The organism is Erwinia aeris, assembly GCF_041224955.1.
GTDB classification, from domain to species: Bacteria; Pseudomonadota; Gammaproteobacteria; order Enterobacterales; family Enterobacteriaceae; genus Erwinia; species Erwinia aeris.
This window is the reverse complement of sequence record NZ_JBGFFX010000002.1, coordinates 396,917-510,848: the sequence shown is the minus strand read 5'-3', so window position 1 is coordinate 510,848 and position 113,932 is coordinate 396,917. Positions and strand designations below refer to the sequence as shown.

109 protein-coding genes and 7 tRNA genes (2 of these 116 cut by a window edge) are annotated in these 113,932 nt (G+C 56.4%); 48 read left to right on the top strand and 68 right to left on the bottom strand.

Going from position 1 to position 113,932, the window contains the following annotated elements:
* The 4 genes from AB6T85_RS06110 to AB6T85_RS06095 form a co-directional block, all read left to right on the top strand.
* On the top strand, positions 1-4,943 hold the 3' portion of the coding sequence (locus AB6T85_RS06110) for an AvrE-family type 3 secretion system effector (protein WP_369895023.1). It extends 154 nt beyond the left edge of the window; 4,943 of the gene's 5,097 nt are visible here — the last part of the coding sequence; its start codon lies beyond the left edge, outside the window; the stop codon is at positions 4,941-4,943.
* 11 nt (positions 4,944-4,954) lie between these two features.
* Positions 4,955-5,359 (top strand): type III secretion system chaperone, encoded by a 405-nt coding sequence (locus AB6T85_RS06105; protein WP_301729860.1) that lies wholly within the window; start codon positions 4,955-4,957, stop codon positions 5,357-5,359.
* A 188-nt stretch (positions 5,360-5,547) separates the two neighbouring features.
* Complete coding sequence (locus AB6T85_RS06100; RefSeq protein ID WP_253454974.1) at positions 5,548-5,991, top strand: RcnB family protein; 444 nt, start codon at positions 5,548-5,550, stop codon at positions 5,989-5,991.
* Positions 5,992-6,401: 410 nt separating this feature from the next.
* Entirely contained in the window at positions 6,402-6,599 is a 198-nt protein-coding gene (locus tag AB6T85_RS06095) for a hemolysin XhlA (protein ID WP_253454973.1), read from the top strand.
* A gap of 100 nt (positions 6,600-6,699) precedes the next feature.
* On the opposite strand, the gene AB6T85_RS06090 is transcribed toward AB6T85_RS06095, so the two are convergent.
* From AB6T85_RS06090 to AB6T85_RS06080, 3 genes are all read right to left on the bottom strand, one after another.
* The gene (locus tag AB6T85_RS06090; protein WP_369895020.1) at positions 6,700-7,092 is read right to left on the bottom strand and encodes an RcnB family protein; all 393 of its coding nucleotides are present in this window, start codon (positions 7,090-7,092) and stop codon (positions 6,700-6,702) included.
* Positions 7,093-7,455: 363 nt separating this feature from the next.
* Complete coding sequence (locus tag AB6T85_RS06085; RefSeq protein ID WP_301729857.1) at positions 7,456-8,592, bottom strand: iron-containing alcohol dehydrogenase; 1,137 nt, start codon at positions 8,590-8,592, stop codon at positions 7,456-7,458.
* A gap of 41 nt (positions 8,593-8,633) precedes the next feature.
* The gene (locus tag AB6T85_RS06080) at positions 8,634-9,014 is read right to left on the bottom strand and encodes a hypothetical protein (protein WP_253454970.1); all 381 of its coding nucleotides are present in this window, start codon (positions 9,012-9,014) and stop codon (positions 8,634-8,636) included.
* Between the two features lie 463 nt (positions 9,015-9,477).
* Between AB6T85_RS06080 and pqqU the strand changes: the two genes are divergently transcribed.
* The 3 genes from pqqU (at position 9,478) to AB6T85_RS06065 (ending at position 15,406) form a co-directional block, all read left to right on the top strand.
* Positions 9,478-11,589 (top strand): TonB-dependent receptor PqqU, encoded by a 2,112-nt coding sequence (pqqU, locus tag AB6T85_RS06075; RefSeq protein WP_369895051.1) that lies wholly within the window; start codon positions 9,478-9,480, stop codon positions 11,587-11,589.
* A 147-nt stretch (positions 11,590-11,736) separates the two neighbouring features.
* Positions 11,737-14,130, top strand: a complete 2,394-nt coding sequence (locus tag AB6T85_RS06070; protein ID WP_369895017.1) for a glucose/quinate/shikimate family membrane-bound PQQ-dependent dehydrogenase — start codon at positions 11,737-11,739, stop codon at positions 14,128-14,130.
* A 172-nt stretch (positions 14,131-14,302) separates the two neighbouring features.
* Positions 14,303-15,406, top strand: a complete 1,104-nt coding sequence (locus AB6T85_RS06065) for an ABC transporter substrate-binding protein (RefSeq protein ID WP_301729856.1) — start codon at positions 14,303-14,305, stop codon at positions 15,404-15,406.
* A gap of 85 nt (positions 15,407-15,491) precedes the next feature.
* On the opposite strand, the gene AB6T85_RS06060 is transcribed toward AB6T85_RS06065, so the two are convergent.
* From AB6T85_RS06060 to AB6T85_RS06040, 5 genes are all read right to left on the bottom strand, one after another.
* Entirely contained in the window at positions 15,492-16,823 is a 1,332-nt protein-coding gene (locus AB6T85_RS06060) for a carbohydrate porin (RefSeq protein ID WP_301729855.1), read from the bottom strand.
* 346 nt (positions 16,824-17,169) lie between these two features.
* On the bottom strand, positions 17,170-17,424 hold the full coding sequence (locus AB6T85_RS06055) for a CsbD family protein (RefSeq protein ID WP_125288512.1): 255 nt from the start codon (positions 17,422-17,424) through the stop codon (positions 17,170-17,172).
* A 216-nt stretch (positions 17,425-17,640) separates the two neighbouring features.
* Positions 17,641-17,790 (bottom strand): DUF2474 domain-containing protein, encoded by a 150-nt coding sequence (locus AB6T85_RS06050; protein WP_125288513.1) that lies wholly within the window; start codon positions 17,788-17,790, stop codon positions 17,641-17,643.
* Between the two features lie 22 nt (positions 17,791-17,812).
* Positions 17,813-18,820 carry a cytochrome d ubiquinol oxidase subunit II gene (cydB, locus tag AB6T85_RS06045; RefSeq protein ID WP_125288514.1) on the bottom strand — a complete coding sequence of 336 codons (1,008 nt, stop codon included), beginning with the start codon at positions 18,818-18,820 and terminating at the stop codon, positions 17,813-17,815.
* A gap of 1 nt (position 18,821) precedes the next feature.
* Positions 18,822-20,246 (bottom strand): cytochrome ubiquinol oxidase subunit I, encoded by a 1,425-nt coding sequence (locus tag AB6T85_RS06040; RefSeq protein WP_125288515.1) that lies wholly within the window; start codon positions 20,244-20,246, stop codon positions 18,822-18,824.
* A gap of 1,249 nt (positions 20,247-21,495) precedes the next feature.
* Here AB6T85_RS06040 and gntT point away from each other — a divergent pair.
* Positions 21,496-22,812 carry a gluconate transporter gene (gntT, locus tag AB6T85_RS06035; protein WP_125288516.1) on the top strand — a complete coding sequence of 439 codons (1,317 nt, stop codon included), beginning with the start codon at positions 21,496-21,498 and terminating at the stop codon, positions 22,810-22,812.
* A 448-nt stretch (positions 22,813-23,260) separates the two neighbouring features.
* Here the strand turns inward: gntT and AB6T85_RS06030 are convergent, their stop codons facing one another.
* The gene (locus AB6T85_RS06030; RefSeq protein WP_253454964.1) at positions 23,261-23,482 is read right to left on the bottom strand and encodes a hypothetical protein; all 222 of its coding nucleotides are present in this window, start codon (positions 23,480-23,482) and stop codon (positions 23,261-23,263) included.
* Positions 23,483-24,184: 702 nt separating this feature from the next.
* Between AB6T85_RS06030 and AB6T85_RS06025 the strand changes: the two genes are divergently transcribed.
* Complete coding sequence (locus tag AB6T85_RS06025) at positions 24,185-25,306, top strand: hypothetical protein (protein ID WP_369895012.1); 1,122 nt, start codon at positions 24,185-24,187, stop codon at positions 25,304-25,306.
* Here AB6T85_RS06025 and AB6T85_RS06020 read toward each other — a convergent pair.
* The 3 genes from AB6T85_RS06020 to AB6T85_RS06010 all read right to left on the bottom strand — a co-directional run bounded on the left by AB6T85_RS06020 (position 25,284) and on the right by AB6T85_RS06010 (position 28,146).
* Positions 25,284-25,925, bottom strand: a complete 642-nt coding sequence (locus tag AB6T85_RS06020; protein WP_253454961.1) for a response regulator — start codon at positions 25,923-25,925, stop codon at positions 25,284-25,286. The two genes, AB6T85_RS06025 and AB6T85_RS06020, sit on opposite strands and share 23 nt — an antisense overlap.
* Positions 25,922-27,412 (bottom strand): PAS domain-containing sensor histidine kinase, encoded by a 1,491-nt coding sequence (locus AB6T85_RS06015; protein ID WP_253454960.1) that lies wholly within the window; start codon positions 27,410-27,412, stop codon positions 25,922-25,924. Before AB6T85_RS06015 ends, AB6T85_RS06020 begins: the two co-directional genes overlap by 4 nt.
* A gap of 191 nt (positions 27,413-27,603) precedes the next feature.
* The gene (locus tag AB6T85_RS06010) at positions 27,604-28,146 is read right to left on the bottom strand and encodes an RNA polymerase sigma factor (protein ID WP_253454959.1); all 543 of its coding nucleotides are present in this window, start codon (positions 28,144-28,146) and stop codon (positions 27,604-27,606) included.
* Between the two features lie 281 nt (positions 28,147-28,427).
* Here AB6T85_RS06010 and sctW point away from each other — a divergent pair, with 281 nt between their 5' ends.
* The 9 genes from sctW to sctS are packed head-to-tail and all read left to right on the top strand — an operon-like array spanning position 28,428 to position 36,947.
* Complete coding sequence (gene sctW, locus AB6T85_RS06005; protein ID WP_369895009.1) at positions 28,428-29,591, top strand: type III secretion system gatekeeper subunit SctW; 1,164 nt, start codon at positions 28,428-28,430, stop codon at positions 29,589-29,591.
* On the top strand, positions 29,588-31,696 hold the full coding sequence (gene sctV / locus AB6T85_RS06000) for a type III secretion system export apparatus subunit SctV (protein ID WP_253454957.1): 2,109 nt from the start codon (positions 29,588-29,590) through the stop codon (positions 31,694-31,696). Before sctW ends, sctV begins: the two co-directional genes overlap by 4 nt.
* 10 nt (positions 31,697-31,706) lie before the next feature.
* Positions 31,707-32,603 carry an FHA domain-containing protein gene (locus AB6T85_RS05995; RefSeq protein ID WP_369895007.1) on the top strand — a complete coding sequence of 299 codons (897 nt, stop codon included), beginning with the start codon at positions 31,707-31,709 and terminating at the stop codon, positions 32,601-32,603.
* Between the two features lie 14 nt (positions 32,604-32,617).
* Complete coding sequence (gene sctN, locus AB6T85_RS05990; RefSeq protein WP_369895050.1) at positions 32,618-33,961, top strand: type III secretion system ATPase SctN; 1,344 nt, start codon at positions 32,618-32,620, stop codon at positions 33,959-33,961.
* Positions 33,945-34,406 carry a type III secretion protein gene (locus tag AB6T85_RS05985; RefSeq protein WP_369895005.1) on the top strand — a complete coding sequence of 154 codons (462 nt, stop codon included), beginning with the start codon at positions 33,945-33,947 and terminating at the stop codon, positions 34,404-34,406. Before sctN ends, AB6T85_RS05985 begins: the two co-directional genes overlap by 17 nt.
* Complete coding sequence (locus AB6T85_RS05980; protein WP_253454953.1) at positions 34,403-35,005, top strand: type III secretion system HrpP C-terminal domain-containing protein; 603 nt, start codon at positions 34,403-34,405, stop codon at positions 35,003-35,005. Before AB6T85_RS05985 ends, AB6T85_RS05980 begins: the two co-directional genes overlap by 4 nt.
* Complete coding sequence (locus AB6T85_RS05975) at positions 35,002-36,021, top strand: FliM/FliN family flagellar motor switch protein (protein WP_369895003.1); 1,020 nt, start codon at positions 35,002-35,004, stop codon at positions 36,019-36,021. Before AB6T85_RS05980 ends, AB6T85_RS05975 begins: the two co-directional genes overlap by 4 nt.
* Positions 36,022-36,025: 4 nt before the next feature.
* Positions 36,026-36,679 (top strand): type III secretion system export apparatus subunit SctR, encoded by a 654-nt coding sequence (gene sctR / locus AB6T85_RS05970; RefSeq protein ID WP_125288530.1) that lies wholly within the window; start codon positions 36,026-36,028, stop codon positions 36,677-36,679.
* A 7-nt stretch (positions 36,680-36,686) separates the two neighbouring features.
* Complete coding sequence (sctS, locus tag AB6T85_RS05965; protein WP_253454951.1) at positions 36,687-36,947, top strand: type III secretion system export apparatus subunit SctS; 261 nt, start codon at positions 36,687-36,689, stop codon at positions 36,945-36,947.
* A 282-nt stretch (positions 36,948-37,229) separates the two neighbouring features.
* Here sctS and AB6T85_RS05960 read toward each other — a convergent pair whose 3' ends face one another.
* Positions 37,230-38,999, bottom strand: a complete 1,770-nt coding sequence (locus tag AB6T85_RS05960; protein ID WP_253454950.1) for a putative phage tail protein — start codon at positions 38,997-38,999, stop codon at positions 37,230-37,232.
* A gap of 404 nt (positions 39,000-39,403) precedes the next feature.
* Here AB6T85_RS05960 and sctT point away from each other — a divergent pair, with 404 nt between their 5' ends.
* The gene (sctT, locus tag AB6T85_RS05955) at positions 39,404-40,204 is read left to right on the top strand and encodes a type III secretion system export apparatus subunit SctT (protein WP_253454949.1); all 801 of its coding nucleotides are present in this window, start codon (positions 39,404-39,406) and stop codon (positions 40,202-40,204) included.
* Positions 40,204-41,289 carry a type III secretion system export apparatus subunit SctU gene (gene sctU / locus AB6T85_RS05950; RefSeq protein WP_253454948.1) on the top strand — a complete coding sequence of 362 codons (1,086 nt, stop codon included), beginning with the start codon at positions 40,204-40,206 and terminating at the stop codon, positions 41,287-41,289. The genes sctT and sctU overlap by 1 nt, the downstream gene beginning before the upstream one ends.
* A 278-nt stretch (positions 41,290-41,567) precedes the next feature.
* Here sctU and AB6T85_RS05945 read toward each other — a convergent pair whose 3' ends face one another.
* The 11 genes from AB6T85_RS05945 to AB6T85_RS05895 all read right to left on the bottom strand — a co-directional run bounded on the left by AB6T85_RS05945 (position 41,568) and on the right by AB6T85_RS05895 (position 48,552).
* A complete protein-coding gene (locus tag AB6T85_RS05945; RefSeq protein ID WP_253454947.1) occupies positions 41,568-41,885 on the bottom strand; it encodes a hypothetical protein in 318 nt (105 codons plus the stop codon).
* Entirely contained in the window at positions 41,882-42,067 is a 186-nt protein-coding gene (gene hrpT / locus AB6T85_RS05940; protein WP_125288536.1) for an HrpT family type III secretion system protein, read from the bottom strand. Before hrpT ends, AB6T85_RS05945 begins: the two co-directional genes overlap by 4 nt.
* Before the next feature lie 11 nt (positions 42,068-42,078).
* Positions 42,079-44,172, bottom strand: a complete 2,094-nt coding sequence (gene sctC / locus AB6T85_RS05935; protein ID WP_253454945.1) for a type III secretion system outer membrane ring subunit SctC — start codon at positions 44,170-44,172, stop codon at positions 42,079-42,081.
* Positions 44,173-44,185: 13 nt separating this feature from the next.
* Complete coding sequence (locus AB6T85_RS05930; protein WP_253454944.1) at positions 44,186-44,569, bottom strand: type III secretion system chaperone; 384 nt, start codon at positions 44,567-44,569, stop codon at positions 44,186-44,188.
* Entirely contained in the window at positions 44,556-44,783 is a 228-nt protein-coding gene (locus AB6T85_RS05925) for a type III secretion protein HrpF (RefSeq protein ID WP_253454943.1), read from the bottom strand. The genes AB6T85_RS05930 and AB6T85_RS05925 overlap by 14 nt, the downstream gene beginning before the upstream one ends.
* 96 nt (positions 44,784-44,879) lie before the next feature.
* A complete protein-coding gene (sctL, locus tag AB6T85_RS05920; protein WP_301252576.1) occupies positions 44,880-45,470 on the bottom strand; it encodes a type III secretion system stator protein SctL in 591 nt (196 codons plus the stop codon).
* Complete coding sequence (locus AB6T85_RS05915) at positions 45,457-46,035, bottom strand: type III secretion protein HrpD (protein WP_253454941.1); 579 nt, start codon at positions 46,033-46,035, stop codon at positions 45,457-45,459. The genes sctL and AB6T85_RS05915 overlap by 14 nt, the downstream gene beginning before the upstream one ends.
* A 3-nt stretch (positions 46,036-46,038) precedes the next feature.
* The gene (gene sctJ, locus AB6T85_RS05910; protein ID WP_253454940.1) at positions 46,039-46,812 is read right to left on the bottom strand and encodes a type III secretion system inner membrane ring lipoprotein SctJ; all 774 of its coding nucleotides are present in this window, start codon (positions 46,810-46,812) and stop codon (positions 46,039-46,041) included.
* A gap of 6 nt (positions 46,813-46,818) precedes the next feature.
* A complete protein-coding gene (locus AB6T85_RS05905; protein WP_301252577.1) occupies positions 46,819-47,181 on the bottom strand; it encodes an EscF/YscF/HrpA family type III secretion system needle major subunit in 363 nt (120 codons plus the stop codon).
* Positions 47,182-47,254: 73 nt separating this feature from the next.
* On the bottom strand, positions 47,255-47,485 hold the full coding sequence (locus tag AB6T85_RS05900; protein WP_253454938.1) for a hypothetical protein: 231 nt from the start codon (positions 47,483-47,485) through the stop codon (positions 47,255-47,257).
* A gap of 107 nt (positions 47,486-47,592) precedes the next feature.
* Entirely contained in the window at positions 47,593-48,552 is a 960-nt protein-coding gene (locus AB6T85_RS05895) for a sigma 54-interacting transcriptional regulator (RefSeq protein ID WP_253454937.1), read from the bottom strand.
* A 404-nt stretch (positions 48,553-48,956) separates the two neighbouring features.
* On the opposite strand from AB6T85_RS05895, the gene AB6T85_RS05890 reads away from it, so the two are divergent.
* Positions 48,957-49,598 (top strand): hypothetical protein, encoded by a 642-nt coding sequence (locus AB6T85_RS05890; RefSeq protein ID WP_301252578.1) that lies wholly within the window; start codon positions 48,957-48,959, stop codon positions 49,596-49,598.
* Between the two features lie 48 nt (positions 49,599-49,646).
* On the opposite strand, the gene AB6T85_RS05885 is transcribed toward AB6T85_RS05890, so the two are convergent.
* On the bottom strand, positions 49,647-50,591 hold the full coding sequence (locus AB6T85_RS05885; RefSeq protein WP_301252579.1) for a lytic transglycosylase domain-containing protein: 945 nt from the start codon (positions 50,589-50,591) through the stop codon (positions 49,647-49,649).
* 131 nt (positions 50,592-50,722) lie between these two features.
* Here AB6T85_RS05885 and AB6T85_RS05880 point away from each other — a divergent pair, with 131 nt between their 5' ends.
* Complete coding sequence (locus AB6T85_RS05880) at positions 50,723-51,631, top strand: hypothetical protein (RefSeq protein ID WP_301252580.1); 909 nt, start codon at positions 50,723-50,725, stop codon at positions 51,629-51,631.
* A gap of 18 nt (positions 51,632-51,649) precedes the next feature.
* Positions 51,650-52,063, top strand: a complete 414-nt coding sequence (locus AB6T85_RS05875; protein ID WP_253454933.1) for a CesT family type III secretion system chaperone — start codon at positions 51,650-51,652, stop codon at positions 52,061-52,063.
* Positions 52,064-52,095: 32 nt separating this feature from the next.
* Here AB6T85_RS05875 and AB6T85_RS05870 read toward each other — a convergent pair whose 3' ends face one another.
* Positions 52,096-52,341, bottom strand: a complete 246-nt coding sequence (locus AB6T85_RS05870) for a hypothetical protein (RefSeq protein ID WP_253454932.1) — start codon at positions 52,339-52,341, stop codon at positions 52,096-52,098.
* Between the two features lie 426 nt (positions 52,342-52,767).
* Here AB6T85_RS05870 and AB6T85_RS23795 point away from each other — a divergent pair, with 426 nt between their 5' ends.
* The 6 genes from AB6T85_RS23795 to tatE all read left to right on the top strand — a co-directional run bounded on the left by AB6T85_RS23795 (position 52,768) and on the right by tatE (position 57,015).
* Positions 52,768-52,851: a small membrane protein YohP gene (locus AB6T85_RS23795; RefSeq protein WP_445084017.1), complete on the top strand. Its 84-nt coding sequence runs from the start codon at positions 52,768-52,770 to the stop codon at positions 52,849-52,851.
* A gap of 806 nt (positions 52,852-53,657) precedes the next feature.
* On the top strand, positions 53,658-54,233 hold the full coding sequence (gene pagP / locus AB6T85_RS05865; protein WP_253454931.1) for a lipid IV(A) palmitoyltransferase PagP: 576 nt from the start codon (positions 53,658-53,660) through the stop codon (positions 54,231-54,233).
* 150 nt (positions 54,234-54,383) lie between these two features.
* Entirely contained in the window at positions 54,384-54,593 is a 210-nt protein-coding gene (cspE, locus tag AB6T85_RS05860) for a transcription antiterminator/RNA stability regulator CspE (RefSeq protein ID WP_004156612.1), read from the top strand.
* A 676-nt stretch (positions 54,594-55,269) separates the two neighbouring features.
* Positions 55,270-55,725 carry a GNAT family N-acetyltransferase gene (locus tag AB6T85_RS05855; RefSeq protein WP_253454930.1) on the top strand — a complete coding sequence of 152 codons (456 nt, stop codon included), beginning with the start codon at positions 55,270-55,272 and terminating at the stop codon, positions 55,723-55,725.
* A complete protein-coding gene (locus tag AB6T85_RS05850) occupies positions 55,725-56,528 on the top strand; it encodes a deaminated glutathione amidase (protein ID WP_301252587.1) in 804 nt (267 codons plus the stop codon). The genes AB6T85_RS05855 and AB6T85_RS05850 overlap by 1 nt, the downstream gene beginning before the upstream one ends.
* A 280-nt stretch (positions 56,529-56,808) precedes the next feature.
* Complete coding sequence (tatE, locus tag AB6T85_RS05845; protein ID WP_125288552.1) at positions 56,809-57,015, top strand: twin-arginine translocase subunit TatE; 207 nt, start codon at positions 56,809-56,811, stop codon at positions 57,013-57,015.
* A gap of 73 nt (positions 57,016-57,088) precedes the next feature.
* Here the strand turns inward: tatE and lipA are convergent, their stop codons facing one another.
* The 14 genes from lipA to leuS form a co-directional block, all read right to left on the bottom strand.
* Complete coding sequence (gene lipA / locus AB6T85_RS05840; RefSeq protein WP_253454928.1) at positions 57,089-58,054, bottom strand: lipoyl synthase; 966 nt, start codon at positions 58,052-58,054, stop codon at positions 57,089-57,091.
* A gap of 139 nt (positions 58,055-58,193) precedes the next feature.
* Entirely contained in the window at positions 58,194-58,844 is a 651-nt protein-coding gene (lipB, locus tag AB6T85_RS05835) for a lipoyl(octanoyl) transferase LipB (protein ID WP_253454927.1), read from the bottom strand.
* A gap of 76 nt (positions 58,845-58,920) precedes the next feature.
* Entirely contained in the window at positions 58,921-59,184 is a 264-nt protein-coding gene (ybeD, locus tag AB6T85_RS05830) for a DUF493 family protein YbeD (RefSeq protein ID WP_013201269.1), read from the bottom strand.
* 109 nt (positions 59,185-59,293) lie between these two features.
* Complete coding sequence (dacA, locus tag AB6T85_RS05825) at positions 59,294-60,505, bottom strand: D-alanyl-D-alanine carboxypeptidase DacA (RefSeq protein ID WP_253454926.1); 1,212 nt, start codon at positions 60,503-60,505, stop codon at positions 59,294-59,296.
* 133 nt (positions 60,506-60,638) lie between these two features.
* Positions 60,639-61,778, bottom strand: coding sequence for an endolytic peptidoglycan transglycosylase RlpA (gene rlpA, locus AB6T85_RS05820; RefSeq protein ID WP_253454925.1), 1,140 nt, complete (start codon positions 61,776-61,778; stop codon positions 60,639-60,641).
* A 9-nt stretch (positions 61,779-61,787) separates the two neighbouring features.
* Entirely contained in the window at positions 61,788-62,900 is a 1,113-nt protein-coding gene (gene mrdB, locus AB6T85_RS05815) for a peptidoglycan glycosyltransferase MrdB (RefSeq protein WP_253454924.1), read from the bottom strand.
* A gap of 2 nt (positions 62,901-62,902) precedes the next feature.
* Entirely contained in the window at positions 62,903-64,807 is a 1,905-nt protein-coding gene (mrdA, locus tag AB6T85_RS05810; protein ID WP_369894994.1) for a peptidoglycan DD-transpeptidase MrdA, read from the bottom strand.
* A 28-nt stretch (positions 64,808-64,835) separates the two neighbouring features.
* Positions 64,836-65,306 (bottom strand): 23S rRNA (pseudouridine(1915)-N(3))-methyltransferase RlmH, encoded by a 471-nt coding sequence (rlmH, locus tag AB6T85_RS05805; RefSeq protein ID WP_253454922.1) that lies wholly within the window; start codon positions 65,304-65,306, stop codon positions 64,836-64,838.
* A 3-nt stretch (positions 65,307-65,309) separates the two neighbouring features.
* A complete protein-coding gene (rsfS, locus tag AB6T85_RS05800; protein ID WP_253454921.1) occupies positions 65,310-65,627 on the bottom strand; it encodes a ribosome silencing factor in 318 nt (105 codons plus the stop codon).
* Positions 65,628-66,024: 397 nt separating this feature from the next.
* Entirely contained in the window at positions 66,025-66,174 is a 150-nt protein-coding gene (locus AB6T85_RS05795) for a hypothetical protein (RefSeq protein WP_369894992.1), read from the bottom strand.
* 161 nt (positions 66,175-66,335) lie between these two features.
* On the bottom strand, positions 66,336-66,995 hold the full coding sequence (nadD, locus tag AB6T85_RS05790) for a nicotinate-nucleotide adenylyltransferase (protein WP_253454920.1): 660 nt from the start codon (positions 66,993-66,995) through the stop codon (positions 66,336-66,338).
* Entirely contained in the window at positions 66,988-68,019 is a 1,032-nt protein-coding gene (holA, locus tag AB6T85_RS05785; protein ID WP_301252590.1) for a DNA polymerase III subunit delta, read from the bottom strand. Before holA ends, nadD begins: the two co-directional genes overlap by 8 nt.
* A complete protein-coding gene (gene lptE, locus AB6T85_RS05780; protein WP_301252591.1) occupies positions 68,016-68,609 on the bottom strand; it encodes an LPS assembly lipoprotein LptE in 594 nt (197 codons plus the stop codon). Before lptE ends, holA begins: the two co-directional genes overlap by 4 nt.
* A gap of 14 nt (positions 68,610-68,623) precedes the next feature.
* Positions 68,624-71,206: a leucine--tRNA ligase gene (leuS, locus tag AB6T85_RS05775; RefSeq protein ID WP_301252592.1), complete on the bottom strand. Its 2,583-nt coding sequence runs from the start codon at positions 71,204-71,206 to the stop codon at positions 68,624-68,626.
* Positions 71,207-71,447: 241 nt separating this feature from the next.
* On the opposite strand from leuS, the gene AB6T85_RS05770 reads away from it, so the two are divergent.
* Positions 71,448-71,930, top strand: coding sequence for a zinc ribbon-containing protein (locus AB6T85_RS05770; RefSeq protein WP_253454916.1), 483 nt, complete (start codon positions 71,448-71,450; stop codon positions 71,928-71,930).
* 104 nt (positions 71,931-72,034) lie between these two features.
* Here AB6T85_RS05770 and AB6T85_RS05765 read toward each other — a convergent pair whose 3' ends face one another.
* The 10 genes from AB6T85_RS05765 to miaB all read right to left on the bottom strand — a co-directional run bounded on the left by AB6T85_RS05765 (position 72,035) and on the right by miaB (position 81,360).
* The gene (locus tag AB6T85_RS05765) at positions 72,035-72,760 is read right to left on the bottom strand and encodes an amino acid ABC transporter ATP-binding protein (RefSeq protein WP_253454915.1); all 726 of its coding nucleotides are present in this window, start codon (positions 72,758-72,760) and stop codon (positions 72,035-72,037) included.
* The gene (gene gltK, locus AB6T85_RS05760; RefSeq protein WP_253454914.1) at positions 72,761-73,438 is read right to left on the bottom strand and encodes a glutamate/aspartate ABC transporter permease GltK; all 678 of its coding nucleotides are present in this window, start codon (positions 73,436-73,438) and stop codon (positions 72,761-72,763) included.
* The gene (locus AB6T85_RS05755) at positions 73,438-74,178 is read right to left on the bottom strand and encodes an amino acid ABC transporter permease (protein WP_253454913.1); all 741 of its coding nucleotides are present in this window, start codon (positions 74,176-74,178) and stop codon (positions 73,438-73,440) included. Before AB6T85_RS05755 ends, gltK begins: the two co-directional genes overlap by 1 nt.
* 190 nt (positions 74,179-74,368) lie before the next feature.
* Complete coding sequence (locus AB6T85_RS05750) at positions 74,369-75,271, bottom strand: glutamate/aspartate ABC transporter substrate-binding protein (RefSeq protein WP_253454912.1); 903 nt, start codon at positions 75,269-75,271, stop codon at positions 74,369-74,371.
* Between the two features lie 79 nt (positions 75,272-75,350).
* A complete protein-coding gene (locus tag AB6T85_RS05745) occupies positions 75,351-75,572 on the bottom strand; it encodes a hypothetical protein (protein ID WP_253454910.1) in 222 nt (73 codons plus the stop codon).
* A 136-nt stretch (positions 75,573-75,708) separates the two neighbouring features.
* The gene (lnt, locus tag AB6T85_RS05740; RefSeq protein WP_253454909.1) at positions 75,709-77,241 is read right to left on the bottom strand and encodes an apolipoprotein N-acyltransferase; all 1,533 of its coding nucleotides are present in this window, start codon (positions 77,239-77,241) and stop codon (positions 75,709-75,711) included.
* 7 nt (positions 77,242-77,248) lie between these two features.
* Positions 77,249-78,127 (bottom strand): CNNM family magnesium/cobalt transport protein CorC, encoded by an 879-nt coding sequence (gene corC, locus AB6T85_RS05735; RefSeq protein WP_125288572.1) that lies wholly within the window; start codon positions 78,125-78,127, stop codon positions 77,249-77,251.
* 67 nt (positions 78,128-78,194) lie between these two features.
* Positions 78,195-78,665 carry an rRNA maturation RNase YbeY gene (gene ybeY, locus AB6T85_RS05730; protein WP_301252594.1) on the bottom strand — a complete coding sequence of 157 codons (471 nt, stop codon included), beginning with the start codon at positions 78,663-78,665 and terminating at the stop codon, positions 78,195-78,197.
* Positions 78,662-79,723, bottom strand: coding sequence for a PhoH family protein (locus tag AB6T85_RS05725; protein ID WP_253454907.1), 1,062 nt, complete (start codon positions 79,721-79,723; stop codon positions 78,662-78,664). The genes ybeY and AB6T85_RS05725 overlap by 4 nt, the downstream gene beginning before the upstream one ends.
* Positions 79,724-79,935: 212 nt before the next feature.
* On the bottom strand, positions 79,936-81,360 hold the full coding sequence (gene miaB, locus AB6T85_RS05720; RefSeq protein ID WP_253454906.1) for a tRNA (N6-isopentenyl adenosine(37)-C2)-methylthiotransferase MiaB: 1,425 nt from the start codon (positions 81,358-81,360) through the stop codon (positions 79,936-79,938).
* 163 nt (positions 81,361-81,523) lie between these two features.
* Between miaB and ubiF the strand changes: the two genes are divergently transcribed.
* On the top strand, positions 81,524-82,702 hold the full coding sequence (gene ubiF, locus AB6T85_RS05715; RefSeq protein WP_301729927.1) for a 3-demethoxyubiquinol 3-hydroxylase: 1,179 nt from the start codon (positions 81,524-81,526) through the stop codon (positions 82,700-82,702).
* Positions 82,703-82,911: 209 nt separating this feature from the next.
* Here ubiF and AB6T85_RS05710 read toward each other — a convergent pair.
* From AB6T85_RS05710 to nagB, 12 genes are all read right to left on the bottom strand, one after another.
* Positions 82,912-82,986: transfer RNA gene (locus AB6T85_RS05710), tRNA-Gln, on the bottom strand.
* 41 nt (positions 82,987-83,027) lie between these two features.
* Positions 83,028-83,102, bottom strand: a tRNA-Gln gene (locus AB6T85_RS05705).
* Between the two features lie 7 nt (positions 83,103-83,109).
* Positions 83,110-83,186 (bottom strand) — tRNA-Met (locus tag AB6T85_RS05700).
* 36 nt (positions 83,187-83,222) lie between these two features.
* A tRNA-Gln gene (locus AB6T85_RS05695) sits at positions 83,223-83,297 on the bottom strand.
* Positions 83,298-83,334: 37 nt separating this feature from the next.
* A tRNA-Gln gene (locus AB6T85_RS05690) sits at positions 83,335-83,409 on the bottom strand.
* Positions 83,410-83,428: 19 nt separating this feature from the next.
* Positions 83,429-83,513 (bottom strand) — tRNA-Leu (locus AB6T85_RS05685).
* Positions 83,514-83,524: 11 nt separating this feature from the next.
* Positions 83,525-83,601 (bottom strand) — tRNA-Met (locus AB6T85_RS05680).
* A gap of 207 nt (positions 83,602-83,808) precedes the next feature.
* The gene (asnB, locus tag AB6T85_RS05675) at positions 83,809-85,476 is read right to left on the bottom strand and encodes an asparagine synthase B (RefSeq protein WP_253454905.1); all 1,668 of its coding nucleotides are present in this window, start codon (positions 85,474-85,476) and stop codon (positions 83,809-83,811) included.
* 289 nt (positions 85,477-85,765) lie between these two features.
* A complete protein-coding gene (locus AB6T85_RS05670; protein ID WP_253461076.1) occupies positions 85,766-86,518 on the bottom strand; it encodes an HAD-IIA family hydrolase in 753 nt (250 codons plus the stop codon).
* Between the two features lie 32 nt (positions 86,519-86,550).
* On the bottom strand, positions 86,551-87,771 hold the full coding sequence (nagC, locus tag AB6T85_RS05665; protein WP_301729842.1) for a DNA-binding transcriptional regulator NagC: 1,221 nt from the start codon (positions 87,769-87,771) through the stop codon (positions 86,551-86,553).
* A gap of 7 nt (positions 87,772-87,778) precedes the next feature.
* Positions 87,779-88,927 carry an N-acetylglucosamine-6-phosphate deacetylase gene (gene nagA, locus AB6T85_RS05660; protein ID WP_253454903.1) on the bottom strand — a complete coding sequence of 383 codons (1,149 nt, stop codon included), beginning with the start codon at positions 88,925-88,927 and terminating at the stop codon, positions 87,779-87,781.
* 41 nt (positions 88,928-88,968) lie between these two features.
* Positions 88,969-89,769, bottom strand: a complete 801-nt coding sequence (gene nagB, locus AB6T85_RS05655; RefSeq protein ID WP_125288579.1) for a glucosamine-6-phosphate deaminase — start codon at positions 89,767-89,769, stop codon at positions 88,969-88,971.
* Between the two features lie 321 nt (positions 89,770-90,090).
* On the opposite strand from nagB, the gene nagE reads away from it, so the two are divergent.
* The 4 genes from nagE (at position 90,091) to AB6T85_RS05635 (ending at position 98,265) form a co-directional block, all read left to right on the top strand.
* On the top strand, positions 90,091-92,037 hold the full coding sequence (gene nagE / locus AB6T85_RS05650; RefSeq protein ID WP_369894989.1) for a PTS N-acetyl glucosamine transporter subunit IIABC: 1,947 nt from the start codon (positions 90,091-90,093) through the stop codon (positions 92,035-92,037).
* Positions 92,038-92,178: 141 nt separating this feature from the next.
* On the top strand, positions 92,179-93,846 hold the full coding sequence (gene glnS, locus AB6T85_RS05645; protein ID WP_253454899.1) for a glutamine--tRNA ligase: 1,668 nt from the start codon (positions 92,179-92,181) through the stop codon (positions 93,844-93,846).
* A 255-nt stretch (positions 93,847-94,101) separates the two neighbouring features.
* Positions 94,102-95,505, top strand: coding sequence for a chitoporin ChiP (gene chiP / locus AB6T85_RS05640; protein ID WP_369894988.1), 1,404 nt, complete (start codon positions 94,102-94,104; stop codon positions 95,503-95,505).
* A gap of 102 nt (positions 95,506-95,607) precedes the next feature.
* Positions 95,608-98,265 carry a beta-N-acetylhexosaminidase gene (locus AB6T85_RS05635; RefSeq protein ID WP_301253153.1) on the top strand — a complete coding sequence of 886 codons (2,658 nt, stop codon included), beginning with the start codon at positions 95,608-95,610 and terminating at the stop codon, positions 98,263-98,265.
* 57 nt (positions 98,266-98,322) lie between these two features.
* On the opposite strand, the gene fur is transcribed toward AB6T85_RS05635, so the two are convergent.
* From fur to ybfF, 4 genes are all read right to left on the bottom strand, one after another.
* Positions 98,323-98,766: a ferric iron uptake transcriptional regulator gene (gene fur / locus AB6T85_RS05630; protein WP_253454897.1), complete on the bottom strand. Its 444-nt coding sequence runs from the start codon at positions 98,764-98,766 to the stop codon at positions 98,323-98,325.
* Positions 98,767-99,114: 348 nt separating this feature from the next.
* Positions 99,115-99,645, bottom strand: a complete 531-nt coding sequence (gene fldA, locus AB6T85_RS05625; protein ID WP_125288585.1) for a flavodoxin FldA — start codon at positions 99,643-99,645, stop codon at positions 99,115-99,117.
* A gap of 141 nt (positions 99,646-99,786) precedes the next feature.
* Positions 99,787-100,068 carry a LexA regulated protein gene (ybfE, locus tag AB6T85_RS05620; RefSeq protein ID WP_125288637.1) on the bottom strand — a complete coding sequence of 94 codons (282 nt, stop codon included), beginning with the start codon at positions 100,066-100,068 and terminating at the stop codon, positions 99,787-99,789.
* A 145-nt stretch (positions 100,069-100,213) separates the two neighbouring features.
* Positions 100,214-100,978 carry an esterase gene (ybfF, locus tag AB6T85_RS05615; protein ID WP_369894986.1) on the bottom strand — a complete coding sequence of 255 codons (765 nt, stop codon included), beginning with the start codon at positions 100,976-100,978 and terminating at the stop codon, positions 100,214-100,216.
* A 236-nt stretch (positions 100,979-101,214) separates the two neighbouring features.
* Here ybfF and seqA point away from each other — a divergent pair, with 236 nt between their 5' ends.
* From seqA to AB6T85_RS05585, 6 genes are all read left to right on the top strand, one after another.
* Complete coding sequence (seqA, locus tag AB6T85_RS05610; protein WP_253454895.1) at positions 101,215-101,769, top strand: replication initiation negative regulator SeqA; 555 nt, start codon at positions 101,215-101,217, stop codon at positions 101,767-101,769.
* Positions 101,770-101,793: 24 nt separating this feature from the next.
* Positions 101,794-103,434 carry a phosphoglucomutase (alpha-D-glucose-1,6-bisphosphate-dependent) gene (pgm, locus tag AB6T85_RS05605; protein ID WP_253454894.1) on the top strand — a complete coding sequence of 547 codons (1,641 nt, stop codon included), beginning with the start codon at positions 101,794-101,796 and terminating at the stop codon, positions 103,432-103,434.
* 475 nt (positions 103,435-103,909) lie between these two features.
* Positions 103,910-104,116, top strand: coding sequence for a DUF2517 family protein (locus tag AB6T85_RS05600; protein WP_253454893.1), 207 nt, complete (start codon positions 103,910-103,912; stop codon positions 104,114-104,116).
* 299 nt (positions 104,117-104,415) lie between these two features.
* Positions 104,416-105,372, top strand: a complete 957-nt coding sequence (locus AB6T85_RS05595) for a YbgA family protein (protein WP_253454892.1) — start codon at positions 104,416-104,418, stop codon at positions 105,370-105,372.
* A 14-nt stretch (positions 105,373-105,386) separates the two neighbouring features.
* Positions 105,387-106,805, top strand: a complete 1,419-nt coding sequence (phrB, locus tag AB6T85_RS05590) for a deoxyribodipyrimidine photo-lyase (RefSeq protein WP_369894984.1) — start codon at positions 105,387-105,389, stop codon at positions 106,803-106,805.
* A 64-nt stretch (positions 106,806-106,869) separates the two neighbouring features.
* Positions 106,870-107,613 carry a type 2 GTP cyclohydrolase I gene (locus tag AB6T85_RS05585; protein ID WP_301253158.1) on the top strand — a complete coding sequence of 248 codons (744 nt, stop codon included), beginning with the start codon at positions 106,870-106,872 and terminating at the stop codon, positions 107,611-107,613.
* A gap of 47 nt (positions 107,614-107,660) precedes the next feature.
* Here AB6T85_RS05585 and AB6T85_RS05580 read toward each other — a convergent pair whose 3' ends face one another.
* Positions 107,661-107,846 (bottom strand): hypothetical protein, encoded by a 186-nt coding sequence (locus tag AB6T85_RS05580; RefSeq protein ID WP_253454889.1) that lies wholly within the window; start codon positions 107,844-107,846, stop codon positions 107,661-107,663.
* 144 nt (positions 107,847-107,990) lie between these two features.
* Here AB6T85_RS05580 and pxpB point away from each other — a divergent pair, with 144 nt between their 5' ends.
* The 7 genes from pxpB to nei all read left to right on the top strand — a co-directional run bounded on the left by pxpB (position 107,991) and on the right by nei (position 113,560).
* The gene (gene pxpB / locus AB6T85_RS05575; RefSeq protein ID WP_253454888.1) at positions 107,991-108,647 is read left to right on the top strand and encodes a 5-oxoprolinase subunit PxpB; all 657 of its coding nucleotides are present in this window, start codon (positions 107,991-107,993) and stop codon (positions 108,645-108,647) included.
* Positions 108,641-109,573, top strand: a complete 933-nt coding sequence (gene pxpC / locus AB6T85_RS05570) for a 5-oxoprolinase subunit PxpC (RefSeq protein WP_253454887.1) — start codon at positions 108,641-108,643, stop codon at positions 109,571-109,573. Before pxpB ends, pxpC begins: the two co-directional genes overlap by 7 nt.
* A complete protein-coding gene (pxpA, locus tag AB6T85_RS05565) occupies positions 109,563-110,300 on the top strand; it encodes a 5-oxoprolinase subunit PxpA (RefSeq protein ID WP_369894983.1) in 738 nt (245 codons plus the stop codon). Before pxpC ends, pxpA begins: the two co-directional genes overlap by 11 nt.
* Before the next feature lie 89 nt (positions 110,301-110,389).
* Entirely contained in the window at positions 110,390-111,118 is a 729-nt protein-coding gene (locus tag AB6T85_RS05560) for a DUF969 domain-containing protein (protein WP_253454885.1), read from the top strand.
* Positions 111,115-112,107, top strand: coding sequence for a DUF979 domain-containing protein (locus AB6T85_RS05555; RefSeq protein ID WP_301253179.1), 993 nt, complete (start codon positions 111,115-111,117; stop codon positions 112,105-112,107). The genes AB6T85_RS05560 and AB6T85_RS05555 overlap by 4 nt, the downstream gene beginning before the upstream one ends.
* 7 nt (positions 112,108-112,114) lie before the next feature.
* Positions 112,115-112,756, top strand: a complete 642-nt coding sequence (pcp, locus tag AB6T85_RS05550; protein ID WP_253454884.1) for a pyroglutamyl-peptidase I — start codon at positions 112,115-112,117, stop codon at positions 112,754-112,756.
* 12 nt (positions 112,757-112,768) lie between these two features.
* Entirely contained in the window at positions 112,769-113,560 is a 792-nt protein-coding gene (gene nei / locus AB6T85_RS05545; protein ID WP_369894981.1) for an endonuclease VIII, read from the top strand.
* A 42-nt stretch (positions 113,561-113,602) separates the two neighbouring features.
* Here the strand turns inward: nei and AB6T85_RS05540 are convergent, their stop codons facing one another.
* Positions 113,603-113,932 carry the 3' portion of a citrate synthase gene (locus tag AB6T85_RS05540; RefSeq protein ID WP_253454882.1) on the bottom strand. Its footprint extends 951 nt past the window's final position, so the window shows 330 of its 1,281 coding nt (coding positions 952-1,281); the start codon falls outside the window, past its right edge — the gene reads right to left on this strand; the stop codon is at positions 113,603-113,605.

Genomic DNA, 113,932 nt, shown 5'->3' with positions numbered 1-113,932 from the left:
CCGCGGGTTTGCAGCAGGGCAGCGCGGCGCGTGCGCCCGGCCAGGGACGTTTTCGTGCCTTTAGCCATCTTCCGCTGTTTAAGAAAAACCACGCCCGCGCGACGATAGCCAACCCGGAAAGCCATCCGCTGCGCCCGCTAAACCAGCTGGACGTTGCCATTCCCTCTATAGCCGAAGGCGCGCTGGAGCAGGAGATTATGACAACGCTGGCCGACCGGCTGGCGCATCAGCCGGAGGAGAAAGGCTCGCTGGGCGTGCAGTTGACCGCAAAGCGCAACGCCGCTATCGCCGCGCCAGCGGGCCGTGACGCTCAGCGCGCGCTGCTTAAGCAGACCGTTGGCCATCCCAAAATGCACTATCAAAGCGTGGCGGCCAATAAAAACGGCCAGCAGCACGCGTTGCTGAGCGACGAAGGTAAACTGCTGTCGCTGCACTCATCGCGGGATACGCTGGTCGGCGTGGCCCACAGCAAACCGGCCTGGGCAAGAGAAGAGACGCCGGGCAGCGCATTTCCCCGGCGTAAAGCGGCAGAGGTCGTTGACCACCAGCTGACGTTCAGCGAGGACGGCGGCAGCGTGCAAATTCGCCGTAGCGATGCGCCCGGCGGACGAGCAGCCGAGGTAAAGCTGCCGGATGCCGCCGTACTCAGCCAGCTTACCGGCGTGCATCATCAGGCGACGCCCGACGGGGGCCGCGCATTTTGCCTCAGCGACAACAAACTTTATCAGCTGGCTTCGCATGAAGAAGGCTGGCAGAAGGTCGACCTTTTCGGCGACGACAAAGACCAGTCGAAGCTGTCACGTCAGGGCGACAACTCGCTCTATCTGATCCATGACGATCGCCATCTGCATCATTTATCGACGCAAACGCAGAGCGCGCGCTTTGCCGATAAAATCAGCGGCGCCTCTGTGGCGGCGGATGGTCAGGCAATCGTGCTGCTTGCCAGCGAAGAGAGCAAGCAGCAAAGCATTAAGCTGCTGCCGCGCATCGACAGCCCGGAAGCGCAACACCGTACGCTACAGCCAATACCGGCTAAAACTTCGCTGGCGGCGGTAGCGCAGACCGACAGCCTGGTTATCGCCGCCGATCATCAGGGCCGTCTGCTGGTGGCGAATCGCCCCGGCGAGGCGAACGAGCTTAATTTTGGCGACGCGCAAAGCCTGAGCCTGCGCGACGCGCTGCATCAGCAAATCGCCGACGCTATCGGCGACCGCTTTCACGTACAGAGCCTGCTGTGCGGCGAAAACGGCCAGCTGCATGCGGTGGTAAAAGACAGCATGGACAGGCAGCACGCTATCGCGCTGAACCCTCATGCAGACAGGCCGCAGATGGCCTCCGGCTGGAACCTCAGCGACAGCCTGGTGATGGATTACCAGAAAGGCCTGCCAAAACCCACGCCGGCCCGTACCGATATCGTTTCCATTGGCGCCAACGGCAAGCTGGCGCTGCACGACGGCAAGGTGCGCTTCTTTAACGAGCTAACCAGCAGCTGGGAAGCGACAGAGGTCAAAGCCGACCAGCTGCGCGCCGGGCAGGACGGCCAGGCCTGGGCGCTGAAAGATAACCAGCTGAAAAGGCTGAAGGTCAACGTAGCCAGCAACAAAATCAATTTTCAGCAGAATACCTTTGCGCTGCACCAGGTGAAAAAAAGCGTCAGTGAAGAGCTGGCGATGCCCGGTCTGGATAAAAAACAGAAAACCGTCGCGGCCAGCGCGCTGGACGACGGGCGTTTCGTCACGCTGGAAGAGCAGGGCGATATCCATTTTCATCACGTTGATACGGAAAGCCGCCGTAACAAGCGGCTGCCGCAGACGCTTTCGCGTCAGGCGCTGAGCCAGGCGATGAATCAGGCCGGTGCGGTACTGAGCCGTCTTCCTGAGGATCGGCTTGAGCATAAAGCCAAAGACATAGTGCTTGGCCCGGAAAACCGCCTGTTTATATTGAGCGATAAAGGCAAAGTTTTCAGCCTGCCTGCCGAGAGCTGGCAGCAAGGAAAAGTTACCGACATGCAGGCGGAGCGGCTGCCTGCGCCGCTGAAAGATGAACTTGGCGAAGCCGCCGAGGCGCTGCCGGTTAAATTTTATGGCAACCAGAAAGGCACGCTGCTGCTGGAGAGGGATAATAAACAGGTACTGACGCGAGACGAGCACGACTGGCATCCGGTTTCCGCCGATATTTCTGCGGGCGTGCACGATACGGAAAATCAGGCCGATCGGCATTTTGAACGACTGAGCGCCGCCACGCGCGATGCCAAATTGAGTAAAACCGGTCTTACCTACAAGCGCGAGGTCAACACCTTCGGGCAGTCCGGTCACGACGGACACAAAGTCCATACGCCTTTCCGCACGCGGCTCAGCACCTTTGTATTCCGTCCCACGCTGGAGACGCCGCGCCCGCTAAAAAACCTGGGCAATCTTGTGCAGCACGCGCACGGCGGTCGTCAGGGCCTGACGGCGATCTATCAGCAGCAGTCGCAGCAGATAGCGGCGCTGACGCAGCATCTTAAACGTCAGCCAAAAGGCAGGGCGGAAGAGCCGCTCAGCCTGAAGCTGAAAACGCTGGCCGCGCGGGAAGATTTGCCCGGCTGGTTCGGCGAAATGCAAAAATTCAATACGGTGCTGGCAGACAGCGCCGCGCATCAGGCCGGTCTGCTTCAGCAGCATTATGGCGCGCAGAGCGGCGCAGGCAGGCAGCTTGATAAGCTGACCGGCAGCCTGAATCCGGCCAGCAGCCAGGGCGACGATCTGTTGAACAAGCTGCAGCAGCTTTACGCCTTGCATCCCAGCGGTAAAGGCAATCACGCGCAGCTCTCCCTGGCGGCGATGCGCGAGAGCAACGTCACGCTTTCCTGGCAAAAGCCCACGGAGGCGATCCCGGCAGGGATAAATCGCGACAAGCACGATCCGATGGGGCTGACGAAATCCCGCCTGATCCTCGACGGCCTGACCAACGTCAAAATGCACGATTTAACGACGCGCCTGACGCGCGCGCTGGATTTACAGGGAGAACCCCGTGAAAAAGCGTTGCAGGCGCTGGGGAGAGAGTTCCGCGAGCTGCGGGATGACGAGTGGGAAAATAATCCGCTTAAACAGCTCACCGGCCAGGGATTTACCGGGAACGACAGGCTGGAGGCCAACTACGACGCCATCAAATCCATGACCAAAGCGTTCAGCAAAACGAACCACGCGATGAACGTAACCACCCGCACCGTGATGCAGGCCGAGGATCAGCAGCTGCTTGCCCGCAGGCTGGAAACCACGGTGCTGGACATGGATAAGGGCGAAAGCCTCTCTTTCAGCCGGGCTTACGGCGCAACAACCACCATCAGCGCGCTGCCGGGTTCACAGGTCATTGCGGGCGTAGGCGGCAGAGGCAGTCTGGATCGCGGCTACAGCATGAGCCTGACGCGAGGCGAAGGCGGCGTGACCGTCAGCTTCGGGCGCGACGGCGGCGGCGCGTTAACCGCCTTTACCGGCCTGGGCTACAACCTGCTGACCGGCTATATGAAAGATCCGGCGCACGATGTCGCCGTCGATCAGCAGCGCAATCTGGCGCCTGCCGTTCGGCTGGGCGGGGTCTTCTCTGTCACGCCGCTGGATCTAAAAAAGCAAAACAGCGTCAGCTTCGAGATTACCGAAGCGGAACTGCCCGCTTTTATCGAAGGGCTGACGCAGGGCACGCTCGATCCGCTGGCGCTGCTCAACCGTGGAATAAATCACAGCGTGAAGCATGGCGAGGTGCTGAACGTCAGCCTGGACGCGAATGCCGCCGCGCTGGCTTCGGCGGGCGTGCCGTTGACCAACAAACATGAAAAGGATACGCCTGCCAGCTTCCGCGTGGGCGGCGGCGCTTATGCAGGCGTTAACGTGCTTTCCGGCACACGGGAAAGAGGCGCCACCACCAAAGAAAGCAGCAGCGCCATCAGCCGCAGCAATAACCGTCCGCGCGGTCTGAACAAAGCCAGCGTGGGCGTGAACTTTGCGTTGCCGACCGGCGTGCTGATTAAGGGCGAAACGGGACGGACGCCGATGTTCGCCGGGCCGGCCGCCAGCGTGCAGCTTTCGATAGATAACAGGACAAAGCAGAGCCTGGCGATAGAAACCAAAACGGCCCGGCCGCTGGCGGAAGTGCATATCGACAAGCTGACCGAAACGCTGGGGAAAAAATTCAGCGATCCGGCTACGGCGGCGCTTATCGCGTCGCTGAAGGATAAAGACGATGAAACGCCGCTGACGCCCAGGCAGAAGCTGGACAAGCTGGACGCGCATTTTTCGCCGCGCGATCTGCGCGAAAAAAGCAACGAACAGCAGGCCGCACTGCGCGATCTTGATAAGCATCTGCGTCAGCAAAGCGCGGCGGAGCGGGGTCAAAAACTGTTGCAGGGCGGCGAATATCAGACAACCTACGCCAACCTGAGCAAGGTCGACAGCAACGGGCTGTGGCATCAGCTTTCGCATCTGCTCGACGGCAGCCTGAATGCCAGCAACGCCAACAAAATGCGCGAGCTGATGAAGGACGACCACCAGCTGCAAACCCTGATTGCAGCGCTACAGGACAACGTCAGCACCGAGGCGACCGTCACGCTGGAGCTGAAGGACGAGGTACGGGAGAGATTAGAGCAGCGCTGGCTGGAGCAGGGCAACAGCCCGGAAGAGATGCAGGCCGAGCTGACCAACCGCGATAATCTGCGGCTTAAATCCATCGCCTTCACCAAGTCGCAGGTAAAAACGGACGGCTTCGCCACGCCCGCTTTTCTGCTTGGCGGCGCCAACAGCGCTTCGGTTTCCATGAAGCGTAACCTGGGGAAAATCAACTTCAGCTACGGCGAAGATCAGGATAAACCGGTCAATTATGCGCTGGAAGGGCGTATCGCCAAAGCCACGACGGAACTTGCCGGCGCGCTGCGCCAGGGGCAGGAACAACACTTTGTGCTTAAAAGCTAACGGAGACAGGCATGAACGCAACAGAGCAGCTTAATCACTTCCTGGCCGGGTATGGCCGCCGCCTCAATCTTAGCCTGGGCCTGAAAAACGGCGTGTGCGCGCTGATGCGCAACCGGCACGAGGTTGCCATTATCGAACTGCCGCCGGACAGCGACTGCGTGATTTTCCACCGCAGGCTGGAGGATCTGCAAAGCGCTGCGGAAAGTCACTTGCGCACGCTATTGGCGCTGAATTTTGAGATGAATGCGATGCGCGGCTGCTGGCTGGCGATGGATGGCGACGACGTTCTGCGGCTTTGCAGCCAACAGCCGCTGGCCTCTCTGGATGCCACAGGCTTTAGCGCAGCGCTGAATGCGTTTATCGTGCAGGCAGACGAAGTCGGCGAATTTCTGGCCGAAAATCACCGCGCCGCCTGACTTAACGCAAATTATTGCCGGGCAGCGGATCCACAATTCATTCACAGTGTTAAGAAAGGGTCAGGGCGAGGTAAAGTACGGTAATTAAAGAGGTTTTAAGACAGTTAGCGATATTTTTAAGGCCAGGGTTAGACGATAGTGTCGTTCAACGGTGCGACAAAAGCCGTGAGCAAATCGAGGATATAACCATGAAAAAAACGACCCTGGCGCTGTTGATTGCCGTATTTTCAGCAAGCTCGCTCTTTTCAACCGTTACGCAGGCCGACGGCCCTCCGGGACAGGCGTGGCATCATCAGGGCGGACATGAAGGACACGGCGGCCCGGGCGATCGTGACAGGCCTGGACGTGGCCCGGATCGCGGCCCCGATTTCGATAGTCACAGAGGTCATGGCCCCGATCGCCATTTTGAAGAGCGCGACCGTTTTGCCTGGCAGGGGCATGAATTCCATCGCGGCCAGCCGTTGCCGCCTCGCTTCCGGGGTAACGATTACCGGGTAAACGACTGGCATGCTCGCGGCCTGCACGAGCCACCGCGCGGCGAGCGCTGGGCCTCTATCGACGGTAACTATGTGCTGATTGCCGCTGCGACAGGCGTCATTACCTCTATTCTGCTGAACAACGCTTTTCACTAAAAGCCACTTGCCGACATCGCAGGATGTCGGCATATTTTCACGCATTTCACGCATTTCACGCATTTCACGCATTTCACGCATTTCACGCATTTCACGCATTTCACGCATTTCACGCATTTCACGCATTTCACGCATTTCACGCATTTCACGCATTTCACGCACTTCACGCATTTCACGCATTTCACGCATTTCACCCGTTGGCTTTTTTGCCCCTTTCACCAAAGCAGACCGCTGCCCAAATCCCGCTATCCGACTAATGAAATTCTTTTTCTTTGTTGCAGTAATTTTCATCAATATTTCAGAGGATTGCCGCATTTTCCTCGCAAAAAAACGCTGGTGTTTTTTTGTTCATATCCTATGATCGCATCAAGGCTGGCTTAGGCTAAAGGGAGAAAAAAATGGAGCAAAAGATGAAGCTACTGGAAGGAAAGGTCGAGAAGCTGCTGATTGACGTTGCCGTTATCAAAGCGAACTACGCCACGAAAGTCGATATAGAAAGCGTCAGAAAAGAGCTACATTCCTCGCTCAACACGCAAACCATCTGGCTAATCGCCGCGCTGTTTGTGGTGCTGGGCGTTGGGCTGGGCGTGGCCAGGCTGATTTTTTAAACGAATGCCCCTGTTTTCCTGACCATCTCAACAGGGATAAAAAAGGGCTGTTCAAAAAGGACAGCCCCCCGATCGGTCTGGTAAGGCAGATTAACTGCCGTTAGTGATGCGCGATCACCGAGACGATTGCGCCGGTCGCGATGGCAATCAGCACATAGTTACCATCAATGTTCTGCCAGCGATGGCCCGCCGGTGGCGCTTTCAGGCCGCGTTTATGCCAGTCATTTACCTGATAGCCTTCGCCGCGATATTTTTCCGGCAGCGGGCGGCCCTTGCGGAATTCCGGATGCGCTGCCTGACGGCGCTCTGCCGGATGCGCGTTGTGCCGGGGGTCGCGGTGCTGTTCTGGTTGTGAATTGCCGTGCGATGGATTGCTGTGCTGCTGCTCATGCTTAACCGGCGGCTGGCCGTCCTGCCATGGCCCCTCGGCAAACGCGCTCAGGCTGGTGGCGAATAAAAGCGCGGAGAGGGCAATAGCGCCTGACTTTTTCATTTTCATTTCCTTGCAGGTCTGATTTTTTCTGGTCGATGGCGTTAATCTGGGGGGCAGGCGGGCGCTTAACAATATCATTATTCTTAAGAAGCAGAGGTTTAACGGTTAATTTACGCTTTGCTGGCAGAAAGCTGACAGGCTTCGCCGCTTCTGTCGGGCGCGGCGGTAAAGCCTGTTGTCGCAAAAGGTAAGGCAAAGTTTGCCGCTTCTGTCGGGCGCGGCGGTAAAGCCTGTTGTCGTAAAAGGTAAGGCAAAGTTCGCCGCTTCTGTCAGGCACGAACGGCAAAGCCCGTTTTCGCAAAAGGTGAGACAAAGTTCGCCGCGCTTGTCGGGCGCGGCGGTTAAGCGGGATTACGGCAAATATCAGGCGATATGGAACGCCTGTTCCAGCATAAAGCGCAGCTGCGCCTCGCTGTACTCGATCAACGCGTTCTTGCTGTTGGCGCGTGTCAGGATCCAGTCGGCCTCGGCCTGCGTGAGCGGCGGCGGATCCTGCCAGAAAGGCGTGATGGCTTTATCCTGTAGCCATGAGGCCAGCATACGCGCGGGCGGCAGCGTAAAACCGGGGAAAAGCGCGACGGCAAGCTCGTCCATCAGCTTTTGCTGTTGCGCATTTTCACTGTCGTTCAGCAGCTGTAAGAACGGCAGCAGCAGACGCCCGCACACTTCGCCGTGGTGATAGTCTTTAATCGCGCCCAGCTCGCCTGCAATACCGTGGATTACGCCCAGCCCGGCCATGCTCAGGCTCAGCCCGCCCTGCCAGGAAGCAATCATCATCTGTTCGCGTGCCAAATCGCCCTGTTCGCCAGGGTCGTTCAGATAAGGCCACGCGCTGAGAAAAGCGCGCAGGCCGCTAAGGGCAGCGTGACGGCTGAACAGATTGCCTTTGGCAGACAGATAAGCTTCAAAAAGATGGGTGAAAGCGTCGATAGCGCAGCAGGCCAGCACGTGGTCTGGCGCGCCGCGCAGCAGATCGGGATCGAGGATCGCAACGTGCGGCACAAAATGGGCGTGACGCAGCGAAGCCTTCACTTTGATGTCGGCTTTATCTGTTACCACCGCGTTTTGCGTCGCCTCGCTGCCGGTTCCGGCCGTGGTTGGTACCGCAATCACGGGCAGCGTGTTGCCGCTTATCGGCGTATCGCCCACCTTTTCCAGATAGCGCAGAGTATTTAACGGATGCTGACTTACGGCGGCAAAGGCTTTAGCGGCGTCCAGCACGCTGCCGCCGCCAATTGCCACCACGCGCGCGGCCCGCTCGCGCCAGCGTGCCACCCAGCCGTCGATTTCTTCAGGCGATGCTTCGTGGCGCACTACTTCAATCCCGATCAGCAGCGGCTCCAGCTCGGCTTTTATTTTTTGCCAGGCTTCGCTCTGTAAAAACGAGTTGGCGCAAAACAGCAGCGTCGGCTGCGGATCTTCGCTTAGCAATGGCACCAGCTTGTTCAGGCTGCCACGGCCGAAAAAGGTTTGTCGGTTTGCTAACTGACTGACGATCATTTCTGTCCCTCGGCACTTAAAATAAAAACAGGTTTGCGCACTCAGATGGCGCGCGCAGGGCAGCTGAAGGTAATCATCCTGTCCTGCTGCGCGTTGATCACGCTAAAGCGGGTATCGGAAAGCCGCTGCGCCAGCCAGCCCTCTCTGGTCACGGCAGAAGGAATATATTGCTGCGGGTTGCTGGAGTAAAGCTCGCCGCTTTCCAGCTTCAGCTTGTCCATAGTGACGTGAAAAGAGGTAAAGCGGTCGATAATTTTACCTTCGGTATTGCCCAGAACCTGGCCGCTCAGCGTTTCGACTTTACCTTCGCAAACCATACCGCTATTGCCGGAGGAACAGGCAGACAGCAGCAGCGGGGCCGCAATCAGTAAAGCCGTCGTGGGGAAAAGGTCGGAGAGTTTTAGTGGATCCAGCCAGCGCATGATATTCCCTTAACAACGGATAATGGCCTAAGTATAGCCTTCGCTCTGGATCCACCCTGTAAAAGCGCAAAACCGCACAAAAAGCGGGGTCAAGCCGCACCGCGCGGGGATGTAACGAACCTATTATCATTTTGTGGCTTATTGCTGAATCAGTTCAGCCAAATCTTTAACAACGGTTGCAAACAGGTTATTGAGTGCTACAATCCGGACGTTTTTGATACTTTCATCTTATTCTCAGCCTGCGCACAGGCGTTTGCACGGGCGGAAAACGCAATTACCCTTATTTTGCAGGGGATTAGCAGGCAAGTTTCAAAACAGCTTGTATACTTTTTCTGCGCTGGCGATTTTATCGACAGCAGAGAAGCTTTATCGGGCGTCAGGCTGCACGCATTCTGGCAACGAATTGATCAACCGAACCAATCCTGTGAATAGAAAATCTGCTCTTTTATTGACGCCGCTGGTCCTGCTTCAGCCTGCGACCAGCCATGCACAGTCTGCCGCCGCGCAGAAGGATGCCGCCTCCACGCCGGAGAGCTCGCTGATGGTCATCAAACAGCGCAGCGGGCTTTCTGAACTGGATACGCCAGCCGCCGTCAGCGTGGTCAGCGGTCAGCAGCTGCGCAACAGCGCGCCGCAGGTGAATCTGTCAGAAACGCTGGGCAGCGTGCCCGGCCTGCAAATTCAGAATCGACAGAACTACGCACAGGATCTCCAGCTCTCCGTTCGCGGCTTTGGCAGCCGTTCCATGTACGGCGTGCGCGGCGTGCGCGTCTATGTTGACGGCATCCCGTCCACCATGCCGGACGGGCAGGGCCAGACGTCTAATATAGATATCAATTCGGTTGATAAGGTTGAAGTGCTGCGCGGCCCTTACTCCGCCCTTTACGGCAACGCTTCCGGCGGCGTGGTAAATATCGACAGCGAAACCGGCAGCCAGCCGACCACCTTAACCGCAGGCACTTATTACGGCAGCTACGGCAGCTGGCGCAACAGCGTTAAAGCGAGCGGCGCCACCGGCGACGGTACGCATGCGGGCGACGTAAACTATATGATTTCCGGGTCGCGTTTCACCACGCACGGTTTCCGCGACCAGAGCGGCACGCAAAAAAGCCTGGGCAACGGCAAATTCGGCGTGCGTATCGATGATGTCAGCACGCTGACGCTGATGTTTAACAGCGTTTCGGTGGATGCCAACGATCCGGGCGGCCTGACCCGCGACGAGTGGAAAGCGAACCCTCGCCAGTCGCCGCGCGGTGAGGCCTACAATACTCGCAAGAGTCTTGACCAGACCCAGCTGGGCCTGCGCTATCAGCGCGAAATGAGCGATAACGATCGGCTTACGCTGACGGCCTGGCACGGCGAGCGTCACACCACGCAGTATCAGTCGATCCCCGTCGCCGTACAGAAAAACCCGGCTTATCCGGGCGGCGTGATCGTGCTGGAGCGTAAATATTCCGGCGTGGATACGCGCTGGCAGCACGACGATCGGCTCGGTTCCGTGCCGTTCAGCCTGATCGGCGGCCTGGACTATGAAACCCTGACCGAACGTCGTCAGGGATTTGAAAATTACCGTATCGATAACGGCAGCACGCTGTTGGGCGAAAAGGGCAGCCAGCGCCGCAACGAAAAGAACGTGATGTGGAATCTCGATCCTTATCTGCAAACCAGCTGGAACCTGACCCCAAAATGGACGCTGGATGCCGGGCTGCGCTACAGCACCGTCAGCTTTGATTCCACCGACTATTATATGACCGCCGGCAACGGTGACGACAGCGGCAGCAAGCGCTATCACAAGCTGTTGCCGATGGGCTCGCTGAATTATGCGCTGACCGACGCCTCCAATCTTTACTTCTCTGCCGGTCGCGGTTTTGAAACGCCGACGATTAACGAGCTTTCCTACCGCTCCATCAGCGGCAGCCAGACCGGGCTGAACCTGGGCCTGAAGCCGTCAACCAGCGACACCTTCGAGCTGGGCAGCAAAACCCGTATCGGCTACGGTTTATTTACCGCCGCGCTGTTCCAGACCAATACCGATAACGAGCTGGTGGTGGCGCAAAGCAGCAACGGCCGCTCCGTGTATAAAAACGCGGGTAAAACCCGGCGTCGCGGCCTGGAGCTGGCGCTCGATCAACAGTTCGCCGAAAACTGGCAGCTGAAAATGGCCTGGACGCTGCTGGACGCTACCTACCGCAACGAAACCTGCGATAGCGCTGGCAGCTGTACGCCTTCCGGCAATCGCCTGCCGGGTGTGGCGAAGAATATGGGCTACGCTTCTTTAGGCTGGCTGCCGGAAGAGGGCTGGCACGCGGGCGCGGAAGTCCGCTATATGGGCAGCATTCAGGCCGACGATGAAAATGACGCTAAGGCGCCATCCTATACCGTTGCCAGCCTGAATAGCGGCTATCGTTTTAACTGGGATAAGTGGTCGCTCGATACCTTTGCCCGCGTCGATAACCTGTTTGACAAAGAGTACGTCGGATCGGTCATCGTTAACGAAGGCAACGGACGCTACTACGAACCGGCGCCGGGACGGAATTACGGCGTCGGCGCAACGCTCACTTATACCTTTATGTAAACTCTAATCCAGAACAGCCTGCCGTCGGGCGTAAGCCTGGCGGCAGGTTCAAAGCACCGGGATGGATAAGCTGTATGTAACCGGGTGTTTTTTTACGATTGGGCTGCTGCCTAATCGAAGACGTTAAATTTTGGTAAGGTCCATACTATGCAAAGTAAAGCACCGTTATCACGGACTCTCGTGATCCTTACGGCTGTATTTGCCGCACTCAGCGGGTTATACCTGCTGATTGGCGGTATCTGGCTGGCCAAACTCGGCGGCTCGTTCTACTACATCATCGCGGGTGTGGTTGAACTGGTTGTTGCCTGGCTGCTGTTCCGTCGCCGTTCTTCAGCGCTGATGCTGTATGCGGTATTCCTGCTGGCAACGCTTATCTGGTCGTTGTGGGAAGTAGGCTCAGACTTCTGGGCGCTGACGCCGCGTCTGGACGTGACCTTCTTCCTCGGCCTGTGGCTGGTGCTGCCTTTCGTTTACCGTGGATTGTCTCAGGGCAAAGCGGCACGCGGCGCGCTGAGCGCGGTGCTGGTGGTTACGGTTATCGCCCTGGCTTACGCGGTGTTCAACGATCCGCAGGAAATCAACGGCTCGCTCAGCACGGAACAGGCCGCGAACGCTGAAAAATCGGCTGACGGCATCGCTGCCGGCGACTGGCCTGCTTACGGTCGTACCCAGGCCGGCACTCGCTATTCGCCGCTGACGCAGATCAACGATAAAAACGTTGGCCAGCTGAAAGAAGCGTGGACCTTCCGTACCGGCGATATGAAGCGCCCAACCGATCCGGGCGAAATGACTGACGAAGTCACCCCGATTAAAATCGGTGATTCCCTGTACCTGTGTACGCCTCACCAGATCCTGTTTGCGCTGGATGCGGCTACCGGTAAAGAGAAGTGGAAATTCGATCCGCAGCTGAAAACCGATCCTTCCTTCCAGCACGTAACCTGCCGTGGCGTTTCCTATCATGAAACCCCGGCGGCGGCCGATGTGCCGGCTGGCGGCAAGCCTGCGCTGTGCGCACGTCGCATTATCCTGCCGGTGAACGATGGTCACCTGTACGCACTGGATGCGGAAACCGGCGCGCTGTGTCCGGAATTCGGTGAAAACGGCAAGCTGAACCTGCAGCAGAACATGCCTAACGCGCGTGCTGGTGCTTACGAACCGACTTCTCCGCCAATCGTTACCGATACCACTATCGTTGTGGCCGGTGCGGTAACCGATAACTACTCCACCAAAGAGCCTTCTGGCGTGGTGCGTGGTTTCGATGTCAACACGGGTAAACTGCTGTGGGCATTCGATCCGGGCGCGAAAGATCCGAACGTGGTGCCGGAAGGCGAGCAGCACTATGTGGCTAACTCACCTAACTCGTGGGCGCCTGCTGCTTACGATGCCAAACTGGATCTGGTTTACCTGCCAATTGGCGTAGCTACGCCGGATATCTGGGGCGGTAACCGCACGCCAGAAATGGAGCGTTACGCGACGGGTATGCTGGCGCTGAATGCGACCACCGGTAAAGTGGCCTGGTTCTACCAGACCGTTCACCACGATCTGTGGGATATGGATGTGCCGGCCCAGCCGACGCTGGCGGACATTACCGTTAAAGACGGCAGCACCGTTCCGGTTATCTATGTACCAACCAAAACCGGTGATATCTTCGTTCTGGATCGTCGTAGCGGTAAAGAAGTCGTTCCTGCGCCAGAAACGCCAGTGCCTCAGGGCCCGGCAAAAGGCGACCGTCTGTCTCCTACTCAGCACTTCTCTGAGCTGACCTACCGTCCAAAAGACAAGCTGTCCGGCGCGGACATGTGGGGCGCGACGATTTACGATCAGCTGATCTGCCGCGTGATGTTCCACAGCCTGCGTTATGAAGGCCCGTTCACGCCACCGTCAGAGCAGGGCACCCTGGTATTCCCGGGTAACCTGGGCATGTTCGAATGGGGCGGTATTTCAGTTAATACCGATCGTCAGATTGCCATTACCAACCCAATGGCGCTGCCGTTCGTTTCCCGTCTGATCCCACGTGGTCCAAACAACCCAATGTGGCCGGATGAGAACGACAAAGGCGGCAGCGGCAGCGAGACTGGCGTTCAGCCGCAGTACGGCGTGCCGTACGGCGTGACCCTGAACCCGTTCCTGTCTCCGCTGGGCTTCCCTTGTAAGCAGCCAGCATGGGGCTACATCTCTGCGGTTGACCTGAAAACCAACGATATCGTGTGGAAAAAACGCATCGGTACCGTTCGTGACAGCTCGCCGGTGCCGCTGCCGTTCAAAATGGGTATGCCTATGCTGGGCGGCCCAATCTCTACGGCGGGTAACGTGATGTTTATCGGCGCAACGGCGGATAACTATCTGCGTGCGTTCAACGTCACCAACGGCGAAAAACTGTGGGAAGCGCGTCTGCCAGCTGGCGGCCAGGCAACCCCAATGACCTATGAAGTGAACGGCAAGCAGTACGTGCTGATCGCGGCAGGTGGTCACGGCTCCTTCGGCACCAAGCTGGGCGACTATATCGTTGCCTATGCGCTGCCGGACGATGCGAAAAAATAAGTCCGAAGCCGCTGGCTTCTGACGGATAACAAGGGCGGCCTTCGGGCTGCCCTTTTTTTATAGGCTGGCGACAGGGCGCAAAGCCTGCCCAACAGGAGCGCCGCCGAAAGAGAAGCAATGCAGAATGATTATCGGTATAGTCAGCCTCGCTTATTTTTAAAGGAGAGATGCAATGATCCGCCGCTGGCTGTTACTGGCTTCCCTGGCTGTGTCTGCGGGCGCCGCCGCGACTACCTATCCGCTACAGATTACCGATATGGATAATCAAAACATTACCCTGGCCAAAGAACCGCAGCATGTCATCCTGCAGGACGGTCGTGACATCATGGCGCTGGCCTTGCTTGATCGGGAGAACCCTTTTCATCGCGTCGTAGCCTGGAATAACTTGCCGAAAAAGCAGGATCCGCAGACCTGGGCGCTGCTCAGTAAAACCTGGCCGGATGCAGCTAAGATCATTGATATGGGCTTTAATGACCAGGGACAGGTGAATCTGGAAAGCGTGGTGGCACAGCAGCCGGATCTGATGATCGCTCAGCTGCGCGCCAAAGCGGCATTAAAGCAAACTGGCGTGCTGGATACGCTGCAGCGCCTGCATATCCCGGTCATGTTTATCGATTATGAACTGCACCCGGCGCAGAACACTGCCAACAGCATCACGCTGCTGGGCAAGGTGCTGAACCAGGAGCCGCGCGCGAAGGCTTATACGGATTTTTATCACCAGCGTTTTGATGCCATGCAGCAAACCATTGGGCAGATCGCTAAAAAACCTACGGTCTTTATTGAACCGATAGCGGGCAACTCGGACAGCTGCTGCTTTACGCACGGCCATAACGGCTGGGGCGGTCTGGTAGAAGCCGTTGGCGGTAAAAACATCGGCTCGGCGCTGCTGCCCGGGGCTTCAGGCTTCGTCGCGCTGGAGAAAATTATCGCCATGAAACCGGACGTTTATATTATGACAGGCTCGAAACGGCCGAATAAAAACGTGCTGCCGTTTGGCTATAACGTGTTGCCGCAGGAGGTAAAAACGACCTTTACCACGCTGGTCAACCGCAGCGGACTTCAGCAGATTACGCCGGTGCAGCAGGGCAGGGTGTACGGGATTTACCATCATTTCTACAATCACCCGTATAACATTATCGGGATGGAAATTCTGGCGCGCGATCTTTATCCACAGGCGTTCAGCAAGCTGGATCCCACCGCCGATTTCCACCAGATTATTACCCGCTTTACTAAATTGCCTGATGCGCCCGTCACCCTCAGCTATGCGCAGCAGTAAACGACGGCGTTTGTGTGGATTGATAACGTAAGGGAAGAGGCATTGCGGGGAAAAAAAGCGGGCCGTAAAGCCCGCCTGAACACCATCAGAAGTTGATGGTTGCGGTAATGCCGCCAACAAAGGCGTCTTTCACTTCACTGACTGCACCCGGCGAAGCAACGTATTGCAGGTTAGGACGCAGGTTCATCCAGTTAGTGACATGCGCGTTGTAATAAATCTCGTAGTTATATTCCGAACCGCTCTGGATCGGCAGATAAGTTGGATTATCGTAATCGTTCACGCCGTTTTCCCGGTTGGTCTGACGCAGCATTTTGCTGTAGTCGTCATTGACGTGAATACGCGCCGCGCCGATACCGATTTCATCTTCCGTACGGGAGTCAAACGGCCCGGTCCAGACCAGCGCCAGCGACTGGTAATTGTCGGTTTTCGAGGTCTTGTGATCGTTCATTACGCCCTGGGCCACAATGCTCAGGCCGCGCTTGTTATCGCCGCCCATCGCGAACAGCTGCTGTTGTAACAGCAGGTAGCCGCCGTAAGAGTGGTTATCCTCGCCGTATTGACCGTTGCTGTAAGAGCTGTAGTTGTCGCCTTTTACCGAAGAGTAGTAGAAGCCCGCGCGGTAGTTGCCCTGCAGCTTATCCGCGCCCAGCGTCGGCTGCCAGCCCAGCTCGACCGGTACCAGATTGCCTTCGGTAGGGCTGCCGTCAAGGCGGAAGCCGTTGCCGGTGTCGTAGTTGGAAGGCGTCTGGTTATAGAAGCCGACCTGCAGGAAGACTTCCGGCGTAAAGTTGAACTTCACGCGGCCGCCCCACTGGGAAACCGGCCAGTTATACCAGCGATCGCCACGCCAGTTGCCCGCCTGACCGCCGCCGAACGCCAGGTTCTGGAACTTGCTTGGCCAGCTGTCGAAGTCTTCACCCACGGTTACGCGACCCGCTTTCACTTCCACCGTGTGGTCAAAGAAGCCTTTGTTGATCCAGAACTGCGTCAGACGCCAGGTTTGTCCACGTCCCCAGACTTCCTGCACCGATGACAGGCCGCCGGAGCGCGGATCGTTGATATAATCCGTCAGGTTCTGGCCGTTACGGCTGGTGATGGTTGCCTGAAATTGGGTATCGGTCCAGTTCAGCAGTTTTTCCAGGTCCAGCGTGGTGCCGAAGCCCCACTGATCGGTATAGCGTGCCGACGTGGACTGGTTATAGCCGCCGGAGAAATTGCTGGCGGATTCCATGGTGTAGTTCACCTGAAACTGCACGCCGTCCTGCTCAAGCTGGCTACGGTTGCCGCCCCAGTCGCCAAAGGCGTAAGGCGAGTCGATGCTGAGCGGCGCGTAGTCCGCCAGCGCCTGGCCGGAGGCCAGCAGTAATCCAACACCACAGAACGCCACTGTTCTTTTCAAGGTGGATTCGCTTTTCATATTGGGAAACCCTGTTTTAGTGATAGCGCTGCGCTTCCACAAGCGGAAACGCGGTCGCGGCCATCATGCTTTTATCAGCATTATCTCCGGCACAATGCGTACTGTAAGGAGGAAACGGCTGGCTAAAGGCGGGAGCGATGGCCTGTGCGGCAGAATGAAAGCACTAATTCGGAATTTTATTGTTATAAATAGTGCTGAATAAGTCCGGGTTTTGCCAAAAAAGCGGCATGGATCACGGTTTGCAGGGCCTGTGCGGGCGAGGGCGGGGGGGAAAACGGACAAAACGACGAATGACGGGCAAAAAAAAGGGCCGGATAACCGGCCCTGATGCAGTAACGTTACGCGACTAGCGGCGACCGAAAATCTTCGCGGCAAGGAAGCCCACGCCCGCGGCAATCGCCAGCGAAACGAAAGGGGAATCCTGCGTTTTGGTCTTCACGCAGTCCAGCGCATCGTCAACGGCATAAGAAGCTTTGGCTGCGCCCTGACGAACCTTGCCTTTGAACTCATGCTCCGGAGACTCGGCGGCCTTACCAAACTGCTCCTGGCCTTTGCCCAGCGCTTCTTCGGCTTTATCGTTAGCTTTATCTAGTAGACTCATAGTGCCTCCTTCTTGATGACATGATTTCCTCATGAGAAATTAAAGCATAGACCATCAGTGAAGGCTTGCCGCTGCGGTTGTGTGTAAATTTATGAATGATGTAAAGAAAAAGCGGTAAAAGGCTCGGATAGTTCCTGGCCTTACGCGCTTTAAGTACGCCAGGCATAAAAAAAGCCCACGCGGACGTGGGCTTTCAAACAACCGGCAATCAGAGTATCAGTGAGACTTCATGCCAGCTGCGGTCATCATAAAGCGAAACAGTGTCGCGACAACGCCAAGCGCCAGCACGCTGCCTGCATAAATGACGGCCAGCCACAGGATGCGTTTCCACACCGGAAGCTTAGGCGCCTGCTGAGTTTCAACCATACTATCCTCCGATAAGCCGTAATTAATGGTAATGCTCGTCCGGTTTGATCTTCCCGCGGAACACGTAGTAGCTCCAGAAGGTGTAGAACAGAATAACCGGGATAATCAGCAGCCCGCCAACCAGCATAAAGCCCTGGCTCTGCGGTGGCGACGCCGCCATCCAGATGGTGATGTGTGGCGGAATAATGTTTGGCCACACGCTGATGCCCAGACCGGTAAAGCCCAGGAAAACCAGCGCCAGCGTCAGCAGGAACGGCGAGTAGTGCGCATGACGCTTCAGCGCGCGCAACAGCGCGATGGAAGCCAGCAGCACCAGTACCGGTACCGGCAGGAACCAGAACAGGTTAGGCAGCGTAAACCAACGATGCATAATGTCGGCGTGCTCCAGCGGCGTCCAGACGCTGACGATAGCGATAATCGCCAGCAGCACCAGCAGCAGGGGCTTAGTGATCGCGGTCATTTTGCGATGCAGCTCGTTCTCGGTTTTCATAATCAGCCAGGTGCTGCCCAGCAGCGCGTACGCCACGACCAGACCCAGACCACAGAACAGCGAGAATGGCGTCAGCCACAGCAGCTCAGGGCCGCTGTAGGCACGGTTAGTTACTTCAAAACCGTTGATAAAGGTGCCCAGCACCACGCCCTGGCTGAAGGTCGCCAGGAACGAGCCCACGATAAAGGACTTGTCCCAGAACGGACGGTGCACTTCGGTTGCCTTAAAGCGGAACTCAAACGCCACGCCGCGGAAGATCAGACCAATCAGCATCAGGGTCAGCGGCACGGAAAGCGCATCCAGGATCACCGCATAGGCCAGCGGGAAGGCGCCATACAGCGCCGCGCCGCCCAGTACCAGCCAGGTTTCGTTGCCGTCCCACACTGGCGCGACGGTATTGACCATCATGTCGCGCTCGGCGGCATCTTTATTGAACGGAAACAGAATACCGATACCCAGATCGAATCCGTCCATCACGATGTACATCAGCGTCGAGAAGACGATGATGGTGAACCAGATAATAGAAGTATCAATGCCCACGTTATTTATCCTTTTCCGGCGCGTTTAACTTTTCTTTCACGGCAGACAGAGGACGCGCCTGAGTATGACGTGTGCCAGGGCCGCCTTCAGGTTCATCGTGGCCTTCGCCCTGTTTCGGTCCTTTTTTGATCAGGTTAAACAGGTAGATATAGCCCACGCCGAACACCGACATATAGACCAGGATAAAGGCGAGCAGGCTGATGCTCATATGCATCTCGCCGTGCGCCGATACCGCGTCTTTGGTACGCAGCAGGCCATAAACCACCCACGGCTGACGACCAATCTCGGTGGTGAACCAGCCCGCCAGCAGCGCGATCAGACCGGAAGGGCCCATCAGCAGCGCGAACCACAGGAAAGGACGCGAGGTGTACAGGCGTTTGCGATAACGCAGCCACAGGCTGACCACGCCCAGGGTAATCATCAGCATGCCCAGGCCGGCCATCACGCGGAATGACCAGAACACGATCAGCGAGTCAGGACGATCCTCTTTCGGGAAGGTCTTCAGCGCCGGCACCTGCTTGTCCAGGCTGTGCGTCAGGATCAGGCTGCCCAGGTAAGGAATTTCCAGCGCGTATTTGGTTTTTTCCTGCTCCATATCCGGGATACCGAACAGGATCAGCGGGGTAGGTTCGCCCGGCGGGTTTTCCCAGTGGCCTTCAATCGCCGCGATTTTTGCCGGCTGATGCTCAAGCGTATTCAAACCGTGGGCATCGCCCAGCACCGCCTGGATTGGCGATACGATCAGCGCCATCCACAATGCCATAGAGAGCATTTTGCGAATTGCCGGCGTGTCGTTTTTGCGCAGCAAATGCCAGGCAGCGGAAGAGCCAACAAAGAAGGCGCTCGCCAGGAAAGCCGCGGTGGACATATGCAGCAGGCGGAACGGGAAGGACGGGTTAAAGACAATCTTAAACCAGTCTACCGGCACCACCAGCCCATCCTGAATGGCATAGCCCTGCGGCGTCTGCATCCAGCTGTTAGAGGCGAGGATCCAGAAAGTAGAGATGATGGTGCCCAGCGCTACCATGCAGGTCGCGAAGAAGTGCAGGCCCGGCCCCACGCGGTTCCAGCCAAACAGCATCACGCCCAGGAAGCCGGCTTCCAGGAAGAATGCGGTAAGCACTTCGTAGGTCAGCAGCGGACCGGTGATGCTGCCCGCAAACTGCGAGAAGCCGCTCCAGTTGGTGCCGAACTGATACGCCATCACCAGGCCGGACACCACGCCCATACCAAAGTTGACGGCGAAGATTTTCGACCAGAAGTGGTACAGGTCGCGATAATCTTCGTTTTTCGTTTTCAGCCACAGACCTTCCAGCACCGCCAGGAAGCTGGCGAGCCCGATGGTGATAGCCGGGAAGATAATATGGAAGGAAACGGTAAACGCGAACTGTATCCTCGCCAGGTGGAACGCATCTAATCCAAACATTGCTGACCTCGATCTAACATAAACTGCCTTTCTTTTTTATTTACCGCACGTTAACAATAGAGCTGCAGTGCAGTCCCTGTTTATGCGGTTATTTCAACGAAGTTTGATCCTGAGACCAAATCGGGAGAAGGAGTAGCAACAGTAATAGGAATCTCAGATATAACAGCATGGATCTTTGCGATGAATTGTTTCACCGCTGCGTTAAATTATTGACTCCTATTGTTAAACTATAATTACCTCTTGCTACATTTTTGTAAAAATAATGTGCTTTTCAGCGCGTGAAAACGTTTTCATTGCGTTTTGACGCCTGTGGACGGGTGAGCCAATAAAAAAAGAAACTTATCTTTTTTTTATAATAGCGCGTAGCACAGAAACTTAACAGAATATCAATCCTGCGAATAAGCGCACAAATTGGAAATTAAACTGCCGATTAACGCCCCTACAGAAGCTAATGTTATCTTTATGTTGCCATTAGGATTTCTGAGGTTTAAAAATTGCGTGAATGATTGTTACCACCGGGCTGATAGTTCCCGAAAGCAATCATCGTTACGCAAAGCAATGTAAATGTTAAACCAGAAAAACGCATTTCGATGCATACAGAATCATTTTGTTACATTATCTTTGGCTTTAAGTCAAATTTGCTTGTTGCAGGTCAAGTTGGCGGACTAAAAAGTATGTGTATGGATTTGCCACAGGGACAGGAGGATGACGGCCATATTGTTAACATTATTACCGATGTATCTGGCTTCCTTAGCGTCGGTCCAAACAATCTGGCCATGATGAGCGTGGCGATACGGCAGGGCAGGCGCCCTCGCTGGCTTTAGCTGCTGACGTTATGAGTAGGTTTCTGTGCCGGGCGGTATTCGGCAGCCATACGCCGCTTTTCCAAACCGCTATAGCCGCCCAAACTTACCTGTGTGCGGCGTCTGATTGAGTCAGCTTTTGCGCTCTTTTTGGCGTTGCCGGTATTGGCTTGTTGATTAAAAGGCAGACCGCTGTTTAAAACAGGGTTGGCCTTGCAGTCAGGCTGGTTACTCCTCAAAGTTGTTATCGTTACGTAAAAAACGGTAGTAACAAAAGTTTGATCTTCATCTCAAATTGTAAATTCCTCTGCGGCAGCCCATTTTAGTTGCGCCATGTTACCGTTAACATGCCAGCAGCAGGTCACTACCTGTCTGTTGTTCCCTACTTATGCCTGCCGCATCTGGCAGAAAAACAGAAGCGGCCCACAGGCTGCCGGAGAAACATCATGCCAATACTCTTTGTCGTCATCGGCGTAGCGCTGCTGCTGTTGCTGATGGTTCGTTTCAAGCTGAACGGTTTTATCGCCCTGATCCTCGTGGCGCTGGCGGTGGGCGTTATGCAGGGAATGCCCGTCAATAAAGTTATTACCTCAATAAAAGCCGGCGTTGGCGGTACGCTGGGCAGTCTGGCGCTGATTATGGGATTTGGCGCAATGCTGGGGAAGCTGCTGGCGGACTGCGGCGGCGCGCAGCGCATCGCCACTACGCTTATCAATAAGTTTGGCAAGGATCACATTCAGTGGGCGGTGGTGCTGACTGGCTTTACCGTCGGCTTCGCGCTGTTTTACGAAGTTGGCTTTGTGCTGCTGCTGCCGCTGGTATTGTCGATCGCGGCGGCGGCCCGCGTGCCGTTGCTGTTTGTTGGCGTGCCGATGGCGGCCTCGCTTTCGGTGACGCACGGGTTTCTGCCGCCGCACCCAGGCCCCACGGCTATAGCAACGCTGTTTCATGCCGATATGGGCAAAACGCTGCTGTACGGCACGCTGCTGGGGATCCCGACGGTAATCCTGGCCGGGCCGGTATTTGCACGCTTTTTAAAAGGCATTGATAAGCCGGTGCCGCAGGGGTTGTATAACCCGAAGAGCTTTAGCGAAGCGGAGATGCCGACGTTTGCAGTCAGCGTCTGGACGGCGCTGGTGCCGGTAGTGCTGATGGCGGTGCGCGCGGTGGCGGAGATGGTGCTGCCAAAAGGGCATGTATTGCTGCCGTACGCGGAGTTTTTCGGCGATCCGATTATGGCCACCCTGATTGCGGTGCTGATTGCCATCTTTACGTTTGGGCTGAATCGTGGCCGCACCATGGAGCAAATTACGGACACGCTGGGCGATTCCATTAAAATCATCGCCATGATGCTGCTGATTATCGGCGGCGGCGGTGCCTTTAAGCAGGTTCTGGTCGACAGCGGCGTGGATAAATATATCGCCAGCCTGATGGAGGGCAGTTCGGTATCGCCTATTTTGATGGCATGGTCTATTGCCGCCGCGCTGCGTCTGGCGCTGGGGTCGGCCACGGTTGCGGCGATCACCGCAGGCGGGATTGTGGCGCCGATTATTGTCACCACGGGCGTCAGCCCGGAGCTGATGGTGATTGCGGTGGGATCCGGCAGCGTGATTTTCTCGCACGTTAACGATCCGGGTTTTTGGCTGTTTAAAGAGTACTTTAACCTGAGCATCGGGGAGACGCTGCGCTCCTGGTCAGTGCTGGAAACAATTATTGCGGTATGTGGGCTGGCAGGCTGCCTGCTGTTACAGATGGCGCTTTAAGCATTTTTAATTTAGCTGCGGAGTAGAAGTCGCGGCAAGCCTGATGTAAGGCAGAAAGGGCAGATCGGAACACGGACACGCCGTGAATCCTTCCCTGGAGGCTCGGTTGGCGCGTCCGTGCGCCAAACGGTCCGCTTATCCGCTCAGCCCTTTCTGCCCTCTGACTGTGGCATTGCGGTAAGAGAGTGGCGGCCAGCCTGATGTAAAGCAGCAAGGGCAGATCGGAACACGGACACGCCGTGAATCCTTCCCTGGAGGCTCGGTTGGCGCGTCCATGCGCCAAACGGTCCGCTTATCCGCTCAGCCCTTTCTGCCCTCTGACTGTGGCATTGCGGTAAGAGAGTGGCGGCCAGCCTGAAGCAGAGCGATAAAGGTTGTGATGCTGTACGTAGGGTTGCGGTAGGCCTGGCGTAAGCGCAACGGCTGCGCCGGTTTGCCCTATGCCGGTTTAAAACCAGTAAAACCCTTTCGCCATCAGCGCCGCCAGCCCCAGCACCGAGGTAATAAGCGCAGCAAACATCAGCCGAAAGTCGGATTTCATTTCCAGACGCAGATTGATGTTTAATTTGTCGATATCGTAACGCATCTCCCGCAGGTCCGTTCTGATATCGCTGATATGGTTTTTGATGTTATCCACGTCAGATTCAAGTTTTGCGATTTTGACTTGCATGCCTTCTCCTTTTGCGTTGCTTCCTGCTGAAACGACCGGCCCGCGAGCTGGGATGATTCGCGTTTACCATGCTGCCTCACCTTGTCGTTTTGCTTCTCCTGAGTGCTGCCGCGCTGATGTTTCAGGCCAGTGCCGTTTTGCTGCGGTGCGGATCAACTTTATGCCTCTCATTTTTTCCGTCAATAACGAACAGGCGCTTTTTGGCCGCAGAAGGGTATCGCTTTTTAGTTTTGGATAACGGCGCATAAAATAATGAAAATGCATGAAACAAGGCTGGCGTGATTTGCGAGCCGCATCAGCTCGTCTGGCTATCAGAAAGCATCGGCCGACGTGGCAAAAAAACAAAAGTTATTGTTACCGCCAATTTAACTTAAGCGTAGTTATTCTGCCGAATCGCTCCCTTTCATTATTCTGCTACTTTAATTGTGGATTAACCGTCTATGCTTACCTTTTCTTTTTTAACGACTATTTTCCTGGCGCGGCGAACCTCATCCTTTTTCTTGTCGCGGGTTATTTCATTGGTTGCCAGATAACAAGGCTGGTACGTATAATCTTTTGAATTGTCGCAACTTTTTAACTTAAGTCAAATTTTTTGGCGTGGCTGCCGTCGGCCGCTGGCGCAGCTTTTTATATTCAGCCTTGCGGCTTCTTTTTATTATCTGACCGAATGGGCGGGCGCTCGCCTTTGGGGATTATTGCAGTATGGAAGAACAAACAGACATCGCTTTCCAGGTGCCCGATCTGCCGCTGGACGGCATTCCGTCGTCGATTCTGCGGCTGGGTAAAAGGCTGGCGGATACCAAATATCAGGTCGATTTGCTGGGTAAAAACGGCTGGGCGGAGCTGACCTCGAATCTGCATGGCCTGGAAGCAGGCGGTGAATGGGATGGGGCGGATGACGCGCTGACCTTTTTCAGCAAGATTTTTCCTTTTGCCATTCTGCCTGCGGAAACGGAGCCGATGGGCGTATTTAACGTGCCGACCGAACGCGTAATTGGCCGCAGCTGGCGCTGGTGGCCTGAACATCTGAACGGCAGCAGCGAAGCAAGGTTTCTTGAGCATCTTAATGGCCCGTTCGCGGCGGATGGTACCTCCTGGTATTTTTTACCTGCGCTGGGCGTACTGCTGGCCGCACAGGGACAGGGTCGGGTCAACTACTGTCGCTACCATCATATTCCTTCGATACGCGCGCGCGTCAGTCATCTGCATTACCCGCCGGCGGATCGCTTTCGACTTTATCACGTTATGCGGGGTGAAACGCGCCAGAGCTGGGTGGTTTACAACAACCGCTATCTGCAACCCGTGCAGCTGCCGCGCATTACCTTGCCCGCGCTGACCGCCTACGGCGTGCACAGCGCCAGCTGGCCGCTGACCTTCCCGCCCGTCGCGCGCGTCTTTGACGAGCTGCATCATCCACAGCAGCTGGGCGATTTTATTGCGCCGGGTATCGATCTGGAAGCGGTAAAAGGCAGGATCCGGGCAGAGAAAGAGGCCGAGAAGCGCGCGGTGAAACCGGTGAAAATGGCGCTCAGCGATATGGATATTACCAATATCTGGCCGGTCAGCCTGACGCTTTCCTTCTTCTTTATCCTGGCATTGGTCGTGGCCGGATTAACTTCCGGCGCGGGCTGGCCGGGCGGCATCAGCCTGCTGGTTTGCGGTATGGCGGGCAGCCTGCTGCTGTTTATCGCCACGCCGATTTTCCTGGTCAGCAAGCGCCACCACCGCGCCTGGCAGCCGGAGAAACCACAGGCGGCAGAGACGCCGCCCGTGGAAGAAACGGAGGTCAAAACGCCCGAAGTTACTGCACCAGGCGGTGGCTGATCGCGTATCTGACGATATCGGCGTTGCTGCTGAACTGCATTTTCTCCATCATGCGCGACTTATAGGTGCTGACGGTTTTATTACTGATTGCCAGGGCTTCGGCAATGGCGTTGATGGTTTCGCCGTGCGCCAGCATCAGCAGGATCTGGCGTTCGCGGGTCGTCAGCGTTTCGTGCAGCGCGCGGTTGCCGTTCTGGTATTCGGCAAAGACGATTTCCTGCGCCAGATCATGGTCGATATAGCGCGATCCGCGCGCCACGCTGCGGATCGCCGCCAGCAGCGCATCCGGATTTTTGTCCTTGGTGATGTAGCCGCCCGCGCCGCAGTTCAGCACGCGACGGGCGATCTGCGGTTCGTTAAACATGCTCAGCACAAGAATAGGCAGATCTTCATACTGCGAGCGGATACGGTTAATTAAATCTTCGCCGCTGATGCCGGGCATAGAGATATCCAGCAGCAGCAGATCGAGGCCGCCAAGACGCAGCCTTTCCAGTACCTGACCGCCGTCGCCAGCCTCGCCCACGACGGTGATATGGTCGTCGAGCGCAAATATCTGTTTCAGCCCTTCACGCATCAGGGCGTGATCGTCGGCGATCACTAATCTTATGACATCATTCATCCTGCATCCCTGGTTGCTGACGGAAAATAGGCCTGGTTTTTTAAAGGAAGGGTCAGTTCCAGCTGCGTGCCTTCGCCGGGACGGCTGGTGATGGTCACCTGACCATTCAGCATATCCACACGCTCTTTAATCCCTAAAAGCCCGAAGGCGTCGTGACGCACGGAGTGCATCTGGAAACCGCGGCCGTTATCGCGTACCTGGATCACCAGCGCGTCGCGGGTGGTCTGGACGATAATAGATACCTTACTGGCGCGGGCGTGACGGGAAATATTGGTAAGCGACTCCTGCACGATGCGGAACACCGTGGTCACCACCTGGTCGGAGAGCGCTACCGGCTTGCCTTCCGGGACGATCAGCATACAGCTACAGCCGCCGTTTTTGACAAACTCGTCGCGCAGCCACTCCAGCGCGGGCATCAGCCCCATGTTCAGCATATTGGGGCGCAGCCGCGTGGAGACGTCGCGCACCACCTGGATGGTGCTGTCGATCAGCGTCATCAGGTAATCCACCTGGCTGGAAACGCGAGCGGGATTTTTGCTTTGCATGCCGATAACCGACAGCCCGGCGCGCAGGCTGGTTAAATGCTGGCCCAGCTCGTCATGGATCTCCCGCGCGATATGCTTGCGCTCCTGCTCGGTGCGCTCCTGCTGATTACTGGCAAGAAGGCGCAGCTGATGATGCGCGGCGCGCACTTCGTTTTCCACTTCCCGCAGGCGTGTGATATCGCGGCCCACGGCCAGGATTGTCACCACTTCGCCTTTCAAATCGTATTCCGGTACGCAGCGCACGTGCAGCACCATCGCGCGTTCGCCAAAGCGCGCCTCCAGTTCCGATTCGCTCTTTTCGCCGCTTGCCAGCGTATTGGAAACCAGGCGAAACAGCTGCATACCAGGCTCATCAAACGGAATGCTGTCGGTAAGCCGCCAGCCGCGCGCTTTCTCTTCGCTACAGCCGATTAAATCAAGCACGCGCGGATTAGCATAGAGGCAGCGCAGATCGGTATCGAAGCGGGCGATCAGATCCGGCGAGTTTTCCACCAGCGAGCGAAACTGCTGCTCCTGCTGCAAATAGCGCTCCGTGCGCTGCTTCAGCTCGCGCACGTCGCGCACCACGCACAGCACCAGCATTTCGCCCTCGTGCTCCCAGGCGCTGGAGTTAACCTCGACCGGGATAATTTCGCCGTTATGCATACGGTGCTGCGAGGTAAAGCGGATGCCTTCCGGCCGCAGGCTCAGTTTCCACCACAGCGCGGCGACGTCGGGATCCTGCAGTTCGCCTTCAATATCGGAATAGCTTAATCGAATAAGCGCCTGGTAATTATAACCGAGCATTTCGCAGGCTTTATTATTGATATAAGCCAGTTGGGCATCCTGACGCACCAAATAGATGGCGTCGTTAACGCGGTCAAGCGCGAAGTCGGGCAGAATGGCGCGGCCATTATAAGGCTCTTTACTCACGTTAAGGCTAAATATCTCAGACGAAAGCATTTCTCTCTCTGTTTAATGAAAAAGGGATAATAAGCATAAATTATTACAGCTTATCGTGCAGCTCAGAAAATTTTTTAACTGACTCAGTACAGCAAATATTCTGTCAGGAGGCCATTAACCTGACTCTGAAAATGGTGACGGATCGCAAATAATTAATTATTACGCGCATCAGCCTGCAAAAATCCTGTTCCTCAGCTTATCGTGCTTTTCAGCGATTCACGCACGCGCGACAGGCGCGATTTTACCGTGCCTAAAGGGATATTCAGCGAGGTTGCCACGTCCTGGTAGCTCCCGTTGCGCTCCACCAGGATCGTCAGCATCCGCCGCGTCTCTTCCGGCAGGCGATCGATCGACGCGGCCATTACGCTGAGTAGCTGATCGTTAGCGATAATATCGCTGGGATCGCATTCCTGAATCAGCTCCAGCACGTTGTCTTCGTTGATGCTGTCAAAGAGGAAACGGTTCTGGTGCGTTTTGTAGTAGTTGCGGATCAGATTGGCGGCGATGCCAAAAAGCCAGGTTTCCGGCCGCGACGCGCCTAAAAATTTATGGCTGTTGCGCAGCACTTCCACACAGGTCATTTGCGCAATGTCCTCCACGTCTTCCCGATTTGAAACACGCTTGCGAATAAAATTATGCAGCTTGCGATTTTGCTGGCAAAGAATTTCCTGCCATAAAACGGCGACCGGGGCTTCCGGGGTAAAAGACATTTCAATTGGCGTGGCAGTTAACATTTTTTTGCTCCTGGCATTATTCAGATACGTTGTTATTGCAAAGGGTGTGCCAGGCCAAAAAAAAGATGAAATAGCAGTCATAGCGCGGTTGTTCTGAATTAACTAAGAATCATCTGAGACAAATAGCGACAAAAAAGCAAAAAGAGTTGTGCAAGTTTTTACACTAATAACGGAGGTTGAAAGTTTCAGCTGGTCGTCTTTTTTTTACTTTTATTTATTGGGGAACCGGCTTCGTTTTTTTACCACTTAATCCCATCGCGAAATCAACCTTTGGGGCCGGGATGATAAAAGTCCAATCTTCTCTTCAGTATCAACAGGCGCTGGCCAAAACGGTGTTAAAGCAGGATATACCGCGTCCGGCAGCAACGGGCACGGGCACTGGCCCGGAGGTTCGGGCAAGACCGGTAAACACCCCTCTGGCGGCAGCCTCGCTGACCGATTCGCTGGAAGAGATCGGCATGATGTTCAGCGAAAAGGTAGAAAAAAAAACCAAGGGACTGAACCGTCGGCAGATCAATACCCAGCATCTACGCAGCAATCGCGGCGCGGTAGAGCGCATCGAGCGGCTTGGCGAACTCTACCAGATGTTGGACGACGAACAGCAGGAGAAGCTGGAGGCGCGGCTTGGTGCCCTGAAAGGGGTACTGGGGCGGGAGCCGGATGCGGAGCAGCTCGTGGCCTCTGTAGACAACGATCCGGCGCGCTGCGATCTGCTGCTGCGGATGACGCTGCGCGAAGCCGATCGCAGCGGCGATATTGCGACCGCCAACGCCGCTGGCGAGGCGCTGAACAAACTCGACGAGCAGTACGGCGAAAGCGTAAGGGCCGGGCTGAATACGGCCTCGGCCATCGCCAGCTTTACCACCGATCCCACGGAAAAGCAGGCGATACGTCATCTCTACTATCACGGCATCGTTAAGCATCAGTCGGCGGCGGTAATGCTGGACAGCCTGCTGGAGCGTTTTGGCCGTGAGCAGTTTGTACCAGGACTGCGTACTCTACAGCGCGCGCTGGCGGAGGATATTGCCTCGCTGACGCCTTCGCTCTCTTCGCGCTCGCTGCACAAAATCCATGTTGCCCTGAGCGAGGCGGGGCAGCTGACGCAAATGATCGCTCACAGCGACAAACTGCTTAACCGGCTACGCAGCGGCGGGAAAATTCCGCTCTCTGCGCTCGACGGCCTGGCGATGACCCGACGTCTGCTGGGCATCGCGGAGATGGGGCTACAGCCGCGCGATATCACCGCCATCGTGAAAGAGTTTGAGGTCGAACAGCCGCAGGCGCGGATGCGCTTTCTTAACGGGCTGCTGCCGCTGGTCAACGATATGCCGCCGAAGCTGTGGCGGGACCAGAAAAATCAGCCGGAAGCAGCGACGCTGCTGCGCGCTACCATCACCAAACTTATCAATGACCAGAACCGCGCGGGAAGTCAGGGAGCGGTATGAACAACCTGTTTTTGATCCTCAACCGCATCGCGCTGGCGGCCATGCAGCGCTCCGAGATCATCGGCGCGATGTTTGCGCTGGCGATCGTGTTTATGCTGATTATTCCGCTGCCGCTGGGGCTGATCGATGCGCTGATTGCCGTCAATATCTGTCTCTCTTCGCTGCTGGTGGTGCTGGCGATGTATCTGCCCAAGCCGCTGGCGTTTTCCAGCTTTCCGGCGGTGCTGCTGCTGACCACCATGTTCCGGCTGGCGCTGTCGATTTCCACCACGCGACAGATCCTGGTACAGCAGGACGCGGGCCATATCGTGGCCGCTTTCGGCACCTTCGTGGTCGGCGGCAACCTTGCGGTGGGGATGGTGATGTTCCTGATCCTGACCGTGGTGAACTTCCTGGTGATCACCAAAGGGTCGGAAAGGGTGGCGGAGGTGGCCGCACGCTTTACGCTGGACGCGATGCCAGGCAAGCAGATGTCGATCGACAGCGATTTGCGCGCGGGCATCATCGATGTGAATACCGCCAAACGTAAACGTGTCGATCTGGCGAAAGAGAGCCAGCTGTTCGGCGCAATGGATGGCGCAATGAAGTTTGTAAAAGGCGATGCGATCGCCGGGTTAGTTATCCTCTTTATTAACCTGATCGGCGGTTTCAGCATCGGCGTAATGCAGCTGGGAATGCCGGCAGGCGATGCGATGCACACCTATTCGGTGCTGACTATCGGCGACGGCCTGATTGCGCAGATCCCGGCGCTGCTGATCTCGCTGACGGCCGGGATGATTATCACCCGCGTTTCGTCCGACGGCGACAGCAGCATGGATAACAATATCGGTCGGGAAATTGCGGAGCAGCTCACCAGCCAGCCTAAAGCCTGGATTTTTTCCTCCATCGGCATGTTCGGCTTTGCGCTGCTGCCGGGGATGCCGACCGGCGTCTTTGTGGTGCTGGCGCTGCTGACGCTGGCCTCGGGCAGTTTTCAGGTGTGGCGCACAAAAAGAGAGCTGGTAGCCAGCCAGCCGCAGATGGAAAACGAGGTGATCCCGCCCGAGCTGAACGGCACGGAAGATTTACGCCAGTTCAACCCCACGCGGCCCTACCTGCTGCAATTTCCGGCCAACGCGCGCGGCACGGCGGAAACGCTGGAGCTGGTGCAGGCTATCCGTCGCCTGCGCAACAGCATCGTTTATAACTACGGCTTTACGCTGCCCGCTTTTGATATCGAGTTTCAGGAGCAGCAGCCCGCCGATGAGTTTCGCTATTCGGTCTACGAGATCCCGCGCGTTATCGGCACTTTTGGCGTAACGACGCCTGCCGTCAGCCGCCACGAACATGAAGCGTTGGCGGCGCAGGAGGGCGTGCAGCCCGGCACGGAAGCCAGAAGAGAAACGACGCTGCTGTGGCTGCCCGCCGATCACGCGGTGCTCCAGGACGAAAACGTGCCGCGCTGGGGTTTTCACGAACTGCTGATGAAAAGGATGGAAAACGCCATCCACGCCAGCGCGCCCAACTTTATCGGTCTGCAGGAGACGCGCGCGCTGATGGGCTGGCTGGAGAGCGAACAGCCCGAGCTGGCGCAGGAGCTCCAGCGGGTGATGCCGATCGCGCGTTTCTCTAACGTGCTGCAAAACCTGGTGGCGGAACGCATCCCGCTGCGCTCGGTGCGCGCCATTGCCGAAGCGCTGATCGAACACGGTCAGCATGAGCGGGATATCAGTCTGCTGACCGATCTGGTGCGTATCTCGCTGAAAGAACACATCTGTTATCAGTACGCGCAGGATGATGGTCTGCACGTCTGGCTGCTGACGCCGGAGATGGAAGAGCAGCTGCGCGACGCGCTGCGCCAGACGCAGAACGAGGTCTTTTTTGCGCTGACGCAGGAACAAACGATGGCCATCCTGACCCAGTTGCGCAGCGCCTTTATGCCAGAACAGTCGGCGTTGGCGGTGCTGCTGGTGGCGCAGGATCTGCGCAGTCCGCTGCGCGGTTTGATTCAGGATGAGTTCCATCAGGTGCCGGTGCTGTCGTTTGCCGAGCTGCAAACCAACCTGGCGATTAACGTTGTCGGTCGTCTTGAACTGGAGGAGGGCATCGACGCTTTCGATGCCTGAGGAGCGGATTATGTTTGAGCTACGCGTACTCACGGGCCGCCATCAGGGAGCGGCATTGCCGGTCAGCGGCGGGCGCTGGACGCTGGGCCACAGCGAAGAGGCCGATCTGCAATTAACTGACGACGGCGTGGCTTCTCAGCACGCCGCGCTGTGTTTTGAAGACGAGCGCTGGCAGCTGCACGGCATTGAAGGCCAGGTGCGTCAGGCGGAGGGCAAGCCGCTGACGCTGCTGGATCCGCTGTCGCCCGATACGCCTTTTGCGCTGGGCGAGGTCTGGCTCTGTCTGGCGCCGGCGGAGCAGCCCTGGGAAGCGATGCGCGCGGCGCCGCTGCCCGTTGCACCTGCGGCCGTCGCCGCACCGGTTGCTGCCTCCGCGCCCGCGCCTTCGCGCCTTTTTTCTCGCGGTATTCAGGTGCTGTCGGTCAGTCTGATCCTGCTGCTGAGCTTCACGATTATCAGCTGGATCCTTCAGCCCACCGTGGCGCAGACCGCCACCACGCCTTCCAGCCGTAAAATGCTGGAAACCTTACAGGAGGTGCGGCCGCCGCTGCTGGCGATGCTGCGGGAGCGAGGCCTGACGCCGGGGGTGAAAATCGATATGGATAAAGGACGGCTGATCCTGAACGGCGAGCTGAGCAAAGAGCGGTTACAGATCCTCGACAGGATGCTGACGCGCTTTCAGGCGCAGTATAACGTGCTGCCACAGCTGGTTAACCATACGCGACTGCGCAGCGCGAAGCTGCCTTTCCGCATCGTGCAGATCACCACCGGCAAGCGGGCTAACGTGGTGACGGACGCCGGCGAACGGCTGTTTGTCGGCGATCAGGTTGGCGATTTGCGGCTGGTGGCGATCACCTCCAGCGAAGTTGAATTCGCCGGTCGGGAACAGATAAAGGTGAACTGGTGAAGTCTGATTTTCCTCTGCTTGACGACTGGTTTACCGCCCATCAGCAGCGGCTGGCGCGCTTCTCGCCGGTGGCTATTTACGGGCGTATTACCGGCATCAGTGGCATTCTGCTGGAGAGCAGCCTGCCGGGCGCCCGCATTGGCGATCTCTGCCAGATTGAGGGCAAAAACAACACGCGGGTGCTGGCGGAAGTGGTGGGATTCAACCCTCAGCACACGCTGCTTTCCGCCTTAGGCCAGCTGGACGGCATCGCCCAGGGCGCCCGCGTGACGCCGCTGTTTCTGCCGCACAGCATCCGCGTGTCGGAGCAGTTGCTGGGCAGCGTGCTGGACGGCTTTGGTCGCCCGATTGAAGCGGGCAGCGTCAGCGCGTTTGCGTTGCCGGGCGAAGCGGACAATGTCAAACCGGTGCTGGGCGATGCGCCGCCGCCAACGGCCCGACCCAGGATCGACACGCCGTTGCCGACCGGGATGCGCGCCATCGACGGGCTGCTGACGCTGGGCGTCGGCCAGCGCGTGGGTATTTTCGCGGGTGCAGGCTGCGGCAAAACCACGCTGCTGGCCGAACTGGCGCGCAATACGCCGTGCGACGTGATCGTGTTTGGTCTGATAGGCGAGCGCGGCCGCGAACTGCGTGAGTTTCTTGACCATGAGCTGGATAGCGAGCTGCGCAGCCGTACGGTGCTGCTGTGCGCCACGTCCGATCGCAGCAGCATGGAGCGCGCCCGCGCGGCTTTTACCGCCACCGCCATCGCCGAAGCCTTTCGCGACCAGGGCAAAAGCGTGCTGCTGATCCTGGACTCCCTGACCCGTTTCGCCCGCGCGCAGCGTGAAATCGGCCTGGCGCTCGGCGAACCGCCGGGACGTGGCGGCCTGCCGCCCTCGGTCTATACGCTGCTGCCAACCCTGCTTGAACGCGCCGGACAAACCACTACCGGCGCGATCACCGCGCTCTATTCGGTGCTGATTGAACAGGATTCGATGAACGATCCGGTCGCGGACGAGGTGCGCTCGCTGATTGACGGCCATATCGTGCTGACGCGCAAGCTGGCGGAGCGCGGTCATTATCCGGCTATCGACATTCTTGCCAGCCTCAGCCGCACCATGAGCAACGTGGTGGCGCGCCAGCAGATTAAAGAGGCGACCGCCGTGCGCCAGCTGATGGCGGCCTGGCAGCAGGTGGAAATGCTGATCCGGCTGGGCGAATACCAGCCGGGCAACGACAGCCTGACGGATGCGGCGGTAGAGGCGCAGGACGCCATCAACGGCTATCTGCAACAGGCGATGCGCGCGCCGTCCGGCTTCGAGCAGACCTGTTTTCAGCTGTCAGAGGTGAGCCGCTATGCGCCGTCACGTTAATCCGGAACCGGAGCCGGTTGCCGACGTCGCCGCCGTTGAGCTGCGGCGCACGCTGGATCTGCTGCTGCCGATCCGTCGTCAGCGGCTCAACCGCAGTGAAAGACAGCAGCGCGAGCAGGAGCAGACGCTGCGCCAGCTGGAGACGCAAACAGATCGGGCTGGCGAACAGCTGAACGAGCGGCGGCAGGGCTATCAGCAGCTGAGAGCGGGTTTCACGGCGCAAAACTGCGGCGTGCGTCAGGCCAGCTATCTGCTGGAACGCGCCCTCGAACAGGAGCAGCAGGCGCTGAAAAAGGTGCACAGCGGACAGCTGAAGCTGCACGAACTGACCCAGGCTCAGCATGATCAGCAGCAGCGCGTCGAGGCGGCGCGTCAGGAGACGCGGCAGCGACAGCGCGATGTGGAGAAACTGGAATTTTTACTACAGCAGGAGGTAAGCGAATGATTACCCTTTCCGCACAGAGACAGGCGGCGCGGCTGCAACAGCAGCACGATCTCCAGCGCCAGACAACGGAACGCCACAGGGAGCAGCGCGGCGAAGCGCGCATCGCGCAGCGTAAAGAGAAGCCTGCCGACGACGGTGAAAAGGTTGCGCTACGCCGCGAGCCGCGCAAGCCCGCGCGTGAAGAAGATGCATTGTTCAGCGAACTGCTGGAAGAGGGCGAGAGGCCGTTTACGCCGCCGCCTTTCAGCCAGTCCGATTCTCAGCAGCAGGGCTTTGCGCAGCTGGATGAAAGCAGCGCTTACGGCGCGCCGCCCGCGATGGCGATGTGGCAGGAAATCGAAACGGATCTGCTCGCTGCCACGGAGCAGCGCCCGCCCGCTGAGATGACGCTGACGCTGCTCTTGCCGAAGCTGGGCCACGTCGACGCCCGCTTTTCCGCGCTGGCCGCAGGCGGTTGGGATATCGCCCTGCAGCTGCAGCCCGCCGCCTGGCGCGTCCTGCTGCCGCATCAGGAGCGCTGTCGTCTGTCGCTGCGTCAGCGCATGGCCTGTCAGGTACGGCTGCGTTTCGAACGACGCTCGTCGGAGCAGGAAGCATGAACAGGCTGTCGCTAAAAAAACTCAGTAAACAGGCCGCGCGGCTGCGCGGGCAAATTGGCGCGGGCTGTTTTTATCCCTGGCAGCTGGCCGGTGAAGCGGGCGTGCTGCGTCTGGCGCTGGCTGACGGCTATCAGCCCGGCGAAATGAGCGTCTGGCAGTGCGAAGCGGGCACGCTGGCATTTACCGACGCGCAGGCGGTGCTGTCGCTGATGGCCGCCACGCCTACTTTTGCCCTGCCTGCGACCGCGCCGGAACAAAGCTGGTACTGGCCGTGGTGGCAAAGTCAACTTTCTGGCGAACTTCTGGCGTTGTTCGGCCACATAGCTGTAACGGAAGAAAAAGCAGCGGGCGAATTTCTGCTGGTGATGACGCTGGCATGGGGAGACAGAGAGGCGCGCAGCCTGCTGGCGCTCTCAGCCGACACCCTGTCGCGTCTTCTGAGCAAACCCGGCTGGCAGCGAGAAGCCATGCCGCTACCGCCCGATTTACCACTGGCTTTGCCGCTGATTATCGGCGAAGTCGAGCTGTCGCCAGGCGCGCTGAAGCGCGGTGATGTGGTGCTGCCGCCGCAGCCTTTTTTTGCCCCGGACGGGCGTGGAACGATCCGTTGCGCCGGGCGTTTGCTGCACGGAGAGTTGCGGATAACGCCCGGTACGACGGCTCATTTTTATCTTAGCGAGATGGAGAACGATGACGTGACTTTGCCCCCTGACGAGTTTGAGCAGCCGATCACTCCCGATCCCCAGTGGGACGAAGGATCGACGACGGAAGCCACGGATTTCTCCGTACTGCCGCTGGCGCTGTCGGTACGCTGCGGCCAGCTGCAGCTGACGCTGGGAGAACTCTCTGCCCTCGCTCCGGGCGCGACGGTGATGATCGACAACGTGACGCCCGGCGAAGCGCTGCTCTGCCACGGCGACTATGCGGTAGCGAAAGGCGAACTGGTCGACGTGGAGGGCCGCCTTGGCCTGCAAATCACCCAGATGCTGCCGGGCCACAACCCGCTGGCGCGGTAGACGCATGGATGCTTTATCGCTGAACCCGATGACGCTGGCGCTGTTTCTTGGCGCGCTGTCGCTGGTGCCGATTTTAATGATTGTCTGCACCTGCTTTTTAAAAATCTCTATGGTGCTGATGCTGACCCGCAACGCGATGGGCGTGCAGCAGGTGCCGCCCAACATGGCGATTTACGGCATTGCGCTGGCCGCCTCGCTGTTTGTGATGGCGCCGGTTTTCAACGAAATCAGCCAGCGGGTAAAAACGGTGCCAATTGACACCCAGTCCGCGGAGCGGCTCGACTATACGGTCAGCAACGGCGCGGAGCCGCTGAAGCGTTTTATGGTGAAGAATACCGACCCGGATATCTTGATCCACCTACAGGAAAACGCGCAGCGTATGTGGCCAAAAGAGATGTCGGCCACGGTATCTCACGACAGCCCGCTGCTGCTGATCCCCTCGTTTGTTTTGTCGGAGTTGCAAAACGGCTTCAAGATCGGCTTTCTGATTTTTATTCCCTTTATCGTGGTGGATCTGATCGTCTCCAACGTGCTGCTGGCGCTGGGGATGCAGATGGTGTCGCCCATGACCATTTCGCTGCCGCTGAAAATTCTGCTGTTCGTGCTGGTCAGCGGCTGGACGCGGCTGCTCGACGGCCTGTTTTACAGCTATCTGTGAGGGAAAAATGGATATCCTGACCCTTTTCCGCCAGGCGATGCTGCTGGTGGTGATCCTTTCCGCGCCGCCGCTGATCGTGGCGGTGATCGTCGGCGTCATCGTCTCGCTGCTGCAGGCGGTGATGCAGCTTCAGGATCAGACGCTGCCTTTCGCCATTAAGCTGGTGGCGGTGGGCGTCGCGCTGGCGCTGACCGGCCGCTGGATCGGCGTGGAGCTGACCGAACTCACGCAAAGCGCCTTTGCCATGATGCCTAACGTGAAGTACTAACCAGAAGTTAGCTTTATAAAAAAATAAACCCGCCGGATCGGCGGGTTGTTATTACAGGGTAAAGGACAGGTTTATTCACGCGACTGCTCTGGCAATCAGGCGCTGTAAATTTCTCTGTCAGCGACTTCATAGCCGTTATTTTGCGTGCCGCGACAGCTTCGCCGCCAGGAAATGAGGTGTTCGTAAGTGCCTGTTGCAGCTCGCCATCAACATAAATTTTACTGCCGCTGCCTTTTACCGTCGTGCCATTAATGTTGGCCGGTCATAAAAACCGGCTGATAGTCAGGAATCGATTTCCAACGGAATACGATAGTTAATACCGTTGATGCGCACGCGCAGCTTGTTGTCTTTCGGCAGTGCTTTCGTGGTCAGCACCAGCGTGCCGTCGGTATCAAAAGCGATGCCGTGCCCGCTAAGCGTACCAAAAGCAGCGGCATCAACCGGTGTCCACGGAGAGCTCAGCTTGCTGACTACCGTATCTGCCACGACCTCGCCACGCGGTGTCCACAGGAAGCACTTGCCGCCATGAAAACGGCTGTCGGTAGTGCTTTCAACCTGTACGTGAACGTAGCCGCTGTTGGCGGGCAGCTTCACATAGATGCTCACATTATTCGCATAGGGCCGGTTTAGCCGGATATCGGTTACCGGGCTCGATCCCCTGACTTCCACCGCGCCCACTGCTTTAACCGTATCGTCGCCTTTCGCCCGGCGCATACGCAGGATAGCTTCCCCGCCGCCAAAGTTATTGGTCAGATTATTAATGGCGCCGCTTGCTGCCGGGCTCTCAGAACGGGCGCCTAAAAAGCGCACGGTAACCTGATCGCTTTCGGCCGTGGTGACATAGTCGCCAACGTAAACCCATACCGGCGCTTCGGTGGTGTTGTTAAAGCGCAGATTGGAGCTGTACCAGTTAGCCGCCATGGATCCGGCCAGCGTGGTGCCAAAAGATTCTTCACGACGGTAGCCCATATCGTAACCGCCGAGATAGCGCACTACCGTGGCGTTATTACGGTTAAACGCGGCGTTTTGCAAATTGATATGGCGCAAAATAGCTTTTGTAAAGGTGATATCGGCAGGCACCGTTGCGCCTTCCATACTGAACACGTCAATGGTCCACTCGCCGTTACTGATATCCATCGGGTAGTTACATTTCTCCATCCAGCCGTTGTAGATACAGCACTGGGTGGCGCGCGGTAAATCAAAGGCCGGCGTAGTAGAGTGGCTTTCCTGCACGTTAAAGTTGCTGAGTTCGATAGCGGTAAGATGATTCCATGAATTTTGATAAGACGGACGGCCTTTCAAAATAGAGTCGTAAGTATTGCTGGTGTAAAAGCTGTTGAACTTCGTATCCAGCGTATCGATCATATTAAATACGATGCCGCCCGTTTGGCTAATATTAAGCCTGTCGCACTGATAGTACTGTCCTTCGGCGCATTTATTCGTCATAAAGCCGCGCGTATTTTTTGCTAAATCGTACTGACCATAAATTTCGAGGCAGGAAACTTCCGTGCGGCGAGCATTGGTATTAAAAACAAAACTGCCTTCATCGCCTATAAGCGTGAGCTTTGCCACAGGCGAGTAGCCGTAAGCAACGGTAGGCCCATTAATTCTCAGCATACGCAGGTAAACAGAAGAAATATTCAGGCTGGATACGGCATAATTACCTTCAGGAAAAGTAATCCAGGCTTTATATGCCTCGCCTGAATGCTTAAACGTGAAGTTATACATGGCTTTGATCGCGGCGATAGCGTCCGTTTTACCATCCGGTACGGCGCCAAAGTCGCCAATGTTTAAATCTGCCAGGTTATTGATTTGTCGACGCCAGTGGTAGGCGTTGCCGGCGGTATTGGCAATGGTGCCGCCATCGTCCGTTGCTGCCGTCAGCGAGCCGACAAACCAGCCGCCGCCGGTGCCTTTATAAATGGCCTCACCAGGGGCGGTGTGACAGCGAAGCAGCACGCTTTCGCCTTCATAGGCAGGGGCAAGCTTGCGCAGATCGTTAAAAGTGGCAACGCTTTTCGTATGTACGTCATTAACAGTAGTAGTGGGCATTTTTTTCTCCAATGAAAAAATAATTTTTAATTAACCAGGCGAGTTAACCCATTGGATATTTAATCTTAAATATCCGGTTTCATTTAATATTATGCAACCTTGTAAGGGTCTTAACTGCGCCTGTTTTCTTTTTTAACATGGGAAATTCGTTACGAATATGATTTTTTTACGATGATCGTTAATATTATTTTTCAGGGCGCGATTTACCTTTTTTTATTTTTTTGCAAGGGGCTTGTGATGGGGGTTTTTCTTAAAATATCTTGTAAGAATAATCTTGCCCGCAATGAACGTAAGCAGGCGCTTACCATCTTTAAGTAATCCGTACATCCGTATAGCTTTTTTAGTGAACTTTCTGTGGTTTTCTGCCACTCAGCTATAAACGGCAACCCGAAAGATTTAACAATATGTGGAACAACGTCCTTTTTGATGGCTACCACTTTATCCTTGCGCTGACGCTGGCGATGGCGCGCATTTTCCCCTGCCTGCTGCTGTCGCCGGTGTTCTCGTTCAACGCCATTAAAGGCGGCCTGCGCTCCGGCATCGTGCTGGCGCTGGCGCTGTTTCCCGCACCGATGATCCAGCAGCAGCTGGCGGCGGACGATCCCTCGCTGTTTCTGCTGGCGGCGCTGGCGCTGAAAGAGGTAATTATCGGCGTGGCGATCGGCCTGCTGATGGCGATGCCGTTCTGGCTGTTCGAGTCGGTGGGCGCGTTGTTTGATAACCAGCGTGGCGCGCTGACGGGCGGCCAGCTCAACCCGCAGCTCGGGCCGGACGCCACGCCGCTCGGCTTTTTGATGCAGCAGTCGATTATCCTGCTGCTGGTAGTCGGGCTGGGCCTGTCGACCATTACGCAGATTATCTGGGATAGCTATAGCCTCTGGCCGCCGATGCAGTGGCTGCCGCTGCCGGGCGAAGCCGGGCTGAAGGTCTATCTGGAGCTGCTGGGTGGTATCTTCACGCATATGGTGCTTTACGCCGGGCCGCTGGTGGCGCTGCTGCTGCTGGTGGATTTTAGCGTCGGCATCCTCAGCATCTACAGCCCGCAGCTTCAGGCGACCGTGCTGGCGATGCCCGCCAAATGCCTGTTGGGCATGCTGTTCTTTGTGCTCTATTTGCCGATCCTGAATTACGTTGCGGGCGAGCGGCTGTTCGATTTAAAAGATCTGGTGCCGCAGCTGGCGGACATGTTTAAAGGGGTGCGCTGATGGCGGAAAAAACCGAAGACGCCACGCCCCAAAAGCTCAAGGAGTCGCGCAAAAAGGGTCAGGTCGCCCAGACGCCGGATATTCCCAAACTGCTGATTTGCGTAGGCGTGATGGAGACGATTTTCGCGCTGGTCGGCGGCGGCATGCAGCGGCTGGAGGCGATGATTATGCTGCCGCTTGCCCGCCTGAACGATCCTTTCGGCCATGCCATGCAGGAAGTGATGCTGGACGGGGTGATGGTGCTTTGCTATTTCTGCGGCATCGTCTGCGCGCTGATTTTTCTGCTGCGCATTATCGGCGGCTGGCTACAGTTCGGCCCGCTGTTTTCTACCGAGGCGCTGGCGCCAAAGTTCGACGCCATCAATCCGGTCGGCCACCTGAAGAATATGTTTTCCGGCAAACAACTGAGCACGCTGCTGACCAGCGTGCTGAAGGCGGTCGCCATCGGCGTTATTTTTTACCTGGCGATCGAACCCGACCTGGGGCCGCTGGCGCAGCTGGCCTACGGCGAGGATCTCAACGGCTTCTGGCAGGCGGTGCTGGCGCTGTTTATAAAAATCGTGCGGGAAACGCTGGCGTTGCTGCTGGTGCTGAGCGCGTTCGATTTCGGCCTGCAAAAATATTTCTTCCTCAAACAGCAGCGCATGAGCCATGACGATATCCGCAACGAGTTCAAGCAGAGCGAAGGCGATCCACACATGAAAGGGCATCGCAAATCGCTGTCGCATCAGATCCTTAACGAAGAGCCCAGGCCCAGAAGAGAAGTGGCGGTGGAAGAGGCGGATATGGTGCTGGTCAACCCTACGCACTTTGCCGTCGGGCTTTATTACCGCGCCGGTGAAACGCCGCTGCCGCGCCTGCTGTTTAAGGCGGAAGGCTTAGATGCGCAGGATATTATTGAGGAAGCCAAAAAACGGCAGATGCCGGTGATCCGTTTCGTCTGGCTGACCCGCACGCTGTTCAGAACGGTGAATGAAGGCGACTATATCCCGCGAGAAACGCTGAAGGCCGTCGCCCAGGTCTATCGCCTGCTGAAAGAGCTGGAGGATCAGCAGCTGGATGAAGTGCTGGAAATCGAAGAGTAACAGAGCGTGCAATGCCAGGGCCGCTTTACTGAGCTCGGGTGTGATGTCATTTTTAGTCAGTTCAAAGTTGGCTGATTGGATTTATATCATTAAAATCAATATATTAATGGTAAAGCTTCCATTTGAAGATGGCCGTTTACGGCTTATTTCCCGGAATACGGAAACCTTTCCGCTACGGAAACTGCTTAAGGAAATTTAGTGCCAGATAATCCGTAGCCTAAACGGGAATACGCTTTTTTATATTATACGTTTCCCCGTTTTATGTCGGGGCCTGCTGGCTACGTCATATCCGCCAGCGAATACAGCGTGCCGATCGCATCCTGCGGCACTTCGCTGCCGGTGAGTTGGAGCATCAGCAGCGGCGCGCCTTCGGGCGTAGCGGAAAGATAACAGCCTTCGTAACGGCCGGGCGCGAGAAAGCGGCGCATCAGCGCCTCACGCAGCCGGAAAGGGGAAAAAGGAGCGGGCAGCAGCTGGAGCGTCGGCACGGGTTGCGCATAAAAACGCAGCTCGTGTCCGACGGGATCGCACCAGCAGCACGCTTCACCACGCTGCCATGCAGCCAGAAAGGCGCGATGGGAATCGACGCGGATCACTGATTAACCGAAGCCTGTGAATAGTCAAAAGGCCCGTTGCGCATATCCGGCTGCCACCAGATGGTGACCGCCCGATCGTCCGACACCGGGCGGCAAGACATCTCGCTACAGCCCGCGAACTTAGGCTTTGCACAGGCGGTAAGCAGCATCGCCATCAGCAGGATCAGAACAGGTTTTTTCATTATCAGCCTCATTAGCGCGACAGCAGGCGCGTCGTTTTTACGCCGCTGGTGGACAGCGACACCGGCGCCGATTGCAGCAGCGATACGCGGCCAGGTCTGGCCGGCGCCTGCGTATCGTAAGCCACGTACACCTCGGTAGATTCGCCCGGTTGCAGGCGGGTATGCGGCCAGGCGGCCACGGCCAGCGTGCGATCGCCCCGGCAGGATGCCTCGTCAAAGCGCGCCTCTTTTCCGCTGGTGTTGGTGATCACGCCTACCGAAATCTGCATCGCGTCGTTGCCGTACCACTGCTGGCGAGCGCTGGCGCGGAAGGTCAGCGGTACCGAACAGAGCGAGCCGAGCGGCAGCCCCGTCTGGCTGGGCTGTAAACCGCCCGGCTGACGGCTTTCGGCCAGATCCTGCATCGCGTTTTCGATGGTGCGCTTCATGTCGCCGAACTGATGGCGTCGGTTGATATCCCGCAGCGCATCGTTAATCTGCGCGCTGTTTTGCGCATCAACGTAGCGGGAAGGATCGACCTGGTCGCCAATCAGGTGCGGCGTAATAATAAACAGCCGCTCGCGCTGAGAAGTGGTGCGGTTGTTGGAGGTAAACAGCTTGCCCAGCAGTGGAATTTTGCCGAGGATCGGCACGCGCTCTTCGTCATCGCCGCTCTGCTTGGTGTGGAAACCGCCCATCACCAGCGACCGTTTTTCCTGCACCAGTGCCTGAGTGCTGATCACGCCGTTTTCCGTACCCTGCGCGCTGCCGTCCTCGTTTTTGTCCAGCTTGCCGTCTTCCACATCCACCACCAGCTGCACGGCGGCTTTTTCCGGGTTATCACCGATTGAACGCGGCGTGACGCGCAGGCTGGTGCCCGCCGTTACTTCCCGAATGTCCGCAACCCGCTCGCCGATGGCGGTGATAAAGGCGGTATTGCTGAAGTCGATCACCGCAGGCTGGTTTTCCAGCGTCAACACCGACGGATTGGCGATAATCGACGCGGTGCCTTCGCCTTCCAGCGCCTGAATATCGGCGAAGAAGCGGTTAAAATCGGTAACGAACAGGGTACTGGCGCCGTTCAGCATCGACGCGCCGGCGGTTACGTTGCCGAACTGCCCGGACCAGTTGGTGGAAAGACGGGCCAGCTCGTTGCGGTCGATATCCACGATGACCGCATCGATTTCAATCAGCTTCTGCGGCACGTCGATCATTCTGACCAGCTCCTGATACTCCGAGCGCAGCTTTTTGTTGTCGCGCACCAGCAGCGTGTTGTTGCGTACGTCGGCGGAGACTTTCCCCTGCAGCGTTTTGCCCGGCTGCTGCTCGTTGCTGCGGCCAAGCCGGGTATTGCGGCCAATCATCTGTTCCATGATGCTGCGGCTTTCGTTCTGCATCGCCTGGTAGGGGCTGTCGCTGCCGCCGCGACCGTTCTGCGTGGTGGTGGCGCCGTTGGCCGAACCGTTGCTGTTTTGCCCCAGCAGTTCGTTAAGCATGGTGGCCACGCCGGGCACCACCAGCGTCTGGTTGCGATATTTGATAGTGCGATCCGCCACGTCAGCATATTTCAGCGGAAACGCCATCATTTGCTTGTCTTCGCTGGTTTCCGGCTCGGATTTTTTGCTGAAATCCGCAATCAGATCGACATATTTCGGCGGCCCGGTGACCAGCACCACGCCGTCGTCGGGCAGCTCGCCCCAGCCGAATCGCGGCTCCAGCAGGCCGACGCCCTGTAGCGCCTGTTTAATATCGGGCGCGGCATCCGGGCTGATCTTCAGACGACGCGAGGTCTGCTGCGACTGTGGGCTGACATAAAGCGTGTTGTTATAGACGAACCACTGAAAGCGATACTCCAGCGCCAGCCTGTTCAGAAAGGCCTCGGCATTGTCGGAGCGCAGGCGCGCGGTGACAAAGGTATCGGGCAGGCCGGTGACGTTGGCATCCACGCCGTGGCTGCCGGCGAAATCCTGCAGGATCACGCTGAGCGGCGTATTGTCAGCGGAATAGGCGTAGGCGCCTTCGCGCCATTCTTCCGGTGTAGTGGCGTAGCTGTGTGAGACAGAAAGCCCGATCGCCAAAGCCAGCAGCAAAGGGCGAAAGGGTAAAAAAGCAGACGGCGTAGGCACGCTTCTCTCCTTGTTACAGGCTCGTTGGCCGCATTAGCATCAGCAGGGTGTCCTGCCAGATTTCACATTGATTACAAAGACTTTCTAACAGCGCGACGGCGGCCTCTTTTGCGTCGCTTTTTAACCGCGCCAGCAGACAAAGCGTTTCGCGCTGCGGATGCAGGCAAAGCGCGGCGGTAAGGTCGCCGAAGTGATGCAGCGCCGGGTCGGTCAGCCGCAGCGCCCGCTGCATCAGCGCATCATTAACAGGCACAGGCAGCTGTAGCTCGGCAAAAAAAAACCAGCCGCCGGGCAGGCGCTGTAGCGTGATCGGCATCTCGTCAATCCACAGCGCCAGCTCGCCGTTGGTTTTATCCAGACAGGCTTCAATCAGATCGGCGACATCAGTTGATGGCATCAATGATGGCCTTGCGGATACCATGCTTGTACTGGGTGTACTGCGAGCTGGCCCAGTTGGCGTTGGAGACGTCGAGCATCTCGTTCTGGAAGGCGTACATATCACTGACGTTAAACGGCTGGTCCTGACTCTCTTGCGCGAACTGATACATATCTTTTTGCGCGTGCGCGACCTGACTGGTCAGGCGACGCTGGATCGAATCTTCATAGCTCATCGTTTCAGTCTCCGGTTGGGGGGTGCCATTAAGTGGCGGAGAACGCGAGCGGGTTCCGACGAGGCGAAAAAATTGTTGTGGCAGAAAAGAAGGGCGCTAGTCGGGGATCAGCGCCGCGCAAACCTGAGTCCAGCTCAGGCTCAGCTCGCCGTTGTCGGTGGTCAGCCGCAGCGTGTCGGCATCCAGCGAACTGTCGCTGACCAGCTGCCAGTCGAGCGGATGCTGCTTCAGCCAGGCGGCAGCTTCATCCTGTCGGACGGGCGCGCAGCTTAGCGTAGCGGCAGCCTGACGGCCCTGTGCCTGTTGCAGCTGCCGCAGCATGGCGGTCAGACGGTCATCGGCGGGCAGCGCCGCCAGCAGCTGATTCATTGCCTGTTTCAGCAGCGCCTCGGCCTGGGGGATCAGCGCCTCCTGCCACTGCTGCTGCTGCTGCTGCCAGTCGGCGAAAAACTGCTCCGCCTGCGCGACAAAAGCCTGCTGTCGATCGGCAACGGCCGCGTCCGCGCGCGTTCTGGCTTCTTCCAGCAGCCGATCGGCTTCTTCTTCGGCACGGGCCAGCCGCTGCTGCGCCTGTTGTTCCGCCGTTTGCAGCAGGCTCAGCGCCTGCTGATGGTCAACCAGCGCTTCGCGGCTCAGCAGCGGCCCCGCAGGCATCGCCAGCACGGCAAGTTTTTTAGTGATCCACATGCGGCTCGGTTCCTGATTGCTGACACTGCCAGATGGCCGCGTCGTAAAGCGCCGCCAGCCTGGCGTGCGGCAGCGTTAACGTGGGATATTCTTCCAGCTGTGCGGCCCATTCAGGGGGAAAACGCAGCCGTAAACGAGGCCAGCTTTCCGGATGTAGCGCGCGCAGCAGCAGCAGGCCGCCGATGGGCCAGGGATGAAAGCAGGCGGCATCCAGCCAGCTGTCGCAGCGCAGGCCTTTGCTTAAGCGCCGACACCAGATCAAATCGCTGCCCGCCATCCCGGACGGCGTGGCCTGCGGGGCGCAGGTGGCGGCCAGCAGCGCCAGTAGACGCTGCCAGCGCTCGTCGTCGAACGCGATCAGCGCCAGCATCCGCGCTGACGGTTCCGGCGGCAGGGCGGGGGAGATGCCGAAGCTGGCCGCGACGGCCTGCGGCTGCTGCCAGCTCAATGCCTGCTGCGCCGCCGGCGGCAGAGCGAAAAAGTCGGATGTCCAGCCCGCCTCCGCCTGTTGCCACCAGCCCTGCTGCCACCAGTGCAGCCAGTCCGCGATGGAAGCCTGCTCCACGGCTTATTTTCCTGTCGCCGCAGCGGCGCTGGCCGGTTTTTCTTTTTTCCGGCCGGGTTTGAACAGCAGCAAAGCGAAGGCGATCAGCAGCACGATGGCGAACAGCGCGAATACCCATTTCACCGTGCCGTACTCATCCGGCGAAAGCTGAAACGGCCCCATCTGTACCACTTCAATCTTGTCTTCATAGGTCTGCGCCGGCACAAAAACGATCGCTAAATCCTTATCGCTTTTGCCCGCCAGGCCCGGAATGCTGGTGGAAACCATCTGGCGGATGCGCGGCTCAATGCTGTCCGGATCCAGGGTGTTATGGTATTTGATAAACACCGAGGCGGAAGCGGGCTGTACCGGCTCGCCGGGCGCCAGCCTTTCCGGCAGCACTACGTGCACGCGCGCCACCACCACACCGTCGATCTGCGCCAGCGTCGATTCCACCTCCTGCGAAAGCGCATAGATATAGCGGGCGCGCTCCTCCATCGGGCTGGAAATCACGCCGCTTTTCTGGAACACCTCGCCAAGATTGGTGCGCGCCTTGTGCGGCAGCCCGGCGGAGTCAAGGATTTTTACGCTGCGCTCGATATTTTCCGCGTCGACCGACACGGAAATGCCCGCTTTTTCAATCAGCTTTTGCGCGGCAATTTGATGCTGATTCAGTTCGGCGATGATATCGTTGGCGTCGCTTTCCGCCAGCCCGCTGTACAGCACGGTTTTATCGCCGCAGCCGACCAGAAAAAGCGCCAGCGAGCTAATCATTAGCCATTTCAGCAAAAGTTTCATAGGGGCTTACTGTAGGTTGGTCAGTTTATCAATGCTCTGAACGCCTTTGGCGACGATTTTTGCATTCATTAAATTTTCAATATAGTAATTAGATAAGGCGGCATTAGCCTGACTAAATTCTAATAAATTGGACGAGCGGGAAGCTTTTTGTAAATCCTGATAGGCTTCTTTTCTCTGGTGTTCATTATTACTTAATGAACTGGCAATGCCGGAAAGAAAATTCGTGACTTCGGCAGGGGCGGAAACTTTTTCAACCTGCGGTTCTTTAAGCTGGGCCGAAAAAAAATCGACGTCGCTTTGCTGCGGCTCCGCCGTGGTTTTTATTTGCGGAAGCTCGGTTAAATCTGCCGGGGAGGAATTTATTTTCATAACGATCTCGCGCTGGATAACAGAACGAAAAGCGGTGCGGGTCAGGGGCGCAGACCCGCACCAGCAGGCGAAACTAGTACTGGATTTTTACCTGAGCGGCAGCAGAACCCGCCTTACTGGCACTGTCTGCAACGCCGTTCATTTTGTTGTTCTGTGCATCAAGCTTGGCTTTATCGACCATATCCTGCTGCATCTGGCCCTGAACATCCTGCATCTGTGACATAAAGCTTGCGCCATCAGTTGCGCTTTCAACTCTTGTTGCCGCTGTAGCTGCAGTAGAGATACCTGAGGATACTGAAGACATAGTGTGGCTCCTGATTATATTAAGGGGTGGTTGTTAGCATATTCGTTAATTAAGTGGGTGTGGCGCAAAAAGGGTTCCAAAGAAAATAAATTATTTTTATAAACGCATCAGGCAACAATATTCAACAATTTGATACGGTGATAAAGGGTGCGGCGCGGAATACCTAATTCATGCACCACGTCATCAATCTTATGGCCGTGGCGATGCAGACACTCTTTAATCAGGCTGCGCTCAATGCGACGCAGGCGATCTTTTAATAATGTCGCTTCGCCTTCGCCCGGCGTGATATTACACAGCGGCGGCAGATGCAGCACGTGGCGTTCCGCCGCGGCTTTCAGCTCGCGAATATTGCCGGGCCAGCTGTGCAGCAGCAGGGCTTCGTCCAGCGCCAGCGAACGCGGCGGAATAGGCTGCTGTAGCCGCATGGCCGCTTCCTGGGTAAAGCGGCGAAACAGCGGGATAATCAGTTCGGCATGGGAACGCACCGTCGGCGTCTCCAGCTTGATGGTGGAAAGCCGAAAATAGAGGTCGCGGCGAAAACGTCCTGCGTCCACCAGCTCAATCAGCGGCGTCTGGGAAGCGGCGATCACGCGTAGATCCAGCGGCACGGGCTGCGTGGAACCCAGCCGGTGAATGGCGCGGGTTTCCAGCACGCGCAGCAGCTTCGCCTGTAATATCAGCGGCATGCTGTCTATTTCATCCAGAAACAGAATGCCTTTGTCAGAGGCTTCAATGTAGCCCGGCCGGGAATGCGTGGCGCCGGTGTAGGCGCCGGCGATCACGCCGAACAGTTCGCTTTCCGCCAGGTTTTCCGGGATAGCCGCGCAGTTCACGGAAATCAGCGGCCCTTTCGCGCCCGAAAGCTGGTAGATGCGGCGGGTCAGCGTATCTTTGCCCGTCCCGGTTTCGCCTTCCAGCAGCAGATCGACTTTCAGCGGCGCAAGGTTGTCGATCAGCGGATGCAGGCTGGCGTGGATATCCGTTCTGGCTGCGCCAGGCTCGGTAAGGAAAGCCGTGACTTTATCGTGACGGATACTGCCTGATTGTTTCTCACTACCCGTTACCATATTTTCTCCTGTCTACCCTCGGACTATGCAGTTAGCAATCTGCTGCAACTTAAGCGAAAACAACACGGGATCAGCGGCGGGCTGCTCGGGGTAACACTCAATATTCGCTTACTATTTACTAGCGCGGCCTTGAGAGGCTATCAGTTTCCTCTGAAGTTGTTGTGGGGATCTCCGTGGGGCAAGGTAGGGAAATCCCTACACAAATTTCGCAGCGCAGCGGTAAGCTGATGTAAACAAGCGCATTATTTAGATTACAAAACGTTAAGAATGTGTAATTTAATTTACCGTAATTAAGACTTTACCAGCGCCAATGGAACATGCCCGGCCCGATCGCCACCCAACACGGAGACGAAGCCTTGACGGGTGGACTCGTGACGATCATTTCACTGAACAGAGGAAGCGGCATGAAAATAGGCGGCGGTGTAAACGGCGCGATTGGCGGCGGCAAAACGGGTGGCGATGCGGGTCTGGAGCTACCACTCAGCAACAAGCAAAATAACGGTCAGGGCAGCCCGGGACTGGGTAATATCCTGAATTTTGCTACTTCGGCGTCAAACAGCGGCGGCGGCCAGGGCGTGCAGTTTGGCAGCAAAGAGGCGCTTGCCCAGAACGGCAGTAACGGCAGTAACGGCAGCAGCCAGTCGACAGGCAACGAAAGCAGTATTACGCAATTGCTGAACGCCATTCTGGAGCTGTTGAAAGGCAGCGAGGCGAACAGCGATAAAAACGGCTCTGGCTCTTCGGGCTCTGGCAACGGAACGTCCGGCGCTCAGGAAGCCGCCGGCAGCGGCGATATCATGGCCCAGCTGATGGAGATGATTAAAAAGATGCTGGGGCAGTCATCTGAAGGCGCCAACGCATCCGGCCAGGGTGGCTCAGGCGGCTCGGGCGGCGCAACGCAGGGTGGTAAGGGAGCCGAAGACGAGCAGGGTAGCAGCGGGCTGGCCGCTAAGCTGGGCGGTGCCCTGCAGATGCTGGGCCTGGGCGCCATTCTTTCGGCCCTTTCCGGCGGCGCTGGTGCGCAGGGCGGCGGCGAAAGCAAATAGGTTTTCCGGCATACCTTTTCAGGGCGATCGTCGATCGCCCTTTTTTTATCAGGCTGGCAGCGTGCCTTTACCGGTAGCAATGGTATTGGCAAAATCCATCACCTTATCGACATAGGTCGCGTCGCCCGTGCCCGTTTTGGAAATATCACTTAAATCAGCGGTGTTGACGTTGTTTGGCCCGGAATTATAGGCGCGCAGAGCTGCGCCCATACTGCCATCAAATGCGCCGAGCTGCTCTTTCATGTAGAGCGCGCCCGCCATGATATTGTCATGCGCGTTATCAGGGCTGGCGTTGGCGCCCAGCAAATCCGGATTTTTACTTTGCAGATCGGCAAAGGTATTGCTGTTGACCTGCATCAGACCGGCATCCTGTAGCCCGTTGCCGCCGTTGACCGTCGCCGCGCCCAGATTGCCGCGGGACTCCTGCCAGATTTGCGCGGCAAGCACGTTAGCAGGCACGCCGGTAGCCTGCGCCGCATCCTGAATGTCGGCCTCAAAAGGCTTGAGCGAGTCGGGCAGATGAAGATCGCTGCTGCCGAGAGAGAGGGCCGGAGAGCTGCCTGACGTCGCGCTCGTCTGGGCTGCGGACAGCGCTGGGACAGCGGTTTGCGCTCCGCTGTTTTCCGCTGGGTTACCGCTGTTTTTGAACGTTACTGGCGCGGTGGTGCTGCCTGAACCGGTAGCGCCGTTTTCGCCACTGCTGGCCTGCTGGCCCTGAAGCAGCTGCTGGATCAGCGGCAGCACGGCCTTCATGATTTCCGATATCAGCTGCGATACCTGCTGCGACAGGTCGCTGTTTTGCTGCGTGTCGTTGCCGTTATTATCAAGCAGACTTTCCAGCGAGGTGCCCTGACTGCCTGACTGCGCGAAATTAATCGAGGCCTGGTGTTTTTCATTAAGCGGACTAAGTAAATCTTCGCCGGGCGACAACAAACTATCCAGGCCGGGGATAGTCGGCGGCAAAGCGTTAGCGGAAGAAATTGGGGTCATCATGAATTTCCTTAAGCGTAGACCAGGGAAGAGTGATGATTAGTGGCCCGGAGGCGGTATGGGTTCCGCCTGAGGGGAACTTCCCGTTTTGTCACGCCACTTACTGCTACGGATTTTTACCAGATGGAAAATTTATGCCCTTTAATCTTTTTGGTACCTCTTCTGGCGCCAGCCACCGCACCCGTCATGACGCGAAAGTAATGCTGCCGGGCAAGCCGGGCCTGGAAGGGACGCGCAATGGCCGCATCATCACCGTGACGGAAAGCCAGCAGCAGATCCTGAAAAAAGCGAATCGCTCGATCGAAGACACCTGGAAAACATTAGATAAGGGGTCTGCTAACCAGATCCACGACATCCTGCACACGCGCGGCGGCGTGGTAAAACGTACGGTCGCCTGCCGGGCCGAAAACAGCTCTGAGGATAACCGCCCATGGCGCGCCGCCCGCTTTCGGGCCGGAAACTGCGGCGAAATGGCGGCGGTAAACGGCCTGCTGCTGGCCTCCTCCGGCATCAGCGAGCCGGTAGCCGTTTGCAGCGCGCTGGATGGCGATCACGCCTTTGTGATGGTAGGCGACAGACGCATCAACGGCGAGCGCATCTATTCCGATGCCTGGCCGCTCTATGGCCGTGCCGACAAAGAGCAGAACTACGACCTGTCCAAACGCTATCGCATCGTGAAAGAGTACGCGCCGCAGGCCGCTAATCCCGAGGTGCGGGAGCGATTAGTGCATGGCGACAAGGCCAGCCGCGAGGAAGTCAATGCGCTTTACCAGCGCGAGATGCGGCGGGAGGGGCAGCCTATCGACAGTAAGGATCTCAGCTCGTTGAAACAGATTGCCCGGCGCCACGGTGGCGGGCTGTATCAGCAATATCAGGCCTCGAAAAATATCAATGTGTACTATCAAACCGAAAGCGGCGGCGATGTCACCGAGCTAAAACCAGAGATGAAGCGATCCGTGTATGAATCCCGGCGCCGTCGTCAGGATGATGCGACCCGTACAGAGGTGGCGGAGCTGATGCGCAACATTAACCGCGGCGTGTAAACGCTTAACAGGAAAATTATGGCTATCAGTCGACTGAAAACGCTACTGGCTCCGCTGCTGCGTCAGTTGCGCATTGATGAGGCGCAGCTGGAAGAGAGCGGAAGCTACGTAATGGAAGCGCAGGGCATCGCGCTGCTGTGGGAGGAGAGCCCGCGAGATTACCTGACGCTAAGCTGTCAGCTGCCGATGCGCGAAAGTGATTTTGCCGATCCCGCCACGTTGAACATGCTGTTGCAGTGCAATCTGCTGGGGCTGGCGCATCCGCCGGTGCTGACCGCCACGCTGCCGGAGCAGCAAAGCGTGCTGCTGTGGACCCGCGAGCCTTTTATTTTACTGGAGCCGCACCAGCTGCTGGCGCTGTTTGAACGCTTTATCGCACAGGCGGAAAGCATGCAGCGCTTTTTGACCCTGCCGACCACAGGCTCGTCATAAAAAAAGGGCCACGAAAGTTGGCCCTTACGCTGTCAGTGCGGCTGTTTAAACCCGGCCTTCACCAGCTCTTCTTTGAAGGCGTTGGTAATGGCACGGTTGCCGCCGGTGACAGGATAGATAACGTTATTGATCACATCATCCAGATAATGCTCATCGAACTCCTGCAGCGTCAGCGGCGAGCCGCCTTCATCATTAATGGCAATTGAGCCGTGGATATGATCGCCCTCGTTTTTTGCCTTCAGGCTGTATCGACCCAGGCTGCTGTCCAGAGTGCTCATAAGATCTCCTTATTACCGTCAGGGATTGGTATCGCAAGCCCTGTTAAGTCTAGCCAGCGCCTGCCTGCGCGCCTAAGATTCCTCTGTAAAGAAAGCGCAAAGTGCGATCGCTGTCGCTTAAAAAATGCATGGCTGGATATTTATTTAATTCATTGATTTTTAACTATTTTTATTTAAACACCGTGAAGGTGCCTGAAATCACAATGATTTAAGGATAAAAGGCGAAAAATGGTACTAAATTGCTGGCAGAGGTCAGGAACGTCTGCGAACGAAGCGGTAAAAGGTCATCATGAAAAGCGACGGAGGCTGTTTTACCACGGGCGGCGGCCGGAAAAAACGGACGGCGAAAACGGCAGGACGGAAATCTTCTTCTATAATCAAGTGGCTACACAGTAGTAATTTTTTTATCTGGCTGAGGAAAATGGAATGAAGATTATTCTCTGGATTATTGCGATTATTTTTATTGTCGGCCTGCTGACGTTAACCGGCGTCTTTAAAGTACTTTTCTGATTAGTCATCAGGTGGCAATACGCGCGTATTGTCACCTTTTGCCCGCCGGTTTCGCCAGAGCGGACGCCGCGGTCATTTTTTCCTTTTTATCCGGTAACTGATGGAATATGTCGGCTTCATCCTGCTCAGTTACCGCGATAGCCTGACGAAACAGGCAATCTTTTAAGGTGATGGGTTTCCAACAATACGCACATATCGCCCCGTGATGATCGCCAAAGCGGTCGCCGCGAGTCGTGAAAATGAGCTCTGCGTGCCCACATCTCCCGCATCGTATTCTCACGTCGGCTCCTTAAATTTCTGTGTTAACCAGGATTAATTTTACCAAAAAACGCGTATAGATCGATAAATAATATTTATCAGTTTCGTGAAATGATATTAACCCATAACAACATGATTCAAAAGAGATAACCCAGTTCTTTCCTTTTATTTACAATAGGGAGACGATGAATATTGTTACTTTGGGCGCTTTTATTTCTTTTTTTGGTTAAATAAGCATTAATTGAGCTAAATAAATGATCCAGATCAAACTCCATTAAAACAATTCATGATTGTAACTGACCCCATTAGCGCATTATTTCGTCCCGTTTTTAATCAGAAAAAAAAGAGAACTTTGCATAACCGCAATGTCGACCGGCTCAACTTTAAAAAAATTTGCACAGTTGAAAATTTGTTCGCTGTGCATTCATGAACCGTTTAATGGCGGTAATTACAATAGGGGCCGGATTAACAATATGACCAGGCCTGCCGTTTTTAATCAGCAACGGCAGAGATTTTTTAACAGCACCACGGGTGAGCGGTAGATTAAAATGACATTTTTTCGCTTTTTTCTTCTTTTCCTGAGCCTGGCAGGCGCAGGAAGCCTGTCCGCTACAGCTCAGGCACAAACACTGGGCGCCGCGATCTCCGGCGGCTGGCAAAATTTTAGCGACGGCGTCAGCACGACCTGGAACGAGCCGCAGCATTACGACCTTTACGTGCCGGCTATCACCTGGCACAACCGCTGGACTTACGACCAGGCGCATATTGATAAATACAACGAGCGCCCCTGGGGTGCAGGCGGCGGCATGTCGCGCTATGACGAAAAAGGCAACTGGAACGGCCTGTACGTGATGGCCTTCAAGGACTCCTTTAACAAATGGGAACCCTTCGGCGGCTACGGCTGGGAAAAAATCTGGCAGCCGCTGCGCAATAAAGATTTTCGGCTGGGGTTGGGCTATACGGCTGGGGTAACGGCAAGAGACAACTGGAAATATATCCCGGTTCCGGCGGTTTTGCCGCTTGCTTCAATAGGTTTTCGTGATGCCACCTTCCAGATGACTTATATTCCGGGGACTTACAACAACGGCAACGTCTATTTTGCCTGGCTGCGCTGGCAGTTTTAACAACAGGCGCACGCTAAAATTAAAATTGATGCGTAAAAAAAGCGATATTTATCACTTTTTCGTGAAAGGCCACTGGACAAAAGGCTCAGCAATTGCTGTACTAACCGTCGACACAGTTTAGTGTCCATTTTTCATGTAAAGGTAATATAGATGTCTAAGATCAAAGGTAGCGTTAAGTGGTTTAATGAGTCCAAAGGATTCGGTTTCATTACTCCTGAAGATGGTAGCAAAGACGTGTTCGTTCACTTCTCTGCCATCCAGAGCAACGGTTTCAAAACTCTGGCTGAAGGTCAGCGCGTAGAGTTCGAAATCACCAACGGTGCCAAAGGCCCATCTGCTGCTAACGTTGCCGCTATTTAAGTTATCAGACAGAATTTTAAAAACCCGCCTTATGGCGGGTTTTTTTTCGCCTGAGTGATGCCTCGTCTCCATGGAATGCCCGGCCAGGTGAGCCTGTAAGCCGGATAGCTGTTGCGAAAGTTCCCGTACTGCTCTGTGCCTGCATATTGCGCAGGTTCCCGCCTGTGTAAGTACTGCTCTTTGCCTGCGTGTTGCAAAGGTTCCCTTAATGCTCTGTGCATGCGTGTCGCGCTGATTGCCGCCTGTAAGTTCCGCCCTCTGTTGGCCTGCCGCGCAGGTTCCTTTAATGCTCTGTGCTTGCGTGTCGTGCAGGTTACCGTCTGTAAGTACCGCCCTTTGCTGGCGTGCCGCGTAGGTTCCCTTAATGCTCAGTGCATGCGTGCCGCACAGATTTCCGCCTGCGAGTCCTGCTCTCTGCTTGCGTGCGCAAAGATCCTGTCCTGTTAGCGCTTCTTCCTGTTTGCGTAAAGAGTGTGCCAAAACGTGATAAACGAAACAGTCATCGTTAACTGCGCCGGGTGCAGATGCCTGTTTTGCGGTCTGTGAAGCCCAAACGCGGCTTATTCTGTAACAGGCGTCGGCGTCGGTCGGGTTGCTTATCGTGTCAGTCAGGCTATATAACCTGTAGAAGAAAAGCGCTGACGCCCTGAGCGGGCCGCAATTAACAGGAGAGAGAATGAGGATCCGACTGGCGAATACGCACGACGGTTTTGCCCTGAGCGCGCTGTTAACCGAACTGGGCTATGCCAACACCGAAGTCTTTATTGAGCGTCGTCTGGCGCAGCTGATCGACGACAGGGCAGAACAGCTGCTGATTGCCGAGCAGGGCAGCACCGTATTAGGCTTTCTCTCGCTACATTTTATTCCGCAGCTGGCGCTGGCGGGGGATTTCGCGCGCATCAGCTATTTTTGTATCGCGGACGGCAAGCGTAGCGAAGGCGTCGGACATCAACTGTTAAGCCACGCCGAGAAGCTGGCAAAAGCCCACGGCTGCGATCGGATGGAAGTCCACTGCCATGAGCAGCGCACCAAGGCTAACGCCTTTTATAGCCGGGAAGGCTATAGCGAGGCTCCCCGCTACCTGATTAAAAATCTCGATGCGCACGCTTTTTATCCCCACGGAGAGACATAATGAAAGTGGCTTCAGGACAGTTTGCGGTCAGCCGTAGCTGGCAGGAGAATGCGGCAACCTGTACGGACTTAATGACCAGGGCGCTGGCCGGCGGTGCCGATCTGCTCGTTTTACCGGAAGCCGTGCTGGCTCGTGATATCGCCGATCCGGATTTGGTGCTGAAAGCCGCTCAGCCGCTGGACGGGCCATTTTTAAACGAAATCCGTGCAGCCAGTCGCGGCAACGGGTTAACCACAATAATGACCGTACACGTGCCGACCGATAACGGCAAAGCGCTGAATGTGCTTATCGTCATTCGCAATGGCGAAATCCTTGCCCGCTACGACAAGCTGCATCTTTATGACGCTTTTACCATGCAGGAATCCCGCAATGTCACCGCCGGTGACGAGGTGCCGCCGCTGGTGGAAGTTGCCGGTATGCAAGTGGGTCTGATGACCTGTTACGACGTGCGTTTTCCTGAACAGGCTCGTCGTCTGGCGCTGGACGGCGCGGAAGTGCTGGTGCTGCCAGCCGCCTGGGTGAGAGGGCCGCTGAAGGAGATGCACTGGGAGGTGCTGGTAACGGCGCGTGCGCTGGAAAACACCTGTTATATGGTGGCCGTCGGCGACTGCGGCCCGCGTAATATTGGTTGCAGCCTGACGGTCGATCCGCTGGGCGTGGCGATAGCCAGGGCGGCTGAAGCGCCGATATTGCTTTTTGCTGATTTGGATCCCGCCCGTATCGCTCATGCGCGTAGCGTGCTGCCGGTGCTGGAGAATCGCCGTTTTGCTCGCCCTGAACTTATCAGCTCGCGGAAGCTTTGAAATATTGGGTAAGGAACGCTTCGGAGTGAGAGGGCAACGGGTGATATCACCATACCGCTATGGAACAATGGTGTGGCATTGATAACGCGTTGTGGTACACCAGCCCCCAACATCCGCGATTTCAGGCTTTCCTGAGCCGCTTTATCTGATATCATTTCGCAGGCCGCTGTGCAGATATTACTCTGTTACAGATGGCAGTTTGTATTGACCGACAATCTGCGCGTTAATACACTTTATGCTTATTGACCTTTACCGGTCCGGTTAAATAAAGAAGGTGTGTATGGAAGGTATCAGTATTGCCAAACTGCTGATTATTGGCGCTCTGATTGTATTGCTTTTTGGAACCAACAAGTTACGCTCGCTGGGCGGCGATCTGGGTTCGGCGATCAAAGGCTTTAAAAAGGCGATGAGCGACGATGACACCTCCGCGAAGAAAGCGCCTGTCGCTGAAGAAAAAGCGGCTGAACAGGTTGCTCATAAAGAGTAACGCCCGCGTTAAGCGATAAAAAAACGGATGACAGGGTCATCCGTTTTTGTTTTTGTTGCAAATATGTAAAGAGTTATTTCACTTCCAGGCCTTTCGCCTGCATATCCGCATGGTAGGAAGAACGCACGAACGGGCCGCAGGCCGCGTGGGTAAAGCCCATTTCCATCGCCGCCTCTTTCATTTCGTCAAATTCCGCCGGACTGACGTAGCGCTGTACCGGTAAATGGTGGCGGCTTGGCTGAAGATACTGCCCCAGCGTCAGCATGGTCACACCGTGACGGCGTAAATCGCGCATCACTTCCACGATCTCGGCATTGGTTTCGCCCAGACCCACCATCAGGCCTGATTTGGTCGGGATCTCAGGATGCGCTTCTTTAAAGCGCTCCAGCAGCTTCAGCGACCACTCATAGTTGGCGCCGGGACGAACCTGGCGGTATACGCGCGGTACGTTCTCAAGGTTGTGGTTAAACACGTCCGGCGGCGTGGCGTTCAGAATATCCAGCGCGCGATCCATACGGCCACGGAAGTCCGGCACCAGCGTTTCGATTTTAATGGTCGGATTTTTAGCGCGGATAGCAGTGATGCAGTCGGCAAAGTGCTGAGCGCCGCCGTCGCGCAGGTCATCGCGGTCAACGGAAGTGATCACCACGTAGCGCAGGCCCATATCGGCGATGGTCTGCGCCAGCTTTTCCGGCTCGTTGGCGTCGGGCTGCACGGGACGCCCATGCGCCACGTCGCAGAAAGGACAGCGGCGGGTACAAATCGCGCCCAGGATCATAAAGGTGGCGGTGCCGTGGTTAAAACATTCTGCAAGGTTAGGGCAGGAAGCCTCTTCACAGACGGAGTGCAGACCGTTTTTACGCATGGCGGCTTTAATGCCCTGAATGCGGCTGGAGTCGGCAGGGAGTTTGATTTTCATCCACTCCGGCTTACGTAAAATCTCTGTGCGTTCGGTGACCACGGTTTTGACCGGGATCAGCGCCATCTTATCTGCGTCGCGGTACTTAACGCCGCGTTCCATCTGAATAGGTTTACTCATAATCTTGCTGTTTCCAGGTTGGCATGCGCTAATCAGCCGCGTGACGTTCAAATTTTTTTGAGAAAAGCGCAAAAATTATATCACCTCGCGGCGCGGGTTTCAGCCAGGGCAGAGGAGAAAATGTGACGGAATTGTAAATTTATGGCGTTCGCTCGTCCAGCCACTTTACGTCCGCTATCGCCAGCTCGCGGGCAAAATGCTTGATTAACAACGGCTGCACGTCGGCCAGCGTCACGCCCTTTTTATAGGCGCTGATTTGTGTCATCTCCAGCCCGGCGTAGCCGCAGGGATTGATGCGCAGAAAAGGCGCAAGATCCATATCCACGTTCAAAGCCAGCCCGTGAAAAGAGCTGCCGTTGCGGATGCGCAGGCCCAGCGAGCAGATTTTTTTGCCCTCGACGTAAACGCCGGGCGCATCCGGCCGGGCAGCGGCCTCGATATCGTAGTGCGCCAGCGTGGCAATCACCGTTTGCTCAATGGCGGTAACCAGCTCCCGCACGCCGGTTTTGCGCCGTTTCAGGTTTATCAGCACGTACATGACCTGCTGACCTGGCCCGTGATAGGTGACCTGTCCGCCGCGATCGCTCTGCATAACCGGGATATCGCCCGGCATCAGCAGATGCTCCGCTTTACCGGCCTGGCCTTGAGTAAATACCGGCGGGTGTTCCACCAGCCAGATTTCGTCAGGCGTTTCCGCGCCGCGCTGATTGGTAAAATCGTGCATGGCCTGAGAGACGGGCGCCCAGGGCTGCAAACCGAGCTGACGAACGAGTAGGGTATCCTGATGCATGGAAAGTCCGGTCAGGGAGTAAAGAAGGGAGTATAACGCCGAACGAGGGCCGTGGTCAGCCCCCGATCGGTGATGGCTACAGCACCATCCGCACGATTTCTATTTTGCCCAGCTCGTCATACAGCGTTTCCACCTGCTCGATATGGGTCGCCGTAATGGTAATAGAAACCGAGTGATAGTTGCCTTTGCTGCTGGGTTTTACATCCGGAGAGTAATCGCCAGGCGCATGGCGCTGTACGACTTCAACTACTTGATCAACCAGTTCCGGCTGCGCCAGACCCATCACTTTATAGGTGAACGGGGTAGGAAATTCGAGCAGTTCTTTAAGATTGGTTTTCATAGGGGCTCCGGTAACGCTAAAACAAAGACTCCCGCCAACAGCGGGAGCCTACAGATAATATCAATATGCGGGCCATTCAGGCCGAAATCAAGCGCGGAACGCGACAGATTTAGCCAAACCAGTGATGGAACATCAGCTTGATGTAGTCAACGATACGGCCGAAGAATCCGCCTTCCGGCATATCGTTCAGCACCACCAGCGGATGCTGCTCAATGGTTTTGCCGTCCAGCTGGAAGTTGATGGTGCCGACCACCTGGTTTTTCGCCAGCGGCGCGTGCAGTTCGGTGTTGCTCAGCGTGTAGCTGGCTTTCAGATCCTTCATGCGGCCGCGAGGGATAGTCAGGTAAACGTCTTTCTGCACGCCCAGCTGCACGCGGTCGCTGTTGCCGAACCACACCGGCTCGGAGGCGAACTCTTTACCGGCTTTCAGTGGCGCCACGGTTTCAAAGAAGCGGAAGCCCCAGGTCAGCAGCTTTTTGCTCTCTACTTCGCGGCCTTTAAAGGTACGTCCACCCAGCACGGCCGAAATCAGACGCATCTGGCCTTCGGTCGCGGAAGCGACGATGTTATAGCCTGCCGCATTGGTGTGGCCGGTTTTGATGCCGTCAACGTTCAGGCTGGTATCCCACAGCAGGCCGTTGCGGTTGGTCTGGCGGATATTGTTAAAGGTGAAATCTTTTTCTTTATAGACCGAGTACTCATCCGGCACGTCACGGATCAGCGCCTGGCCGATCAGCGCCATATCGCGCGCCGAGCTGTACTGACCTTCGGCGTCCAGGCCGTGTACGGTCTGGAAATGGGTATTTTGCAGACCCAGCGCCTTAACGTAGTTATTCATCAAGCCGACAAAGGTGTCCTGACTGCCTGCGACATAGTCGGCCATCGCCACACAGGCGTCGTTGCCGGACTGAAGCACGATACCGCGAGTCAGCTGCGAAACCGGCACGCGATCGCCCGGCTTCAGGAACATCAGCGAAGAGCCTTTAAACACCGGGTTGCCGGTCGCCCAGGCATCTTTACCCACGGTGACCATATCATCCTGATGAATTTTGCCCGCTTTGACCGCCTGGCCAATCACGTAGCTGGTCATCATTTTTGTCAGGCTGGCCGGATCGCGGCGCGCGTCGGCGTTTTTCTCCGCCAGCACTTTGCCAGAGTTGTAATCGATCAGCACATAGGCTTCGGCATCAATATCCGGCACGCCCGGGATCATGGTTTTGATGTTCACGTCTTCAGCGTGGGCGAAGGCGGTAAGGCTGAGGGCGATCAGCGAACCTGCCGTCAGGCGTTTGAACAGTTGGGAAGAGGTCAGAGTATTCATGTCGGGGACAACAACATCCATGGCTAAGTTAAAAAAAAGTGACTCACTATAGCAAATGCATTTCGGAGCGGCATCCGTCTTTACCTGGCTCATACAGCGTAACGCCAGGTAAAGATGGATTGCCGGATCGTTATCACATTTTGCCAGCTGCCGTGGTCACGAAAGAGGTGAGGTTGGCTTCGCTGGCAAGCCGTTGCTGCAGCGCTGCCGCCTGCTGACGCGAGGTAAAATGCCCCAGCTGCACGCGATAAACGCCGCCGCGCGCGTCAACGCTGCCCGGCACGCCAAATTGTTTGCTCAGCGAGGCCGCCAGCTGCTGTGCGCGTGCGCCATCTTTCAGCGCGCCCGCCTGCACCGTAAAGGCCGTTCCGGCTGCGGCCGGTGCCGAAGTCGCTGCGGCTGGCGCCGAGACAGGGGCTGGCTGAGTCGGCACCGGTGCCGGTTCCGCTGGTGCAGGCTCGCTGCCTTCCAGGACGCCATTGGCCAACGGCTGCGGCGCGCCTAAAAAGCCGCTGCTGCGTACCGGCGCGCCCAGGTTGTCGTCGCTGCTGAGCGTGCTGTTATCCACGGGCCGGACGTCAGGCGGTGTTTGTTCAGAAGACGAGGCGCCGGTGCTTTCCTGCGCGCTTGTCATGCCCTGTGCCGCCGCCGCGCCGCCCATTACCACCATGCCGCCGCTGAGATCCGGGCGAGGCGGCAGCGCGTAGCTTTGTTTCGCGACCGTGGTGCCGATGGTGCCGGGGCCGGAAACCGAGCCGTCCGGCGCGACCTTAATAAAGTCCACCTTCACGCGGGAGTTATTGGAAATATTCAGGCGATCGCCCGCCGCTTTGGACAGATCGATAATGCGGCCCGGCTTGTAAGGCCCGCGATCGTTGACCCGCACCACGATTTGTCGTCCGTTCGCCAGGTTGGTGACGCGCACATAGGACGGCAGCGGCAGAGTAGGGTGCGCCGCCGTCAGCGCCTGCGGATCGTACTGCTCGCCAATCGCCGTGCGGCTGCCGTCGGCCGATTCGCTATACCAGCTGGCCAGCCCGGTTTCGCTGAAATTAGACGGATCGGTGACGATGCGGTAGTTCTGGCCGTTGACCCGATAATCCTGGTTGGCATTGGGGCTTAACGGCTCGTAGCGCGGCTCGACGCCGCCGATTTCAACGACCGGGCCGTTATAGGTTTGCTGTTGCTGTGTAACCGGTGCCTGCTGTTGTTCAGTAACACAGCCTGCCAGCAGCGCCGCTGCCAGACTAATCCAGAGCCAATCCTTACGCATATAAGCCTCTTAAACGCTTTTCGACAACAGTTTACGGTGGGTATGGATCGACATAATAATGCCAAACCCGGCCATCAGAACAATCAGGGCGGAGCCGCCGTAGCTTACCAGCGGCAGCGGGACGCCGACCACGGGTAATATACCGCTGACCATGCCAATATTCACAAAGACATAAACAAAGAAGATCAGCATCAGGCCGCCTGCCATCACGCGACCAAAGGTGGTTTGCGCTCTGGCCGCCATCAGCAGGCCGCGCATGATCACCAGAATATAGAGCACCAGCAGCACCAGCACGCCGACCAGGCCCAGCTCTTCGGCCAGCACGGCAAAGATAAAGTCGGTGTGACGCTCGGGTAAAAACTCCAGCTGCGACTGGGTGCCGTGCAGCCAGCCTTTGCCGCGCAGCCCGCCGGAGCCGATAGCGATTTTGGACTGAATAATATGGTAGCCCGCGCCCAGCGGATCGCTTTCCGGATCCAGCAGCATCATGACGCGGTCGCGCTGGTAGTCGTGCATCAGGAAGAACCAGAGCACCGGAATGAAGGCGGCGACCAGCATCACGGCCACGAGGATCAGCTTCCAGCTCATGCCTGATAAAAACAGCACAAACAGGCCGGAGGAGGCGATCAGGATAGCCGTTCCCAGATCGGGCTGCGCCGCCACCAGCAGCGTGGGCATAAAGATCAGCACCAGCGCAATCGCGGTGTTTTTAAGCGTGGGCGGACAGACGTCGCGGTTGATAAAGCGCGCCACCATTAGCGGCACGGCTATTTTGGCTATTTCCGAGGGCTGAAAGCGCACCACGCCCAGATCCAGCCAGCGCTGCGCGCCTTTACTGATATGGCCGAAAGCGTCCACGGCTATCAGCAGGATCACACAAAGGATGTAAAGATAGGGCGCCCAGCCTTCGTAAACGCGCGGCGGGATCTGCGCCATGACCAGCATGATCACCACGCCCATCGCAATCTGGCCCAGCTTGCGCTCCATCATGCCCGGATCCTGGCCGCTGGCGCTCCAGATAACCAGCGCGCTGTAAACCAGCAGGGCGGAAATCAGAATAAAAAAGGTCGGGTCGACGTGGATCCTCGTCCAGATAGTGCTTTTCTGGTGCCGATCGTTCATGGTTATTCGCCTTCATAGCCAGACGGCACCGGAGCGGCGTCTGGCAGGTTGGTATTGTTGTCCCCGAGCATAATATGGTCGAGAATTTGCCGCATAATGGTGCCGACCGCTGGCCCCGCGCCGCCGTTTTCCAGGATCATCGCCACCGCTACCCGAGGATGATCGTAAGGCGCAAAAGCGGTCATCAGCTTATGGTCGCGCAGCAGTTCGGAAATTTTATGGGCGTTATAGGTTTCGTTCTCTTTCAGGCCGAATACCTGCGCCGTTCCTGACTTGGCAGCGATTTTATAAGGCGCGTCGGAAAAACTTTTGCGCGCCGTGCCGTTAGGTCGGTTGGCTACGCCATACATGCCGTCCTTGGCGATTTCCCAGTAGCCGGAATGAATATCGGCGACCGGCGGGATCGCCGGCTGCTTCCACGGCACGGTAACGTTATTCACCTTGTTGGCCATCATCAGATGCGGCGTACGCACGATGCCGTCGTTAATCAGGATCATCATCGCTTTGTTCATCTGCACCGGCGTGGCCGTCCAGTAGCCCTGGCCGATACCTACCGGAATGGTGTCGCCCTGATACCAGGGTTTTTTAAAGCGCTTCATTTTCCATTCGCGGGTCGGCATGTTGCCGGCGGTTTCTTCCACCAGATCGATACCGGAAAGATGGCCGTAGCCAAATTTACCCATCCATTCGGAAAGCCGGTCGATGCCCATATCGTAGGCGACCTGATAGAAGAAGGTATCGGCGGATTCTTCCAGCGATTTGGTGACGTTAAGGTGGCCGTGGCCCCAGTGCTTCCAGTCGCGGAAGCGTTTTTCAGAGCCGGGCAGCTGCCACCATCCCGGATCGAACAGGCTGGTGTTTTTATTGATTACGCCGGCGGAAAGCGCCGAAACGGCAATATAGGGTTTTACCGTGGAGGCTGGCGGATAGGCGCCCTGAGTCGTACGGTTAATCAACGGGCGGTTCGGATCCTTCAGCAGCTTGTTGTAATCTTTGCTGCTGATGCCGTCGACAAACAGGTTCGGATCGTAGCTGGGCATGGAAACCATCGCCAGGATTTCGCCGCTGCGCGGATCGGTTACCACCACGGCGGCGCGGCTGCCCGCCAGCAGCGTTTCGATATACTGTTGCAGCTTGAGATCGATAGTCAGCCAGATATCCTGACCCGCCTGCGGCGACTGTTCGTGTAGCTGGCGGATCACGCGGCCACGGTTATTGACCTCGACCTCTTCATAGCCGGTTTTGCCGTGCAGCATATCCTCGTAGTAGCGCTCTATGCCCAGCTTGCCGATATCGTGCGTGGCCGCGTAGTTAGGCCATTTGCCTTCTTTATCCAGTCGCTCAACGTCGCGATCGTTGATCTTGGAAACATAGCCCAGCACGTGGGTGAGGGCTGAGCCGTAAGGATAGTAGCGGCGCTGGTAGCCTTTGACTTCCACGCCGGGAAAAGCGTATTGATTCACCGCGAAACGTGCGACCTGCACCTCATTCAGCCCGGTTTTTACCGGAATAGAGGTAAAGCGGCGCGAACGCTTGCGCTCTTTTTCAAAGGTGACGATATCTTCATCGGTCAGGTCGACCACCGGGCGCAGCGCCAGCAGCGTTTTTTCGAGGTTTTCGACCTTCTCGGGCACCAGCTCAATCTGATAGATAGTGCGGTTCAGCGCCAGCGGCGTACCGTTACGATCGTAAATAATGCCGCGGCTTGGCGCGACAGGCACCAGCTTGATGCGGTTTTCGTTGGAGCGGGTACTGTAATCGGTGTAGCGGATAATTTGCAGATGATAGAGATTAGCTACCAGGATGCCGGAAAGCAGTAAGATGCCGAAAAAAGCGATCATTGCCCGCCGAACAAACAGCGTCTGCTCGGCGGTATAGTCACGAAAGGCGTTACGTTGTAATTTCATCCGCTGCGTTAATCTGTCCAGTTAAGGGCTATTCGCGATGGTAAGGGTGATTAGTGGTAATACTCCATGCCCGATAAAGGCTTTCCGCCACCAGCACGCGCACCAAAGGGTGAGGCAGCGTCAGCGTGGAGAGCGACCAGCTCTGCTCGGCGGCAGCCTTGCAGGCGGGCGCCAGGCCTTCCGGGCCGCCGATCAGCAGGCTGACGTCGCGGCCGTCCTGCTTCCAGCGCTCCAGCTGCGTCGCCAGCTGCGGCGTTTCCCACGGCTGCCCCGGAATATCCAGCGTCACGATGCGGTTGCCTTTGCCCACCGCCGCCAGCATCATTTCGCCTTCCTTTTCCAGAATGCGTTTGATGTCGGCGTTCTTCCCGCGTTTGCCGGCCGGCACTTCAGTCAGCTCAAACGGCATATCCTTGGGAAAACGGCGCAGGTATTCCATAAATCCGGTTTGCACCCAGTCAGGCATTTTCGTGCCGACGGCAACCAGCTGCAGCTTCACGGATTAGCTCCAGAGCTTTTCGAGTTCGTAGAGACGACGGCTCTCTTCCTGCATCACGTGGACGATCACATCGCCCAGATCGACCACCACCCACTCGGCGGCGGCTTTGCCGTCAACGCCCAGCGGCTTCAGCCCCGCCGCGCGCGATTCCTGCACCACGTGATCGGCGATAGAGGCGACATGGCGCGTTGAGGTACCGGTACAGATAATCATGCAGTCGGTGATACTGGATTTGCCCTGTACGTTAACAGTGACAATATCCTGGCCTTTCAAATCGTCAATTTTATCGATGACGAATTCCTGGAGTGCTTGACCTTGCAAAAGGTTCCCCTCTGAATACGGTTGAATGAGATGTCTGTCCGCCAGGCGGAAGCGCTATTATCCCACGTCGGCGCGGAAGATCCACGTTCCTGAGTCGAATAATTGTGAGCTTGTGTAGCCGCCGGGTAAAAAACATGGCAGCGGAGAATAACAGCCCCCGGCTGAGAGTCAATGGCTGCCGGGCCGATAGTTGCCCCGGAGAAGAGATGACGGCCGCAGAGGTACGGCCGTCGACAGAAAGAAAAAAGCGCAAGCGCGCAACGGCTCTTCCGCCTGTGTTAACGAAGTTGTAGCTTTATGCCGTTAACGGTTATTTGTCGGTTATCACCAGGGCGGGAAAATGCATTTTAACGCATTCGGTATAGTCGCCTTTTTTGAAGGCGCTATAAGGCGTTTGCTAACCTACCCGCTTACAGGCGTAGCTTTTGCCGCCCGGATTTTTTGCGTTGTAATCCCAGTTCATTTCCCGGTAGATGGGCAGGGCGCTGCCGCCGCACTCGTCACGACCGTTGATGACCTGCGCCGTTACGCCGAAACCAGGCACCATGCCAGCCGCTTTAATCCAATGCGCTTATAAGAAGGACAAGTTTTGCTAAAAGTAAAGGCTTGATAAAAAAGGAAAGGCATTCTGTAAAAAGGCTGAATCAGCTTCGTACAAAATCCGCTGCTTTATTTAAGGGATATAAAGCAGCGTTATGAACGAAATAATTATTTTTGTGCCGGATAAAGATTTTGCTGGTTTATCCAGTTAATCACTGCCTCTGGCAGCATCCCGTCGCAGGAAAGGCCGGCGCGGCGGCGTTGCCGGATCTCGGTAGCGGAAATCGGCAGCAGCAACGTATCAGCAAGAAAAACCGATCCGGCGGGAAAATGATGCAGCCGCGAAATATCTTCTGTGCGGTGCGTGTCAAGCCAGTGCTGCTGTTCCGGCGTGGCCATGTTTTCGGCATAGCCGGGACGTTTACAAACCAGCAGATGGCAATAATCCAGCAGCTCCTGCCAGCGATGCCATTTATGCAGCGTCAGCAGGGAATCCTGACCGATAATAAACCCCAGCGGCTGCTGTTCTCCACGCTCCCGGCGAAGCTCAATTAATGTATCAATCGTCCACGAGGGAGTCTGACGCTGTAATTCGCGCTGGTCGATATCAAAAAGTGAATTATTAGCGATAGCCAGAGAAAGCATTTTTACGCGCTGGGCCGGAGAGGCTTCCGGCTGAGGGCGATGGGGCGGCACGTTGTTGGGCAACAGGGTAATCTTTTGCAGGCCAAGCCGGGCGGCCAGCGTTTCCACCGGGCGAAGATGGCCGTAGTGGACAGGATCGAAGGTGCCGCCAAACAGCGCCTGGAGCGTGGCCGGTTCAGTCATCGCAGAAGGTCTCGGGAAAAGCAGTGGTGCAGAGCAGCAGCGACAGCGTTTCCAGCTCGCGCCAGACAGCCTGACCATAATCCTGCTTGATCGTCAGTTCGATACGCGTCAGCAGCCTCACCGCCTGCGCCAGCTGTTTCGCCGTCAGCCGCTGCAGGGCCTCCGTAAACAGCGGGCGACGGTTCTGCCAGACGCGATGCTGGTCAAACAGCGTGCGCAGCGGCGCCTGCTGCATTTGCCGCTGTAGCGTCAGCAATGTCAGCAGCTCTCTTTGCAGCGTGCGCAGCAGGATCACCGGCTCGCTCTCTTCCGCTTTCAGCTGGCGCAAAATATGCTGCGCCCGCTTGCTTTTGCCGGCCAGCAGCGCATCCACCCAGTGAAAGGGCGTAAAATGGGCGGCGTCATTAACCGCCTGTTCCACTCTGGGCAGCGTTAATTTGCCGTCCGGCCAGAGCAGCGAAAGGCGTTCCAGCGCCTGCGACAGCGCCAGCAGATTGCCTTCGTAGCAGTAGCAGAGCAGCTGCACGGCTGCATCGTCCACCGTCAGCCGCATGCTTTTCGCGCGCGCGTTTACCCAGCGAGGCAGCTGAGCCTGCTCGGGCGTCTGACAGGGCACGATAACCGCGTTGACGCTGAGCGCTTTAAACCACGCGCTGTTTTCCTGAGCTTTGGTCAGTTTAGGCGCGCGCAGCAGCAGCAGAATATCCTCGTGCAGCAGCGTGGACAGCGTCAGCAGCTTTTCCGCTATCGCGGCATTCGGGCCGTTTTCCGGCAGCGATAAAAGCAGCGTCTGGCGGCTGGCGAACAGGCTGAGCGCCTGACAGGTTGAATAGATGGCGTCCCAGTCGGTCTGTTGATCGACCGCGACGCTGAAATGTTCGGTGAAGCCCTGCTGCTGGGCGCCGGCTCGTACGGCATCCTGCGCCTCCTGCAGCAGCAGCGGTTCATTACCGCTCAGAATATAGCAGGCGCGCAGCCCCTCACGGAGCTGCGCGACAAGCTGTTCAGGATAGATCCTGATCATCTGGCGTAAGAGCTATCTGGTAAAACAGCGCGCGATGAAGTCTGGTCAATCGCAGGCGGTGAATTCCCCAGCGTATTGACGGAGCTGTCGTTTTCCGCCGCGTGGACGGTCAGCAGCTTACGCACCAGCTGCTGGGCAGCCTGCACGCGCATTTCACTGATGATGATGTCCTGCTCGGAATCTTTCGCCAGCGCCGCCAGCGGGTTATCAAAGAAGGAGCGATAAACCGTGGCGCTCAGCGGATAGATGCCTTTATTCGGGATCAATACCTGCGCGTTAACGGTCATCACCAGCGAGTACTCGGCGGTTTTACCATCCTGGAAAATAGACGCGGTGTCGCGTCCCTGAGTTTCCGTCCCCAGACGCAGCGACGGCACGTCTTTGCGCAGGCCCGGTTTTTCCAGCACGGTTACGTTGTTAAGACGCAGCTGCTCACGAACGGCACGCGCCAGCGGCCCGTACGGATCGCCCGTATCCACGATCATGGTTTTCATTTCGTGCGGAACCGACGTGGTTCCGCGCAGGTGATAGCCACAGCCGGCGGTAAGCAACACCAGCCCGGCGATAAGCAAAGAGATAATCTGTCGCACGCTTCCTCCTGACATTAACCCACGACCAGGTTAAGCAGCTTGCCCTGAACGTAAATCACTTTACGAATAGTTACGCCATCAAGATATTTTGCGACCAGATGCTCCTGTGCGGCACGCGCCTGCACCTGCTCCTGAGTCGCATCCGCCGGAACGGTGATCTTGCCGCGAACCTTGCCATTTACCTGCACCACCACCAGCAGAGAATCCTCTACCATTGCGGCGTCGTCAGCCTGCGGCCACGGCGCATTATCCACTTCGCCTTCGCCGCCCAGCGCTTCCCACAGGGTGAAGCAGGCGTGCGGGGTGAAAGGATAGAGCATACGCACGACGGCCAGCAGCGCTTCATGCATCAGCGCCCGATCCTGCGGCTCTTCCTGCGGCGCGCGCGCCAGTTTGTTCATCAGCTCCATAATGGCGGCGATGGCGGTGTTAAAGGTCTGGCGACGGCCAATATCGTCCGAGACTTTAGCGATGGTTTTGTGCAGATCGCGACGCAGCGACTTCTGATCTTCATTAAGGCTGTTCAGGTCGAGCGCGCCAGCCGGGCCTTTCGCAGTATGTTCAAAGACCAGCTTCCACACGCGCTTCAGGAAGCGGTTAGCGCCTTCCACGCCGGACTCCTGCCATTCCAGCGTCATTTCGGCCGGAGAGGCGAACATCATAAACAGACGCACGGTATCCGCGCCGTAGCGCTCGACCATGACCTGTGGATCGATACCGTTGTTTTTCGACTTGGACATTTTGCTCATGCCCGCGTACACCAGCTCGTGGCCCGCTTCGTCGGTGGCCTTCACGATGCGGCCTTTTTCGTCGCGCTCGACGGTTACGTCAACCGGCGATACCCAGTTGCGCTCGCCGTTGGCGCCCAGCCAGTAGAAGGCGTCAGCCAGCACCATGCCCTGGCAGAGCAGGCGTTTGGCTGGCTCATTGGAGCTGACCAGACCGGCGTCGCGCAGCAGCTTGTGGAAGAAGCGGAAGTAAAGCAGGTGCATGATCGCGTGTTCGATGCCGCCTACATACTGATCGACCGGCAGCCAGTAGTTGGCCGCAGCCGGATCCAGCATCCCTTTGTCGAAATCCGGGCAGGTATAGCGCGCGTAGTACCAGGATGACTCCATGAAGGTGTCGAAGGTGTCGGTTTCACGCAACGCCGGCCGGCCGTTGACGGTGGTTTTTGCCCACTCGGGATCGGCTTTAATCGGGCTGGTGATGCCGTCCATGGTGACATCTTCCGGCAGGATCACCGGCAGCTGATCTTCCGGCGTCGGCATAACCGTGCCGTCCTCCAGCGTTACCATAGGGATTGGCGCGCCCCAGTAGCGCTGACGGGAAACGCCCCAGTCGCGCAGGCGGTAATTGACCTTGCGCTCACCCACGCCTTTCTCCGCCAGGCGGGTGGCGATGGCGTTAAAGCCTTCTTCATAGGAGAGGCCGTCGAATTCGCCGGAGTTGAACAGCGTGCCTTTTTCGGTCATTGCTGCCGCGCTCAGATCCGGCTCGCTGCCGTCCGCATTGAGGATAACCGGCTTCACCGGCAGATCGTATTTGGTGGCAAACTCCCAGTCACGCTGATCGTGGCCCGGAACGGCCATCACTGCGCCGGTGCCGTATTCCATCAGCACGAAGTTGGCGACCCACACCGGCAGCTGTTCGCCGGTCAGCGGATGGGTGGCGAACAGACCGGTCGCCATGCCTTTTTTCTCCATTGTCGCCATTTCTGCTTCGGCGACTTTGGTGTTGCGGCATTCAGCGATGAAATCCGCCAGCACGGGGTTGTTCATTGCGGCCTGGATGGCCAGCGGATGACCGGCAGCAACACCCAGATAGGTCACGCCCATAAAGGTATCCGGACGCGTAGTATAGACGGTCAGCTTCTCTTCACTGTCTTTGACGTCAAAGGTGATTTCCACGCCTTCGGAGCGGCCAATCCAGTTGCGCTGCATGGTTTTGACCTGCTCAGGCCAGCTTTCCAGCGTGTCCAGATCGTTTAACAGCTCGTCGGCATAGGCGGTGATTTTGATAAACCACTGCGGGATCTCTTTACGCTCGACCTTGCTGTCGCAGCGCCAGCAGCAGCCGTCGATAACCTGTTCGTTAGCCAGCACGGTCTGGTCATTCGGGCACCAGTTAACGGCGGAGGTTTTTTTGTAGACCAGGCCTTTTTCATACAGTTTGGTGAAGAACCACTGCTCCCAGCGATAGTATTCCGGCTGGCAGGTTGCCAGTTCGCGGCTCCAGTCATAGCCAAAGCCCAGCAGCTTAAGCTGGTTCTTCATATAGGCGATATTGTCGTAGGTCCACGGCGCTGGCGCGGTGTTGTTTTTTACCGCGGCGCCTTCGGCAGGCAGGCCAAACGCATCCCAGCCGATAGGCTGCAGCACGTTTTTGCCCAACATGCGCTGATAGCGGGAGATCACGTCGCCGATGGTGTAGTTACGCACGTGGCCCATATGTAGGCGGCCAGAAGGATAGGGCAGCATGGAGAGGCAGTAGTACTTCTCTTTGCCTTCCTCTTCGGTGACTTTAAAGGTTTGCTTCTCGTCCCAGTGCTGTTGAACACGGGATTCTATCTCTTCCGGGCGATATTGCTCTTGCATGGCAGCCAGTGGTCCTTTGTAAATAGCGCCGGGCACCTGGTGAGTCGCGCCGGGCTTAATGTTCGTTCAGATCCGCATAGCATAGCTGATCCGCCCCCGGCGCAACAACAGTAACCGCCCCGACAACGGGCATTTCTCTGCAAGCTGGAAGATGGCAGGCAAATTTCACCGCCGTCCCGCTGCAATAATCCGTTTAGCGCTAAACTGAATGAAGCATATATCGGCACGCTCAGGAGATAAAATGAACAAGGTTGCTCAGTATTATCGTGAACTGGTTTCCTCTCTGACCGAGAGAATTAATAAAGGCGAGCATGATATTGATGCTTTGGTGGAGGCCGCCCGGCAGCGCATGAATAATCGCGGCGAACTGACGCGCAGTCAGATTGACGACGTTACCCGCGCCGTGCGCCGCGATCTGGAAGAGTTCGCCCGCAGCTATACGGAAAATCAGGCGGACAGCGGCGACAGCGTTTTTATGCGGGTTATTCGGGAAAGCGTCTGGAAAGAACTGGCGGATATCACCGACAAGAGCCAGCTGGAGTGGCGCGAGGTTTTCCAGGATTTAAATCATCACGGCGTTTATCAGAGCGGCGAGGTGGTCGGGTTGGGCAATCTGGTCTGCGAAAAATGCCAGTTTACCCGAGCTATCTATACGCCGGAAACGCTGACGCGCTGTCCGGAATGCGGCAACGATCAGTTTCAGCGTCAGGCTTTTGAACCCTGAGCAGCAGGTAAACGCGCGGGCTGCTTTACTGCCCGCGCGGCAGATCCTGGGTCGAATTCCATTTAAAGCGCCGGGCCTTTTTACTGCCCGCGCTGGCTCAGGGACTAGTGCAGAATTTTGGCTAAGAAATCTTTCGCACGATCGGAGCTGGGATTATTAAAGAAATCGTCTTTCGGCGAATCCTCAATAATTTTGCCCTCATCCATAAAGATCACCCGGTTCGCCACTTTGCGGGCAAAGCCCATCTCGTGCGTCACCACCATCATGGTCATGCCTTCGTTCGCCAGCTCGACCATTACATCCAACACTTCGTTGATCATTTCCGGATCCAGCGCGGAAGTGGGTTCATCAAACAGCATCGCGACGGGATCCATACAGAGCGCCCGGGCGATAGCCACGCGCTGCTGCTGACCGCCGGAAAGCTGACCGGGATGTTTATTGGCGTGCGCAGACAGCCCTACGCGCTCCAGCAGCTTCAGGCCTTTCTGACGCGCCTCTTCTTTATTACGCCTGAGCACTTTAACCTGCGCCAGCGTCAGGTTTTCCACAATCGTCAGATGCGGGAAAAGCTCAAAATGCTGGAAAACCATGCCGACTTTCGCGCGCAGCTGCGCCAGATTAGTTTTCTTCTCCGTCACCGCCGTGCCGTTGACGGCGATGCTGCCTTGCTGAACGGGTTCAAGACCGTTGACCGTTTTGATCAGCGTCGATTTGCCGGAGCCGGAAGGGCCGCAGACCACGACCACTTCGCCTTTTTTAACTTCGGTAGAGCAGTCGGTCAGTACCTGAAAGTGACCATACCACTTAGAAACGTTTTTCAGGGTAATCATTTAAACCGTCCTTTTTTTCTTCAGATAGCTGACCAAAAGCGAAGCGCTAAGGCTGATAACAAAGTAAACCGCGCCGGCAAACAGCACCATCTCGATCTCGGTGCCGTTATTGATGCCGATAGTGTCGGCGGTGCGGAAGAAGTCGGCAAGGCTGAGGACGTACACCAGCGAAGTATCCTGAAACAGCACGATACCCTGAGTCAGCAGCAGCGGCACCATGGCGCGAAACGCCTGCGGCAGAATAATCAGCTGCATCGCCTGCCACTGCGTCATGCCCAGCGCCAGCGCGGCCTTGCCCTGACCGCCCGCGATACTCAAAATGCCCGCGCGGATAATTTCCGAATAGTAGGCGGCTTCAAACAAGGCGAAGGCGACCATTGCGGAGATCAGCCGGATATCGGTTTTAGGGGAGATCCCCAGCACCTGCTGTAAAAAGCTGGGCACCACCAGATAAAACCAGAGCAGCACCATCACCAGCGGGACGGAGCGGAACAGGTTAACGTACAGTTTGGCGAACCAGCTGACGAGCTTAAATCTCGACAGCCGCATCACGGCCAGCAGCGTGCCCCAGATAATGCCGAACACCACGGCGATAGCGGTGATTTTCAGCGTGATAATCATGCCGTTAATCAGGTAGGGCAGATTGGGAACAATGGTGCTCCAGTCAAACTCGTACATTATTTGCCTCCCATGCCGCCGGGCAGGCGCACTTTGCGTTCGACCAGGCTCATCAGCAGCATGATTACGACGTTAATGGCGATGTAGGCCACGGTGATTGCGGTAAAGGATTCATAAGCGTGCGCGGAATAATCCAGCAGTTTACCCGCCTGTGCCGCCATATCGACCAGCCCGATGGTTGAGGCGATAGCGGAGTTTTTTACCAGGTTCAGCATTTCCGAGGTCATCGGCGGCACAATTACCCGGTAGGCGTTGGGCAGCAGCACGTAGCGGTAGGTTTGCGGCAGCGTCAATCCCATTGCCAGGCCGGCATTCTTCTGACCGCGCGGCAGCGACTGAATGGCAGCGCGCACCTGTTCGCAGACGCGAGCGGCGGTGAACAGGCCCAGGCAGAGTACAGAACAGGTGAAAAACTGAATATTGGGATCCAGCTCTGACTTAAACCACATGCCGACGCTTTCCGGCAGCAGCTCCGGCACCACCAGGTACCAGATAAAAAACTGTACGATCAGCGGTACGTTGCGGAACAGCTCCACGTAGCAGGTGCCAAGAGCGGAAAGCCAGCGGTTGGGTACGGTACGCAAAATACCGAACAGCGATCCGACACAGAGGGCGATGATCCAGGCGCAGACGGAGACGGCGATGGTGACCTGAAAGCCGGACCACAGCCATCCCAGATAGGTGGTATTACCGAACGGGGCCTGCTGCAGGAAAATACCCCAGTTCCAATCAATAGACATAAGTCACTCCGGTAGAAAAAAGGGTAGCAGCGCTACCCTGAAGATTGATGAGAGGCGTGTTTACCGTGGGGAACGACCGCGGCAAACGTCAGCCTGACTGTCGGCTTGTTGGTGCCGAACTTTTCAGGCCGCTGTCTGTCCTTGCCCGTGTTCAACAATCAAAGGCGGCACGCCGCCCTTATTTTTGTTATTAATTCAGCGCCTTATCATTCGGTGTTTTGAACGTGGCTTTCATATCTTCAGAAAGCGCGAAGTTCATATTCAGGTTTTTAGGCGGAATAGGCTGGGTAAACCATTTGTCGAACCATTTTGTCGCCTCGCCTGACGTCTGCGCTTTAGCGATGGTTTCATCCATAAGCTGTTTAAAGGCGGTATCGCCTTTGCGCAACATACAGCCGTAGGCTTCTTTCGACTGCGGCGTGCCTACGATTTCCCAGTTATCCGGTTTTTTGGCCTTGGCGCGTTCGCCTGCCAGCAGCGCATCGTCCATCATAAAGGCGACGGCACGGCCGCTTTCCAGCGTACGGAACGAGTCGCCGTGATCTTTAGCGCTGATGATACGCATCTCCAGCTTCTTCTCGTCGTTCAGCTTGTGCAGCAGGATCTCAGAGGTAGTGCCGGAAGTGACCACCACGGTTTTGCCTTTCAAATCCGGGAAATCCTTAATCGGACTGCCTTTTTTCACCAGCAAACGGGTGCCGATAACAAAGACGGTATTGGAGAAGGCCGCCTGTTGCTGACGTTCCGCGTTATTAGTGGTAGAGCCGCACTCAAAATCATAGGTGCCGTTTTGCAGCAGCGGGATACGGTTTTGCGAGGTGATCGGCAGCATTTTCACCTGCAGATCGGGCTTGTTCAGTTTGGCTTTGATCGCCGCCACGATGGCGTTGGAATAATCCTGCGAATAGCCGACGACTTTTTGCTGGTTGTCATAGTAAGAAAAAGGAACGGAAGACTCACGATGGCCGACGACGATAACGCCGTTTTTGGCAATTTTGTCCAGCGTGCTTTGCGGGGCATCAGCTGCGTGAGCCACGGCGGAGGACAGGCCAGCCAGTGCCAGCAGGCACAGCCCAGTTTTCCGAAATTTCATCTCCAACTCCTTCGTTGTAAAGCGCCATAACGGTGCGCCGATTGTGATGTTGTGTTTGTAACCGTTTATTGTTGTATTTTCAGCGCCAGGGCCGCGCCGGATAGCCATAACATAGCTGAATGTTAACGGTATGAAACAATAAAGTTTCGGTTTTGCGAAGCGTGCCGCACCAAAATAATGCATTGCCTGAAGGGCTGCCCGCTGGTGGCGCAGAGGACGAGCAGTTATGGTGCATTTCCGGCCAGCCGGTCGCTGTCGCTGACGTTTTCAGCGTAGTCGGGAAATAAATTGCAATCGCCATGCCAGATTTTCCGTATGGCTTTGTTGTGAGTGGTTTTTACGCGGGAAAGGTTCGGAAGAAAGCAGAAAAACGGGATGTGAAAGGCATGGAGGAAATAAAGCGCAGGGAGCCGGCAAAACGCCCTGCGCTTTAACTATCAGCGTCTGTTCCGCCGGCCGGTAAACAGGGCGGCCGCAGCAAACAGCGCTGTCACAATCCATACCGTCCAGTTGCCGAAACGCGCGTACGGCGTAAGTCCACGGGTTGGCGTAACGCCGGTTGCCAGTACATCCGGAACAAATTGCGGGATCATCTCTTCCGCGCTGCCGTCCGCATCAATTACCGCCGTCACGCCGTTGTTGGTATCGCGCAGCAGCGGTCGGCCCAGCTCCAGCGCGCGCATCCGCGCCATCTGGAAATGCTGCCACGGCCCAATGGAATGACCGAACCAGGCATCGTTAGAGATAGTCAGCAGAAAATCGGTATCGGGACGGAAATTATCCCGCAGCTGCTGGCCCAGCACGATTTCATAGCAGATTGCCGCCGTCAGCTTATAGCCGCCCGCCTGGAGCTGCGGCTGGCGATAGGCGCCACGGCTAAACGAAGACATTGGCAGATCGAAAAAGGGCGCCAGCGGACGCAATAACGCCTCCAGCGGCACGAATTCGCCAAACGGCACCAGATGGTTTTTCTGGTAGCGGCTGCCGCTTTCGTAGCTGTAAGGCTGCTTATCACCCAGCACAATGATCGAGTTGTAATCGTGATAGCGATTATTTTCCAGTCGCGAATCGACAATACCCGTGATCAGGCTGCTGCCCTGGGAACGCAGCTCGCGGTCTATGGTTTGCAGGAAAGGCTGCTGATTGGTTTCCAGATCGGGAATAGCCGACTCCGGCCAGATAATCAGCGGCGTCTTATTAACGTAAGGCCGCGTCAGCGCTGTATAGGTTTTCAGCGTGTTGATAAGCTGGTTGGGATCCCATTTCAGCGACTGAGGAATGTTGCCCTGCACCAGCGCGACATTTACCGTGCGTCCGGGCTGCGGCTGATACCAGCTAATCATGCGCAGCGGCCAGGGCAGCAGCAGCAGCGCCAGCGCGCCGACGGCCGCTATCCAGCTGCGTTTTGCCGCAGCAAAGACCACCAGCCCGGCGACGATGGTCAGGACAAAGGTAATGCCCTCCACGCCCGTCAGCGGCCCCAGCCCTTTTAGCGGCCCGTCAATCTGGCTGTAGCCAAATTGCAGCCACGGGAAGCCAGTGAGCACCCAGCCGCGCAGAAACTCGGTGATTTGCCACAGTACGGGCGCGGCCAGCGCCAGCCGCGTCAGCGAGGTTTTGGGGAACAGCCGGTTCAGCAGAGCGGCAAACAGCATGGTGTAGAGCGCAAGGTAAGCCGCCAGCAGGATCACCAGAAAAACGTTGACCGGGCCAGGCATGCCGCCAAACGTGGCGATACTGACATAGACCCAGTTAACGCCGCTGCCGAACAGGCCGAAACCCCAGACGAAACCGATAGCGGTTGCCTGGCGCGTCGAGCGGTTAAGGGTCAGCGCCAGCAGGCCGCAAAGCGAAACCAGCGCGGCGGGCCAGAAATCATAAGGCGAAAACGCCAGGGTGCCAGCGGCACCCGTCAGCAGCGCTAAAAGCAGGCGAACCCGCTGGCGCTGGTATAAAGAGGCAATAGCCATAGGGAAATTATTCTTCCAGTATCGGTTGCGTCGCGTTTTCCGGAATTTTGACGTGCACCTGAATAATACGGCGGCTGTCGGCCATGGCGACCTTGAACTGATAGCCTTCAATTTCGATGCTTTCGCCGCGCGCGGGCAGATGCCCGAACGCCTGCATCACCAGCCCGCCGATAGTATCCACTTCCTCATCGCTGAAGTGCGTTTCAAAGACCTCGTTGAAATCTTCAATCGGCGTCAGGGCGCGGATGGTGTAGGTATGACGGCTCAGCTGACGAATATCGCGATCTTCCTCGTCGTCATATTCGTCTTCGATTTCGCCGACGATCAGCTCCAGAATATCTTCAATGGTGACCAGACCGGATACGCCGCCGAACTCATCAATCACAATCGCCATATGGTAGCGCTGCGAGCGAAACTCTTTCAGCATCCGGTCGACGCGCTTGCTCTCCGGCACCACTACAGCCGGACGCAGCACTTTTTCAATGCTGAACGGGGCGGATTCGCTGCTCATAAAAGGCAGCAAATCTTTCGCCATCAGAATGCCTTCGACATGATCCTTATCTTCGCTGATAACCGGAAAGCGCGAGTGGGCGGATTCGATAATGGTATCCAGGCACTCGTCGAGCGACTGGTTACGCTTCAGCGTCACCATCTGCGAGCGCGGGATCATAATGTCACGCACGCGCTGTTCAGCGATATCCATGACCCCTTCGAGCATGTCGCGGGTATCCTGGTCTATCAGCTCGTTCTGCTCGGAATCGCGGATTAGCTCCAGCAGATCGTCGCGGTTTTTAGGCTCACCGTGAAACAGCTGGTTGAGGATAAGGGTGAAAAATCCCTTTTTGCTACTGGGACTGTCGTTGTTCTGTGAATGGTCATCGCTCATGGCGTTTTTGTTTCTGTCACTCTTGCTGAGATTAAGGGTGTCCCTTCCGGTGGGGAAGGGACGCGGTTTAGAACTCTTTCTCCGAAATGTACGGGTCGGCATAACCAAGAGCAAGCATTATCTCGGTCTCGATCGCCTCCATCTCTTCGGCTTCGTCATCTTCGATATGATCATAGCCCAGCAGATGCAGGCTGCCGTGAATGACCATATGCGCCCAGTGCGCCAGCAGCGGTTTTTCCTGCTCTGCCGCTTCCTGCTCCACCACCTGGCGACAGATGATCAGGTCGCCCAGCAGCGGCAGCTCAATGCCCGGCGGCGCTTCAAAAGGAAACGACAGCACGTTAGTGGGTTTGTCCTTGCTGCGATAGGTGTGGTTCAGCTCGCGGCTTTCTGCCTCATCCACCACGCGGATCGTTACTTCGCTTTCTTCCTGAAACTGCGGCAGCACCGCTTCCAGCCAGCGCTGAAAATCCGCTTCGGCCGGTAAACCTTCCGGCTGTTCGCACGCCAGCTGTAAATCCAGTATTACGGTACTCATTTCTGCTCCTGCGCGGCCTGCTGCAGCGCCAGCGCCTCGCGTTTACGTTCTTCGGCCAGCGCGTCACGGCGCTTCTGGTCGGCGGCTTCCCAGGCTTCATAGGCGATAACCACGCGGGCGACCACCGGGTGACGCACAACGTCCTCGCTGTGGAAGAAGTTAAAGCTGATCTCTTCCACGTCGGCCAGCACTTCAATCGCGTGACGCAGGCCCGATTTCAGGTTGCGCGGCAGGTCAATCTGCGTGACGTCGCCGGTGATGACCGCTTTGGAGTTGAAGCCGATGCGGGTCAGGAACATCTTCATCTGTTCGATGGTGGTGTTCTGACTTTCATCCAGAATGATAAAGGCGTCGTTCAGCGTGCGGCCGCGCATATAGGCCAGCGGCGCGACTTCAATCACGTTGCGCTCAATCAGCTTTTCCACGCGCTCGAAGCCCAGCATTTCAAACAGGGCGTCATACAGCGGACGCAGGTAAGGATCGACCTTCTGGCTCAGATCGCCGGGCAGAAAGCCCAGCTTTTCGCCAGCTTCCACCGCCGGACGCGTCAGCAGGATACGGCGCACTTCCTGACGCTCCAGCGCGTCTACCGCCGCGGCTACCGCCAGGTAAGTTTTCCCGGTACCGGCCGGGCCGACACCAAAAGTGATATCGTGATCGAGCATATTTGCCACGTACTGCGCCTGGTTAGGCGTACGCGGTTTGATGACGCCGCGTTTGGTCTTGATGGTGACCGCTTTGCCATATTCCGGCACGCTCTCCGCCGACTGTTCCAGCACCCGGCTCTCTTTGATCGCCAGATGGATCTGCTCGGGATCGATATCCGGGATATTGCCGCGTACGGGAGCCGTATCGACATAAAGGTCGCGCAGAATACGAACGGCGGCGTCGACAATCAGTGATTTGCCCGTCAGCTTAAAGGCGTTATCGCGACGATTAATCTCAATGCCTAACCGGCGTTCCAGCTGCTTGATATTGTCGTCGAACGGGCCGCACAGGCTCAGCAGACGATGATTATCAGCAGGATCTAAAGTGATTTCGCGTGTTTCAATATTCAAACTAATCCTTTGGGTCGCTCAGGGCCAGGTTGAGGATGGCTTTTTACAGGCTGGTCACGCCGGTAACGCCGTGACCATAAGGGAATTATTTATGGCTGCGCCCTAATGCGCAAGCGCAGGTGAAGATATTTGGGCACAGTGCGCAGAAAGCAAGCCGCGTACGCGTTTTCAGGCGGCGAACCTGTGAGATTCGCCGCAAAAATTCGGTGGGATCAGGGCTGGAACAGGCCAACGCCCAGCTCGTTTTCCTTGCGCGTGCGCGCAATCACGGAAGCCGGGGATTCAATAGTGCGCAGGCCCATTTCCTCTTCGGTGCGCACGACTTTGCCGCGCAGCGAGTTGGTATAGACATCGACGATCTCAACATCCACAAACTTGCCGATCATCTCTGGCGTGCCTTCAAAGTTTACCACGCGGTTGTTTTCCGTGCGGCCGGACAGCTCCATCACGTTCTTACGCGAGGTGCCTTCCACCAGGATACGCTGAACGGTGCCCAGCATCCGGCGGCTCCATGCCATCGCCTGCTGGTTAATGCGATCCTGGAGGATCCACAAACGCTGCTTCTTCTCTTCTTCCGGCACGTCGTCCGGCAGATCGGCGGCAGGCGTACCCGGACGGGCAGAATAGATAAAGCTGTAGCTGGTGTCGAAATTGACCTCGCCGATCAGCTTCATGGTCTGCTCAAAATCCTGCTGGGTTTCGCCAGGGAAGCCGATAATGAAATCCGAGCTGATCTGAATGTCCGGTCGCGCCGCGCGCAGCTTGCGAATAATCGCTTTATATTCCAGCGCAGTATGGGCGCGCTTCATCAGCGTCAGAATACGGTCTGCGCCGCTCTGGACGGGCAGATGCAGGAAGCTGACCAGCTCCGGCGTGTCGCGGTAGACTTCAATGATGTCGTCCGTGAACTCAATCGGATGGCTGGTGGTGAAGCGAATGCGGTCGATGCCGTCAATCGCCGCCACCAGACGCAGCAGGTCGGCAAAGGTGCAGACTTCGCCGTCAAAGGTTTCGCCGCGATAGGCATTGACGTTCTGACCCAGCAGATTGACTTCACGCACGCCCTGCGCCGCCAGCTGGGCGATTTCAAACAGAATATCGTCGCATGGACGGCTGACTTCCTCACCTCGGGTATAAGGCACCACGCAGAAAGTACAATATTTATTGCAGCCTTCCATAATAGAAACGAAGGCCGTCGGGCCGTCTGCTTTGGGTTCCGGCAGGCGGTCAAATTTTTCAATCTCCGGGAAGCTGATATCAACAATCGGGCTTTTGGAGCCGCGCACGGTATTGATCATTTCCGGCAGGCGATGCAGCGTCTGCGGGCCGAAAACGATATCGACGAAATGCGCACGCTGGCGAATATGTTCGCCTTCCTGCGACGCCACGCAGCCGCCCACGCCGATGACCACATCGGGATTGCGATCCTTCAGCGTTTTCCAACGCCCAAGCTGATGGAAAACTTTTTCCTGGGCCTTTTCACGAATGGAACAGGTGTTGAGCAGCAGCACATCCGCCTCTTCCGCCACTTCCGTCAGGGAATAGCCGTGGGTGCTGTTTAACAGGTCAGCCATTTTGGATGAGTCATACTCATTCATCTGACAGCCCCAGGTTTTGATATAAAGTTTTTTCGTCATCTGGTTGCCATTTATCATGCAGGAGAGAATGCAGGGCGCGTATTGTAAAGCTTTGCTGCTGTGGTGACCAGCACCGCGCCGTTTTCTCAACAGCCGCTAAAAATCCGGTACACTTAGGGTAACAGAATTAGCCCGTCGGACGTCCACTGGACAGGAAAATATGATGACAGAAACAACGCAAAAATGGGATGTCGCTATCGTGGGCGGCGGGATGGTAGGCGCGGCGCTGGCCAGCGGACTGGCGGCGCAGGGCTTTCAGGTAACGGTATTGGAAAAGCAGGAGCCGGCTGAATTCGTGGCCGAGAGCGATCCGGATATCCGCATTTCCGCGCTGGGCGCCTCTTCGGTTGACCTGTTGAAGCAGCTGGAGGTCTGGCCTCGCGTTCAGGCAATGCGCAGCGCGCCTTACCGCAAGCTGGAGACATGGGAGTGGCAGACGGCGCAGGTTGGTTTTGATGCCGCTTCGCTGGGCCTGCCGGAGCTGGGTTTTATGGTGGAGAACAGCGTACTGCAACGGGCGCTCTGGCAGCGGCTCCAGCAGCAGGAAGTCGCGTTGAAAACGCCTGCGCGGCTGCAAACGCTGCAGGCCTGTAACGGCGGCTGGGCATTGACGCTGGCGGACGGCGAAAAGCTTCACGCCAGGCTGGTAGTGGGCGCCGACGGCGCCAGTTCACAGGTACGCCAGCTGGCAGGCATTGGCATTCGCGGCTGGAACTATGCGCAGGCCTGTATGCTGATCAGCGTGCGCTGCGAGCACGACGCCGGCGACTGTACCTGGCAACACTTTACGCCAACGGGGCCAAGAGCTTTCTTGCCGCTGTTTAACGGCTGGGCGTCGCTGGTGTGGTACGACAGCCCGGCGAGGATTCGTCAACTACAGGCTATGAGCATGGCGCAGCTGGCGGAGGAGATCAAAACGCATTTCCCGGCGCGGTTAGGCAAAGTGACGCCGGTAGCGGCAGGATCCTTTCCGCTGGTACGCCGACATGCTACCCGCTACGTGCTGCCGGGGCTGGCACTGGTAGGCGACGCTGCACACACCATTAATCCGCTGGCGGGGCAGGGCGTGAATTTAGGCTATCGCGACGTGGACGCGCTGATTGATACGCTGACCGCCTCACGTGAGCGGGCCGAAGACTGGGCGTCGGAAAGAGTACTGCTGCGCTACCAGCGCTCACGCCATACGGATAATCTGCTGATGCAGAGCGGCATGGATCTCTTCTATTTCGCCTTCAGTACGCAGGCGGCGCCTCTACGTATTTTGCGTAATCTGGGCCTGATGGCGGCGGAGAGGTCGGGCGTGCTGAAGCGGCAGGCGTTGCGCTACGCGTTGGGATTATAGGTTTTAAGACGCAGCGCACGGGTATGAAGCGCAAGAGGTTTCTTTAAGCTTAAGGTCCGACAGGACCTTATTATTTGCGGCGTTCGGCGGCTTTTTTAGCTGTTGCTGCGGATAAAGAGCGATTTACGCGTTGTATGCGCATCGCAAAGCGGTTGTGAGGAAAGATCGCAGACGTAAAAAAGCCCGCTTGCGCGGGCTTCTTTACTTATTGGCTGGGGTGCAGGGATTCGAACCCCGGAATGCTGGTATCAGAAACCAGTGCCTTACCGCTTGGCGACACCCCAATTTTTTGGGTGCGATCCGCTTGGGCAGATCGTCTTTTTTATGGCTGGGGTGCAGGGATTCGAACCCCGGAATGCTGGTATCAGAAACCAGTGCCTTACCGCTTGGCGACACCCCAATAAAATTGGTGGCTACTACGGGAATCGAACCTGTGACCCCAGCATTATGAGTGCTGTGCTCTAACCAGCTGAGCTAAGTAGCCTAATTTTACTGCGTTACAACTATACTACATTCTGACTGGCTGGGATACCTGGATTCGAACCAGGGAATGCCGGTATCAAAAACCGGTGCCTTACCGCTTGGCGATATCCCAATGTCCGTACACAAGTCACAAAACCATCAGAACAAACTGGCTGGGGTACCTGGATTCGAACCAGGGAATGCCGGTATCAAAAACCGGTGCCTTACCGCTTGGCGATACCCCATCCGTGCAATGCTTCGAAATGGTGCGGGAGGCGAGACTTGAACTCGCACACCTTGCGGCGCCAGAACCTAAATCTGGTGCGTCTACCAATTTCGCCACTCCCGCTAAAAAAAAGATGGTGGCTACTACGGGAATCGAACCTGTGACCCCAGCATTATGAGTGCTGTGCTCTAACCAGCTGAGCTAAGTAGCCATCTTTTTTCGCGTTACCTTCATCGGCGTTGCGGGGCGCATTATGCTAAGTTGGCCTGAAAGCGTCAACAAGTTTTTTCCCGTTTTTTCGCTGAAATGATTCGTTTGTCTGGCTTATAACCAGTATGGCGACTAATTCAGCAAAGCCAGCGTTTTTTTAAACAATTACGGGCCGCTGGCGGCCCGATTTGTGAATAAAAGCCGTAAGTTATTTATAGGCGGACTGATGAACGCCTACCGCACGACCGGAAGGATCGTCCATGGTTTTGAACGCTTCGTCCCATTCAATCGCTTTTGCCGAAGAACAGGCGACGGATGGACCGCCCGGCACGCATTCAGCCGCGCTGGGAACCGGAAACAGCTCTTCAAAAATTTCCCGATACAGATAGCCTTCTTTTGAGGTCGGCGTGTTGTACGGGAAGCGGAAATGCGCCGTTTGCAGCTGCTGGTCGCTGACCTGTTTCGCCGCGACTTCTTTCAGCGTATCAATCCAGCTGTAGCCTACGCCGTCGGAGAACTGCTCTTTTTGACGCCACGCCACGCTTTCCGGCAGATAAGAAGAGAAGCATTCACGCAGGATATGCTTTTCCATTTTGCCGTTGGTGCCGCACATTTTGTCCGCCGGGTTGATGCGCATCGCCACGTCGAGGAATTTTTTATCCAGGAAAGGCACGCGTGCCTCCACGCCCCATGCCGACATCGCCTTGTTGGCGCGAGCGCAGTCGAACATATGCAGCGCCAGCAGCTTACGCACGTTCTCTTCGTGAAACTCTTTAGCGTTGGGGGCCTTATGGAAATAAAGATAGCCGCCAAAGACTTCATCGGCGCCTTCGCCGGACAGCACCATCTTAATGCCCATCGCTTTAATTTTACGCGACATCAGATACATCGGCGTGGAGGCGCGAATAGTAGTCACATCATAAGTTTCGATGTGATAGATAACGTCGCGGATCGCATCCAGGCCTTCCTGCACGGTAAAGTGGATCTCGTGGTGCACCGTGCCCAGATGGTCGGCGACGGATTTCGCCGCTTTCAGATCCGGCGATCCTTCCAGACCTACCGCGAAGGAGTGCAGCTGTGGCCACCATGCTTCGCTCTTGTCCTGATCTTCGATACGCTTGGCCGCGAATTTTTTGGTCACGGCGGAAATAATAGAGGAGTCCAGGCCGCCGGAAAGCAGCACGCCATAAGGCACATCGGACATCAGATGGCTTTTCACGGCCTCTTCCAGCGCATCTTTCAGCGCCGTCGCGTCAGTTTTGTTGTGCTCTACCGCCTCATAGCTGAACCAGTCGCGCTGCCAGTAGCGGCGGATCTCGCCATCGGTGCTGGAAAGGTAGCTTCCCGGTGGGAATTCTTTAATTGATTTACAGACCGGCACCAGCGCCTTCATTTCTGAAGCAACAAACAGGTTGCCGTGTTCGTCGTTACCCATATACAGCGGAATGATGCCGATATGATCGCGGCCAACCAGGTAAGTGTTTTTTACGCTGTCATAGAGGATAAAGGCGAACATGCCCTGCAGGTCGTCCAGAAAATCGACGCCTTTTTCCTGATAAAGCGCAAGAATAACTTCACAATCTGATTCGGTCTGAAACTCGTAGCGGTCACTCAGCTCTGCACGCAGCGCCTGATGGTTATAGATCTCACCGTTTACCGCCAGCACGTGGGTGTGGGCTGCGTTGTAGAGAGGCTGCGCGCCGTTGTTGACGTCCACAATAGAGAGACGCTCGTGGGCCAGAATCGCGTTGTCACCTGCATAAACGCCTGACCAGTCCGGGCCGCGATGACGCATAAGACGAGAAAGCTCCAGCGCTTTCTTACGCAGTTCAACCGGATCGCTTTTGAGATCCAACACGCCAAAAATAGAACACATAGCTAACTCCCTAACGACAAACCGCAACGGTGATATTGATGAAAAAAGGCATAGTTAACGGCGACTTCTTCGCCCGATAGATAAGAAAATGCGCCAGATTGAGAGAGTGTGCAAGCCTTTTAGCTGTTTTCTGATAAATGGCCTGTTGCATCGCGCTTAAGTTTGATGATTATTCAATATATAGCGCTATTTTTTGTGGAATCGATAATAAACATCAAAAAACGGTCAAAAAACAGGCAGGCGAGGCGGATAAAAAAGCCCGGCGCGTTGGCCGGGCCGGGCTGGCGATTCAGAGAATGTCGATGTCCGCGACCGACGGGAATACCCAGCTGGGTCGGAAAGGCATGGCGTCAATATCGCTCAGGGTGGAAACGCCGGACAGCACCAGAATAGTTTCCAGACCGGCCTGGAAACCAGCCAGAATGTCGGTGCGCAGATTATCGCCGACGATCACCGTCTCTTCGGAGTGCGCCTGCATCTTGTTCAGCGCCGCGCGCATAATCCACGGGCTGGGTTTACCCACGTAAAAAGGCGTCCGGCCGGATATTTTCTCAATCCCCGCGCACAGCGCGCCACACGCCGGTACAAAGCCACGGGCGTGCGTATCGGGGTTAGTTGCGATAAAGCGCGCGCCGTTCGCCACGAAATAGGCGGCCTTATGCATCATATCCCAGTTAAACGAGCGCGTTTCGCCCACGATAACAAAATCGGGATTGATGTCGGTAATGGTAAAACCGGCTTTATAAAGCTCATGCACCAGCGCCCCTTCGCCAACCACATAGGCTTTCTTGCCTTCCTGACGGCGTAAAAAATCGGCGGTAGCCATCGCTGAGGTATAAAACACGCTTTCCGGCAGATCGATGCCCGCCGAAGAGAAGCGGTTAGCCAGATCCAGCGCGGTTTGCGAAGGGTAGTTGGTCAGCACCACCAGCGGCATCCCTTTAGCCAGGATGCGCTGCAGGAAATCGTTAGCGCCGGGTACGGCGGTATTATCGTGCATCAAAACGCCGTCGATATCGCAGATGACGTTTTTGATAGCTATTTTTTCGCTGTCGTTCAGGGTTAGAGCGCTCATCAACTTTCCATTAAATGTTGTAACAGGATGCCGTTAAGCATGGCACGCTTTGCCAGCGCGAAAGCGCCTATGGCAGAACGATGATCGAGCTCAGAACGCACCACCGGTAAATTCTGGCGGAAAGCTTTCAGCGCCTGAGTGTTGATACAGCCTTCAATAGCGGGCAGCAGGATTTTATCTGCTTCAGTGATCTCGCCCGCAATCACTACTTTTTGCGGGTTGAACAGATTAATGGCGATAGCGATCGCCTTGCCTAAGTGGCGTCCGACGGATTCTATCACTTCGGCTGCCAGCGCGTCGCCGCGGTTGGCGGCCTTGCAAATTTTCGGCATCACACAGTCATCCAGCGTCAGCGTGCTCGGATAACCCTGGGTAAGCAGATGACGGACGCGATTTTCTATCGCGCTGTTGGCCGCCAGGGTTTCCAGACAGCCGAAATTGCCACAGTGGCAGCGCTCGCCCAAAGGATCGACCTGGATATGGCCCAGTTCGCCCACGTTGCCGTTACTGCCTAAAAAGATATGACCATTGGTGATGATGCCTGCGCCCGTACCGCGATGGACTCGCACCAGAATCGAGTCAGCACAGTCGCGAGACGCACCAAAATAGTGCTCGGCAAGCGCCAGGCTACGGATATCGTGACCTACAAAGCTGGTGACGTTGAAACGTTTTTGCAGATTCGCGACCAGCGGCCAGTGATGAACCGCGATATGCGGCATATAGCGGATAACGCCGTTATTAGGATCGACCAGACCTGGGAGGATAACGGCGATGGCGATCAGCTCGCGCAGCTTGCGCTGATACTGCTCGCAGAAACTGGCGATAGCGTTGAACAGCGCATGTTCCAGCGTTTCCTGGGTGCGTTCCGGCAGCGCGTAGTCCTCCTGCGCCAGCACTTTTCCACTCAGATCGAACAGGGTAAGCGTGGCGTCATTGCGGCCCAGACGGATGCCGATAGTATTGAAGCCGCGGGTTTCGGTGACGATAGAGATAGCGCGGCGGCCGCCGGTAGAGGCCTGCTGATCCACTTCTTTGATCAGGCCGCGCTCTATCATCTGGCGAGTGATTTTGGTGACGCTGGCGGGCGCTAGCTGGCTATGTTCGGCAATCTGAATGCGCGATATAGGGCCTTGCCGATCGATAAGCCGGTAAACGGCCGCGCTATTGAGTTGCTTAACAAGATCGACATTTCCTATTTGAGCCTGGCCGCCAGTGGTCATTCAGTTTCTACTCGCTTAAGACTTCGTCACCATTAACGACAGTCTGGATTATTTGATAGTCACGGGTGAACACCGTCAGGTTCGCGACTTTTCCGGCTTCGACGGAACCTAACTTATCCTCCACACCCATAGCGCGGGCTGGGTACAGCGTTGCCATCCTGATCGCCTCATCCAGCGCAATACCGACATGTTCGACGCTGTTCGCGACAGCTTCAATCATGGTCAGCGCAGAGCCGCTGAGCGTGCCGTTTTCGTCAACGCAGAGTCCATCCCGATAGTATATTGTTTTTCCTGCAAAAATGAACTGGTCAATCTGCGCGCCCGCCGGCGCGGTGGCATCGGTGACCAGGATTAGCCTGTCGCCTTTGAGGCGTTTTGCATTACGAATATTAACGTAGTTGACGTGTAAACCGTCGGCGATGATGCCGCAGTAGACGTTGGGCGAGTCAAAAAGCGTACCGATTAAGCCTGGCTCACGGCCGGTCAACGGCGGCATAGCATTATACAGATGGGTGGCAAAACTGATGCCGGCGGCAATACCCTGGCGTGCCTCTTCGCTGGTGGCATAGGAATGGCCAGCGGAAACCACGATGCCCGCCTGATGCAGCTGGCGGATCACGGCAGAATCAACCTGTTCCGGTGCCAGGGTGATTTTGGCAATCACATCGCTGTTTTCACACAGATAATCGACCATCGCTTTTTCCGGGGGACGGATCAGCGCCGGATTATGCGTGCCTTTTTTGAGTGGATTCAGCCAGGGGCCTTCCAGATGCAGGCCGAGCGCCTGGTTAGCGTTTTGCGCCAGGTAAGCGCGCATCACTTCCACCGCGCGTTTCATCAGCTCGTCGCTGCTGGTGATTAGCGTCGGCAGGAAGCTGGTACAGCCCGACTTCTCGTTAGCTTTTTGCATAATCGCCAGCGTTTCAACGCTGATAGCGGCGATATCATCATTAAACTGCACGCCGCCGCAGCCGTTAAGCTGCAAATCGATAAAGCCGGGAGCAATCAGCGCGCCGTTTACATCACGCCGGGTGATATCCGCAGGCAGCTCTTCCAGCCTGCAGACACGGTCAATCAGGCCGTTGGCGATGACGACGGCGTGATTATCCAGTACTTCGTAGCCGGTAAAGATACGGCCATGGGTTAAAGCATACATAATTTTCTCCCGGCCAGCGCCGATAGCCTTGTGCAGATGAGTTACAGATTTTCCATATTTTCCGCTTCCATTTCGCGGAAATATTTAACCGTTTTCACTTTCAGTTCCATCGTCGCGGGCTCGTCGCAAACCACGATCGATTTGGCATGCAGCTGCAGGCAGCTGATGGTCCACATATGATTAACGTTGCCTTCGACGGCTGCCTGCAGCGCCTGCGCTTTCAGGTGTCCCGTCACCAGAATCATCACTTCCTCCGCGTCCAGCAGCGTGCCCACGCCAACGGTCAGCGCATATTTCGGTACCTGGCTGACATCGCCGTCAAAAAAGCGGGAATTCGCCAGGCGCGTATCGTGCGTCAGCGTCTTGATACGGGTACGGGAAGCCAGCGATGAAGCGGGTTCATTAAAAGCGATATGTCCGTCGTTACCTACGCCGCCCATAAACAGGTGAATTTTACCGTAAGCGCGGATTTTCTCTTCATACTGGCGACATTCTGCGTCAATATCAGGCGCGTTGCCATTAAGAAGATTGATATTTTCACTTTGAATATCAACGTGATTGAAAAAGTTGCGGTACATAAAGCTGTGATAGCTTTCCGGATGCTCTTTCGGCAGGCCGACATATTCGTCCATATTGAACGTAACGACGTGTTTAAAGCTGACCTGGCCCGCTTTATGCATTTCAATGAGATGACGATAGGCTTCCAGCGGCGTGCCGCCCGTGGGTAAACCCAGCACAAACGGACGCTCTGCGGTGGGTTGAAACGCGTTGATACGGTTTACAATATGGCGGGCGGCCCATTTACCGACCTGGTTTGGCGTCGCAAGAGGGATCAATCTCATTTTTTTACCTCGTTATAAGCAATTTAAGGAAATATTTTACACCGGTTTCACTGTAGTAAGCGTAATCTGCATAATCAGTAACGGGCGCGAAACAGCACCACGATCATTTTTTTCATCATAAAATAAGTAGGCGGGGTTCGCCAGCATCAACCGCGTTAAAATAGCTTCTTTGGTGATAAATATCACAAATGCTATGGTTTTAATTTGCGCAGCGAATTAATTTTTCCTTACACTGCGTCGAATAATGATTGGTGTCATTCAGAGCAGTCCGCTCAATAAAAACTGCACAACGGGCGCCTGGCGGCTCTCATAGGGGGAATAGTGAATATTTTAGGGTTCTTTCAAAGGCTGGGGCGCTCTTTACAGCTACCGATAGCCGTATTACCAGTGGCGGCGCTGATGTTGCGCTTTGGTCAGCCCGATCTGTTGAATATGCCGTTTATCGCGCAGGCTGGCGGGGCGATTTTTGACAATCTGGCATTAATCTTTGCTATCGGGGTGGCTTCTACATGGTCTAAAGATAACGCAGGCGCCGCTGCGCTGGCAGGCGCCGTGGGCTACTTTATTCTGACCAAAGCGATGATCACCATTAATCCGGCGATCAATATGGGCGTGCTGGCGGGGATCGTGACTGGCCTGGTAGCGGGCGCCACCTATAACCGCTGGGCGGATATCAAGCTGCCCGATTTTCTCAGCTTTTTCGGCGGCAAGCGTTTCGTTCCTATCGCAACCGGCTTCTTCTGTCTGATCCTGGCTGCTGTGTTTGGCTACGTCTGGCCGCCAGTGCAAAACGCCATTCATGCGGGCGGCGAGTGGATTGTCTCGGCTGGCGCGTTTGGCGCAGGCGTCTTCGGTTTCGTTAACCGCCTGCTGATCCCAACGGGTTTACATCAGGTACTGAATACCATCGCCTGGTTCCAGATCGGCGATTTCACCAACGCCGCTGGCGCCGTTTTCCATGGCGATATCAACCGTTTCTATGCGGGCGACGGCACGGCGGGCATGTTTATGTCCGGCTTCTTCCCAATCATGATGTTTGGCCTGCCCGGCGCTGCGCTGGCCATGTATATGGCCGCGCCGAAAGCGCGTCGTCCTATGGTTGGCGGTATGCTGCTTTCGGTGGCGGTTACCGCTTTCCTGACCGGCGTGACGGAGCCGCTGGAATTCCTGTTTATGTTCCTGGCGCCGATGCTTTATCTGATCCACGCCATCCTGACGGGCATTAGCCTTTATATAGCGACGGCGCTGGGTATCCATGCCGGTTTCTCTTTCTCTGCGGGCGCAATCGACTATGTGCTGATGTATAACCTGCCGGCGGCCAGCAGCAATGTCTGGGTGCTGCTGGTGATGGGCGCTATCGCATTTGTGGTTTACTTTGCGCTGTTCAGCGCGGTTATCCGCATGATGAATCTGAAAACGCCGGGCCGTGAGGATGCGACCGTGCAGCCGGAGGAAGAGGCTAACAGCAACACGGAAGAGGGGCTGGAACAGCTTTCCCGCCACTATATTGCCGCCGTCGGCGGGTCGGAAAACCTGAACGTTATTGATGCCTGTATCACCCGCCTGCGTCTTTCCGTAAAAGATGCCGCGCAGGTAAACGATGCGGCCTGTAAGCGTCTGGGCGCTTCGGGCGTGGTGAAGCTGAACAAGCAAACCATTCAGGTTATTATCGGTGCCAAAGCGGAATCCGTGGCGGAGACGATGAAAAAAATCATTGCCAAAGGGCCGGTTGCGCCAGTTGCGGTCAGCACCGTCGCCGCGACCGTCGCGCCAACCACGCCGCCTGCACCGGCTGCTGCTGCAAAGGGCGTGCTTGAAACGCTGCTGGCGCCGGTAAGCGGAGAAGTTGTGGCGTTGGAGCAGGTGCCGGATGAGGCTTTCGCCAGCAAGGCGGTCGGCGAGGGCGTAGCCATCAGGCCAACCGGCAGTACGGTGGTTTCGCCTGCCAGCGGCACCATCCTGAAAATCTTCAACACCAACCATGCTTTCTGTCTGGAAACGGAAAAAGGCCTGGAAGTGGTGGTGCATATGGGCATCGACACCGTCGCGCTGGAAGGAAAGGGCTTTACGCGGCTGGTAGAAGAGGGCGCGCAGGTTAAAGCGGGTGAACCAATTCTGGAGATGGATCTGGCCTGGCTTAACAGCCATGCGAAATCGATGATCAGTCCGGTCGTGGTCACCAATATTGAAGATTTTAGCGGTATCAGGCTGGTTGCGGGCGATACCGTCATTGCGGGCGAAAGTCCACTTTGCGAAATTACCGGCTGACGGCAGCGGTAAAAAAACGAGGGCGGGAAGCAATTCCCGCCCTTTTTTATGCGATACGCTAACAAACGGTTGTTTCCCTGAACGGCTTTGTGGATCATACTCCGTTATTTCACGCACTAAAGTATTCCAGAGGATATTAAGATGAGTGAGGCTGAAGCCCGCCCAACTAACTTTATTCGTCAGATCATCGACGAAGATCTGGCGAACGGTAAGCACACCAGCGTGCATACTCGCTTCCCGCCGGAGCCGAACGGCTATCTGCACATTGGTCACGCCAAATCAATCTGCCTGAACTTTGGCATCGCTCAGGATTACCAGGGCGAGTGTAATTTGCGTTTTGACGATACTAACCCGGTCAAAGAAGACCTGGAGTATGTCGAATCAATCAAGCGTGACGTACAGTGGCTGGGCTTCGAATGGAGCGGCAAGGTCCGTTATTCCTCTGACTATTTTGACCAGCTGCATCACTATGCCGTTGAGTTGATTAATAAAGGCCTGGCCTATGTAGACGAGCTGTCGCCGGAGCAGATCCGTGAGTATCGCGGCACCCTGACCTCGCCGGGTAAAAACAGCCCGTACCGCGATCGCAGCGTAGAAGAGAACCTGGCGCTGTTTGAGAAAATGCGCAACGGCGAATTCGCCGAGGGCAGCGCCTGCCTGCGTGCCAAAATCGATATGGCCTCTAACTTTATCGTCATGCGCGATCCGGTGCTTTATCGCATCAAGTTTGCCGAACATCATCAGACCGGCAACAAGTGGTGCATCTACCCGATGTATGACTTTACCCACTGCATTTCCGACGCGCTGGAAGGCATTACGCATTCGCTTTGTACGCTGGAATTCCAGGACAACCGTCGCCTGTACGATTGGGTGCTGGACAATATCACCATCCCGACGCATCCGCGCCAGTACGAGTTTTCGCGCCTGAATCTTGAATACGCCATCATGTCCAAGCGCAAGCTGAACCTGCTGGTAACCGAAAAAATCGTGGAAGGCTGGGACGATCCGCGCATGCTGACCGTTTCCGGTTTGCGTCGTCGCGGCTATTCGGCCGCCTCGATCCGCGAGTTCTGCCGTCGCATTGGTATCACCAAGCAGGACAACATTGTTGAGATGGCCTCGCTGGAATCCTGTATCCGCGACGATCTCAATGAAAACGCGCCGCGTGCTATGGCCGTTCTCGATCCGGTTAAGCTGGTGATCGAGAATCTGCCGGCCAACTATGAAGAAATCATCACCATGCCGAACCATCCGAACAAGCCGGAGATGGGAACGCGTGAAGTGCCGTTCAGCCGTGAGATTTATATCGATCGTGCGGATTTCCGTGAGGAAGCCAATAAGCACTACAAGCGTCTGGTGCTGGGTAAAGAAGTTCGTCTGCGTAACGCTTACGTTATCAAAGCCGAGCGCGTGGCTAAAGATGAAGCAGGCAACATCACCTGCCTGTTCTGCACCTGCGACGTCGATACGCTGAGTAAAGATCCGGCTGACGGCCGTAAGGTGAAAGGCGTTATCCATTGGGTATCCGCCGAGCATGCGCTGCCGGCCGAGTTTCGTCTTTACGATCGTCTGTTCAGCGTGCCGAATCCTGGCGGCGCCGAGGATTTCCTGACCACGATCAACCCGGACTCGCTGGTTATCCGTCAGGGCTTTGTCGAGCCTGGCCTGAAGGCTGCCGAAGCGTCCAGTCCGTTCCAGTTTGAGCGTGAAGGCTATTTCTGCGCGGACAGCGTTTACTCCAGCAGCAGCCATCTGGTGTTTAACCGCACGGTAGGCCTGCGCGATACCTGGGCTAAAAGCGGTGAATAAGTCATAATTTAATAAAAAAGCAGCCTTCAGGCTGCTTTTTTTTTGGATAATATATTAATCTGCTTAACGGCTAAAAAACAAATATAATACAACCTGTTTTGCATCATAGTTTACAACGACAATAATTGTTATTAATTGCCAGCTGCCTCACCAGTAAATATAATCAGCGCGCAGTCGGTTAATTGCTGTTTGTTATTTTTTATATTTTACGATTATTTATTTATTGTTTATATTTCTTTCGAGAAGGATTTCTCAATGCACTCTGTTAATTTAGCGCGAAAAGCGCTGGCGATGGCTGTCGCCTGCGGATCTGCTCTTGCCGGAAACTTTTATGTTCCTGCTGCTTCCGCCGCCGGGTTTATTGATGACTCGACGCTGACAGGCGGTATTTATTACTGGCAGCGGCAACGCGACAGAAAAGAGATGGATCCGGTTCATAATAAGTATGGCCAGTACACAGAAAATCTTCACCATTCAACTTTTAACGGCAGCCTCGATTTCTCTTCAGGCTATGCGGCCGATTTTATTGGTATAGAGCTGGGCGTGAATGGTTCGCTACAGCTGGCGGGAACCGGGCCTGCCGCGCCGAATGAAATTGCTTTCAGCAACGCAAAAAGCCGCTGGGACGAAAGATTTGATGGCGACGCCGACGGTGCTTCCTTTTATAAAGCCGCTATTAAGCTGAAGCATGATAATTATTGGTTAAGAGCCGGTTATATTCAGCCGCAGGGACAAACATTAATCGCGCCGCAATGGGGGTTTGTACCCGGCACCTATCGCGGATTTGAAGCCGGCTCGGTTTATGATTTTGACGATGCGGGCGCGCTTTCCCTCTCCTATATGTGGACGGATGAATATAAAGCGCCCTGGTATCGTAAAATGTATAATTTTCGTAAACCCGATTTAAAAACTGAAATAAAATATCTTCATTCCATCGGCATAAAGTACGATTTTAAAAGCAAACTGGTGCTGGAAGGGGCGCTGGGCCAGGCCGAAAATTATATGGAGCAGTATTTTAGCAAAGTGTCGTGGGCGTTTCCTGTTGCCGGCAACGATCTGCATACCAGCTGGCAATTTTACGGCGCGCGTAATAAGGAACAGGGCGGCGTAAACAATATCAATAATGTTTATGATGGCCTGGCCTGGCTACAGGCCGTGACGCTGAACTACAAAACCGGCCCGTTCGATTTTCGCGTTGAGGGCACCATGGTAAAAGCCCACGGCAACCAGGGCTTTTTTCTGGCGCGCATGACGCCGGTAGGGGCGACCTCCAACGGACGTAACGACGTCTGGTGGGATTCCCGCAGCGACTTTAACGCCAACGGGCAGAAGGCGCTGTATGGAGGAGTGATGTATGACCTGAAAGGCTGGCAAATGCCGGGCTGGGCGGTAGGTACTTCTTACGCTTACGGCTGGGATGCTCGTCCGTCCACGGATCCGATTTACGATCAAAGCATGCGCCGCCGCGAATCCGCCTGGAACATGGATCTGCGCTACACGGTACAGCATGGTCGCGCCAAAGATACGCAGGTCAACCTGCACTATACCCGTTACAAAAACCACTCTGATATCCCGAGCTTCAGCAACGGCTACGGCAATATGTTCCAGGATGAGAAGGACGTGAGGCTGACCGTGATCGCGCCTTTCACCGTGTTCTGATGCCCCATGCTGCCAGACCCGGCCGCGGCAAAAGCGCATCAGACGGGGAATAAGCGCTTTTCCGCTAACGGCAAAAAATTTAACTAGCGGATGAGGAAAGAGATGAAAAAAGTGAGATTAACACTGGTGGCGACAGCGCTGATGATGGCGATGGCCAGCGGCAGCGCCGTTGCGGATCAACGCGTCGTCGATCAAATCAGCCAGTTTGGCGTAAAGTATACCGTTAACGATAACCATGCCGCGCTGCACGGCGTTGATTGTGCCGCGCTGGGGGCCGACTGGGCCTCCTGCAATCGGGCAACGATTACCTTAACTAACCCCGGCGAAGCGCTAACCAGTAAAGACTGGGTTATCTGGCTGCCCAATATTCGTCAGACGCTGCGGGTGGACAACGACCAGTTCCGCATGGTGCACGTGGTAGGCGATCTGACGCGGCTGGAGCCAACCGAAAAATTCAAGGGTTTCGCCGCCGGTGAATCGGTGGATATTCCCATTGTTAACGAATACTGGCAGCTGTTTATCACGGACGTGATGCCGCGCTGGTACGTTACTTCTGAAAACGCCCAGCCTAAAATCATTGCCAGCACCGATACGGAAGATCTGACCTCGTTTGTCTCGCCAATGGATAACTACTGGAAGCGGACGGCCGACGATCGCAACGTGTTGATGACGCCTGTCAGCCGCTTTGAAAAAAACAGTGATACGGCGCAGCTCGCTGGCGAAGCGCTGCGCGGACAGATCCTGCCGACGCCGCTGCATACTACCCTTCATGCAGAAGATGCCGATTTAAGCCGGGGCGTGCAATTCGAGCTGACCGGGCTTAACGCCGATTCTGCAGAAGCGGTAAGGGATCGTTTTGCGCTGCTGGGTCTGGCAGAAAATGGGCAGGGCTACGTGATTAAAAGCAGGCTTGCACCCGCCGCTTTCACGGGCAACGAGGCGGTTTCCGGCGCCTACAGGCTGAGCGTCCGCGCGCAGGAAGCGCAGGTAGAAGGTTTTGACGAGGCGGGCATCTACTACGGCATGATGTCCATCCTGTCGCTGCTGCCGGCCAGCGGCGAACAAAAGATCGCTACCCTGGACGTCACCGATGCGCCCCGCATGGCCTATCGCGGTATTTTTCTCGATATCGGCCGTAACTTCCACAGCAAAGAGGCGGTGCTGCGCCTGCTGGATCAGATGGCGGCGGTTAAACTCAATAAATTCCATTTTCATCTGAGCGATGATGAAGGCTGGCGTATTGAGATCCCCGGCCTGCCGGAGCTGACTGATATTGGTGCCAGACGCTGCCACGATCTCACGGAGCAGCGCTGTCTGCTGCCGCAGCTGGGATCCGGGCCTTTCGCCGACGCGCAGGGCAATGGCTATCTGACCCGCGACGACTACATTGCTATCCTGCGCTATGCCAAAGCGCGCGGCATCGAAGTCATCCCGGAAATCGATATGCCTGCTCATGCCAGGGCGGCGGTGATTTCTATGGAAGCCCGCTACAACCGGCTGATGAAAGAGGGTAAGACCAAAGAGGCAAACGAGTATCGCCTGGTCGATCCAACCGATACTTCGAACACCACCTCCGTACAGTTTTACGATCGCACCAGCTATCTGAATCCCTGCCTGGATTCCTCCATGCGTTTTGTTGATAAGGTGATTAGTGAAATTCAGGCGATGCATCAGGCGGCCGGCGCGCCGTTGACCACCTGGCACTTTGGCGGCGACGAGGCGAAAAACATCCGCTTGGGCGTTGGCTATACCGATGCGGCCAGTCCCGAAGCAGGCAAGGGCAGGGTCGATTTGAGCAAGGAAGATAAACCCTGGGCGAAATCGCAGGTTTGTCAGGCACTGGTGAAATCGGGCAAGGTCGCGGATATGGATCATCTGCCCAGCTATTTTGGCAAAAAGGTCAGCGAGCGGGTAAACGCGCACGGTATTGAAAAGATGCAGGCGTGGCAGGATGGCCTGAAGGATGCGAAGGGCGCTAAAGACTTTGCGACCAGGCGCATCGGCGTTAATTTCTGGGACACGCTTTTCTGGGGCGGCTTTGACACCGTTAACGACTGGGCTAACAAAGGCTATGAAGTCACCGTCTCCAACCCGGACTATCTCTATATGGATTTCCCTTATGAGGTCAATCCGCTGGAAAGAGGCTATTACTGGGGCACCCGCTTCAACGACGAGCGCAAAATGTTCAGCTTCGCGCCGGACAATATGCCGCAGAATGCAGAGACATCGGTGGATCGCGACGGTAACTTCTTTGATGCTAAATCCGATAAGCCCTGGCCGGGCGTGTATGGGATTTCAGCCCAGCTCTGGAGCGAAACCGTACGTACCGACGAGCAGATGGAATGGATGATTTTCCCACGCGCGCTGGCCGTGGCGGAGCGCGGCTGGCATCGTGCTGCCTGGGAGCAGACTTACCAGGCCGGACGTGAGTATAAAGGCGGCGAAACGCGGCATGTCGATCGGGCGGCGTTGCATAAGGACTGGCAGCGTTATGCAAACCTGCTGGGCCAGCGCGAGCTGCCGAAAATGGATAAAGCCGGGATCCACTATCGTCTGCCGCAGCCGGGCGCACGTCTTGTCGCGGGCAAGCTGGCAGCCAATATCGCCCTGCCGGGCGTGGCTATTGACTACTCGCTGGACGGTGGCAACAGCTGGCAGCGCTATCATGACAGCGCCCGTCCGTCGGTTTCCGGCGAGGTGTTGATCCGCGCAGTCAGTAGCGACGGCAAGCGCTTCAGCCGCGTGGAAAGCCTGAAATAGGCGGGGCGCAGGCAAAAAAAAACCGGCGAGCGATCGCCGGTTTTTTTTTGAAATCGATTACTTATCGTGCAGCGTGTCGTCTTCACGGCAGTCGCCGGTGGCGCAGTGGCCGTAAAGATAGAGGCTGTGGTTGCTGAGTTTGATACCGTGCTTCGTCGCAATATCACGCTGGCGGGATTCAATAGACTCGTCGCTGAATTCGATTACTTTGCCGCAGTCCAGGCAGATCAGGTGATCGTGATGCTGCTGCTGGGTCAGTTCAAACACGGACTTGCCGCCTTCGAAGTTATGACGGGTCACGATCCCCGCATCGTCAAACTGGTTCAGAACGCGGTAAACCGTCGCCAGGCCAATCTCTTCGCCCATGTCGATCAGGCGTTTATACAAATCTTCCGCACTGACGTGATGGCACTCTGGTTCCTGAAGCACTTCCAGAATTTTCAGTCGAGGAAGCGTGACTTTCAGGCCGGCCTTCTTTAATGCGGTGTTATTGTCAGTCATGCGGATATTGTCCTGTTACTTTGCTGGTCACTAAGTGGCTGAGAAGCCGTGAGCATCGGTCGACGCAAAAGCTGAGCGTCTCATTATAGAACCGATGCCTTGAAGAAACCACAGCGGAGATGCAAAACCATCAGGGGATGTAAGGATAAGAAGTCGTTACGTCCGGAAAAGCAAGCACCCATTTACGCTGGGTTGTCAGTTCGCTCTGCCTGGTTTTCGGCGCCGCAGAAGCGGAGGCGGAGCAGTGCTATTCTACCGTTTTGACGGTAAAAGTTACAAATATGTATCTATCACTTCTATAGGAAAAACCATTGGCCTGCTGTGGATTCGTACAGCGGGCCAATGCTATCACGCTTCGAGAATATCCTGGAGCTGAAGCTCGTCAGAAATCTGTTTGACCCACTTTTCAACGCGTTCGTTGGTCAGCTCCGGCTGGCGATCTTCATCAATGGCCAGGCCAAGGAAATGGGTATCGTCCGCCAGGCCTTTAGAGGCCTCGAAATCATAGCCTTCTGTCGGCCAGTGGCCGACGATCACCGCGCCGTTAGGCTCGATAATGTCGCGAATGGTGCCCATCGCGTCGCAGAAATATTCCGCGTAATCTTCCTGATCGCCGCAGCCAAACAGCGCGACCAGCTTGCCGTTGAAGTCGATCTCTTCCAGCGTAGGGAAGAAATCATCCCAGTCGCACTGCGCTTCACCGTAGTACCAGGTCGGGATGCCCAGCAGCAAAATATCAAAGGCTTCAAGGTCTTCTTTGCTGCTTTTAGCGATATCATGAACTTCAGCCACCTCTTTACCGAGCTGCTTCTGGATCATTTTTGCAATGTTTTCCGTATTGCCCGTATCGCTGCCAAAGAAAATGCCTACGATTGCCATGAGTTTAATAACCTCTTGAAACTTAATGATATGCGGCGGCTAGCCTGAAAATGTTAAGGGCAATAATAGCAGACAGCAACAGGGGGATAAACGGCTAATCCGCCTGCATTTGTCGCTTTGTGCTTTACCGTAGCGCGTGCTTCAGCGCTCAGGCCTGGCTAACTGCGCCATGACCATCTCTTCTATCAGTTCGCTGCGGCTCATATTACGCTGCTCGGCGAGCTGGTTCAGGGCGTCAACTGCGTCACTGTTCATTTTCAGTTCTACGCGCTTCAGCCCGCGCACTTTATCACGCTTAAGCTGGTTGCGTTTGTTAATGCGCAACTGCTCATCACGTGCCAGTGGATTGGTTTTGGGTCGTCCCGGTCGACGCTCGTCTGCGAACAGATCGATCGTGGTGCGGTCCGTGTTTTCTTTTGCCATAGAATCGTGATACTGAAGGCTGGAGTTCTGATGGATTGAGCCGTTAGCGTTTGCGGCCGGTGCCGTCGACAAATTTTAGCGCGCCATCATACCCCAGCGAAAGTCGCGACGACAATTATTTAGCCTTTTACTGAAACATTTGTTTTCACAGGGCAAAAAAACGGCGGATGGCGCGCAAAACGGCATCAGGTTTCTCGGCATGCGCCCAGTGACCCGCGCCGGTAATCACGTGGGCGCGGGCGGCAGGGAACTGGGCCAGCAGCGCGTCACGATACGCTTCCTGTAGATAAGGCGAATGTTCGCCCCGAATAAACAGCGTGGGATGTGGCCAGGCGGGCAGCGTTTCCCAGCCGATAATCCGATCGTAGTGCTGCCAGAGCGCCGGCACGTTGAAACGCCATTCGCCGTCCTGAAACGATTTAAGCAGAAACTGAATGACGCCTTCTTCCTGTATGGTCTGACGCATCAGCGCGGCGGCTTCGCTCCGGCGGGTAATGCCCGCTTCGCTGACGGCGGCCAGCGCGGCGAAAATCGCGTCGTGATGGCGTTCCCGGTAGGCCACCGGCGCAATATCGATAACCACCAGCTGCCCGACGCGTTCCGGGGCAAGGGAAGCCAGCGTCATGGCGATTTTCCCGCCCATGGAATGGCCTATAATATCAAACCGGTCGGCATCAAGCTCATCCAGCGTTTCCAGCACGTCGCGCGCCATTGCGGCATAGCTTATTTCATCCGACCTCGGCGAAAGGCCATGATTTCGGACGTCCACCTGAATAATGCGGCGATCCGCTTTCAGGTCGCGCGCCAGCACCCCAAGGTTATCCAGGTTGCCGAAAAGGCCGTGAATAAGCACCACGGGCGCGTCAGAAACGGTCGTTTGTTCAGATTGCAGGCGGAAATTCAATTTCATGGCAAACTTCTTACGGAGGAAACGAGGGGTTAGGTTATCATAAAACAGCGATTTTCTGCCGCCGCGACAGACCCGATCTTTTTACGGCATATTCCGACTTTTGTCCGCAATTGGGGCTGGCGCTACAACCCGGCAGGATTTAACTTTATAATCCTCGTGTTAGAGCTGGTCCGTCCGCGCCTGGGTAAAACAGGTCGCTAACCGGCTCTTATCAGCAATAATCGTACTGGATCAAGATGAAAACTATTGAAGTCGACGAAGAGCTCTACCGTTATATCGCCAGCCACACTCAGCATATTGGTGAAAGCGCCTCCGACATTTTACGTCGTATGCTGAAATTTTCTGCTGGTCAGGCAGCGCCGAAGGCACCTGCTGTTACGGCTGCGCCCGCGCCTGTCGCCAGCGTACAGGAAACCGTGGTGAAAGAGACGTCTCGCCCGCAGGATCGCGTTCGCGCCGTGCGCGAGCTGCTGCTGTCGGACGAGTATGCGGAGCAGAAAAAAGCGGTAAACCGTTTTATGCTGATCCTGTCGACTTTATACAATCTGGATCCCAAAGCATTTGCCGCGGCGACCGAGTCACTGCATGGTCGTACGCGCGTCTACTTTGCAGGCAATCAGCAAACCCTGGTACAGAACGGCACCCATACCAAGCCGCAGCATATTCCCGGCACGCCGTATTGGGTGATCACCAACACCAACACAGGCCGTAAACGCAGCATGATTGAACATATCATGTCGTCCATGCAGTTCCCGACGGAACTGGCGGACAAGGTTTGCGGCACACTCTAAACACAGCGTCAGGGAGAAGCGCCAATGGCCAGTCACCCCCGTGCCGGGCAGCCAGCACAGCAGAGCGATTTGATTAACGTTGCACAATTGACCTCGCAGTATTACGTCCTGCAGCCGGAAACAGGCAACGCGGAACACGCGGTGAAATTCGGCACGTCCGGCCATCGCGGTAGCGCAGGCCGACAGAGCTTCAACGAGACGCACATTCTGGCTATCGCGCAGGCGATTGCGGAAGAGCGCAAAAAGAACGGCGTTACCGGCCCTTGCTACGTGGGTAAAGATACGCACGCGCTGTCCGAACCGGCGATTATTTCCGTACTGGAAGTGCTGGCGGCGAACGGCGTGGATGTGATTGTACAGCAGGACAACGGCTACACGCCGACGCCTGCCATCTCTAACGCTATCCTTGAGCATAACAAGGCGGGCGGCGCGCAGGCTGACGGCATCGTTATCACGCCTTCGCACAACCCGCCGGAAGATGGCGGCATCAAATACAATCCGCCAAACGGTGGCCCGGCCGATACTAACGTCACTAAAGTGGTGGAAGATCGCGCTAACCAGCTGATTAAAGACGGCCTGAAAGATGTTAAGCGCATGGCGCTGGACGAAGCCTGGGCAAGCGGCCATCTGCAGGAAAAAGATCTGATCCAGCCTTATATCGAAGGTCTGGCGCAGATCATCGATATTCCGGCTATTCAGAAAGCGGGCCTGAAAATCGGCGTCGATCCGCTTGGCGGCTCCGGCATCGCCTACTGGCAGCGTATCGCGGAATATTACAATCTGGATCTGACTATCGTTAACGATTCGGTCGACCAGACGTTCCGCTTTATGCACCTGGATAAAGACGGCGTGATCCGTATGGACTGCTCATCCGAAAGCGCGATGGCGGGCCTGCTGGCGCTGCGTGATAAGTTCGATCTGGCGTTTGCCAACGACCCGGACTATGACCGCCACGGCATCGTTACGCCTGCGGGCCTGATGAACCCTAACCATTACCTGGCCGTTGCTATTAACTATCTGTTCCAGCACCGTCCGCAGTGGGGCAAAGAGGTTGCCGTCGGCAAAACGCTGGTCTCCAGCGCGATGATCGACCGCGTGGTCAACGACATCGGCCGTAAGCTGGTGGAAGTGCCGGTAGGGTTTAAATGGTTCGTTGATGGCCTGTTCGACGGCAGTTTCGGCTTCGGCGGCGAAGAGAGCGCGGGCGCTTCCTTCCTGCGTTTTGACGGTACGCCTTGGTCAACGGACAAAGACGGTATCATCATGTGCCTGCTGGCCGCCGAGATCACCGCTGTGACCGGTAAAAATCCGCAGCAGCACTATAACGAGCTGGCGGAGCGCTTTGGCGCACCAAGCTATAACCGTCTGCAGGCTTCTGCGACCTCCGCGCAAAAAGCGGCGCTGTCGAAGCTGTCGCCGGAAATGGTCAGCGCCGATACGCTGGCGGGCGATCCTATCACCGCTCGCCTGACGGCGGCGCCAGGCAACGGCGCATCAATCGGTGGCCTGAAGGTGATGACCGAGAACGGCTGGTTCGCAGCGCGTCCGTCCGGTACGGAAGACGCCTACAAAATCTATTGCGAAAGCTTCCTGGGTGCCGAGCACCGCGAGAAGATTGAGAAAGAAGCGGTAGAAATTGTTAGCGAAGTACTGAAAAACGCCTGATATCAGGGCTGAAAATAAAAGGCGCTAATTTATTAGCGCCTTTTTTATATTCCAATTTTGCCTGTTTCGGGATGTCCCGAATAATTCAGCCGATTTTAAAGCTGTGAACTTCCCTTATTCGTATACCCAAGCCGTCTGTTCCGGGAGTGGCTGGAACAAACATGGCGCAGTGATAAAACAGCATCAAGCTTAAACAGTTGAACAATAATGCATTTACCCTGTACAAAACTGCTTAAACCCCTTCAGGCAGTGGCCATGCGGCTACAGGCTTGCTGCAACGGCGCGGGGCGGTGGTTATGGCCATATTTAAACAGATGCAATGTAACGTAGTTGTTATTTATTTAATTTAAATTAACTTTAATTTAACTTATTGCCTTTACCTGGATAATTTTTAATTTAATCTGGTCGGATGAGTGGTAAATATATCGCCAGATCGGTATTATTTTAGCCAGACTTTTACTTTTCCGGAGGGCGTATGAATCTCTATCATCAATACTCGCTGCCTCATCTTCTACTGCGTCGGCTGGCAACGCTTGCGGTCGGTGTTGTCGCGCTGCCTTTTATGCTTTTTTATCGCGACCGCTCGCGCTTTTACAGCTACCTGCATCGCTGCTGGTGCAAAACCAGTACGCAGCCCGTGTGGCTGGCGCAGGCGGAAAGGGCCGCTGCCGATTTTTATTAATCGCGCCCGCATGCTTTAACGCCGCCTTATCCTCATGCTTTAGATTTTTCTTAATGCTCCGGTTTCGGGGCATGCTTCTTATCTTTCCACCGCCTTCAGACCGCTGTTAATGCCCCGTTTTAGGGGCATTTTTCTTTTCTTCCTGCCGCTTTGCCTTGTTCCGTAAGGTTTTTCGTGGGCCGGCCTTTTTTCGATAAATCACCGGTAGCAATTCTTTCCATAAAGTTGTACAACTTATTTTGTCTTGTACAGATTTAACCGCTACACTTAATGATGAAAGTAGCGAAGGGGAGAAAGGTATGAGTGAGAAAATTCCGGTAGGCATCAGCGCCTGCCTGCTTGGCGACAGTGTCCGCTTTGATGGCGGCCACAAACGTTGCGCCTTTGCCGCCGAAGATCTGGCGCCTTTTATGCGTTATGAACCGGTTTGCCCGGAAATGGCGATTGGTCTGCCCACGCCGCGTCCGGCCCTGCGCCTGACCGAAACGGCCGAAAATAGCGTTGAGCTTTGCTTCAGCAACGGGAAAGGCGATCCGCTGACCCAGGAAATGCAAAGCTTTTCCGAGAAAAAAATCGCCAGCCTGCATCACCTTTGCGGCTACATCGTCTGCGCCAAATCGCCCAGCTGCGGCATGGAGCGGGTGCGCGTCTACCAGCCAGAAAATAACAACAACCGTAAAGAAGGCGTTGGCATCTTTACGCGTGAACTGATGAAGCAAATGCCGTGGCTGCCGGTCGAAGAAGACGGCAGGCTGCACGATCCCGTGCTGCGCGAGAACTTTGTTGAGCGCATTTACACGCTGCATGAATTTAACCAGCTGTGGCGCAGCGGCCTGACGCGCGGCAAGCTTATTGCCTTTCACAGCCGCTATAAGCTAACGCTGCTGGCGCATTCACAGCCGGAATATCGCGAGATTGGTCGCTTTGTGGCGGCTATTGAGCAGTGGCCTTCACTGGAAGCCTTTGCTTTTGAGTATCGTCAGCGCCTGATGGATCTGCTGAAGCATAAAGCCACGCGCGGCAACCACACTAATGTGATGATGCACGTACAGGGCTATTTCCGACCGCAGCTGAACGCCAAACAGCGCGAGGAGCTGACCTCGCTGATCGATCACTATCGTCAGGGCTTACAACCGCTGCTGGCACCGATGACGCTGCTCAAACACTATATGTCGGAATATCCCGATCCTTACCTTACCCAGCAACGCTATTTTGAGCCTTATCCGGAAGCGCTTCGCCTGCGTTACGGCCATTAATTACAGGGAAAGCTATGGCCACCCATCTGGTCTGGATGCGCAACGATCTGCGCATCCACGATAATTACGCGCTTTATGCAGCCTGCAGCGAGGTCAATGCAGAAGTGCTCGTCCTCTATATTGCCACGCCAAAACAGTGGCAATCGCATGATATGTCACCGAAGCAGGCCGCTTTTATTTATCAAAGCCTGCACGATGTTCAGGGCACTTTGGCAGAAAAAGGTATCCCGCTGCACTATTTACAGCGCGATGATTTTTCCGCCTCCGTTGAAGCGCTGAAAGATTTCTGCCGTGAGCATCATGTCGACAGCCTGTTTTATAACTATCAGCACGAAGTCAACGAGCGCCAGCGCGATGCGCAAGCGGAACGCGAACTGAGCGAGCTGGATATAGTTGTGCAGGGCTTCGATGACGGTCTGCTGCCGCCCGGCAGCGTGCTGACAGGCAATCGGGAAATGTTTAAAGTCTTTACGCCATTCAGCAAAGCTTTTGTTCGCCGACTGCATGAAGGGATGCCGGAATGCGCGCCCGCGCCCAAACCGCGCGCTCAGGCGCCGCTGGAAAAACTACCCGCTCTGGAACCATTTGATTATCCGCAGGAAGATTTTAATACCGACCTTTTTCCCGTAGGGGAGAAAACGGCTATCCAACGTCTGCGCGAGTTCTGTCAGCAGCCGGTCGCGGAGTATGCGGCCAGGCGAGACACGCCGGCCATTGACGGCACGAGCCGCCTGTCCGTTTATCTGGTTACCGGGGTGCTGTCGCCGCGCCAGTGCCTGCATCGCCTGCTGCGCGAGCATCCCGACGCGTTAGAAAACGACAAAATATTCAGCTGGTTTAACGAGCTTATCTGGCGCGAGTTCTACCGGCACCTGATTGTCGCCTGGCCCGCGCTCTGCAAACATCAGCCCTTTATCAGCTGGACAAAAAAGGTGCAATGGCAGCGCAATGATGACCAGCTGGCCGCCTGGCAGCAGGGCAAAACCGGTTATCCGATAGTGGATGCCGCTATGCGGCAGCTGAACAGTCTTGGCTGGATGCATAATCGCCTGCGGATGATTACCGCCAGCTTCCTGATTAAAGATCTGCTGATCGACTGGCGGATCGGCGAACGCTATTTTATGTCACAGCTGATCGACGGCGATCTGGCGGCGAACAATGGCGGCTGGCAGTGGGCCGCTTCCAGCGGCAACGACGCGGCGCCTTACTTTCGCATCTTCAATCCTACTACGCAGGGCGAACGTTTTGATAAAAAAGGCGAATTCATTCGGCAATGGCTACCGGAACTGAAGGCGGTGCCCGTTCAGCATATTCACCAGCCGCATGAATGGGCGCGGAAAAACGGCGTTCAGCTCGATTATCCTCACCCCATCGTTGACCACAAAGAGGCCCGCAAACGTGCGCTGGCGGCCTACGAGGCGGCAAGGAAATAGCCGCGCGTTTTGCCGCCCTCTGCTAAAGTAGCCGCATTGAGAACGGCAAAAGAGTGTACGCCCTATGCAAAACAGTGAATTAGAAAACATCGTTAACCAGCAGCTGAATACCGCGAGCTTCAGCGACTATGCGCCGAACGGTCTTCAGGTAGAAGGGCGCGAGCAGGTACAGAAAATCGTTACCGGCGTGACCGCCTGTCAGGCGCTACTGGATGAGGCCGTACGTTTACAGGCGGACGCGGTGCTGGTGCATCACGGCTATTTCTGGAAAAGCGAAGCGCCGGTGATTAAGGGCATGAAGCGCAACCGGCTGAAAACGCTGCTGGCGAACGATATCAACCTTTACGGCTGGCATCTGCCGCTGGACGCGCATCCCGAGCTGGGCAATAACGCGCAGCTGGCGAAACTGTTTGGGATTGAGGTCAAAGGCGAAGTGATGCCGCTGGTGTTCTGGGGCGAGCTGCAGGAGCCGTTGACGGGCGAGCAGCTTGCCGCACGCATTGGTCAGACCCTGCATCGCGACCCGCTGCACTGCGGCGATAACGCGCCAGCGCTGATCCGCAAAGTGGCGTGGTGCTCCGGCGGCGGCCAGGGTTTTATCGACGCGGCGGCGGCATTCGGCGTGGACGCGTTTATCTCCGGCGAGGTTTCCGAGCAAACCATTCACAGCGCGCGCGAGCAGGGCCTGCACTTTTTTGCGGCCGGACATCATGCTACCGAGCGCGGCGGTATCAAGGCGCTGGGTGAATGGCTGGCGGCACAGCATGGCCTGGACGTCACCTTTATCGATATCGACAACCCCGCCTGACAGCAGACAGGCGGCCCCGGTGGCCGCCTGTTAACCTCAACGCCCGCTTAAGGGTAGGGTGCGACTGAGATCACCGTAAACTCTGCCGCGCCGTGATGCTTCGCAATATCCTGGCGCACCGCGTCCTGTACGGCTTCCTCTGTCGGTTCGCCCTCGCTTTCCAACAGCACTTCTTCGGAATGCAGATGGCCTTCGGCCTGATGTTCGTAATGAATTTTGAATGTCGTGCTCATCGCTACCTCCTTTATGCAGAAACCGTAATAGTAGCCACTGTGTCGCGCCTGGCTAATCGATTATTGACACTTCTCTGACATTTCCGCATAACTATTTCTTCTTTCTGGAAAACGGTGGCCTTATCAACGGGCCGGGAGAGTGTTTTGCAACGAGCACGTTGTTACCTTTCAGGTGAGCGCGCGGTAGTGCTTGAGCTGGAACCCCCTGTCTCTCTCAGCAGCCAGCAGCGTATCTGGGGCCTGTCAGCGCGTCTGACCGGCCGGCCGGAAGTCACGGAAGTCATTCCCGGCATGAACAATATCACGGTGATTTTAAGCAACCCGCAACAGCACGCGCTGGACGCCATCGAGTGGCTCCAGGGCTGGTGGGAAACAAGCGAAGCGCTGGTGCTGGAAACGCGGGATATCGCCATTCCCGTTATCTACGGCGGCGCAGCAGGGCCGGATCTGGACGAGGTGGCGCGTCAAAGCGGACTGACGCCGCAGCAGGTGGTGGAAGCCCACGCGGCGGGGCGCTATACCGTTTATTTTATCGGCTTCCAGCCCGGTTTCCCTTACCTGGCGGGCCTGGACGAGCGGCTGCATACGCCCCGGCGGGCGGAGCCGCGCCTGAAGGTGCCGGCCGGATCCGTGGGCATCGGCGGTAGCCAGACCGGCGTTTATCCGCTTGCCGCGCCGGGCGGCTGGCAGCTAATTGGCCAGACGAGTATCGCTCTGTTTACGCCTGAACAGCAGCCGCCGACGCTTTTACGTCCCGGCGACCAGGTACGCTTTATTCCGCAAAAGGAGGGCCTGTGCTGAATATTATTCGGGCTGGCATGAGTACCACCTTACAGGACGCAGGCCGTATCGGCTGGCGTCAGTTCGGCGTCAGCAGCGGCGGCGCGCTGGACTATCCGGCAATGGCGACGGCCAACCTGCTGGTCGGCAATGAGCAAAACAGCCCGGTGCTGGAAATTACGCTCGGCCAGTTCTGCGCGGAGTTTACCCGGGACGGCTGGATGGCGCTGACGGGCGCGGGCTGTAGCGCCGAGCTGGACGGCAAACCGGTGTGGACGGGCTGGCGCCTCGCCGTACGCAAAGGATCGCGCCTGACGTTGAAAATGCCGCAGCGCGGGATGCGCAGCTACCTGGCGCTGGCTGGCGGTTTTGCCGCCGTGCCCGTGCTCGGTTCCTGCAGCACCGATTTGAAAACGGGCCTGGGCGGCTTTGCGGGACGGCAGATTGAAGACGGCGACAGGCTGCCGCTGGGCGAACCCGCGCGCACATTCAGCAAACCGGCGGGCGTGCGCCAGCTGCTGTTTGGCAACCGCGTTCGCGCGATGGCCGGCCCGGAATACCACGAATTCAGCCGCGAAAGCCGGGAGCTGTTCTGGCGGACGGGCTGGCAGCTCAGCCCGCAGAGCAACCGTATGGGCTATCGCTTACAGGGTCGCGCGCTGGTGCGCGAAGCCGGGCGCGATATGCTGTCGCACGGGCTGATCCCCGGCGTGGTGCAGGTGCCGCCTAACGGCCAGCCGATTGTGCTGATGGCGGATGCGCAAACCACCGGCGGCTACCCGCGTATCGCCTGCGTGATTGAAGCCGATCTCTATCATCTGGCGCAGATCCGTCTGGGCGAGCCGATCCATTTTGTGCACTGCACACTGGAAGAAGCGCTGCAGGCGAAGCGCGAGCGCGATCGGGTACTGGAACAAATGGCATGGGGATTAGCGCATGAAAATTGATTTAAACGCCGATTTGGGTGAGGGCTGCGGCAACGATCGCGCCTTATTACAGCTGGTTTCCTCGGCCAATATCGCCTGTGGTTTTCACGCGGGCGACGCGGAAACCATGCGGCAGTGCGTGCGCTGGGCGCTGGAGTATGGCGTGGCGATTGGGGCGCATCCCGGCTTTCCCGATCGCGAAAACTTTGGCCGCACGCGTATGGCACTGCCTGCTGAAACGATTTATACGCAGACGCTTTATCAGATTGGCGCGCTCCAGGCTATTGCCCGCAGCGAAGGCGGCAAGGTGACGCATGTGAAGCCGCACGGGATGCTTTACAACCAGGCCGCTGAGGACGCCTCGCTGGCGGAAGCTATCGCGCAGGCGGTCAGGGCTGCCGATCCGCACCTGATCCTGGTGGGGTTGGCGGGCAGCGAATCTGTTCGCGCCGCTAAATCAGCGGGCCTGACCACCAGAGAGGAGGTTTTTGCCGATCGCGGCTACCAGGCGGACGGTTCGCTGGTGCCTCGCTCGCAGCCCGGCGCGCTGATAGAGAGCGACGAGCAGGCTATTGCACAAACGCTCGCGATGGTGCAGCGGGCGAAAGTGCGGGCCGTCAGCGGCGAATGGGTCAGCGTCAATGCGGAAACCGTATGCCTGCACGGCGACGGTGCCCATGCGCTGGCCTTTGCCCGCCAGCTCCGTGAGGCGTTCGCCGCACGAGATATTGCAGTCAGCTACGGCTGACGTATCGCTACGGACGGCCCACTTGCCTGGCCGTCTCCCTTATTGCTCCTGCACGCAGCGGGAAGCTTCAGCCTTTATCAGGAGGATAAATGGATCCTGTCGTTAATCTCTGGCCGCTGGCCGGCATCGCTGCCATCGTGGTTGGTTTTCTACTGCGCTTTAACCCGGTGCTGGTGGTGCTGGTCGCCGGTTTAATCACCGGGCTGGCGGCAAAAATGCCGATCGGCGATATTCTGGAAAAACTGGGCTCTGGCTTTCTCAATACCCGCAACCTGCCGCTGATCCTGCTGTTGCCTTTAGTGGTGATAGGCCTGCTGGAGCGCCACGGGCTGAAAGAGCGCGCCCAGGCCTGGATTGCGCAGATCAAAAGCGCTACGGCGGGAAGATTGCTTATTGTCTACCTGCTGGTGCGTGAGCTGACGGCGGCGATGGGGCTGACCAGCCTGGGCGGCCATCCGCAAATGGTGCGTCCTCTGCTGGCGCCGATGGCGGAAGGCGCTACCGAAAATCGTTACGGCGAGCTGCCGCCGGAAGTGCGTCATCGCCTGCGCGCTATGGCGGCGGCGACCGATAACGTCGGGCTGTTTTTCGGCGAGGATATCTTTGTCGCTTTTGGCGCCATCATCTTTATGCATAATTTTATGCAGCAGTCGGCGGGCATCCAGACCGATCCGCTACAGATAGCGCTCTGGGGCATCCCGACCGCCGTTTGCGCTTTTCTGATCCACGCCTTTCGCCTGCGTCGCCTGGATAAAACCCTGGCGGCAGAGCTTGCCGCGCTGAATGCGCAGGCGCAGAAAGCCAAAGGAGGGCGCTGATGTTTCAGCAACAGTATCTTTACTGGCTGGCGGGTTTGATCCTGCTGGTGGTCGCCGTGATGTCCTGGCGAGACAAAGCTAATCCGCGTCGTCTGACTACCGGCCTGTTCTGGGCGCTCTACGGCCTGGTTTTTCTGGTCAGCGACGGGGCATCGGCATGGTTCGGAGCGCGTTCGCTCCATATTGCTATCGGCGTGGTGGTGGTGATTATGGCGCTGATTGCCGGTCTGGGCGGCGTAAAGCTGGGCTCCTACCATCAGCGCAGCCATCAGGAGCGCGAGGCGAGCGCCAAACGCCTGCGCAACCGGCTGTTTCTGCCTGCGCTGGCCATCCCGGTGGTTACGGTTGTCGGCGTGCTGCTGTTTAATAATTTGCCGGGCGCACGGGTGGCGCTGTTTGGGGAAGGCAATCAGGCCACGCTGGTCACGCTTTTCTCTATGATGGTTGGCTGCGTGGTGGGCTGGCTGATCGCGCTGAAAATGACGCATGAAGCGCCCGCGCAGTCCGTACAGGAAGCGCGCCGCCTGCTTGATGCTATCGGCTGGGCCTTTATTCTGCCGCAGATCCTCGCCACGCTGGGCCTGCTGTTTACTACCGCCGGGGTGGGCACGGCGATTGCGCATCTGACGGAAACTTACCTTGCCGTGGACAACCGTTTTATCGCCGTAGCGGCCTACGCTACAGGCATGGCGCTGCTGACCATGATTATGGGCAACGCCTTTGCGGCTTTCCCTATCGTCACCGCCGGTATCGGCATCCCGATCCTGGTCTTGCAGCACCACGGCAACCCGGCCGTGATGGCGGCGATCGGCATGTTCTCCGGCTATTGCGGCTCGCTGATGACGCCGATGGCCGCCAACTTCAATATCGTACCCGCCCGGCTGCTGGAGCTGCCCGATCGTAATGCGGTGATCAAGGCTCAGATACCGACCGGCGTGCTATTGTTAATAACCAATATTTTTCTTCTCTGGTTTCTGATGTTTCGGTGAGGCGGCAATGAAAACAGTATTAATGGCGGCGTTTGAGCCATTCGAGGGCGAGCTGGTCAACGCCTCCTGGGAAGCGGTCAGCCAGCTGCATGAAAGAATGATCTGCGGCGCGCACGTGGTGGCGAAACAGCTGCCTTGCGTATTTGGTGAATCGCTTCAGGTATTAAACGACGCGATGGATGAGCTGGAGCCGGAGCTGGTGATCGTGGTCGGCCAGGCGAACGGGCGGCCCAATATCACGGTCGAGCGCGTGGCAATTAATATTGACGACGCGCGTATTCCCGATAATGCGGGCAGACAGCCGATTGATGAACGCATCGTTGCGGACGGCCCGGCCGCTTATTTCGCCACGCTGCCGATTAAGGCGATCGTCGAAGGTATCCGCGAGGCGGATATCCCCGCGGCGGTATCCCAAACGGCCGGGACTTTCGTTTGCAATCATGTGCTTTACGGTTTGCTGCATCGCCAGGCGCAGCAGGGCGGTCGCGGTGGGTTTATCCACGTGCCGTATTTGCCGCAGCAGGCGGTAAGGCATCCGGGCGCGGCCAGTATGCCGCTTCAGACGGTGGTGCTGGCGCTGGAGATGGCGCTGAGTATCGCGCTGACCGTGGAAGAGGACAAAAAGCTGGAAGGCGGCGCCACACAATAACAAGGAGGCACCATGCCGGAAGGGCCTGAGATCCGCCGCGCGGCGGACAAGCTGGAAAAAGCCATCAAGGGTAAAACGCTGACCGACGTCTGGTTTGCTTTTCCCCAACTGAAAACCTACGAATCCTCGCTGATTGGCGAAAGGGTAGAGGCGATCGAAACGCGCGGCAAAGCGATACTGACGCATTTCTCCAACGGATTGATCCTCTACAGCCATAACCAGCTTTACGGCGTCTGGCGCGTGATTAAAAGCGGCACCGAGCCGCAAAGCAATCGGGTGCTGCGCGTGAAGCTGGCGGCAGAAGATAAAACGCTGCTGCTGTATAGCGCCTCTGATATTGAACTGCTGACGCAGGATACGCTGGCCGCCCATCCTTTTTTGCTGCGCGTCGGCCCGGACGTGCTGGATATGACGCTGACGGTGGAAGAGGTCAAGGCGCGCCTGCTGTCACCGCGCTTCCGGCGGCGCCAGTTCAGCGGCCTGTTGCTGGATCAGGCTTTCCTGGCGGGTTTAGGCAACTATCTGCGGGTAGAGATCCTCTGGCACGCCGGTCTGGCGCCGCAGCATAAGGCACAGGATTTAGACGAGGCGCAGCTGGACAAGCTGGCGGAAGCGCTGCTGGCCATCCCCCGGCTTTCTTACCAGACGCGTGGCGTGGCAAAAGAAAACAAGCATCATGGCGCGCTGTTCAGCTTTAAAGTTTTTCATCGGGCGGGCAAACCGTGCGAGCGCTGCGGTGGCATCATTGAGAAAACCTCGCTCTCTTCACGGCCTTTTTACTGGTGTCCGGGCTGTCAGACATAAAAAAAGCGCCGCATTGCGGCGCTTCTCATAGCAACGTTAGCCTTATTTGGTCAACGAGTTAAAATCGCGCTGATCGTAGCCGGTGTAAAGCTGACGCGGACGGGCAATTTTAATGCCGTCGTCGTGCATCTCTTTCCAGTGGGCGATCCAGCCGACCGTACGCGCCATGGCGAAGATAACGGTAAACATAGAGGATGGGATACCCATCGCTTTCAGGATCAGGCCTGAATAGAAATCGACGTTCGGATAGAGTTTGCGCTCGATAAAGTACGGGTCGTTCAGCGCAATATGCTCCAGCTCCATGGCCACTTCCAGCAGGTCGTCCTTCATGCCCAGCTCTTTCAGCACTTCGTGACAGGTTTCACGCATCAC

Excerpts from the sequence above, each read along its gene's own strand:
- AB6T85_RS06105 (WP_301729860.1), top strand. The coding sequence starts at position 4,955 with ATGAACGCAACAGAGCAGCTTAATCACTTCCTGGCCGGGTATGGCCGC.
- AB6T85_RS06100 (WP_253454974.1), top strand. The coding sequence starts at position 5,548 with ATGAAAAAAACGACCCTGGCGCTGTTGATTGCCGTATTTTCAGCAAGC.
- AB6T85_RS06095 (WP_253454973.1), top strand. The coding sequence starts at position 6,402 with ATGAAGCTACTGGAAGGAAAGGTCGAGAAGCTGCTGATTGACGTTGCC.
- AB6T85_RS06090 (WP_369895020.1), bottom strand. The coding sequence starts at position 7,092 with ATGAAAAAGTCAGGCGCTATTGCCCTCTCCGCGCTTTTATTCGCCACC.
- AB6T85_RS06085 (WP_301729857.1), bottom strand. The coding sequence starts at position 8,592 with ATGATCGTCAGTCAGTTAGCAAACCGACAAACCTTTTTCGGCCGTGGC.
- AB6T85_RS06080 (WP_253454970.1), bottom strand. The coding sequence starts at position 9,014 with ATGCGCTGGCTGGATCCACTAAAACTCTCCGACCTTTTCCCCACGACG.
- AB6T85_RS06070 (WP_369895017.1), top strand. The coding sequence starts at position 11,737 with ATGCAAAGTAAAGCACCGTTATCACGGACTCTCGTGATCCTTACGGCT.
- AB6T85_RS06065 (WP_301729856.1), top strand. The coding sequence starts at position 14,303 with ATGATCCGCCGCTGGCTGTTACTGGCTTCCCTGGCTGTGTCTGCGGGC.
- AB6T85_RS06060 (WP_301729855.1), bottom strand. The coding sequence starts at position 16,823 with ATGAAAAGCGAATCCACCTTGAAAAGAACAGTGGCGTTCTGTGGTGTT.
- AB6T85_RS06055 (WP_125288512.1), bottom strand. The coding sequence starts at position 17,424 with ATGAGTCTACTAGATAAAGCTAACGATAAAGCCGAAGAAGCGCTGGGC.
- AB6T85_RS06050 (WP_125288513.1), bottom strand. The coding sequence starts at position 17,790 with ATGGTTGAAACTCAGCAGGCGCCTAAGCTTCCGGTGTGGAAACGCATC.
- AB6T85_RS06040 (WP_125288515.1), bottom strand. The coding sequence starts at position 20,246 with ATGTTTGGATTAGATGCGTTCCACCTGGCGAGGATACAGTTCGCGTTT.
- gntT (WP_125288516.1), top strand. The coding sequence starts at position 21,496 with ATGCCAATACTCTTTGTCGTCATCGGCGTAGCGCTGCTGCTGTTGCTG.
- AB6T85_RS06030 (WP_253454964.1), bottom strand. The coding sequence starts at position 23,482 with ATGCAAGTCAAAATCGCAAAACTTGAATCTGACGTGGATAACATCAAA.
- AB6T85_RS06025 (WP_369895012.1), top strand. The coding sequence starts at position 24,185 with ATGGAAGAACAAACAGACATCGCTTTCCAGGTGCCCGATCTGCCGCTG.
- AB6T85_RS06020 (WP_253454961.1), bottom strand. The coding sequence starts at position 25,925 with ATGAATGATGTCATAAGATTAGTGATCGCCGACGATCACGCCCTGATG.
- AB6T85_RS06015 (WP_253454960.1), bottom strand. The coding sequence starts at position 27,412 with ATGCTTTCGTCTGAGATATTTAGCCTTAACGTGAGTAAAGAGCCTTAT.
- AB6T85_RS06010 (WP_253454959.1), bottom strand. The coding sequence starts at position 28,146 with ATGTTAACTGCCACGCCAATTGAAATGTCTTTTACCCCGGAAGCCCCG.
- sctW (WP_369895009.1), top strand. The coding sequence starts at position 28,428 with ATGATAAAAGTCCAATCTTCTCTTCAGTATCAACAGGCGCTGGCCAAA.
- sctV (WP_253454957.1), top strand. The coding sequence starts at position 29,588 with ATGAACAACCTGTTTTTGATCCTCAACCGCATCGCGCTGGCGGCCATG.
- AB6T85_RS05995 (WP_369895007.1), top strand. The coding sequence starts at position 31,707 with ATGTTTGAGCTACGCGTACTCACGGGCCGCCATCAGGGAGCGGCATTG.
- AB6T85_RS05985 (WP_369895005.1), top strand. The coding sequence starts at position 33,945 with ATGCGCCGTCACGTTAATCCGGAACCGGAGCCGGTTGCCGACGTCGCC.
- AB6T85_RS05980 (WP_253454953.1), top strand. The coding sequence starts at position 34,403 with ATGATTACCCTTTCCGCACAGAGACAGGCGGCGCGGCTGCAACAGCAG.
- AB6T85_RS05975 (WP_369895003.1), top strand. The coding sequence starts at position 35,002 with ATGAACAGGCTGTCGCTAAAAAAACTCAGTAAACAGGCCGCGCGGCTG.
- sctR (WP_125288530.1), top strand. The coding sequence starts at position 36,026 with ATGGATGCTTTATCGCTGAACCCGATGACGCTGGCGCTGTTTCTTGGC.
- sctS (WP_253454951.1), top strand. The coding sequence starts at position 36,687 with ATGGATATCCTGACCCTTTTCCGCCAGGCGATGCTGCTGGTGGTGATC.
- AB6T85_RS05960 (WP_253454950.1), bottom strand. The coding sequence starts at position 38,999 with ATGCCCACTACTACTGTTAATGACGTACATACGAAAAGCGTTGCCACT.
- sctT (WP_253454949.1), top strand. The coding sequence starts at position 39,404 with ATGTGGAACAACGTCCTTTTTGATGGCTACCACTTTATCCTTGCGCTG.
- sctU (WP_253454948.1), top strand. The coding sequence starts at position 40,204 with ATGGCGGAAAAAACCGAAGACGCCACGCCCCAAAAGCTCAAGGAGTCG.
- hrpT (WP_125288536.1), bottom strand. The coding sequence starts at position 42,067 with ATGAAAAAACCTGTTCTGATCCTGCTGATGGCGATGCTGCTTACCGCC.
- AB6T85_RS05930 (WP_253454944.1), bottom strand. The coding sequence starts at position 44,569 with ATGCCATCAACTGATGTCGCCGATCTGATTGAAGCCTGTCTGGATAAA.
- AB6T85_RS05925 (WP_253454943.1), bottom strand. The coding sequence starts at position 44,783 with ATGAGCTATGAAGATTCGATCCAGCGTCGCCTGACCAGTCAGGTCGCG.
- sctL (WP_301252576.1), bottom strand. The coding sequence starts at position 45,470 with ATGTGGATCACTAAAAAACTTGCCGTGCTGGCGATGCCTGCGGGGCCG.
- sctJ (WP_253454940.1), bottom strand. The coding sequence starts at position 46,812 with ATGAAACTTTTGCTGAAATGGCTAATGATTAGCTCGCTGGCGCTTTTT.
- AB6T85_RS05905 (WP_301252577.1), bottom strand. The coding sequence starts at position 47,181 with ATGAAAATAAATTCCTCCCCGGCAGATTTAACCGAGCTTCCGCAAATA.
- AB6T85_RS05900 (WP_253454938.1), bottom strand. The coding sequence starts at position 47,485 with ATGTCTTCAGTATCCTCAGGTATCTCTACTGCAGCTACAGCGGCAACA.
- AB6T85_RS05895 (WP_253454937.1), bottom strand. The coding sequence starts at position 48,552 with ATGGTAACGGGTAGTGAGAAACAATCAGGCAGTATCCGTCACGATAAA.
- AB6T85_RS05890 (WP_301252578.1), top strand. The coding sequence starts at position 48,957 with ATGAAAATAGGCGGCGGTGTAAACGGCGCGATTGGCGGCGGCAAAACG.
- AB6T85_RS05885 (WP_301252579.1), bottom strand. The coding sequence starts at position 50,591 with ATGATGACCCCAATTTCTTCCGCTAACGCTTTGCCGCCGACTATCCCC.
- AB6T85_RS05880 (WP_301252580.1), top strand. The coding sequence starts at position 50,723 with ATGCCCTTTAATCTTTTTGGTACCTCTTCTGGCGCCAGCCACCGCACC.
- AB6T85_RS05875 (WP_253454933.1), top strand. The coding sequence starts at position 51,650 with ATGGCTATCAGTCGACTGAAAACGCTACTGGCTCCGCTGCTGCGTCAG.
- AB6T85_RS05870 (WP_253454932.1), bottom strand. The coding sequence starts at position 52,341 with ATGAGCACTCTGGACAGCAGCCTGGGTCGATACAGCCTGAAGGCAAAA.
- AB6T85_RS23795 (WP_445084017.1), top strand. The coding sequence starts at position 52,768 with ATGAAGATTATTCTCTGGATTATTGCGATTATTTTTATTGTCGGCCTG.
- pagP (WP_253454931.1), top strand. The coding sequence starts at position 53,658 with ATGACATTTTTTCGCTTTTTTCTTCTTTTCCTGAGCCTGGCAGGCGCA.
- cspE (WP_004156612.1), top strand. The coding sequence starts at position 54,384 with ATGTCTAAGATCAAAGGTAGCGTTAAGTGGTTTAATGAGTCCAAAGGA.
- AB6T85_RS05855 (WP_253454930.1), top strand. The coding sequence starts at position 55,270 with ATGAGGATCCGACTGGCGAATACGCACGACGGTTTTGCCCTGAGCGCG.
- AB6T85_RS05850 (WP_301252587.1), top strand. The coding sequence starts at position 55,725 with ATGAAAGTGGCTTCAGGACAGTTTGCGGTCAGCCGTAGCTGGCAGGAG.
- tatE (WP_125288552.1), top strand. The coding sequence starts at position 56,809 with ATGGAAGGTATCAGTATTGCCAAACTGCTGATTATTGGCGCTCTGATT.
- lipA (WP_253454928.1), bottom strand. The coding sequence starts at position 58,054 with ATGAGTAAACCTATTCAGATGGAACGCGGCGTTAAGTACCGCGACGCA.
- lipB (WP_253454927.1), bottom strand. The coding sequence starts at position 58,844 with ATGCATCAGGATACCCTACTCGTTCGTCAGCTCGGTTTGCAGCCCTGG.
- ybeD (WP_013201269.1), bottom strand. The coding sequence starts at position 59,184 with ATGAAAACCAATCTTAAAGAACTGCTCGAATTTCCTACCCCGTTCACC.
- dacA (WP_253454926.1), bottom strand. The coding sequence starts at position 60,505 with ATGAATACTCTGACCTCTTCCCAACTGTTCAAACGCCTGACGGCAGGT.
- rlpA (WP_253454925.1), bottom strand. The coding sequence starts at position 61,778 with ATGCGTAAGGATTGGCTCTGGATTAGTCTGGCAGCGGCGCTGCTGGCA.
- mrdB (WP_253454924.1), bottom strand. The coding sequence starts at position 62,900 with ATGAACGATCGGCACCAGAAAAGCACTATCTGGACGAGGATCCACGTC.
- mrdA (WP_369894994.1), bottom strand. The coding sequence starts at position 64,807 with ATGAAATTACAACGTAACGCCTTTCGTGACTATACCGCCGAGCAGACG.
- AB6T85_RS05795 (WP_369894992.1), bottom strand. The coding sequence starts at position 66,174 with ATGGTGCCTGGTTTCGGCGTAACGGCGCAGGTCATCAACGGTCGTGAC.
- nadD (WP_253454920.1), bottom strand. The coding sequence starts at position 66,995 with ATGACTGAACCGGCCACGCTCCAGGCGCTGTTTGGCGGCACCTTCGAT.
- holA (WP_301252590.1), bottom strand. The coding sequence starts at position 68,019 with ATGATCAGGATCTATCCTGAACAGCTTGTCGCGCAGCTCCGTGAGGGG.
- leuS (WP_301252592.1), bottom strand. The coding sequence starts at position 71,206 with ATGCAAGAGCAATATCGCCCGGAAGAGATAGAATCCCGTGTTCAACAG.
- AB6T85_RS05770 (WP_253454916.1), top strand. The coding sequence starts at position 71,448 with ATGAACAAGGTTGCTCAGTATTATCGTGAACTGGTTTCCTCTCTGACC.
- AB6T85_RS05765 (WP_253454915.1), bottom strand. The coding sequence starts at position 72,760 with ATGATTACCCTGAAAAACGTTTCTAAGTGGTATGGTCACTTTCAGGTA.
- gltK (WP_253454914.1), bottom strand. The coding sequence starts at position 73,438 with ATGTACGAGTTTGACTGGAGCACCATTGTTCCCAATCTGCCCTACCTG.
- AB6T85_RS05755 (WP_253454913.1), bottom strand. The coding sequence starts at position 74,178 with ATGTCTATTGATTGGAACTGGGGTATTTTCCTGCAGCAGGCCCCGTTC.
- AB6T85_RS05750 (WP_253454912.1), bottom strand. The coding sequence starts at position 75,271 with ATGAAATTTCGGAAAACTGGGCTGTGCCTGCTGGCACTGGCTGGCCTG.
- AB6T85_RS05745 (WP_253454910.1), bottom strand. The coding sequence starts at position 75,572 with ATGGCGATTGCAATTTATTTCCCGACTACGCTGAAAACGTCAGCGACA.
- lnt (WP_253454909.1), bottom strand. The coding sequence starts at position 77,241 with ATGGCTATTGCCTCTTTATACCAGCGCCAGCGGGTTCGCCTGCTTTTA.
- corC (WP_125288572.1), bottom strand. The coding sequence starts at position 78,127 with ATGAGCGATGACCATTCACAGAACAACGACAGTCCCAGTAGCAAAAAG.
- ybeY (WP_301252594.1), bottom strand. The coding sequence starts at position 78,665 with ATGAGTACCGTAATACTGGATTTACAGCTGGCGTGCGAACAGCCGGAA.
- miaB (WP_253454906.1), bottom strand. The coding sequence starts at position 81,360 with ATGACGAAAAAACTTTATATCAAAACCTGGGGCTGTCAGATGAATGAG.
- ubiF (WP_301729927.1), top strand. The coding sequence starts at position 81,524 with ATGACAGAAACAACGCAAAAATGGGATGTCGCTATCGTGGGCGGCGGG.
- asnB (WP_253454905.1), bottom strand. The coding sequence starts at position 85,476 with ATGTGTTCTATTTTTGGCGTGTTGGATCTCAAAAGCGATCCGGTTGAA.
- nagC (WP_301729842.1), bottom strand. The coding sequence starts at position 87,771 with ATGACCACTGGCGGCCAGGCTCAAATAGGAAATGTCGATCTTGTTAAG.
- nagA (WP_253454903.1), bottom strand. The coding sequence starts at position 88,927 with ATGTATGCTTTAACCCATGGCCGTATCTTTACCGGCTACGAAGTACTG.
- nagB (WP_125288579.1), bottom strand. The coding sequence starts at position 89,769 with ATGAGATTGATCCCTCTTGCGACGCCAAACCAGGTCGGTAAATGGGCC.
- glnS (WP_253454899.1), top strand. The coding sequence starts at position 92,179 with ATGAGTGAGGCTGAAGCCCGCCCAACTAACTTTATTCGTCAGATCATC.
- chiP (WP_369894988.1), top strand. The coding sequence starts at position 94,102 with ATGCACTCTGTTAATTTAGCGCGAAAAGCGCTGGCGATGGCTGTCGCC.
- AB6T85_RS05635 (WP_301253153.1), top strand. The coding sequence starts at position 95,608 with ATGAAAAAAGTGAGATTAACACTGGTGGCGACAGCGCTGATGATGGCG.
- fur (WP_253454897.1), bottom strand. The coding sequence starts at position 98,766 with ATGACTGACAATAACACCGCATTAAAGAAGGCCGGCCTGAAAGTCACG.
- fldA (WP_125288585.1), bottom strand. The coding sequence starts at position 99,645 with ATGGCAATCGTAGGCATTTTCTTTGGCAGCGATACGGGCAATACGGAA.
- ybfE (WP_125288637.1), bottom strand. The coding sequence starts at position 100,068 with ATGGCAAAAGAAAACACGGACCGCACCACGATCGATCTGTTCGCAGAC.
- ybfF (WP_369894986.1), bottom strand. The coding sequence starts at position 100,978 with ATGAAATTGAATTTCCGCCTGCAATCTGAACAAACGACCGTTTCTGAC.
- seqA (WP_253454895.1), top strand. The coding sequence starts at position 101,215 with ATGAAAACTATTGAAGTCGACGAAGAGCTCTACCGTTATATCGCCAGC.
- pgm (WP_253454894.1), top strand. The coding sequence starts at position 101,794 with ATGGCCAGTCACCCCCGTGCCGGGCAGCCAGCACAGCAGAGCGATTTG.
- AB6T85_RS05600 (WP_253454893.1), top strand. The coding sequence starts at position 103,910 with ATGAATCTCTATCATCAATACTCGCTGCCTCATCTTCTACTGCGTCGG.
- AB6T85_RS05595 (WP_253454892.1), top strand. The coding sequence starts at position 104,416 with ATGAGTGAGAAAATTCCGGTAGGCATCAGCGCCTGCCTGCTTGGCGAC.
- phrB (WP_369894984.1), top strand. The coding sequence starts at position 105,387 with ATGGCCACCCATCTGGTCTGGATGCGCAACGATCTGCGCATCCACGAT.
- AB6T85_RS05585 (WP_301253158.1), top strand. The coding sequence starts at position 106,870 with ATGCAAAACAGTGAATTAGAAAACATCGTTAACCAGCAGCTGAATACC.
- AB6T85_RS05580 (WP_253454889.1), bottom strand. The coding sequence starts at position 107,846 with ATGAGCACGACATTCAAAATTCATTACGAACATCAGGCCGAAGGCCAT.
- pxpA (WP_369894983.1), top strand. The coding sequence starts at position 109,563 with ATGAAAATTGATTTAAACGCCGATTTGGGTGAGGGCTGCGGCAACGAT.
- AB6T85_RS05560 (WP_253454885.1), top strand. The coding sequence starts at position 110,390 with ATGGATCCTGTCGTTAATCTCTGGCCGCTGGCCGGCATCGCTGCCATC.
- pcp (WP_253454884.1), top strand. The coding sequence starts at position 112,115 with ATGAAAACAGTATTAATGGCGGCGTTTGAGCCATTCGAGGGCGAGCTG.
- nei (WP_369894981.1), top strand. The coding sequence starts at position 112,769 with ATGCCGGAAGGGCCTGAGATCCGCCGCGCGGCGGACAAGCTGGAAAAA.